The 115,343-nt window shown below is 65.8% G+C and carries 103 protein-coding genes, 1 tRNA gene and 1 pseudogene (2 of these 105 cut by a window edge); 71 read left to right on the top strand and 34 right to left on the bottom strand.

The window, feature by feature from the left end; genetic code table 11:
• The 3 genes in view from NVV90_RS16210 to NVV90_RS16200 are tightly spaced (at most 46 nt apart) and all read right to left on the bottom strand, a layout consistent with a single transcriptional unit that may run on beyond the window.
• A protein-coding gene (locus NVV90_RS16210) for a DUF4012 domain-containing protein (RefSeq protein WP_258438269.1) crosses the window boundary here: on the bottom strand, positions 1–1,585 show its 5' portion. Its footprint begins 296 nt before the window's first position; 1,585 of the gene's 1,881 nt are visible here — the first part of the coding sequence; its start codon is at positions 1,583–1,585; its stop codon lies beyond the left edge, outside the window.
• Positions 1,586–1,587: 2 nt separating this feature from the next.
• Positions 1,588–1,737 (bottom strand): hypothetical protein, encoded by a 150-nt coding sequence (locus NVV90_RS16205; RefSeq protein WP_258441260.1) that lies wholly within the window; start codon positions 1,735–1,737, stop codon positions 1,588–1,590.
• 46 nt (positions 1,738–1,783) lie between these two features.
• Entirely contained in the window at positions 1,784–3,142 is a 1,359-nt protein-coding gene (locus tag NVV90_RS16200; RefSeq protein ID WP_258438268.1) for a sugar transferase, read from the bottom strand.
• Positions 3,143–3,533: 391 nt separating this feature from the next.
• On the opposite strand from NVV90_RS16200, the gene NVV90_RS16195 reads away from it, so the two are divergent.
• The 10 genes and pseudogenes from NVV90_RS16195 (at position 3,534) to NVV90_RS20980 (ending at position 13,076) form a co-directional block, all read left to right on the top strand.
• On the top strand, positions 3,534–4,703 hold the full coding sequence (locus NVV90_RS16195; RefSeq protein ID WP_258438267.1) for a glycosyltransferase: 1,170 nt from the start codon (positions 3,534–3,536) through the stop codon (positions 4,701–4,703).
• Positions 4,704–4,845: 142 nt separating this feature from the next.
• The gene (locus NVV90_RS16190) at positions 4,846–5,940 is read left to right on the top strand and encodes a glycosyltransferase family 1 protein (RefSeq protein WP_258438266.1); all 1,095 of its coding nucleotides are present in this window, start codon (positions 4,846–4,848) and stop codon (positions 5,938–5,940) included.
• Entirely contained in the window at positions 5,925–6,596 is a 672-nt protein-coding gene (locus tag NVV90_RS20985) for a DapH/DapD/GlmU-related protein (protein WP_309304071.1), read from the top strand. The genes NVV90_RS16190 and NVV90_RS20985 overlap by 16 nt, the downstream gene beginning before the upstream one ends.
• The gene (locus NVV90_RS21115) at positions 6,597–7,535 is read left to right on the top strand and encodes a glycosyltransferase family 2 protein (RefSeq protein WP_396125319.1); all 939 of its coding nucleotides are present in this window, start codon (positions 6,597–6,599) and stop codon (positions 7,533–7,535) included. It abuts the gene before it with no gap.
• Positions 7,532–8,899: an O-antigen ligase family protein gene (locus NVV90_RS16175; RefSeq protein ID WP_258438265.1), complete on the top strand. Its 1,368-nt coding sequence runs from the start codon at positions 7,532–7,534 to the stop codon at positions 8,897–8,899. Before NVV90_RS21115 ends, NVV90_RS16175 begins: the two co-directional genes overlap by 4 nt.
• Complete coding sequence (locus NVV90_RS16170; protein ID WP_258438264.1) at positions 8,899–9,975, top strand: polysaccharide pyruvyl transferase family protein; 1,077 nt, start codon at positions 8,899–8,901, stop codon at positions 9,973–9,975. The genes NVV90_RS16175 and NVV90_RS16170 overlap by 1 nt, the downstream gene beginning before the upstream one ends.
• Positions 9,976–10,212: 237 nt before the next feature.
• Positions 10,213–11,187, top strand: coding sequence for a Coenzyme F420 hydrogenase/dehydrogenase, beta subunit C-terminal domain (locus NVV90_RS16165; protein WP_258438263.1), 975 nt, complete (start codon positions 10,213–10,215; stop codon positions 11,185–11,187).
• On the top strand, positions 11,184–12,452 hold the full coding sequence (locus tag NVV90_RS16160; RefSeq protein ID WP_258438262.1) for a lipopolysaccharide biosynthesis protein: 1,269 nt from the start codon (positions 11,184–11,186) through the stop codon (positions 12,450–12,452). The genes NVV90_RS16165 and NVV90_RS16160 overlap by 4 nt, the downstream gene beginning before the upstream one ends.
• Before the next feature lie 9 nt (positions 12,453–12,461).
• A pseudogene (locus tag NVV90_RS21110) lies at positions 12,462–12,875 on the top strand (hypothetical protein); the annotation flags it as partial.
• A 39-nt stretch (positions 12,876–12,914) separates the two neighbouring features.
• Positions 12,915–13,076, top strand: a complete 162-nt coding sequence (locus tag NVV90_RS20980; RefSeq protein WP_309304070.1) for a hypothetical protein — start codon at positions 12,915–12,917, stop codon at positions 13,074–13,076.
• Between the two features lie 286 nt (positions 13,077–13,362).
• Here NVV90_RS20980 and NVV90_RS16150 read toward each other — a convergent pair whose 3' ends face one another.
• From NVV90_RS16150 to NVV90_RS16130, 5 genes are all read right to left on the bottom strand, one after another.
• Complete coding sequence (locus tag NVV90_RS16150) at positions 13,363–15,507, bottom strand: acyltransferase family protein (protein ID WP_258438261.1); 2,145 nt, start codon at positions 15,505–15,507, stop codon at positions 13,363–13,365.
• A 554-nt stretch (positions 15,508–16,061) separates the two neighbouring features.
• Positions 16,062–17,549 (bottom strand): polysaccharide biosynthesis tyrosine autokinase, encoded by a 1,488-nt coding sequence (locus NVV90_RS16145; protein ID WP_258438260.1) that lies wholly within the window; start codon positions 17,547–17,549, stop codon positions 16,062–16,064.
• Between the two features lie 475 nt (positions 17,550–18,024).
• Complete coding sequence (locus NVV90_RS16140) at positions 18,025–18,564, bottom strand: DapH/DapD/GlmU-related protein (RefSeq protein WP_258438259.1); 540 nt, start codon at positions 18,562–18,564, stop codon at positions 18,025–18,027.
• 446 nt (positions 18,565–19,010) lie between these two features.
• Positions 19,011–19,148, bottom strand: coding sequence for a hypothetical protein (locus tag NVV90_RS16135; protein ID WP_258438258.1), 138 nt, complete (start codon positions 19,146–19,148; stop codon positions 19,011–19,013).
• 86 nt (positions 19,149–19,234) lie between these two features.
• Positions 19,235–19,699 carry an Lrp/AsnC family transcriptional regulator gene (locus NVV90_RS16130; protein ID WP_258438257.1) on the bottom strand — a complete coding sequence of 155 codons (465 nt, stop codon included), beginning with the start codon at positions 19,697–19,699 and terminating at the stop codon, positions 19,235–19,237.
• Positions 19,700–19,869: 170 nt separating this feature from the next.
• Between NVV90_RS16130 and pdhA the strand changes: the two genes are divergently transcribed.
• From pdhA to NVV90_RS16110, 4 genes are all read left to right on the top strand, one after another.
• Complete coding sequence (gene pdhA / locus NVV90_RS16125; protein ID WP_258438256.1) at positions 19,870–21,057, top strand: pyruvate dehydrogenase (acetyl-transferring) E1 component subunit alpha; 1,188 nt, start codon at positions 19,870–19,872, stop codon at positions 21,055–21,057.
• Positions 21,054–22,154 (top strand): alpha-ketoacid dehydrogenase subunit beta, encoded by a 1,101-nt coding sequence (locus NVV90_RS16120; RefSeq protein WP_258438255.1) that lies wholly within the window; start codon positions 21,054–21,056, stop codon positions 22,152–22,154. The genes pdhA and NVV90_RS16120 overlap by 4 nt, the downstream gene beginning before the upstream one ends.
• 2 nt (positions 22,155–22,156) lie before the next feature.
• Positions 22,157–23,740 carry a dihydrolipoamide acetyltransferase family protein gene (locus NVV90_RS16115; protein ID WP_258438254.1) on the top strand — a complete coding sequence of 528 codons (1,584 nt, stop codon included), beginning with the start codon at positions 22,157–22,159 and terminating at the stop codon, positions 23,738–23,740.
• A gap of 114 nt (positions 23,741–23,854) precedes the next feature.
• Positions 23,855–24,004: a hypothetical protein gene (locus tag NVV90_RS16110; RefSeq protein ID WP_258438253.1), complete on the top strand. Its 150-nt coding sequence runs from the start codon at positions 23,855–23,857 to the stop codon at positions 24,002–24,004.
• A gap of 19 nt (positions 24,005–24,023) precedes the next feature.
• On the opposite strand, the gene NVV90_RS16105 is transcribed toward NVV90_RS16110, so the two are convergent.
• Entirely contained in the window at positions 24,024–25,532 is a 1,509-nt protein-coding gene (locus NVV90_RS16105) for an FAD-dependent oxidoreductase (protein WP_258438252.1), read from the bottom strand.
• A 180-nt stretch (positions 25,533–25,712) separates the two neighbouring features.
• Here NVV90_RS16105 and NVV90_RS16100 point away from each other — a divergent pair, with 180 nt between their 5' ends.
• Together NVV90_RS16100 and NVV90_RS16095 are read left to right on the top strand one after the other, a co-directional pair.
• Complete coding sequence (locus NVV90_RS16100; RefSeq protein ID WP_258438251.1) at positions 25,713–26,528, top strand: MBL fold metallo-hydrolase; 816 nt, start codon at positions 25,713–25,715, stop codon at positions 26,526–26,528.
• Positions 26,529–26,591: 63 nt separating this feature from the next.
• On the top strand, positions 26,592–27,809 hold the full coding sequence (locus NVV90_RS16095; RefSeq protein ID WP_258438250.1) for an MFS transporter: 1,218 nt from the start codon (positions 26,592–26,594) through the stop codon (positions 27,807–27,809).
• A gap of 86 nt (positions 27,810–27,895) precedes the next feature.
• On the opposite strand, the gene NVV90_RS16090 is transcribed toward NVV90_RS16095, so the two are convergent.
• The gene (locus tag NVV90_RS16090; RefSeq protein WP_258438249.1) at positions 27,896–28,810 is read right to left on the bottom strand and encodes a phosphatase PAP2 family protein; all 915 of its coding nucleotides are present in this window, start codon (positions 28,808–28,810) and stop codon (positions 27,896–27,898) included.
• 131 nt (positions 28,811–28,941) lie between these two features.
• Between NVV90_RS16090 and NVV90_RS16085 the strand changes: the two genes are divergently transcribed.
• From NVV90_RS16085 to NVV90_RS16070, 4 genes are read left to right on the top strand one after another with little or no spacing between them, the layout of a single operon-like run.
• A complete protein-coding gene (locus tag NVV90_RS16085; RefSeq protein ID WP_258438248.1) occupies positions 28,942–30,363 on the top strand; it encodes an extracellular solute-binding protein in 1,422 nt (473 codons plus the stop codon).
• Complete coding sequence (locus NVV90_RS16080) at positions 30,360–31,307, top strand: carbohydrate ABC transporter permease (RefSeq protein ID WP_258438247.1); 948 nt, start codon at positions 30,360–30,362, stop codon at positions 31,305–31,307. Before NVV90_RS16085 ends, NVV90_RS16080 begins: the two co-directional genes overlap by 4 nt.
• A gap of 8 nt (positions 31,308–31,315) precedes the next feature.
• A complete protein-coding gene (locus NVV90_RS16075; RefSeq protein WP_258438246.1) occupies positions 31,316–32,188 on the top strand; it encodes a carbohydrate ABC transporter permease in 873 nt (290 codons plus the stop codon).
• Between the two features lie 28 nt (positions 32,189–32,216).
• Entirely contained in the window at positions 32,217–33,668 is a 1,452-nt protein-coding gene (locus tag NVV90_RS16070; protein ID WP_258438245.1) for a glycoside hydrolase family 32 protein, read from the top strand.
• 1 nt (position 33,669) lies between these two features.
• Here the strand turns inward: NVV90_RS16070 and NVV90_RS16065 are convergent, their stop codons facing one another.
• Both NVV90_RS16065 and NVV90_RS16060 read right to left on the bottom strand, forming a co-directional pair.
• Positions 33,670–34,743, bottom strand: a complete 1,074-nt coding sequence (locus NVV90_RS16065; RefSeq protein ID WP_258438244.1) for a LacI family DNA-binding transcriptional regulator — start codon at positions 34,741–34,743, stop codon at positions 33,670–33,672.
• A 164-nt stretch (positions 34,744–34,907) separates the two neighbouring features.
• Complete coding sequence (locus NVV90_RS16060) at positions 34,908–35,528, bottom strand: DUF2510 domain-containing protein (RefSeq protein ID WP_258438243.1); 621 nt, start codon at positions 35,526–35,528, stop codon at positions 34,908–34,910.
• A 127-nt stretch (positions 35,529–35,655) separates the two neighbouring features.
• Between NVV90_RS16060 and NVV90_RS16055 the strand changes: the two genes are divergently transcribed.
• From NVV90_RS16055 to menD, 4 genes are all read left to right on the top strand, one after another.
• Positions 35,656–36,594 (top strand): zinc-binding dehydrogenase, encoded by a 939-nt coding sequence (locus tag NVV90_RS16055; RefSeq protein WP_258438242.1) that lies wholly within the window; start codon positions 35,656–35,658, stop codon positions 36,592–36,594.
• Positions 36,595–36,718: 124 nt separating this feature from the next.
• On the top strand, positions 36,719–37,747 hold the full coding sequence (locus NVV90_RS16050) for an o-succinylbenzoate synthase (RefSeq protein ID WP_258438241.1): 1,029 nt from the start codon (positions 36,719–36,721) through the stop codon (positions 37,745–37,747).
• A 123-nt stretch (positions 37,748–37,870) separates the two neighbouring features.
• Positions 37,871–39,958, top strand: coding sequence for a PhoX family phosphatase (locus NVV90_RS16045; protein WP_258438240.1), 2,088 nt, complete (start codon positions 37,871–37,873; stop codon positions 39,956–39,958).
• Between the two features lie 106 nt (positions 39,959–40,064).
• Positions 40,065–41,831 carry a 2-succinyl-5-enolpyruvyl-6-hydroxy-3-cyclohexene-1-carboxylic-acid synthase gene (gene menD, locus NVV90_RS16040; RefSeq protein WP_258438239.1) on the top strand — a complete coding sequence of 589 codons (1,767 nt, stop codon included), beginning with the start codon at positions 40,065–40,067 and terminating at the stop codon, positions 41,829–41,831.
• Positions 41,832–41,948: 117 nt separating this feature from the next.
• On the opposite strand, the gene NVV90_RS16035 is transcribed toward menD, so the two are convergent.
• The 4 genes from NVV90_RS16035 to NVV90_RS16020 all read right to left on the bottom strand — a co-directional run bounded on the left by NVV90_RS16035 (position 41,949) and on the right by NVV90_RS16020 (position 46,003).
• A complete protein-coding gene (locus NVV90_RS16035) occupies positions 41,949–42,746 on the bottom strand; it encodes an amino acid ABC transporter ATP-binding protein (RefSeq protein WP_258438238.1) in 798 nt (265 codons plus the stop codon).
• A gap of 11 nt (positions 42,747–42,757) precedes the next feature.
• The gene (locus tag NVV90_RS16030; protein ID WP_258438237.1) at positions 42,758–43,549 is read right to left on the bottom strand and encodes an amino acid ABC transporter permease; all 792 of its coding nucleotides are present in this window, start codon (positions 43,547–43,549) and stop codon (positions 42,758–42,760) included.
• A 101-nt stretch (positions 43,550–43,650) separates the two neighbouring features.
• On the bottom strand, positions 43,651–44,451 hold the full coding sequence (locus tag NVV90_RS16025) for an ABC transporter substrate-binding protein (protein ID WP_258438236.1): 801 nt from the start codon (positions 44,449–44,451) through the stop codon (positions 43,651–43,653).
• Between the two features lie 157 nt (positions 44,452–44,608).
• The gene (locus NVV90_RS16020) at positions 44,609–46,003 is read right to left on the bottom strand and encodes an isochorismate synthase MenF (protein ID WP_258438235.1); all 1,395 of its coding nucleotides are present in this window, start codon (positions 46,001–46,003) and stop codon (positions 44,609–44,611) included.
• Positions 46,004–46,125: 122 nt separating this feature from the next.
• Between NVV90_RS16020 and NVV90_RS16015 the strand changes: the two genes are divergently transcribed.
• The 4 genes from NVV90_RS16015 to NVV90_RS16000 all read left to right on the top strand — a co-directional run bounded on the left by NVV90_RS16015 (position 46,126) and on the right by NVV90_RS16000 (position 50,678).
• Positions 46,126–46,899, top strand: coding sequence for a demethylmenaquinone methyltransferase (locus NVV90_RS16015; protein WP_258441215.1), 774 nt, complete (start codon positions 46,126–46,128; stop codon positions 46,897–46,899).
• Between the two features lie 24 nt (positions 46,900–46,923).
• Positions 46,924–48,267 carry a geranylgeranyl reductase family protein gene (locus NVV90_RS16010; RefSeq protein ID WP_258438234.1) on the top strand — a complete coding sequence of 448 codons (1,344 nt, stop codon included), beginning with the start codon at positions 46,924–46,926 and terminating at the stop codon, positions 48,265–48,267.
• A 9-nt stretch (positions 48,268–48,276) separates the two neighbouring features.
• Positions 48,277–49,380: a polyprenyl synthetase family protein gene (locus NVV90_RS16005; protein ID WP_258438233.1), complete on the top strand. Its 1,104-nt coding sequence runs from the start codon at positions 48,277–48,279 to the stop codon at positions 49,378–49,380.
• A gap of 458 nt (positions 49,381–49,838) precedes the next feature.
• A complete protein-coding gene (locus NVV90_RS16000) occupies positions 49,839–50,678 on the top strand; it encodes a type IV toxin-antitoxin system AbiEi family antitoxin domain-containing protein (protein WP_258438232.1) in 840 nt (279 codons plus the stop codon).
• A gap of 119 nt (positions 50,679–50,797) precedes the next feature.
• Here the strand turns inward: NVV90_RS16000 and NVV90_RS15995 are convergent, their stop codons facing one another.
• Both NVV90_RS15995 and NVV90_RS15990 read right to left on the bottom strand, forming a co-directional pair.
• The gene (locus tag NVV90_RS15995; protein ID WP_258438231.1) at positions 50,798–51,220 is read right to left on the bottom strand and encodes a hypothetical protein; all 423 of its coding nucleotides are present in this window, start codon (positions 51,218–51,220) and stop codon (positions 50,798–50,800) included.
• A gap of 13 nt (positions 51,221–51,233) precedes the next feature.
• Positions 51,234–51,917 carry a trimeric intracellular cation channel family protein gene (locus NVV90_RS15990; RefSeq protein WP_258441214.1) on the bottom strand — a complete coding sequence of 228 codons (684 nt, stop codon included), beginning with the start codon at positions 51,915–51,917 and terminating at the stop codon, positions 51,234–51,236.
• Positions 51,918–51,996: 79 nt separating this feature from the next.
• Here NVV90_RS15990 and NVV90_RS15985 point away from each other — a divergent pair, with 79 nt between their 5' ends.
• The 14 genes from NVV90_RS15985 to NVV90_RS15920 all read left to right on the top strand — a co-directional run bounded on the left by NVV90_RS15985 (position 51,997) and on the right by NVV90_RS15920 (position 68,466).
• Complete coding sequence (locus tag NVV90_RS15985) at positions 51,997–52,701, top strand: sirohydrochlorin chelatase (protein WP_258438230.1); 705 nt, start codon at positions 51,997–51,999, stop codon at positions 52,699–52,701.
• Between the two features lie 130 nt (positions 52,702–52,831).
• Complete coding sequence (locus NVV90_RS15980; protein ID WP_258438229.1) at positions 52,832–54,577, top strand: nitrite/sulfite reductase; 1,746 nt, start codon at positions 52,832–52,834, stop codon at positions 54,575–54,577.
• Positions 54,574–55,326 (top strand): phosphoadenylyl-sulfate reductase, encoded by a 753-nt coding sequence (locus NVV90_RS15975; RefSeq protein ID WP_258438228.1) that lies wholly within the window; start codon positions 54,574–54,576, stop codon positions 55,324–55,326. Before NVV90_RS15980 ends, NVV90_RS15975 begins: the two co-directional genes overlap by 4 nt.
• A complete protein-coding gene (gene cysD, locus NVV90_RS15970; RefSeq protein ID WP_258438227.1) occupies positions 55,323–56,270 on the top strand; it encodes a sulfate adenylyltransferase subunit CysD in 948 nt (315 codons plus the stop codon). The genes NVV90_RS15975 and cysD overlap by 4 nt, the downstream gene beginning before the upstream one ends.
• Positions 56,271–57,683, top strand: a complete 1,413-nt coding sequence (locus tag NVV90_RS15965; protein ID WP_258438226.1) for a sulfate adenylyltransferase subunit 1 — start codon at positions 56,271–56,273, stop codon at positions 57,681–57,683. It abuts the gene before it with no gap.
• Between the two features lie 150 nt (positions 57,684–57,833).
• On the top strand, positions 57,834–58,787 hold the full coding sequence (gene mmuM / locus NVV90_RS15960) for a homocysteine S-methyltransferase (protein ID WP_258441213.1): 954 nt from the start codon (positions 57,834–57,836) through the stop codon (positions 58,785–58,787).
• A 186-nt stretch (positions 58,788–58,973) separates the two neighbouring features.
• Positions 58,974–60,128: an ABC transporter substrate-binding protein gene (locus NVV90_RS15955; RefSeq protein ID WP_258438225.1), complete on the top strand. Its 1,155-nt coding sequence runs from the start codon at positions 58,974–58,976 to the stop codon at positions 60,126–60,128.
• 115 nt (positions 60,129–60,243) lie between these two features.
• Positions 60,244–60,987, top strand: a complete 744-nt coding sequence (locus NVV90_RS15950) for an ABC transporter ATP-binding protein (RefSeq protein ID WP_258438224.1) — start codon at positions 60,244–60,246, stop codon at positions 60,985–60,987.
• On the top strand, positions 60,977–61,906 hold the full coding sequence (locus NVV90_RS15945) for an ABC transporter permease (RefSeq protein WP_258438223.1): 930 nt from the start codon (positions 60,977–60,979) through the stop codon (positions 61,904–61,906). The genes NVV90_RS15950 and NVV90_RS15945 overlap by 11 nt, the downstream gene beginning before the upstream one ends.
• Before the next feature lie 354 nt (positions 61,907–62,260).
• On the top strand, positions 62,261–63,334 hold the full coding sequence (locus NVV90_RS15940) for an LLM class flavin-dependent oxidoreductase (RefSeq protein WP_258438222.1): 1,074 nt from the start codon (positions 62,261–62,263) through the stop codon (positions 63,332–63,334).
• Positions 63,335–63,341: 7 nt separating this feature from the next.
• Positions 63,342–64,097, top strand: a complete 756-nt coding sequence (locus NVV90_RS15935) for a DNA alkylation repair protein (RefSeq protein ID WP_258438221.1) — start codon at positions 63,342–63,344, stop codon at positions 64,095–64,097.
• Positions 64,098–64,171: 74 nt separating this feature from the next.
• Positions 64,172–65,443 (top strand): uroporphyrinogen-III C-methyltransferase, encoded by a 1,272-nt coding sequence (cobA, locus tag NVV90_RS15930; protein WP_258438220.1) that lies wholly within the window; start codon positions 64,172–64,174, stop codon positions 65,441–65,443.
• A 99-nt stretch (positions 65,444–65,542) separates the two neighbouring features.
• Entirely contained in the window at positions 65,543–67,009 is a 1,467-nt protein-coding gene (locus tag NVV90_RS15925) for an FAD-dependent oxidoreductase (protein WP_258438219.1), read from the top strand.
• Positions 67,010–67,104: 95 nt separating this feature from the next.
• Positions 67,105–68,466 (top strand): rhodanese-like domain-containing protein, encoded by a 1,362-nt coding sequence (locus NVV90_RS15920; RefSeq protein ID WP_258438218.1) that lies wholly within the window; start codon positions 67,105–67,107, stop codon positions 68,464–68,466.
• Here the strand turns inward: NVV90_RS15920 and NVV90_RS15915 are convergent, their stop codons facing one another.
• The 3 genes from NVV90_RS15915 to NVV90_RS15905 all read right to left on the bottom strand — a co-directional run bounded on the left by NVV90_RS15915 (position 68,467) and on the right by NVV90_RS15905 (position 71,946).
• A complete protein-coding gene (locus NVV90_RS15915; RefSeq protein ID WP_258438217.1) occupies positions 68,467–69,147 on the bottom strand; it encodes a FadR/GntR family transcriptional regulator in 681 nt (226 codons plus the stop codon).
• Positions 69,144–70,427, bottom strand: a complete 1,284-nt coding sequence (locus tag NVV90_RS15910; RefSeq protein WP_258438216.1) for an MFS transporter — start codon at positions 70,425–70,427, stop codon at positions 69,144–69,146. Before NVV90_RS15910 ends, NVV90_RS15915 begins: the two co-directional genes overlap by 4 nt.
• Positions 70,428–70,503: 76 nt before the next feature.
• A complete protein-coding gene (locus NVV90_RS15905; RefSeq protein WP_258438215.1) occupies positions 70,504–71,946 on the bottom strand; it encodes a PucR family transcriptional regulator in 1,443 nt (480 codons plus the stop codon).
• A 145-nt stretch (positions 71,947–72,091) separates the two neighbouring features.
• Between NVV90_RS15905 and NVV90_RS15900 the strand changes: the two genes are divergently transcribed.
• On the top strand, positions 72,092–73,522 hold the full coding sequence (locus tag NVV90_RS15900; protein WP_258438214.1) for a gamma-aminobutyraldehyde dehydrogenase: 1,431 nt from the start codon (positions 72,092–72,094) through the stop codon (positions 73,520–73,522).
• A gap of 38 nt (positions 73,523–73,560) precedes the next feature.
• A complete protein-coding gene (gene gabT / locus NVV90_RS15895) occupies positions 73,561–74,931 on the top strand; it encodes a 4-aminobutyrate--2-oxoglutarate transaminase (protein WP_258438213.1) in 1,371 nt (456 codons plus the stop codon).
• Between the two features lie 131 nt (positions 74,932–75,062).
• Here the strand turns inward: gabT and NVV90_RS15890 are convergent, their stop codons facing one another.
• On the bottom strand, positions 75,063–77,483 hold the full coding sequence (locus tag NVV90_RS15890) for a polysaccharide lyase 8 family protein (RefSeq protein ID WP_258438212.1): 2,421 nt from the start codon (positions 77,481–77,483) through the stop codon (positions 75,063–75,065).
• A 400-nt stretch (positions 77,484–77,883) separates the two neighbouring features.
• Here NVV90_RS15890 and NVV90_RS15885 point away from each other — a divergent pair, with 400 nt between their 5' ends.
• A complete protein-coding gene (locus NVV90_RS15885; RefSeq protein ID WP_258438211.1) occupies positions 77,884–78,753 on the top strand; it encodes a universal stress protein in 870 nt (289 codons plus the stop codon).
• Between the two features lie 4 nt (positions 78,754–78,757).
• Here NVV90_RS15885 and rarD read toward each other — a convergent pair whose 3' ends face one another.
• The gene (gene rarD / locus NVV90_RS15880) at positions 78,758–79,789 is read right to left on the bottom strand and encodes an EamA family transporter RarD (RefSeq protein ID WP_396125318.1); all 1,032 of its coding nucleotides are present in this window, start codon (positions 79,787–79,789) and stop codon (positions 78,758–78,760) included.
• A gap of 185 nt (positions 79,790–79,974) precedes the next feature.
• On the opposite strand from rarD, the gene NVV90_RS15875 reads away from it, so the two are divergent.
• The 8 genes from NVV90_RS15875 (at position 79,975) to NVV90_RS15840 (ending at position 89,298) form a co-directional block, all read left to right on the top strand.
• Positions 79,975–81,408: an FAD-dependent oxidoreductase gene (locus NVV90_RS15875; protein WP_258438210.1), complete on the top strand. Its 1,434-nt coding sequence runs from the start codon at positions 79,975–79,977 to the stop codon at positions 81,406–81,408.
• Positions 81,409–81,480: 72 nt separating this feature from the next.
• Positions 81,481–82,323, top strand: a complete 843-nt coding sequence (locus NVV90_RS15870; protein WP_258438209.1) for an alpha/beta fold hydrolase — start codon at positions 81,481–81,483, stop codon at positions 82,321–82,323.
• Positions 82,324–82,435: 112 nt separating this feature from the next.
• Complete coding sequence (locus tag NVV90_RS15865) at positions 82,436–83,851, top strand: GAF domain-containing protein (protein ID WP_258438208.1); 1,416 nt, start codon at positions 82,436–82,438, stop codon at positions 83,849–83,851.
• A gap of 45 nt (positions 83,852–83,896) precedes the next feature.
• The gene (locus NVV90_RS15860; protein WP_258438207.1) at positions 83,897–84,250 is read left to right on the top strand and encodes a DUF1801 domain-containing protein; all 354 of its coding nucleotides are present in this window, start codon (positions 83,897–83,899) and stop codon (positions 84,248–84,250) included.
• A 206-nt stretch (positions 84,251–84,456) separates the two neighbouring features.
• Positions 84,457–85,980: an aldehyde dehydrogenase family protein gene (locus NVV90_RS15855; protein ID WP_258438206.1), complete on the top strand. Its 1,524-nt coding sequence runs from the start codon at positions 84,457–84,459 to the stop codon at positions 85,978–85,980.
• A gap of 103 nt (positions 85,981–86,083) precedes the next feature.
• A complete protein-coding gene (gene adhP / locus NVV90_RS15850; RefSeq protein ID WP_258441211.1) occupies positions 86,084–87,094 on the top strand; it encodes an alcohol dehydrogenase AdhP in 1,011 nt (336 codons plus the stop codon).
• Positions 87,094–87,510 (top strand): DUF779 domain-containing protein, encoded by a 417-nt coding sequence (locus tag NVV90_RS15845; protein ID WP_258438205.1) that lies wholly within the window; start codon positions 87,094–87,096, stop codon positions 87,508–87,510. The genes adhP and NVV90_RS15845 overlap by 1 nt, the downstream gene beginning before the upstream one ends.
• Before the next feature lie 204 nt (positions 87,511–87,714).
• Entirely contained in the window at positions 87,715–89,298 is a 1,584-nt protein-coding gene (locus NVV90_RS15840; protein WP_258438204.1) for an amino acid permease, read from the top strand.
• Between the two features lie 73 nt (positions 89,299–89,371).
• Here NVV90_RS15840 and NVV90_RS15835 read toward each other — a convergent pair whose 3' ends face one another.
• From NVV90_RS15835 to NVV90_RS15825, 3 genes are all read right to left on the bottom strand, one after another.
• The gene (locus tag NVV90_RS15835) at positions 89,372–90,007 is read right to left on the bottom strand and encodes a DUF2461 domain-containing protein (RefSeq protein ID WP_258438203.1); all 636 of its coding nucleotides are present in this window, start codon (positions 90,005–90,007) and stop codon (positions 89,372–89,374) included.
• 147 nt (positions 90,008–90,154) lie between these two features.
• On the bottom strand, positions 90,155–91,600 hold the full coding sequence (locus NVV90_RS15830; RefSeq protein WP_258438202.1) for a catalase: 1,446 nt from the start codon (positions 91,598–91,600) through the stop codon (positions 90,155–90,157).
• Positions 91,601–91,607: 7 nt separating this feature from the next.
• Positions 91,608–92,090: a Fur family transcriptional regulator gene (locus NVV90_RS15825; RefSeq protein ID WP_258438201.1), complete on the bottom strand. Its 483-nt coding sequence runs from the start codon at positions 92,088–92,090 to the stop codon at positions 91,608–91,610.
• A 127-nt stretch (positions 92,091–92,217) separates the two neighbouring features.
• Between NVV90_RS15825 and NVV90_RS15820 the strand changes: the two genes are divergently transcribed.
• Together NVV90_RS15820 and htpX are read left to right on the top strand one after the other, a co-directional pair.
• Positions 92,218–93,489, top strand: a complete 1,272-nt coding sequence (locus NVV90_RS15820; RefSeq protein WP_258438200.1) for an MFS transporter — start codon at positions 92,218–92,220, stop codon at positions 93,487–93,489.
• Between the two features lie 67 nt (positions 93,490–93,556).
• Complete coding sequence (gene htpX, locus NVV90_RS15815; RefSeq protein ID WP_258438199.1) at positions 93,557–94,420, top strand: zinc metalloprotease HtpX; 864 nt, start codon at positions 93,557–93,559, stop codon at positions 94,418–94,420.
• 89 nt (positions 94,421–94,509) lie between these two features.
• Here htpX and NVV90_RS15810 read toward each other — a convergent pair whose 3' ends face one another.
• Positions 94,510–95,001, bottom strand: a complete 492-nt coding sequence (locus tag NVV90_RS15810) for a YajQ family cyclic di-GMP-binding protein (protein WP_258438198.1) — start codon at positions 94,999–95,001, stop codon at positions 94,510–94,512.
• Between the two features lie 182 nt (positions 95,002–95,183).
• On the opposite strand from NVV90_RS15810, the gene NVV90_RS15805 reads away from it, so the two are divergent.
• A complete protein-coding gene (locus NVV90_RS15805; RefSeq protein WP_258438197.1) occupies positions 95,184–95,450 on the top strand; it encodes a hypothetical protein in 267 nt (88 codons plus the stop codon).
• A gap of 129 nt (positions 95,451–95,579) precedes the next feature.
• Positions 95,580–95,661 (top strand) — tRNA-Tyr (locus tag NVV90_RS15800).
• 49 nt (positions 95,662–95,710) lie between these two features.
• Here the strand turns inward: NVV90_RS15800 and NVV90_RS15795 are convergent.
• Positions 95,711–96,463 (bottom strand): potassium channel family protein, encoded by a 753-nt coding sequence (locus NVV90_RS15795; RefSeq protein ID WP_258438196.1) that lies wholly within the window; start codon positions 96,461–96,463, stop codon positions 95,711–95,713.
• A 142-nt stretch (positions 96,464–96,605) separates the two neighbouring features.
• Between NVV90_RS15795 and NVV90_RS15790 the strand changes: the two genes are divergently transcribed.
• On the top strand, positions 96,606–98,051 hold the full coding sequence (locus NVV90_RS15790) for a GH1 family beta-glucosidase (RefSeq protein WP_258441210.1): 1,446 nt from the start codon (positions 96,606–96,608) through the stop codon (positions 98,049–98,051).
• A gap of 69 nt (positions 98,052–98,120) precedes the next feature.
• Here NVV90_RS15790 and NVV90_RS15785 read toward each other — a convergent pair whose 3' ends face one another.
• Entirely contained in the window at positions 98,121–98,342 is a 222-nt protein-coding gene (locus NVV90_RS15785; protein WP_258438195.1) for a hypothetical protein, read from the bottom strand.
• Positions 98,343–98,481: 139 nt separating this feature from the next.
• Here NVV90_RS15785 and NVV90_RS15780 point away from each other — a divergent pair, with 139 nt between their 5' ends.
• Positions 98,482–99,027 carry an acyl-CoA thioesterase gene (locus tag NVV90_RS15780; RefSeq protein WP_258438194.1) on the top strand — a complete coding sequence of 182 codons (546 nt, stop codon included), beginning with the start codon at positions 98,482–98,484 and terminating at the stop codon, positions 99,025–99,027.
• 10 nt (positions 99,028–99,037) lie between these two features.
• Here the strand turns inward: NVV90_RS15780 and NVV90_RS15775 are convergent, their stop codons facing one another.
• Together NVV90_RS15775 and NVV90_RS15770 are read right to left on the bottom strand one after the other, a co-directional pair.
• The gene (locus NVV90_RS15775) at positions 99,038–99,838 is read right to left on the bottom strand and encodes an ABC transporter permease (RefSeq protein WP_258438193.1); all 801 of its coding nucleotides are present in this window, start codon (positions 99,836–99,838) and stop codon (positions 99,038–99,040) included.
• Positions 99,831–100,865, bottom strand: a complete 1,035-nt coding sequence (locus NVV90_RS15770; protein WP_258438192.1) for an ABC transporter ATP-binding protein — start codon at positions 100,863–100,865, stop codon at positions 99,831–99,833. The genes NVV90_RS15775 and NVV90_RS15770 overlap by 8 nt, the downstream gene beginning before the upstream one ends.
• A 234-nt stretch (positions 100,866–101,099) precedes the next feature.
• Between NVV90_RS15770 and NVV90_RS15765 the strand changes: the two genes are divergently transcribed.
• From NVV90_RS15765 to NVV90_RS15755, 3 genes are all read left to right on the top strand, one after another.
• Positions 101,100–102,509, top strand: coding sequence for a Gfo/Idh/MocA family protein (locus NVV90_RS15765; RefSeq protein WP_258438191.1), 1,410 nt, complete (start codon positions 101,100–101,102; stop codon positions 102,507–102,509).
• Positions 102,510–102,522: 13 nt separating this feature from the next.
• Positions 102,523–103,500, top strand: coding sequence for an NEW3 domain-containing protein (locus NVV90_RS15760; RefSeq protein WP_258438190.1), 978 nt, complete (start codon positions 102,523–102,525; stop codon positions 103,498–103,500).
• Positions 103,501–103,648: 148 nt separating this feature from the next.
• Positions 103,649–104,026, top strand: coding sequence for a co-chaperone YbbN (locus NVV90_RS15755; RefSeq protein ID WP_258438189.1), 378 nt, complete (start codon positions 103,649–103,651; stop codon positions 104,024–104,026).
• On the opposite strand, the gene NVV90_RS15750 is transcribed toward NVV90_RS15755, so the two are convergent.
• A complete protein-coding gene (locus NVV90_RS15750; protein ID WP_258438188.1) occupies positions 104,023–104,301 on the bottom strand; it encodes a putative quinol monooxygenase in 279 nt (92 codons plus the stop codon). The genes NVV90_RS15755 and NVV90_RS15750 overlap by 4 nt on opposite strands.
• Before the next feature lie 102 nt (positions 104,302–104,403).
• Between NVV90_RS15750 and NVV90_RS15745 the strand changes: the two genes are divergently transcribed.
• The 3 genes from NVV90_RS15745 to NVV90_RS15735 all read left to right on the top strand — a co-directional run bounded on the left by NVV90_RS15745 (position 104,404) and on the right by NVV90_RS15735 (position 106,828).
• A complete protein-coding gene (locus NVV90_RS15745) occupies positions 104,404–106,080 on the top strand; it encodes an AMP-binding protein (protein ID WP_258438187.1) in 1,677 nt (558 codons plus the stop codon).
• 153 nt (positions 106,081–106,233) lie between these two features.
• Positions 106,234–106,662, top strand: a complete 429-nt coding sequence (locus NVV90_RS15740) for a hypothetical protein (RefSeq protein WP_258438186.1) — start codon at positions 106,234–106,236, stop codon at positions 106,660–106,662.
• On the top strand, positions 106,652–106,828 hold the full coding sequence (locus NVV90_RS15735; RefSeq protein WP_258438185.1) for a hypothetical protein: 177 nt from the start codon (positions 106,652–106,654) through the stop codon (positions 106,826–106,828). Before NVV90_RS15740 ends, NVV90_RS15735 begins: the two co-directional genes overlap by 11 nt.
• Before the next feature lie 75 nt (positions 106,829–106,903).
• On the opposite strand, the gene NVV90_RS15730 is transcribed toward NVV90_RS15735, so the two are convergent.
• Positions 106,904–107,878, bottom strand: coding sequence for a DNA-3-methyladenine glycosylase (locus tag NVV90_RS15730; protein ID WP_258438184.1), 975 nt, complete (start codon positions 107,876–107,878; stop codon positions 106,904–106,906).
• A gap of 132 nt (positions 107,879–108,010) precedes the next feature.
• Here NVV90_RS15730 and NVV90_RS15725 point away from each other — a divergent pair, with 132 nt between their 5' ends.
• From NVV90_RS15725 to NVV90_RS15710, 4 genes are read left to right on the top strand one after another with little or no spacing between them, the layout of a single operon-like run.
• Entirely contained in the window at positions 108,011–108,421 is a 411-nt protein-coding gene (locus NVV90_RS15725; RefSeq protein WP_258438183.1) for a VOC family protein, read from the top strand.
• 48 nt (positions 108,422–108,469) lie between these two features.
• A complete protein-coding gene (locus tag NVV90_RS15720; RefSeq protein ID WP_258438182.1) occupies positions 108,470–109,855 on the top strand; it encodes a cystathionine beta-synthase in 1,386 nt (461 codons plus the stop codon).
• Positions 109,856–109,868: 13 nt separating this feature from the next.
• Entirely contained in the window at positions 109,869–111,035 is a 1,167-nt protein-coding gene (locus tag NVV90_RS15715) for a cystathionine gamma-synthase (RefSeq protein ID WP_258438181.1), read from the top strand.
• A 6-nt stretch (positions 111,036–111,041) separates the two neighbouring features.
• A complete protein-coding gene (locus NVV90_RS15710; RefSeq protein WP_258438180.1) occupies positions 111,042–112,373 on the top strand; it encodes a glycosyltransferase 87 family protein in 1,332 nt (443 codons plus the stop codon).
• Between the two features lie 85 nt (positions 112,374–112,458).
• Here NVV90_RS15710 and NVV90_RS15705 read toward each other — a convergent pair whose 3' ends face one another.
• Positions 112,459–113,364, bottom strand: coding sequence for a LysM peptidoglycan-binding domain-containing protein (locus NVV90_RS15705; protein ID WP_396125409.1), 906 nt, complete (start codon positions 113,362–113,364; stop codon positions 112,459–112,461).
• Between the two features lie 450 nt (positions 113,365–113,814).
• Here NVV90_RS15705 and NVV90_RS15700 point away from each other — a divergent pair, with 450 nt between their 5' ends.
• A complete protein-coding gene (locus tag NVV90_RS15700) occupies positions 113,815–114,357 on the top strand; it encodes a helix-turn-helix domain-containing protein (RefSeq protein WP_258438179.1) in 543 nt (180 codons plus the stop codon).
• Positions 114,354–115,343, top strand: the 5' portion of a protein-coding gene (locus tag NVV90_RS15695) for an MFS transporter (RefSeq protein ID WP_258438178.1). Its footprint extends 390 nt past the window's final position; only the first 990 of its 1,380 coding nucleotides appear in the window; it begins with the start codon at positions 114,354–114,356; its stop codon lies off the right edge, out of view. The genes NVV90_RS15700 and NVV90_RS15695 overlap by 4 nt, the downstream gene beginning before the upstream one ends.

Raw genomic sequence — 115,343 nt, 5'->3', positions numbered from 1 at the left:
CTGCAGGCACTCCGAAGGCTCCGCCGCCGGTCACGTACTCCGGAAGGGAGGTCGCGGCGTCGGCGGGGGCCGTGTTGGTGCTGGTGACGCGGACCGTCACTTGGCGGTAGCCATCGGCTACGCACTTCTTGATGAGCTGGACGGTGCGCTTGACGTGATAGTCCATCTTGGCACCGGTGCCGTCGTTGAAGTACGCGCCGAACTGTGCGGCGGGCACGCTGGGACCGGAAATGGAGCCGCTCAACGGGTACTTGGCCAGCACGGATTGCTCGGTGCCCGTGCCGGACCACAGCAGGATCCGGTGTTCCTCCACACCCTTGCCCACACCGGCAAGCAGGGCCGGTGCGTCGGCCTTGCCAGTGGAGAGGGCGCCGAAGATTTCCTGGGCCACGGCCGCGAAGTAGGCGTCCTGGAGGGCGGGTTTTTCGATCTGGGCGTAGACATCAGAGAGCAGGGTCCGCACCACGTTCTTGCCGGTGAGCTGCTGGGGGAGTTTGTTCGCTGTCAGTTCACTCAAGTGCGGATCCTTCAGGGTCACGGGTCCGGTGGCGTCCAGGATGTAGCCCAGCGCCACGGGGTCGATCGATACTGCCCCGTCCAGTTTCCGGCCCTTGCGTTCTTCCCACATGGCCAGGGCCGTGGCCGCGCTGGTGGGGAAGTCCGGCGTGAAATTGACGTCCTGCATGAACGTACCCATACGGGACGTGTAGATCCGCTGCTGTTCCGCCTCCACCGGGACGGGCGGCGTAAACCTGCCTAGTTCGGTGGCGCTGCTCTGTTCGGACAGGCTCAGCTTGCCCTTGTCTGCGGTGAGGATAGCCAACGCGCCGGGAATGCCGCCGGTAGCGCGGGCCTCGGAGTTGTTCTGGATGAGCAGGAGGTAGTGCCGGGGCTTGTCCGCGCCCATCATGGCGGGGGCCAACTGAGCGGCATTGGCGGCCGCGTCCAGGGTGGCTGTCACTGATCTGAGCTGTTCCCGGGCCGCGGCCAGGGGGCCGGCGATCTGCGGCAGGAGGCTGCCGGTGTCGATTCCGTCCAGCCGTTCTGCTGATGCCCTTACGGCGTGGGCCGCGGAGGATACGGACGGTGCGGCGTTGCGCAGCGGCTCCAGATCCGCACCTGTGCTGCTGGGCAGGAGCTTGTCCCAGTCCAGGGAGCCGTAGCTCTGGACCAGGGGGGCTACGCCCAGGGTGGCAACATCGTCCGCCGAGCGGGCAATCTCCGTGGTGGCGGCGAAGTTTGCCCCCAGCCACGGGATGGCCGAGGCCAGGGACCACAGGGGATCGGAGGCGGCCTCGCGGGCTGCCGCGGTGTGCCTCTTGAGCTCCGCGACTGCTGCGCTCGCTTCGTCCGCGCGGTTGTGGATGACGCTGTCTTTGAGTTCCGGGATCAGCTGCATGGAGGCTGCTAGCTCGTCCTCGATGGTGGATGCCTTCGCGCCGAGCCAGGCAGCGGCACCGCCACAGAGCAGCAGCACGGCTGCTGCGCTGATCACGGCGGCGAGGAGCCGCCGTCGACGGGTTCCCGGAGCGCCTGACTTCAGGCCCGTACCGGGTTCAGATTCTCGTTGGCGCGTTTCGCTCATGGTTAGGGACGGCCCAGTCCGCGGTAATGCCAGCCAGCAGCGCGCCACTCGGCGGCGTCCAAAGCGTTGCGGCCGTCAAGACCGTTTGGCTTAGCCATCCAGGCTGTGTGGACTGCGCCGAGGTAGCCACAGTCGATCACTGAGATACGCATGTTGATTAGTTCCTTCCGCAGAGCTGTTCCGCGTTCAAGAGGCTGGTTAATATGCGCCGTTGCTGTGGAAGACGGCGCGGACTGTGCGGAGAATGATGACGAGATCGCCGGCCAGAGACCAGTTTTCCACGTAGTAGAGGTCCAATCGAACAGAGTCCTGCCACGAGAGGTTGGAGCGGCCACTTACCTGCCAGAGCCCTGTTAATCCCGGCTTGACGAGCAGCCTGCGCCGGACGTCGTGTTCGTAAGCCTCCACCTCGCGGGGCAGGGGCGGGCGAGGGCCCACGAGGCTCATCGATCCGACCAGAATATTGAAAAGCTGAGGAAGCTCGTCGAGGCTGTACTTCCGGAGGACGCCGCCAATACGAGTAACTCGAGGGTCGTCCTTGATCTTGAAAAGAAGGCCCTTCCCCTCATTGCGGTGTTCGAGCTCCGCGAGCCGGGCCTCTGCGTCCACAACCATGGAACGGAACTTCAGCATCTGGAAGTGTTTGCCTTCCATTCCCACGCGACCTTGTTTGAACAGGACAGGGCCTTTACTGTCGATCTTTACCAGGGCGGCAATAGCCAACATCAACGGCGATGAGAAGAGAATTAGCAGGGCTGCGACGAAGACGTCAAACAGGCGCTTCGCGACTCGCTGGCCACCTTCCAGAGTGGGTGTGGTTACGTGAATCAACGGCAGGCCCGCGACTTGCTGGGTGTGGATCCGGGGGCCTGCAATATCGGTCAATGCGGGGGCCATGATGAGACCAACGTTTCGTGCTGCTAGTTCCCAACCGAGGTGTCGGATCGTTTGTGGATGCAGCCGCACACCGGCGGAAACAGCCACGGCATCCGCCTGGCACTGGTCAATTGCCCTTAGTACGTCCTGCGTTTCTGTCCCGTGTCCTAAAATCGGCAATCCTGAGTTTGCTTCCACGGACGGCAGCTCTAGTTCGCCTGGTGTATAAGCGGCAACTGGCAGGTATCCCGCGTGCTTCGCACCGTGCAGCGATGCAGCGAGGTGTGCCACGGCGCCGGGACCACCTAGAAGTAGGAGCCTAGACATGCTCCCTCCGTTTTGTCGGGCAAGGCTCAGATGCTGCCGCAGAAGCCAACGGGCGAGAAGAAGACCCAGGAGACCAATAGGAAGCGCAACACCGACGTAGCCTCTGGCTGTTTCGAACCTGAAAACGTAAGAGAAAATGGCTATGAGTCCGAAGAGCCACAGCGACGCTGCGGCAACTCGCTTATATTCATCGGGTCCGGCCCCAAGGATTCGGCTCTGCCGGCTGTTCCATGCGCCCAGCATGATCCACCAAGCGGCCGCCAGCGCAACTGAAAGCCAAAAATAGTTGGGTTCTTGACCCGTTAGTAGGAAGTCCGGCTCAAGGCCAAAGCGGATGACATACGCTCCTGACACGGCCCAGACGATGACAAATGCATCAACAAACTTGAGAAGCCGCGATGTTCGCGGCCGCCAACCAGATCCGGTCCCCAATTATCGTCCCCCATGCCTGTATTTGTGTTCGTCGGGAGGCCCCCGTCGAAAGGATACAGGGCGTCGGGATGGAGCATCGCAATTTTCCGTCACCCGAGTCTGGCAACATCGGTCTCACAGTCGATCTCGAATGGACTGGTTAGCGAAGGATCTAGGAAGGCTCGTGTGGCGAATCCCGTCCGCGTCGTGCGTCACATGTCGAACGAGGTTCGACGTAATCGTATGATTGGACCTGATTGCTGGGATCTTGTCGGCGTAGGTCTGGCTCACCTGATTCAGTTCTCGTGAACGAAGCCATTTGAAAGTGGGGAAAATGGAACAAGATACGGGATTGTCCGTCCGGCGCTCGGTCGCAATTATTGGAACGCGTGGATACCCGAGCTACTATGGCGGGTTCGAGACAGCGGTACGCAGGTTGGCGCCATATTTGGCCGCGAAAGGTTGGTCAGTCACCGTCTACGGTCGCCCCGGGGCCACCAAGCCAGCAGATCCAACACGAGATAAGCGCATAAGGACTGTCGAAACGCGCGGTCTTGAGACGTCGTCGTTCAGCACGTTGTCTTTTGGCTTTACGGCAGTACTGCATGCCCTTCGAACCAAACCGGATGTTGCGCTTGTCATGAACGTTGCCAATGGGTTCTGGCTTCCGCTGCTGAGGCTCAGAGGAATCCCGACAGTAGTTAACGTGGATGGAATCGAGTGGGAGCGTGCCAAATGGGGGCGCCTTGCGAAGCTTGTTTTCCGTCTGGGTGCCAAGCTGACCGCCCTGAACGCTACAGAACTCATAGCGGATGCGACGGCAATCGCTTCACGCTGGGAGCATGATTTCGGCCGGCAGTCTCGTTTCGTACCATACGGTGGAGATATTCCTGAAGACCTGCCCGTGGAAGAGGGACTGTCTCACAGAGGCTACGTTCTGGCTGTCGCTCGTTTTGTGCCGGAGAACACGATGGAGGAGTTCTTCGAAGCTGCCGAGGTTCTGGCCCAAAAGTACCCGGTTGTTATCGTTGGGTCGTCTGGATACGGTGGGGAACTTGATGCACGAGCTGCCAAACTCTCAGCGGACCATGCCGCCGTTCATTGGTTGGGCCACATTAGCGATGATCGTAGGCTACACGCCCTGTGGCAGCATGCAGGCGCCTATTTCCACGGGCACAGTGTAGGCGGGACAAATCCAGCGCTCGTCCAGGCGATGGCATGCGGAGCCCCTATCGTTGCCAGGGACACCGTATACAACCGCGAGGTTCTTGCAGATACAGGGACCTTTGTACAGCCAAACTCGTTGCAGATATCCGACGAACTGGACGCGGCAATGCAGCGAGCGCACTCCGTAGACGTAACTGCAATCGTCGAACGGGCTCAGTCCAGGTATTCCTGGGCTGGCGTATGCGACGGCTACGAGCAGGCGCTCCTGGCGCAGTTACCTCCCGCAGAATCTGATTTGCGCGGAAATGTACACACACGCATGGGAAGCAACCAGTAGTACGTCGCGGCACAACCGATGACCAGACCGAATAATGAACTGATCCAGATCCGTAGACGTACGAGCGCGCAGTGCTCTCTTCGCGATGCTGAGCAAATCGATCTCGGCTTGCCCTCAACCTGCTAACGATTTGGTGGAACCTATGAAGTTGCTTTTCGACGCCTATTGGCTGGTCAACGGCCCTCCTTCGGGGAGGACGGTCGTACGTGAGATAGTCCAGGCTTGGTGCCAACAGTTTCCAGAAGATGAAATTCTCCTGTTAGTTCGCAGGGTCGACCGAGCGCTGGTTGAAGACCTCGACTTTGTGAGGAACAGCCAAATCTCAGTACTCGACACTCGCGCGCCCATTCACGCGCTGGCCGTAATAACCATGCGCATACCCAGCGATGTTGATGCCGTCGTGACTCAGAACTTCACACCCCTACTCCGGCATCGTGCGACCAAGGCTACGTTTCTTCATGACGGAATATTTAGACAGCACCCTGCGTGGTTCACCGCTAAAGAGCGCATTTACCTTAGCCTAGCAACGCTGTCCGTCGGGGCTGCAAATCTTGTGCTCACTTCTACGGCAACTGAGTCGAGAAGAATCCAAAAATACTTTTATCGGACTCGCAACAAAACACATGCAGTCGGGCTTGGCCTTCCTTCATGGGTCTCAAGCAGGAGTGAAGAAGAACCGATCCCGGCCACTCAAGCCAAACCATATCTTTTGGCCGTTGGTCGACTCAATGTAAGAAAAAACATACAGGCCCTAATTCACGCATTTGAGAGCACAAGCGCTGTTGATGACACATTCGATATGGTTATTGTCGGTGAGCCCAATGGCAAGAATGCGACCATAGGGAGAAAGTCAAATTCAATTCACTTTCGCAGCGGTGTCAGTGATTCCGAATTGCGCGATCTTTACCGCGGTGCAGCAGGCTTCATTTTTCCAAGTCTTGACGAAGGGTTCGGCTTACCGCTTCTTGAGGCCGCAAGCTTTAATCTGCCAATAGCCGCGAGCGACATCGATGTATTCCGAGAAATTGACCTCGCTCATGTCTATTTTGATCCGAAGGACGTAAGGAGTATCTCCAGCGGATTGCACCGATTGGTTAACTCTGACCTGCCATCAGAATCGGTTGAGTCTCGACTGAGAATTGATCGCGCCTTGACAAAGTACAACTGGGCGGCTGTCGTCGGAAATATGAGACGTACTCTGAGAATGGAAGGACGTGGGCGGTGCGCCGCATCCTAGATAGGATCTATCGACAGCTCCGAGATAGCGACGGTTTGGATCCTGATCTGTCCACTCGCGATCTTGCCTCATTTTCTGTGGGTAAGGGAATCCAGATAATACGCGGCTTTGTCTGGCTGCGTGCCAACGTGTTCCTGGGGCCCAGGGCCAAGATCTTGGGTCGCAGATCTCTCGTTCTCGGCAAAGGATGCACTATCGGTGACGGTGTCACTATCAACGCCGTATCTCGGGGCGGCGTGACACTTGGTGACCGGGTCACGATCGACCGCAACGCTTCGCTTCTAGGCAGCGCCGTGATTCGCAGTGTGGGAGAAGGTATATCAATTGGTAACGGAGCGTCAGTCGGAGCGTTCAATGTGATTCATGGTGGTGGAGGAGTAACCATTGGTCGGGATGCTCTATTGGGCCCCTTTGTGGCGATCTACTCCGAGAATCATCAATTTGAGGATCCCAAGACTCCAATAAGATTGCAGGGTCATATCCGAAAACCCGTTGAAATTGGCCATGACGTGTGGATTGGGGCCCACGCCGTGGTGCTCGCAGGTGTTTCAATTGGCGATGGGGCGATCGTTGCTGCGGGAGCGGTCGTGACGAAGGATGTGCCTGCGCGAACCATAGTGGGCGGCGTTCCAGCAAAAGTAATTGGAGTCCGATAGATGTTAGCAGATACTGAATTCAGCTCGTTTATTATAGTCACTTACAATAGTGCTCGTGTCATTCGTGATTGCTTGGAGCCGCTAATCGATCTTGTGCAGCAAGGTCACGAAGTGATTATCGTGGATAATAGCTCAGCGGATGAGACCTTAGCAATCTGTAGTGCCGTGATCCCGAACGCAAGACTCATCATTAACCAGAACAATGAGGGGTTTGCGAAGGCGGTCAACCGAGGGGCCGAAGCTAGTAGTGGATCGACGATTGTTCTACTCAATCCAGATGCCGTAGGGACCACTGAGGCCTTCGGGCAACTCTTGGAGTCTAGCCGGGTGTATCCCGGGGCCGTCCTAGCGCCGATGATCGTTCACCCCGAGCAAAGGTTGAGCGTAGTTTCCGCGGGACGTCAGCCGCACCTGGGCCGCATGATTTTGCACTACTCTGGACTGGCCAGGCTGGCAGGTCCCAGCGTCCTTGAAGGACATTATCTTTATCCGCGTCAGGCGAGGTCGGCGCGGGACGTTGATTGGGCCACGGGCGCCTGCCTAGCAATACCCAAGGATCTATGGGTTGCGGTTGGGGGGCTAACTGAGCGTTGGTTCATGTATGCCGAGGACATAGAGTTCTGCTACCGGGTCGTGTCGGCCGGCTACAAGATACGCCTGCTACCTGGGATTCAGATTAGTCACGCAGCAGGGACAGGTACCTCTGAGCCGAAATCAATGAAGGCGGACTGGATTGTAAACCTTTGGCACTTCTATGATCAGGATTTAAGCCAAAGCAAAGCCTCCAGCGTAGCTTGGAAGCTAGTGGTGGCTCTGGGGTTGATGTCCAGGGCTGGATATTATGCGCTTAGGGGAGCCACTTCAGAAGACAAACTTGCTTGGCGGCATGAGTCACGTAGGTTTAGGGCCTTCAGTGCCGCAATTCTTCGCGCCAAATGAAGATAAACAATCCGTCATTCGGGACGCTTATTCTAGGTTTTCTTGGGATTTTTATCGCCCTTGTGCTCTTTGCCACCAAGGCGACCGAATCGTCCGAGATCTATTTGGTGATTCTTGCTGTTGGGCTTCTTCTTGTGGCATGCTCGGGTATGGTAGCGAGCTGGGTCGTCGTCTTCCTGGGTGCAACCGTCAATGGGATCTCAATTAATCTTGGATTTCTTACCGTTCGACCGGAGCATCTTACTGCGGCTGTCTTCTTGATTTTGATTTATCACATGAGGCTGTCAATTCCGGCTGCGGTCCAGAAGTCCCGCGTTCCTCTCATATGCCTGGCTTCAGGGTTTATTCTGTGGGCTGCAGTGGTTTCTCTGGGTAGCCCCAATCCAGCAGCCAGCCTATGGATAGTTCTGCAATACGCTCTAGGTATCGTGTGGCTTCTTCCCTTCGCCACTGTTAGTGATGCGAAGCTCACGTTAGTTAGAGCAGGCACCTACATTTTCGCCTGTGTGACGCTGCTGAGTTTGATCAGTTATGCCGCTCGGACGCTCGGATCCGGCTCCTTGCTAGGTGTGAGCCCGGTTAGTGGACGTTTACAGGGGTTTTCTTTTGAACCCAATATCTTCGCGAGTCAAGCGGTTGTGTGGCTGGGCGTCCTGTACTTCTGGCGTAGCTCTTTGTGTCGATTGGATAAGATCGCATCGGCAGTGATTGTGGTGGGAGTGCTATTTGCCGGTACTCGATCCGCTTGGTTGGCTGCGGTGGCTGTGGTGGCCCTTGGGCTACTGAATGTCCTCAGACGCGGTTCAGCTCGGTCTGTACTACTAGGCGGAGTCATCGGTATTGTTGGCGTGGCCGCACCGTTTCTGATTTCGACGCTGGCGGCGGCCGGCGTCCTTGGAACAGAGATTACCTACCGGTTGCAGAATCTCCTGGAATCCGACAGCGGAACCGGGGCATACAGAATCGACAATTTTGAACTTGCCTTCGGTGACCTTAGCAGCTGGGATGCTTGGTGGGTTGGCCTAGGAGCTAATTCCTTCTCGCAGTATCATGCCATTGATTCGACCGGAACGGGTCCGGCGTATCTCGGCTCGCTTTGGATCACATTGGTGTACGACTCAGGGTTTATCGGACTTGCCCTGTTCTTAGGGTTGTTCTTCGCACTGTGGAGACTTACGGAACGGCGTCCCGAAAGTTTGGCCGTTTTCGTGGCGATCGCTATTTGCGCCGCATTTACGAATTTTCTATGGTTTCAGTACGCGTGGTTATCGCTCGCGATGGTCGTCGGCAGGGCTGACCAAACTGATTACCCGAAATTTGACGATAAGCTTAATTCAACAATCTCACTCGGAGGTCGACAGTAGTGAAGGCACTTGTTCTTTGGGCAGATGAAGAATCGCCCAATCTCGGTGTTAGGGTGTTGGCCAAGGGAATGGAAGTTCTGCTGAAACGGGCCTTCCCTGGGATCACCGTGGACAGCCTGGCCGACGCAACCAACGACGACGGCGTTGGGCTTTCTGGACGCCATCTTGCCAAAGAATTGGTCGGCGCCCGTGGGCCATTGGCAAGCTTCATCAAGCGGTACGACGTCGTCGTGGACATCGGTGGAGGCGATAGCTTTAGCGATATTTACGGGCTGAAACGGCTCGCGCTCATGCGGCATGTTCACCTCCTTTGTCGCAGGACGGGAGTGCCCCTGATCATAGGGCCTCAAACGATCGGACCGTTCTCTTCTCGGGCCGCGAAGTGGATGGGCCGGTCTATGCTCCGTTCGAGCGCTATGTCAGTCGCGCGTGATTCTAAGAGCGCGGAGTACTCCAGCGCTATTGGTGCCCCGGTAAGCGTGACGGCCACTGACGTTGTCTTCGCGTTGGATCGACCATTGCAGGAGCCTCGAAAAGGGGTCGTGGTCAACGTTTCGGGACTCTTATGGGATTCGAGCAGGCACGGTGATTCGTCTAGCTACCGCACGTCCGTTCAGAAATTGGTCGATCAGCTTTTGGCCGACGGACGCTCTGTTTCTTTCTTGGCTCATGTGCTCGACAGCCCGTCGGCGGACAACGACTGCCGAATCTTCCCGTCTTTGCAAGAGCTCTACGGCTCCGACGCAACGTACATAATCCCTCGGGGTCTCGTGCACGTTCGACAGATTCTTGCCTCGGCAGAGGTGGTTGTCGGCTCAAGGATGCACGCTTGTTTGAATGGTCTTTCTGTCGGAACGCCAGCGATCGCATGGGCCTATTCACGGAAGTTTGCGCCGCTCCTCGACGATCTTGGCTGGAACCAAGTCGTAGATTTGGCGACTTCGAAAGACCCTGTCGCCGCGACGCTCGATTACATGGACGTTAAGGACACGAGCCGCCAGATTGCTGCACTCAACGAGCGAGCTGAGGTAAAGCTTGGGGCAGTTGTCGAAGGCCTGCAGATGGGGTGGACGTAGGTGAGATCCTCAAGATTAGAGCGGGCGGTATCAAGCGTCGCTAGCAGCGGTCGATGCAGCGGATGCGGCGCCTGCACATTGATTGATTCGTCGATCTCTATGGGCTTGACAGACGAGGGCTTTCTCAGGCCGACTGTTGCGTCCGGGCCGCAGGCCAGCGACGACAGACGACTTACCGCGGACTTTCGACGAATTTGCCCGGGAGTCGGCGTCGATGCACGACGATTGAGCGCTCCGATGTCGCATCCTGTTTTTGGAAGCTACTTCGGGGTTTGGACCGGCTTTGCCACTGATGATGAAGTTCGATTCAGCGCCAGCAGCGGAGGCGTGCTAACTGCACTGAGCGTTTGGTTGCTTGAGTCCAGGCGAGCAACGCAGGTCACCGGCGTTGGCGCTCAAGTCGACGCACCCTCGCGAAGTGTCCCGGTCCGTATTATGTCTAGGGAAGAAGCCGTGGCTGCCTCGGGTTCACGGTATGCACCTGTTGCGAACGCCAGCCAGTACGATCACCAAAACAGCAAAAGCGTCTTCGTGGGCAAGCCTTGTGAAGCCTATGCCGCCTCACAGTTCGGGGATGCTCAGGGACAAGATGGACCCGTGCGGCTCTCGTTCTTTTGTGCAGGTACCCCGAGCCAGCTTGCCACTGACCGCCTTATTGAGAAGATGGGTGGCAATCCGGACGGTATCAAGTCACTCCGGTACCGAGGCAATGGATGGCCCGGCTATTTCAGATTTGAGGATGAAACCGGTGAAGTCAGCCAGGTTTCATACGATGACTCGTGGGGCAAACATCTTGGGCGTGATCTTCAGTGGCGTTGCAAGGTGTGCGTCGACGGCACTGGTGAATTCGCCGACATAGCCGTAGGTGATTACTGGGAAACCGACTCTAAAGGCTATCCGTCTTTTAGCGATTCGGAGGGCAACTCCGTTGTTATTGCCCGCACCGCGCGTGGCCTCAACATTGTGGAGGAAGCGGTTTCTGCCGGTGTCCTCATTCTTGCTCCGGCGAATATGGATGCTCTGATGACAATCCAACCGCTTCAGAGGATTAGACGAACGACTATGGTCGGTCGACTAGCGGGCCGCATCCTAGGCGGGCGCCCAGTCCCAATTTATCGAGGCTTTGGGTTGCTTGGCCTAGCCGTTGCATCTATCCGGCAGAATACGCGCGCAACGGCTGGCACTTTTCTGCGCACAGTTCGTGGCAAATGACCTCCAAGTTCTCTCGCTGGAACACTCCCAGCCTCATGGCGATTGGGCGGTTAATAGCGACCGCTCTGTCGTTTGTGTCGGTGCCACTGATTGCTAGGTTTTTGGGACCGGTAGGAAGAGGGGAGACGGCCACCGCAATCGCCGTCTTCGGCCTCGCACCCGTGCTTCTCTCGTATGGCCTTCACCTGGGTGTTCGTCGTATTGCTGCAGTCGGAGACGAGGAGAGCGTTGTCCGCTCTGCACGAGTACTGTGTCTTATCCTCTTCATACCGGCTACGTTGCTAGCCCTAATTTTGCACTTTACTTTGTTTTCCAGCTTTACCCCAGACGTATTGCTCACTGCTGACATAGTAGTTTTGATATCGCCACTGGCCATTTCATGGATGGTTGATGTCTCAATTTTTGTCGTCCGGTCGGACTACTTTGGCGTGATGCTAGTATTCCTCACCCAGCCTTTGGTGATGGTGGTTGGTGTAGTAACCGTCTGGAGCGTCGGCCTGATTTCCTCGGCAACCGTCCTAGCTGTCTACGGATGCTCAACCATCCTGACTGCGTTGCTCTCCTGGCACCGTCTGCGGATAAGTCTGCGCGGACCACGTCTCGGGCTCAGAATCGTGGTTCGTGAGAGTCGAGAGTATGCGGGCAGCACTGCTGCCGAAGCCGGCCTCAGAAGACTTGATCAGGTTCTTATGCTTCCGCTGTTAGGCGCTGCGTCCGTGGGACTGTATTCGGTAGCCGCTTCAGTTGTGACGGCCCCTCTTTCGCTCAGCCAGGCACTGGCCGCCAGCTACTTTGGGTCAATCGCCAACACTGCCAGGCGGGGCCAACGAGCCCTGATCGGAGAGGCTGTCCGCTCAAGCTGGATTCTCGGAATTGTGTCGAGTTTGGCGGTCGTCGCCCTTGCACCGCTCTTCGTAGAGTTCGTTTTTGGTTCCGAGTTCTCCGAGGCTTCCATTCTCGTTTTGTGGCTTGCCCCGGTGGTAGCTCTGGGAGTTGTTGCATCTGTTCAGGCAGGAATTCTCAATGCTATGGGTCGCGGGCGGGTCATGTTCCTCGGACATTCGATAGCTTTGGCGATTATCGTTGGGGGCTTTGCTCTGGCCCTACCCGTATGGGGAATGGCCGGCGCGATCGTGGTCGTGATTGTTGCGAATCTGATCCTCGTGATCATTACGGCGTCAGGCCTGGGAGTGGGCCTCACCCGGATGATTCCTGGTTTTGGCGACATTAAGCGAACTGTACGCATCTTCTTCGGAAAGTCCTAGGAGTCCTACATGATGAAATCATCCATTGTTCACCGGTTCGCTAACCGCCTCGGACCCGGAAGATGGGGGCGCTTTCTCCTGGCGGTGGCAGTGCGGCTTGAAGGCGGACAGATGACGTCACTCTCGCTTAGGGGTTACTTAGCAGGACGACACGACGTTGTGGTGGGTAACTATAGCTATGGGTCTCTTCTAGTGCCCGGCATGTCTGACGCTGGGCTAAAGATCGGAGCATACGTGTCCATCGGTCCTGACGTCCGCAGATTTGGCGCCGCCCATCCTTTGGGCAGCCTTTCCCTACATCCCTACTTCTACAATCCTCGGCTGGGCCTAGTAGGTTCCGAACGCGATGTAGAACGGACCACGTGCGAGATAGGGGACGACGCATGGATCGGTGCTGGTGCACTCATTCTTCCAGGGTGCAGAAGTATAGGAACCGGCGCTGTAGTGGGAGCCGGTTCGGTTGTGACCAAGGACGTGCCGGATTTCAGTATCGTTGTGGGAAATCCAGCGCGCATCATCGGCCAGCGCTTGACCGAGCAAGAGCGGGACGTGGTCAGCGAGAAAGCCTTTTGGTTACGTCCGCCCGAAGAGATCCTTCACGACGTGGCGGCCGAGAACGTCTAGAAACCGCCCCGATATTCTGCGGACGCTGATAGGAATGCCTTCAACCGGAGGAAGCTTCAAGCCCGCCTGACAAGCTTCACCAGGTCTGGTACGTGGACGGTTGCTTTCGGACAGCCAGTCGCTGACGGAACACACCCATGTCATGCATGGTCGACGGCATCGCCTCAGTAGTTAATCTCGTCACCAAGTTGCCAGTGTTCTGATGCAAATGGCCCCGCCCTCCCTAACACGGAAAGGTGGGGCCATTGTGCTATCGGAGCAATCACGCCAGTACAGGTAGTTCCTACTACGGAAGCGGCCGGATAAGTTCATTCAGCGCCGGCGCAACTTTTTCCCCGTACCAGAGGGTCATATGCACCTGGTCGAGCTTCACGGGCGTCTCACCTACAAAGGCTGGGCAAATGCCGTCGGACGAGCAGAACAAAGGTGTCGTGTTCACATATTTGGCACCCGCGTCCTCGAAAGCTCGCCGTTCAGCGAAAGTGAGGTCCGTATACCAGCTGTTGACCACGCTCACACAGTCGCGTGGCGCACTTCCTGGCTTGTAGCATTTTTGAACGTCTTTGTCGTGGGGCGGAGACGACAGAACGACGGTGGACTTCGCTCCAGCTTTCGCCAGGATCGCGGTTCCGCCCCTCGCCCATGCTGGCGCGTCACCCGAGTCAGGGTAGTTGTTCGCAACGATCAGCAAGTCTGGCTTGATCTGCTGAACGTCGCTGATTGTGGCTTGCTTGTGCTTCGCGCAGTCGGCGGTCTCATTCTTGGCTGCCCGTTCGGCGAACGGGCAGCCAAACTGGGCACGCATGAGGAGTTTCCAGTCGCCCTTGGCGTATGTTCCCATCAGGGCCGGGACCCAGGCGACGCCCACAGAGTCCCCGACGACCACCGCGGTTTTCGGTGCGTCTACGTCGCCCCACACGCAATCGGTCAGGGAAGGTGCAACGGTCTTTCCGCATTCGGCGACTCCCGCTGGTGCTTCGTGGTTGCCGACGGCCTCATCCATGGTGGGGATTAAGTTCTCAGGCCAAGAAGTTGCAGAGAGCGCGGTTGCGATTTGCCTTTGTAAGGCTGTCACTTCGGGCCCGGCGGTCGGCGTTGCGGCAGAAGCCGTCGGATTAGGCGCGCTAACCGCTGCGGGCTGTGCGAGGGAGCCTTGTTCCACAGGAGGTTTGGCCACCATGGCCGCGCCCACGACAATGGCAGTAACAGTCGCCAGAGCAGCAAGCGCCGTGACTTTGTAAGAGTCGGGAACGCTGACGTGACGGAGCCAGTGCCGTTCCCCGCTCAGCCAGCGAGACTTGCGGATGGGATCCTCGACCAAGTGGTACGCGAATACTGACAACAGAAGCATTGCCGTAAAGGCAGCCATGTTATGGAAGAAGCCTTGCTTATCAGCGTTCAAAGCACTGGCAAAGATGATCACCGGGAAATGCCAGAGGTACAGCGAGTATGAGACATCCCCGATGTAGCGCGACACGGGGTTCGTTAGCGGCCAAAGGAACTTGTGTTCTGAAGTGCCTGTGCCTGCTGCAATTACCAGCGCCGTCGAGAGGACGGGGAGGAGGGCCGACGGGCCAGGGAAATTCTTCTGCGGGTCGATCAGGAAGAGTGATGCGACCATGCCCGCGATGCCGATCCAGGCGAGGAATGGCCGCCAAGATGAGCGCATCCGGGGCAAGATGCTTGCCGAGCACGCCAGCAGAGCACCGACTCCGAGTTCCCATGCGCGGGAGAAAGTTGAGAAGTAGGCGACGCTTGGGTTCGTCGCTGTGTCCCAGATCGACCAAGCGAGCGAGCCCAGCGTTAGGACTGCCATGGCCATTCCTGCGACGACTCGCGGGTTTGCGCGGCCCTTATATAGGCGACCCGTCAGGGCGAACAGCGCCAGCATCAGCCAAGGCCACACGAAGTAGAACTGTTCCTCTACAGCAAGGGACCAATAGTGCTGGAGCGGCGAGACCGGGCCTCCAGCGGCGAAGTAATCAGTTCCGACGACCGTCTGTCGCCAGTTAGCACCAAAGAGGAATGCCCAGATCCCGTCCCAGAATGTGTTCCAAGCCCTAACCTTGTTGAAGATGAAGAATCCAGCGATCACTGTCCCGACGAGGACGAGGACAGCGGCTGGAAGGATTCGCTTAATGCGGCGCCTGTAGAAGCTGCCAAAGGCGATTCGGCCAGTCCGTTCGTGCTCACGTAGGAGCAGGCCTGTAATCAGGAAACCTGAAATGACAAAGAAAATGTCGACCCCGACGAACCCTCCGCTGGGCCACCCAAGGAGATGGTCGAGGATCACAGCCACGACGGCAAAAGTACGTAGGCCTTGAATATCAGGACGCAGAGATGTCTTACCTAGACTGGGTGATCGTCCGACTGTCCCAAATGGAGATACACGCCGTTTGGGCGTGAAGTTACGCAGCAGCGCGATAGGCATGAATTTCCCCCAAGAGTATGACCGAGATGCGGCAATCCGACGAAGGTGTCAGAGGGCCTGCTGCGGTGTGTAACAAAGGCCTCAAGTTCTGGGTGGGCGGTGTAAGCGGTCTTGGCTGGATGGCTTAGGCATCCCGTCTTATGTCAAAATGCGGAAGTATCGCGGTACCGGTACCGGTACCGGTACCGATATCAGTGCCAGAAACCAGGCCGGCCCATGTCGGCATGGCATCGAGAGTTCATTGCATTGGTCGAAAGTCAGCGTTCCCGGCGGAGGCCAGTAGAGGAAAGCTGCTGTGGGACTAATGTGCCCAGTCGGAAGAGCAAGATAGGACCGGCTATCCTCACCAGCGCCGTCCGGACGGCGGCACAACACACATCAGGGAATCCCTTTCCCGGGACCCATGCGCCTCGAAACGCCGTCGCCCGGGTCAGGATGCCGAAGCGTCCCCAATCAACGCCCGGAGTCCCGTTGCGTCGACTGTTTTCGACGACACACCTTCGGCCTGAAAAGCTGCGGCCGTTCCCCCGGACAACTCCCATGGACGAGGAGTGTTACCTGCGCCCACCGACATGTTCTCCAGGGAAGACCGTGGCAGGACGGATCCCTGACTGCGCTTCTGACGCCTCTGCTGAACGACGACGGGTCTTCTGGTTGGCGCCATTTGAGACCTCCGAAGGCTTGAGGTGCATCTCGTCGTGGCTGTAATAGGTGTAGGAGTACGAGTCCGGTCCTTTGGCTGGGATCCGGTTTAGTACTACGCCAAGGACATTTGAACCAACCATCGCAAGTGCTGCCAAGGACTTTTCAAGATCTTGGTAGCGGAGTTTTTGCGACCCGGCTACGATTACGACGCCTCCGACGTGTTGTGACAGCACAGCGGAATCGGTAACTGGGAGCAGTGGGGGAGCATCGATTATGACCGTATCGAATGCCTGTTCAAGGCGGGTAATCAGTTGCTTCATCTCCTCTGACCCAAGCAGCTCACTAGGGTTTGGCGGGATTTGTCCGGAGGTAAGCACGAAGAGATTGTCATCGCTCCACTGCTGAAGCAGATCGTTGACATCCGAAGTACCTAGAAGGGCGGTGGTAAGTCCCGCATTGCGGTCGAGTCCGAGATACTCATTAACCATGGGCCGACGGAGGTCAGCGTCGACGAGGCAAACTGAAAGCCCAGCTTGCGCGAGGGCGATTGAAAGGTTCGTTGCAGTAGTACTTTTTCCCTCACCGGGTAACGAGGAAGTAATGAGGACTGATCGTGCGTGGCCAGATACATTGGCGAACTGCAGGTTAGTTCGGAGCTGTCGAAAGGACTCGGACCGGGGACTTTGTGGAGCACACTGAGTGAGCAGTGGCCTCTTTGAGGCGTCTTGATCGAACGAAATACCGCCGAGTAGTGGGGCATCCGTGACACGCCTGAGGTCGGCCTCGTTGCGAATCCTGCTGTCCAGGGTCGACCGCAATATTGCAGCTGCAATTCCCATGGCCAGACCGATGACCAAACCGGCCAAGAGATTCATCCGCGTGTTCGGCGCGGACGGCGCGCTTGGAGCTTTCGCGGGCTTAATTATTGACAGGCCCACTGGGGAGGAGCCGCCTGTTTTTGGCCGCTCAAGTGAGTCGATCGTGCGGATCAGGCTATTCGCGACTGCCTGAGCTATTGCGGCTGCCTGAACGGGTGACTGGTCCATCACAGCGATCTCGATGAGAACAGTGTTGATTTCCGAGCTAGCCTTCACACGGGCGGCGAGCTCTTCCGCTGTAACATCGAGCCCAAGATCATCGATGGCCGGCTGTAGCACGGCCGGTGACCCGACGGTCTTTACGTAAGACTGCACGCGAGCTTGACTGAATGTGTTGCCCTGCTGCAGCTCCTGGACCGAACCTGAACTTTGTATGGCTACAAATAGCTGTGTATCCGCAGTGTACGTCGGTTTGGTGAGAACGGACGACGCTCCACCGGCAAGCAACCCAATCAAAGTTAAGGCTACAACTAAAATCCAATTGCGCCGCAGGACGCGCAAGTAGTCACGTAGGTCCAAACTAGTGTTCCCCCTGAGTCATGGTCCAAAGTCGCCTGGTGGCACGTCCCTAGGACTGGCAATATCGATGGCTAGCCTTATTGTACTCGGCCCCGGACGTTCGCCCGGTGTGCCGTAACAAGCGAGATGGATCCCGTCTCCAAACGGCCACCTTGCGAAACATAGGTCTAGCGAAGCATGCGAATCCCGACGCGGAAGTCGTTCCTCACCATGCCTACCTCGTGTTAGATAGGTAAGTCGAAACGAACGGATAGAAGGTAGAAGATTCAACTTCAACCCGCTATATCAATGCACTGCTAGTCATTCTTCCAATATCTTTCAGTTCGACCTCTTGGCTGCCGACTACTTCTAACCATGCGGAGCATCCCGGCCAGGGAAAAATAGCGGACTGTGGTTGCGCAAAACGCATCCACTGGAACGGCCGCGCCCGCTAGCCAGAAACAGCTTCACTCCCTATCCGCTGGAGAAGCTCCTATCAGCTGGTCTGTTGGACTGATTGATTGGCGCCAGGCATCGGGTAGTTTATGGCTTTTGCGGGAACGCCGGCGTACAGCGTATGGGGCTCGCAGTCCCGCGTCACGACTGAGCCGGCCGCGATGACAACACCGTCCCCGACAGTGACACCAGGGAGGATGACAGCTCGCGCTCCGATCCAAACACCGCTGCCAATATTGATGGGTGCTGTTTTAGGGGTCCCGGCCCTGCGCGAAGGGCCGCCCAATTCGTGCGTGCTTGTTATGAATGAAACATCCATGGCAATGTCGCAGTCGCGGCCGATCGTAACGCCGCCCGCAGTGTTGAACACGCAGCGATAGTTGATGAACGTTCCGGAACCGATCTGGACATTTCGGTCACCCATCCACACATTAGGGCAGATTCGAGACTTCTCAATTCGCATGCCGAGGAGACTGTAGAACTTCCACCGGAATACGGTCGGTATCAGGACGGAACTGAGCACGGTATTCAGGACGATGTCGCGAGAGAGCGTCGGCCAAAGCCTCTTTAGGATCCCCATGCCTCAATGTTAGTTGTCCGTGGAGCTGTCGTGATTCACGGACGGACTCTAAGAAGGCAACCTTGACCAGCTGAACGTGCTGGGCACGGAAGCCGTTACGCGGCGCCCAAAGGTCCCTCCTCTCATCCACCCGGCGTCCCACCCCGAGTAACTCAGCAAAAGCCGCAAGCGTCGTGCAGTATGCGGCTCACCTCAGAGACGATCCGCTCTTCGGCTGTGCCAATCCGTGCCACAGTTCCGGCTTCAAGGCCTTCGGGTCATTCGGTGTCGAAGATCGCAGTTCCCCATTGACTCCTACCTTGTAGTAGGGGGTGACATGTACGCGCTGAGCGTCGTCCATTTTGCTTGTGGCGCGGCCCGATCATTTGTCGGTCTCATGGCCTCGGTACGCAATTCTGAATCCCAAATGTCAGCAGCTTCAACGTCGTGGAAAACCAAGCGACCGCCTACTCGATCCGTTCCGAGTGCTCCGAGCAGCGGACGGTGGCTACGAGTTGCCCGCAGTCCTGTTTGCTGTAGGTGGTGATGTGCCTGGTCGCGATGCCGCACTTGTCGCAGAATGTGTGATGAAATTTTGTCCCCATGGGCTGATCCTAGCCAGCCAACGATTCGGGCCCGTAAACGCAATGTAAATTGAGGCTGCATCCGGCGTCGCATTGCTTCAACCCACTTACCGCGTATCCACGTCCTCGAACACCAGGAACGTCTGGGTGTCCACCACGCCGGGCATGGACTGCAGCCGGTCGAAGATGACGCGGCGCAGGTGGACGTTGTCCGTGGCCCGGACCAGCAGGATGACATCGAAGCTGCCGCCCACCAGGGCAATGTGTTGCACCTCGGGAATGAGCCGGAGCTGCTCCCTGAGCTCGCGCCATGAGTGCTGCTGCACCTTGAGCGTGACATACGCCGAGGACTTCAGCCCTGCCTTGATCGGATCCACCAGGGCCGTGAACTTGGTGAACACGCCCTCTCCCGTCAAGCGGGAGATCCTCGAATAGGCGTGCGCCCGGCTGATGTGGACGTTCTCCGCCACCTGCGTCACGGACATCCTGCCGTCACGCGTCAGCTCCGCGATGATGTTCCGGTCCACCTCGTCCAGGGGGACTTCCTTCTGCTCGGCATCGGCCTCTGGCATGGCTCCTCCAATTCGTCCACGGCCAGGCCCGTTACCCAGCTCACATCTGCAATTCGTCTTCCAGAATAGTCATCTGCTGAAAGCTTTTCCACGATTCTTGGCGAAGGTGGATACGAAACTTCTCCCAGATCCATACTTGAGGCAAATAGTGGATACAGAAGGACGGACCAATGACGATCTCCGCAGACCAGGCCTCCGAGGTGCGGCGCAAGTTCGGCATCAGCGTGGAGGATTACATGCTGCCGGCCCGGCACCAGATCCAGATGGTGAACCCGGACGGCACCCTTCGCCCCCACGATGAGCAGGGCACCGAACCCGGCCACGAGTACCCCACCCCCGGCGACGCCGAGCTGATGGCTGCCTACGAGCAGCTCGTCGTCGGGCGCCGCGTGAACGACCAGAATTCCGCCCTGGTGCGGCAGGGCCGCATGGCCGTCTACCCGTCCAGCCACGGCCAGGAGGCCTGCCAGGTGGCGGCCGCCCTGTGCCTGAGCGAAGGCGACTGGCTGTTCCCCACCTACCGCGACGCCGTCGCGGTCATGGCCAAGGGAGTGGACCCGGTAGAGGCCATGACCATCTTCCGAGGCGACTGGCACGGCGGCTACGACCCCACCAAGCACCACGTGGGCATCCAGTGCACGCCACTGACCACCCAGCTGCTCCACGCCGTGGGGGTGGCCCACGCGGCCAAGCTGCGCGGCGAGGACACCGTGGTGCTGGCCATGTGCGGTGACGGCGCCACCAGTGAAGGCGACTTCCACGAGGCCCTGAACTTCGCCGCCGTCTTCCACCTGCCCGTCATCTTCTTCGTACAGAACAACAAGTACGCCATCTCCGTGCCGCTGAGCCACCAGTCCGTGGCACCTTCCCTGGCGCACAAGGCCGTGGGCTACGGCATGGCCGGTGAGCGCGTGGACGGCAACGACCTTGTGGCACTGCTCGCCGTGCTGGACCGGGCCGTGAAACTCGCCCGGGAAGGCTCCGGGCCGCTCCTCATCGAGGCCCACACCTACCGCATGCAGGCCCACACCAACGCCGACGACGCCACCCGCTACCGCCCGGACAGCGAAGTCGCCGAATGGCTGGCCAAGGACCCGCTCTCGCGCATGAAGACATACCTTACGGACAAGAAACTGCTGGACGACGCCGGCAGCGCCCGCATTGCCGAAAAGGCCGAGGCGGTGGCCACGCAGCTGCGCGAAGGCCTGGGCGAGGACGTTCCCGTGCAGCCGCTGGACCTCTTCAAGTACGTTTTCTCCACCCCCACCCCGCAGCTGAAAGAGCAGTCCGCACTGCTCGCCGGCGAACTCGCCCGCGCTGAAAGCGCCGAAAACAACGGAACGGAGAGCGCAAAATGACCGTCACCACTTCCGTCAACGGCAATGTCAGTGCCGCCACGGCCAGCGCCGCCGCATCGGCCGCGGCCACCGCCGAGGCCAGCGGCCCGCAGAGCATCACCATGGCCAAGGCCCTCAACACCGCCATGGCCGACGCCATGCGCGCTGACCAGTCCGTCCTGGTGTTCGGCGAGGACGTCGGCATGCTGGGCGGCGTCTTCCGCATCACCGACGGCCTCATGGCCGAGTTCGGCGAGCAGCGCTGCTTCGACACCCCGCTGGCCGAATCCGGCATCGTGGGCATGGCGGTGGGCATGGCCATCAACGGCATGCGCCCCGTGATCGAAATGCAGTTCGACGCCTTCGCCTACCCGGCCTTCGAGCAGATCGTCAGCCACGTCGCCAAGATGCACAACCGCACCAAGGGTGCCCTCAAGATGCCGCTGGTCATCCGGGTTCCCTACGCCGGCGGGATCGGGGGAGTGGAGCACCACTGCGATTCCTCCGAGTCCTACTACGCCCACACCGCCGGCCTGAAGGTCTACACCCCGGCCACCGTGGCCGACGGCTACCGCATGCTGCGCGAGGCCATCGACTCCGATGACCCCGTCATGTTCATGGAACCCAAGAAGCTCTACTGGTCCAAGGACCAGGTGGACCTGGACGCGTTGCGCGCAGAACACTCTGCGAACGTTTCCGCAGGCAAGAGCACCGAGGGGCGCGCCGCCGTCGCGCGTCCCGGCACCGACGCGACGCTGATCGCCTACGGCCCGTCCGTCCCCACCGCGCTCGCCGCCGCGGCCGCCGCCGCAGAGGAAGGGCGCTCGCTCGAAGTGATCGACGTCCGCTCGATCGTGCCGTTCGACGACGAAACCGTCTGCGCCTCCGTCCGCAAGACCGGCCGCGCCGTGGTCATCGCCGAGGCGCACGGTTTCGCCTCCGTGTCCTCGGAAATCGTGGCCCGCGTCCAGGAACGCTGCTTCCACCACCTCGCCGCTCCCGTGCTGCGCGTGACCGGCTTCGACGTCCCGTTCCCGTCTCCCAAGCTGGAGCACTACTATCTGCCGAGCGTCGACCGCATCCTCGACGCCGTCGACGACCTTCAATGGGAGGACTGACCATGAGCTCAGATATGCAGGTATTCCTGTTGCCGGACCTGGGGGAGGGCCTCACCGAGGCCGAACTCGTCAACTGGCTCGTCGCCGTCGGCGACGAAATCCGCGTGGACCAGCCCATCGCCGAAGTGGAGACCGCCAAGTCCATGGTGGAGGTGCCCTCGCCGTACGCGGGCACCGTGGCCGTGCTGCACGGCGAACCCGGCCAGACGCTCGACGTCGGGAAGCCGCTGATTTCTGTGGCTCGTGTTGGGGCTGTGGTTCCGGCTGTTGTGGCTGGCTCCGCCTCCGCGGATGATGCCGCCCCCGCCCCTTCGCTGGACGGCGATGCTGCAAGCAGCATCGCGTCCAGCTCCGACAGGCCCGATGCCACTCCCGGGGCGGCATCATCCGCTGCGGCTCAGGCGGGTTCGTCACCGGCGGTGTCATCCGGTGCTGCTTCCGGGAGTTCGTCACCTGCCGCTGCGCCTTCGGCGTCGGCTGCGGGGGAGACGTACCGGACTGAGGAGAAGGCCGGGTCGGGGAACGTTCTTATTGGTTACGGGACGCCGGGCGGGGGGAAGGCTGGGCGGACTCGGCCGCGGAAGAGCTTTGCGTCTGTGGCTGCGATGGAGCCTGTTGTTTCGGTGCCCTCCGTGGCCACGCGCGTGCCCGGGAAGCTTTCGGCCGTCATTTCTCCGTTGGTGCGGAAGATGGCGCGGGATCACGGGGTCTCCCTGGATGCGATCAATGGTTCGGGGGCCAGTGGGCTGATCATGCGCCGGGACGTCGAAGCGGCGATTGCCGCGCCGCCCGCTGCGCCTGCGGTCCCGGTGGCCGCACCAGCTGCAGCTGCGGTTCCCGCCGGGGAAACCGACGGCCGTACGGGGCTCACTGTTTCTGCACGCACCGCCGTCCGCGGTGTCCGCAAAGCCGTGGCGGCGAACATGGCGCGCAGCCGCTCCGAGATTCCCGAGGCCACGGTGTGGGTGGATGTGGATGCTACGGCCCTGCTGGACATGCGGGCAGAGCTCAAGAAGCGCACCCCGCACGATACCCCCGGGCTGCTGGCGTTCATCGCCCGGTACGTCACGGCCGGTCTGAAGAAGTACCCGGCGCTCAACACGCGGTTCGTCACCACGGAGGACGCCGCCGGCGGGGAGAGCCAGGAGATCGTCTCGTTCGACGGGATCAACCTCGGCTTCGCGGCCCAGACCGACCGCGGCCTGGTGGTTCCCTCGGTCCGCAACGCCCACCTGCTCAGCGCCCGCGGGCTGGACGCCGAGATCCGCCGGCTCACGGCCGTCGCGCGTGACGGCAAGGCGACCCCGGCAGAACTCGGGTCCGGCACGTTCACGCTGAACAACTACGGCGTGTTCGGCGTGGACGGTTCAGCGGCGATCATCAACTACCCGGAAGTCGCGATGCTCGGCGTGGGCCGGATCATCGACAGGCCGTGGGTGGTGGACGGCCAGCTGGCCGTCCGCAAGGTCACCGAGCTGACCCTCGCCTTCGACCACCGCGTGTGCGACGGCGAAACGGCGGCCGGCTTCCTGCGGTACGTCGCGGACGCCATCGAGAACCCGGGCACGGCGCTCGCGGACCTGTAGGCGCCGCGCCCCGGGGCTCGACTTCTTTTGCAAACGTACGATTTACCCAAACTTAACGGTCACGAATCGTTTGACCGGCAAATCGCTTCGCCAGGTGCACCTAGGCTCGGCGGTATGGGGAAAAACGAATACATTGGCGACAGCAGATCACTCCGGCGCGAGGCCTGGCGACGGCGCTGGCGGGTGGTTTCCTTGGCGGGCCTTGCAGTCTTGGCCGCCGGCACTGCGGCGGTGGTGTTCATGGCCCTGGGGCGCGTCGGGTAGCGGCCGGCGGGCTTCCCGCCTACTGAAGCTTCATCAAGTTGTGCGTCGCCGGACCCTCCAGCAGCTTGCCAGCAGCCGAGTAGCGGGAGCCGTGCAAGGGGCAGTCCCAGGATGTCTCGGCGTCGTTCCAGTGCAGGATTCCACCCAGGTGCGCGCATTCCGCGGATAATCTGCACACAACGCCATCCACAGTGCTGACAGCCGCTGGTTTCCCATGGAAGAGTCCGGTGACACCCGTGCCCTCGGCGGGGCTGGTTTCCTCGGTGATGGGCGGGAGTTTTTTCAGGGCCGCCTTGTCACGGATATTCTGCCGGGTTGTGTCGAGGTTGTGCTGCACCGTGGAGACCGCGCCCCGGGGACCCGTGGTGCGGCGGTGGATGGTGCGTGCCCACGCGGGCTGGCCGCTGCCCAGGATGTCGGCGGCGATGTCCAGCGCCGCCGCGGTCCCGTTGCTCATGCCCCACTTGTTGTAGCCGGTGCCGAACAGGATCTTGCCGCGGCCGCGCGGCAGCCGCCCGAAGAACGGCATGAGGTTGGTGGCCTGGTAGTCCTGCGCGGACCACGTGTGGGTGGGCTCGGCCCCGGGGAAGTGTTCCACGGCCCAGGCGAGCAGCTGCTCCAGGTGCGCCTGGGGCGACGGCGCCCGACCACCCGGGTGACCGAACCCGCCCACCAGGAGCAGGCCGCCGTCGGGCGTTGGATGGTCCCGGATGGAACGGGTGGGCGGCTCCGCGGACAGGTACATTCCGGGCGGCGGTTCCATGCCGTCCGGCAGGCGCAGCGCGGCGGCGTAGGAGCGGTTGGGCCGCAGCTTGGCGAAGTAGAGCCCACGGTTCAGCGTGGGCGTGCCGGTGGCCAGCACTACCGTGCGGGCGCGGATTTCGCCGCGCCGGGTCAACACCGTGAGGGGATCGTCCGCACGGACATTCATGACCCGCACGCCCTCGATGATGCTGCCGCCCGCGGCCTTCACGTCCGCCGCGAGGGCATCCAGCACGTCCAGGGGGTTGAACTGTGCCTGGCGGGGCAGCCGCAGCGCGCCTTGGACCTCGAACGGCAGCCCGGTCTCGCGCGTGGACTCAAGGTCCAGGCCGGCGGCCAGGGACACCTGCAACTCCGTGCGGAGGCGTTCGGCGCCCGGCGCCGTGGTGGCGAAGGTGTACGCATCGCGGTACTGGAAGGGCACGCCCCGGTCCTCGAGGTAGGTCAGGAGCCAGGCCTGGCCTGCCCGGTTGGCCTCCACGTAGGCGCGCACCTGCGCCGGCGGGTACACGCCGCGGAGCGCGGACAGGGCCGTGCCCTGGAGCAGGCTCAGCTTGGCCGTGGTGTTGCCCGTTGCTGCGGCTCCTACCTGGCGGGCTTCGAGGACCAGCACCTTGGACCCCGCCCGGGCAAGCATGAGGGCCGTGGCCAGGCCGGTGATGCCGGCGCCAGCCACCACCGTGTCGTAGCTGCTGCCGGGGACGAATTCCCCCGTGCTTGCGGAGGCCGTGTCCTGTGCGCGAAGGTCAAACCATAGGGAAGACATGCCGGGTCCCTTCTCCTCAGATTCAGGGAATCAGAAGGCGGCCCGCAAAGCAATGGCCAGCAACCGCCGTCGGGAAACCCCATCTGGGGCACTGCCCGCGCTCTTCAGCCTTTTGCCAGCGGGGCGTGGGTAGAATCGAGGCCTGAACACCCCCGGAACGCGTCTCGATACGGAGAATCAATGTCAGGATGGCTCGAAGCAGGCCCGGACAACTACGTGCTGGAAACCGAGGGATGCCTGCTCAACACGGGCCTCGTGGTCGGCACGGAACGCGCCATGGTGATCGACACCGGCTGCGGCCCCCGGCAAGGCCGCCAGATCCTGGCCGCCGTCCGCGAGAAAACCCAACTGCCCCTGGTGGTGGTCAACACCCACGCCCACTATGACCACTACTTCGGCAACGCGGTCTTCGCCGACGACGGCGTCACGGAGTTCTGGGGGCACGTCAACTGTGCGGCGGCCATCGACGACGACGGCGACCACCAGCGCCGCTTCGTCACCGCCACGGAACCGGAAATGGCCGCGGGGAAGGGCGACGCCGTCGAGATCGTGATCCCCAACGCGATCGTCAAGGACCAGCCCGTCCTGGTGGACCTGGGCGGCCTGACCGCCACCCTCTTCTACCTGGGCCGCGGGCACACCGACGGCGACCTCCTGGTGGGCACGCCCAGCACCCTGTTCGCCGGGGACCTGCTCGAACAGGGCGCCCATCCTTCCTTCGAGGACTCGTACCCGGAGGAATGGGCCGACGTCCTGCGGCACATCTCGGCCCTGCGGCACCGCTACGAATTCCTCATCCCCGGGCACGGCAAGCCCTGCAGCGACCAGTTCGTGAAGACCATGGCCAACACCATGTCCACCGCGGTGCGCCAGGGCCTGCAGTCCATCCGGGACACGCCGTCGGACGCCACCAAGGCGATCCCGGTGCTGCCGTACGGGCCCGAGCAGTCCCGCTGGTTCATCAAGCGGCTGCAGGAGACCCAGCCGGGGCACTAGGGGAGGGCGGGCCCGTCCGGGCGCGGCGCTGGCCGCGTGCCGAGCCGCCCTAGGATGAAGGGGATGACAGCCACCAGCACCTCACAGTCCTTCAGCCTCCGGAGCATCGCCCTGCCCGCGTTCGGGCCGGCCGTGCTCTTCAGCCTCGGCGAAGGGGCCGTGCTTCCGGTGGTGGCCCTGTCCGCCCGAGAGCTGGGCGCTTCGGTGGCGGTTTCGGCCCTCGTGGTGACGCTGATTGGCCTGGGGTCCTGGTTCTTCAACCTGCCCGCCTCGCTCATCACCATCAGGTTCGGCGAACGCTGGGCCATCGTCGGGGCCGGGCTGGCCGGCGCCCTCGCGCTCGCCGCCGCAGGCTTCGCGCCCCTGATCCCGCACGGCATCTGGCTCCTCGCCGCCGCCGTGGCCGCGGTCGGGATGGCCACCAGCGTCTTCAACCTGGCCCGCCAGAAGTACCTCACCGAGGCGGTCCCGGTGCAGTTCCGGGCCAGGGCCCTGTCCACCCTGGGCGGCGTCACCAGGATCGGCATTTTCATCGGCCCGTTCGTGGGTGCCGCGGTGATGCAGTTCGCGGGCATCAGCGGCGCCTACTGGGTGGGCGTTGTGGGCATGGCTGCCGCCGCGGCGCTCTCGCTCACCCTCCGCGAGCTGGCCGTGCCGGACAGGCCCGACGGCGGGACTCCCGTTCCGGAGCCGACGCTCCGCGGGGTGGCGGTCTCGCACGCCCGGGTCTTCCTGACGGTGGGGATCGGCATCATGCTGCTCAGCGCCCTGCGGGCCTCCCGGCAGGTGGTGATCCCCCTGTGGGCCGACCACCTGGGCATGGACGCCACGCACGCCTCCCTGATCTACGGGCTCTCCGGGGCCATCGACATGCTGGTGTTCTATCCTGCCGGCAAGCTCATGGACCGCAAGGGCCGCCTGTGGGTTGCCGTGCCGTCCACGCTCATCATGGGCATCGCCCTGTTCCTGATTCCGCTCTCCGCCGGGTTTGTGGGCCTGCTCCTGGCGGCGCTCCTGGTCGGCTTCGGCAACGGCATCAGCTCGGGTCTCATCATGACGCTGGGGGCCGACTTCTCGCCGGACAGCGGCCGCGGGCAGTTCCTGGGCCTGTGGCGGTTCATGGCCGATTCCGGGGCCACCGGCGGGCCGGTGCTGCTCTCCGGGCTCACGGCCCTGGTTTCGCTGGCGGCGGGGGTCTGGGCCACCGGCGCACTGGGCCTGGCCGCGGCGGCCGTGTTCGCCGTCGCGCTCCCCAAGCTCAGGCACCGGCGCAACTACTGACGCGTTCCCAACTAGGTAGCGCTAACTGTCGTTTTGAGGGCTCAAAACGACAGTTAGCGCTACTTACTTGGGTGGAGTGCGGGACGTCAGCCCCGGCGTCGGGCGGCCCAGGAGAACAGCCAGACGGCGGCCAGCATGGCGAAGTAGCCCGTGCCCGCGATCATGGCCGTCCCGGCCCAGAAGTAGCTGCTGGTGCTGTCGGTGAGCTCCATGCCCAGGATCACTTCCCGCAGGGCGTAGGCCGCCACGGCGGCGGAGGCCACCACCGCGATGCCGGACAGCCGCACCCAGAGCCGCGACGACGCCCAGTGGCCGCCGTAGCCGTCCCAGGCATTCCAGCCCTTGCCGGTGCGCAGTACCAGCCAGCCTGCCGGGAGCATGATCGCGGCGACCACCAGGAAGGCGGCCATGACGTCGGCCGGGCGGTGCCACTGGTTGATGAGCGTGGACACCCCGGAGGCGACGGCGAACGTGCCGCCCAGGAAGCCCACTAAGGGCCGCCACCGCGGGGACACCATGAGGAACACTGCCGCGGCTGCGGAGGCCGCGAGCGTGGTGTGGCCCGAGGGCAGGGAATTCAGTTCCAGCGTCTGCACCCCGCGGTACGGCCTGTCCGGGAACCACTCCTTGAGCAGCTGCGTGGCCAGGTTCGCCACCACGCAGGCGGCCACGGCAATCCCCGCGGCGGTCCAGCGGCGCCGGACGATCGTCACGAACAGGACCACGACGGCGGCGATCACCAGCGAGGTCACGGGAAGCCAGTCGAGGAACTCCGTGCTTGCCCGGCCCGCCGGGCCGCGGATGGTGTCCGCCTGCACCAGCGCGGACTCGTCGATGAACTGGCCCGTGGTGGTGCGGACGAAGAAGTAATAGGTGGCCGCCAGAGCCAGCACGCTCACGATGGTGGCCAGTGCGAAGAGGAACGCCGTTCCCGCCCCCGTGCCTGGGCCCCGTGTGTCTGTCTGCTGTGCCGCCCGGGGGCCGGCCTTGTGGAAATTCATCCTCTTCAGCCTCCCACATTACGGCCCGGCAGGCGCAGGCTGGTGGTGTAGGCAGTCCTGGGATTGTGACGCTTGACACGTGTTAGGTCGGTGATTTAGGCTACCTCACACGTGTTAGGAAGGAAATAGACATGACTGGTGCCACAAACGGCCGCCTGCGCGAGATCTCGCGCAGGACCGCCCTGGGTGCCCTTGGCGTGGGAATTGTGGGGGCAACCGTGGCGTCGTGGCCGCGGCTCTCCGGAACCGACATTCCCGGGCGGGGAGACAACAGCCTCAGCATTGCCATCATGGGAACGGCCGCAGACGCCGCCGCCCGCCAGCGGGCCATCGATGCATTCACCCGGCTCCACCCGGAGATCCGGGTCAAGGTCCAGGCCATCCAGGCCGTGGACTGGAAGGACTTCTTCACCAAGATCCTCACCATGGTGGCTGCCGGAACGCCGCCGGACGTGGTCTATGTGGCCACGGAAGGTGCCCAGCTGTTCGCGGACAAGCTGGCCCACCCCCTGGATGAGTACCTGCGCCGCGATGCCGCGGACATGGCCGAGTACTTTGACGACGTCCACCCCAGCCTGGTGGAAGCCTTCATGTACAAAGGCAGCCTGTACCAGCTCCCCATGGACTGGAACGCGGCCAACATGTACTACAACACCACGGCCTTCCGGCAGGCGGGCCTGGACCGGCCGGCGGACGACTGGACGCACCTGGACTTCCGCGACAGCCTCGTGGCCATGCGCAAGGCCCGCCCGGCGGACTTCACCCCGTACTACTGGACCAACCGGCTCTTCGGCGGCGTGGTGCCCTGGCTCTACGCCAACGAGACCAGCTTCCTCAAGGAAACCAAGTCCAGCGGCGGCGACTGGCTCTGGGACGGCTTCTACGCGAAGGACCCCTCCCGCAGCCTGCGCTCGGGCGGCTACCAGTGGCTGGAACCGAACGCGGACGATCCCCGCGTCTTCGAATCCTTCGACTACCTGCGCGGGCTGGTCCAGGACGGACTGGGCGTCCGTCCCGAGGAAGGCGGCGGCAGCTCCCTGGTGGGCCTGTTCGCATCCAACCGGATCGGCACCACCCCCGCCGGCGGCTACTGGGTGCAGGGCCTCCACGAGGCCGGCATGAAGGAGAACGACTACGACGTCCAGTTCTTCCCGAAGTGGAAGAGCCAGCGGCACCAGTTCGGCACAGCGGGCTACGCGATCATGAAGACCGCCAAGGACAAGGACGCCGCCTGGGAATGGATCAAGTACAGCGCCAGCCGCGAAGCGATGGAGCTGATCTTCCCGAACCCGATCACCACCCCGGCCCGGCGGTCCATGGTCAACGAACAGCTGTACGCGGGCAAGGGCCCGGCCCACTGGAAGGTCTTCTACGACACCCTGGACAAGTACCCCACCACCGGCCCCATTCCGGCGCCGCCCCAGCAGGCCGCCGTCGAAACGGCCCTCATGAAGAACGTCTCGCTGGCCGTCAGCGGCGATGAACGCCAGCTGAAAGAGGCCCTGGCCTCCATGCAGCGCGATCTTGAACTGGCCCTGAGGAGGCAGTCATGAGCACCACCACCCGCCACCGGGCCCAAGCGGCAGGCAGCGTAGCGCCGCCGGCGGCCCACGCCAAGGCCGGACGGCACAGCCAGCCCTGGCTCGCCTGGCTCTTCCTGGCCCCCACCATCCTTGGCATGGGGCTGTTCACGCTCCTGCCGATCGTCGCCTCGCTGGTCCTGGCGTTCTTCCGCTGGGACATCATCTCGGCGCCCACCTTCGTGGGCTTCGACAACTTTGCCGAAGTGGTCCAGGACCCCACCGTCCGGGTGTCCTTCCTGAACACCCTCGTGTTCGTGGTGGTGGCCGTGGCCCTCCAGCTGGGCCTGGCGCTGGCCCTGGCCATCATGGTGCAGGAGAAACTGCCGGCCTGGCTGCGGACCTTCTTCCGCTCCGCGTTCTTCTTCCCGCTGATCCTCTCGGCGGCGTCGGTGTCCATCTTCATGCGCTACCTCTTCAACGAGCAGTTCGGCGTGGTCAACTGGGCCCTGTCCCTGGTGGGCATCCCCGCGGTGCCCTGGCTGACGACGCCCGGCGGCTCGGCCGCCGTCGTGATCCTGGTCTATGTGTGGCAGAACTTCGGCTTCTCCTTCCTGCTGTTCGTCGGCGGGCTGGCGTCCATCCCCGTGGAAACCTACGAGGCCGCCTCGCTGGACGGTGCCACAGGCTGGCGCAAGCACGTCCACGTCACCCTGCCGCTGCTGAGCCCCACCACGCTGCTGGCCTCCGTCATGGCCATCATCAGCGCGCTGCAGGTCTTCGACCAGCCGTACGTGCTGACCCGCGGCGGCCCCGGGGACTCCACCCGCACCGCCGTGATGGTGATCTTCGAGTCCGCCTTCCAGCGCCTCGAGTTCGGCCAGGCCTCGGCGATCGGCGTGATCCTCACGCTGATCATCATGGCCATCACCGCCGCGCAGTTCCGGCTCAGCAAACGATTCGTCTTCTACCAGTGAGGCCCGCCATGACCACCATCTCCGAGCGCACCCAGGCCCCGGCACCCGCCGCGGCCCGCCGGAAGACGAACTGGAACACCGTCCTGCGCGTCGTCCTGCTGCTTATTGCCGCCGCCCTGACCCTGGGGCCCGTGCTGTGGACCCTGTCCACCTCGCTGCGGTCGCCGTCGGAATCCTTCAAGCTTCCGCCGTCGTTCTTCCCCTGGAACCCCGACTTCACCTCCTACGCCCAGGTCTTCCGGCAGCTGGACATGGTCATCCTGGTACTGAACAGTGCCCTGGTGACCGGGCTGATCGCCGTCGGGCAGATGGTCTCGGCCGCCATGGCCGGCTACGCGTTCGCGAACCTGAAGTTCCGCGGCCGCGGGGCGCTGTTCTCGATCGTGCTGGCCACCATGATGGTGCCGGTGCAGGTGACGATCGTGCCCGTGTTCATGCTGATCCGCGGCATGGGACTCTCCGACACCCTGCTGGCGCTGATCCTGCCGGCCATCCCGACGGCGTTCGGCACCTTCCTGATGCGCCAGTACTTCCTGGGGCTGCCCGCCGACCTGGCCGAGGCCGCCGCGATCGACGGCGCCTCGCCGTGGCGGACGTTCCGCTCGGTCTACGCGCCGCTGGCCGTTCCGGGCATGGCGATCGTGGGCATCCTCGCGTTCAACTTCCACTGGAACGAGTTCTTCCGCCCGCTGATCCTGACCATCTCGGAGAAGAACTTCACCCTGCCGCTGGGCCTGGTGTCCCTGCAGGGCAACATGGGCACCGGCAGCATCTCGGTGGTCCTGGCCGGCGTGGTCCTGTCCATGATCCCGGCCCTGGTGGTCTTCATGTTCGGCCAGCGTGCCCTGCAGGCAGGCCTCACCGCCGGCACGGGCAAATAGCTGTTTCTACTACTTGAAAGGGGTTCCAGTGACCCACCTTGCAGCATCCGCTTCCTCCCTGGCGGCGGCCACGCACCCGGACCCGGCGTTCCCGCGCTTCCACCCGCGCCCGGCCCAGGGCTGGATCAACGATCCCAACGGCATCAGCCACATCAACGGCCGGTACCACGTGTTCTTCCAGTACAACCCGGAATCCGCCCGGCACCACCGCATCCAGTGGGGCCACCTTAGCTCCGCCGACCTCCTGCGCTGGGAAGAGCACCCGGTGGCCTTGAAGCCGCAGGACGGCGGGCCGGACGAGTTCGGCTGCTGGACCGGTGTAGTGACCGACGACGGCGGTGTCCCCACCGCCGCGTACTCCGGCGTGAGGGGCGGCGGCGGCCACTCCCAGGTGGTGGTGGCCCGCGGTTCCGCGGACCTGCTGTCCTGGACCCAGGATGGGCACGTGGCCGTTTCGATGCCGGAGGACCCTCTGGTGACGGCCGTGCGCGACCCCTTCCTGTTCCGCTTCAACGGCAAGCGCTACGCCATGCAGGGCGCCGGGCTCGCCACCGGGCAGGCCGCGCTGCTGCTGTACACCGTGGAGGACATGTCCGACTGGAAGTACCAGGGGATCTGGCTGACATCGGAGAACGCGGTGGCCGCTGCCCACACCCCGGCCGAGATCTGGGAATGCCCGCAGCTGGTGCGCGTTGCCGACTCCGGTTCGGGTTCCGCTTCCGGTTCCGGTTCCGCGCGGGACGCCTGGGTCATGATGTTCTCCCTGTGGCTCTCCGGCGATGACCACGAGCACGCCAACGGCGTGGGCCACCTCATCGGCTCCCTGCGTGAGGACCCTGCCACGGGCCTGCCCGTGTTCGAACCCCGCACCGGCGGGAAGTCGGATCTTGGCCGCGACTTCTACGCCCCGCAGATTGTCCAGCTCGAATCCACTGCTGCCGGTGAACCCAGCTCCCTGCTGTGGGGCTGGGCCAACGAAGGTCCCGGCCGTGACGGACGCCGCGGCCGCAGCCAGGAGGAGATCGACGCCGCCGGCTGGGCCGGCGTGCTGACGTTCCCGCGCGTCCTGTCCGTCGTTGACGATGCCCTTGCCGTGGCGCCTGCGCCCGAGATCGAGGCGTACCGGGGTGCCGCCCCGGCCACCGGTGCCTCCGGGACCGTCTCCCTGCCTGCGTTTGCCGAGGCCGTGGTGTCCGGCGGACCGGGCGTTTCGGGCGAGGTTTCGCTGGTGCTCTCCGGTGCCGCCGCTTCGGGTGCGGCCGGCGCCGATGCGTCCGGTGCCGAACGCCAGGTGGTGTTCCGTGGCGAGTTGGGGGCGGGGCTGCGGATCTTCGTGGACGCGTCCCTGGTGGAGGTGTACCGCAACGGTTCCGTGGCCACTACCCTGCGCGCCTACCCGGCAGCCGGCGAGGAGTGGCGGCTGGAGCTGCCTGCTGGCGCCTCGGCCGAGGTCTGGGAACTCGAACAGCCGGCCGGCTGAGTCAGCGGCCCGCGGGCACCGGGCCCGTTGACTCACGGATCATGAGGCGGCAGGGAACCATCGTTTCCAGGACCCCGGCGCCCGAAGCCCCGGTGCCCGCCGCGCCGGCGGCCGGGTCCTCAATCTGCTGCAGCAGCATGGTCATGGCCGCCGCACCCATTTCCCGCAAGGGCAGGGCCATGCTGGTGAGGGCGGGAACCATGGTGTTGGCGATGCGGAATTCGTCGTCGTAGCCCATGACCGAAATGTCGCGGGGGATGCTGAGCCCCAACCGGGCGGCCGCCAGCACCACGCCGATGGCGAGGCGGTCGTTCGCGCACATGATCGCGGTGGGCCGCCCGCCGGGGGACACGCCGTCGAGCAGTTTCATGGCGCCGTGGAAGCCGTCGTCGATGTCCCAGCCGGCCCAGCTGACCAGATCCTCCCGCACGGGCAGCCCAGCGCCCGCGAGGGCGTCCCGGTAGCCGCGCACGCGCAAGGGTGCGGCCGGCGAGCTCTCCAAGCCGGCCAGCAGGGCGATGTCCCGGTGGCCCAGCTGCAGGAGGTGCTCGGTGGCTTCGCGGCCGCCGGATACTTCGTCGGGGATGACGTGGTGCAGCTGCGGCTCGGGGCTGTTCTCGTAGCAGTTGGCCAGGACCGAGGGGACGCGCAGCATCCCGGGCGGCACATCGAGCGGTTTCAGGCCGACGGTGACGTACATGAGCCCGTCCACCTGCCGGTCCAGCAGGGTTTCCACGGCGCCTTCGTCGCGGGAGGCGTCCAGCTCGGTGTCCATCACCACGGTGACGAAGCCGCGGCTGCGCGCGACGTCGTCGGCCCCGCCGATGATGTTGCCGTCGAACGGGCTGGTCACCACCTCGTCCGAGACGATGCCGATCACCCGGGAGCGCTGGTTCCGCAGGCTCAGGGCGATCGCGTTGGGGGAGTAGTTCAGCTCGGCGGCGGCCTGCCGGATGCGGTCCTGGCTCTCCTTGGCCACGTTGCCGTCGCCGCGGCCGTTGAGCACCAGGGAGACGGCGCTCCGGGAGACGCCGGCCCGCTTGGCAACGTCGAGTGCTGTGGCCTTGCGGTGCATGGGCGGATCCTCCTGCGCTCGGGACTTTTGCAGTAGTCTACCTAACGCGTGTGAGGGGGTGCCTGCGGTTGCGTGGAGGCTAGCCCAAGTAGCTCGCATTAGTGGTTGTTTTGAGGGCGCAGAACAACCACTAATGCGAGCTACTTGGGCGGGGCGTGGGTGCGTCAGACGGCGAGGGAGTAGCCGAACTGGGAGTACATCGACGTCATCATCACGGAGACCTTGATGGCCGTGATGGTGAAGGCGAGCACCACGGTGGCGATGAGGATCCAGATAGGCCACAGCCCACGGTCCGGAGCCACCTTCCGGACGATCACGGTGCGGCCAATGACGTAGACGGTGCCGCTCAGGAAGCACCAGGCCCAGTGGAACGGACGCACCACACCGGACTGCGCCAGCCGCTGGTGGTCGAAATACGCGAACAACACGGACAGACCGTAAGTAAGGAAGCCCGAGGCCATGAGCAGGAAGTAGCTCGGCGAGAAGATGGACGTGGGGTCCATGGTCCTCATGCCCCGAGGGGTGGTGATGACTCGGAACTCGGGGTTCCACGTCAACAGCAGCAGGGCCGGCAGCACGGGAAGCAATGCGATCGTCCAGATGAACGCGTTGTACACCGGTGTCTGGTTGCTGATGGGGACGCGCTGCTGAGGCATGGACTGCGCGGTGGCCGGTGCCAGGTGGGCGGTCCACCGGGCGCCGTCCCACCACCGCATCTGCCGCGGATCGGACGGGTCCGGGTACCAGCCCGGAGGCGTCGTCGAACCGTTCGTTGGCTGGGTCATGTGTCCCCCGGTGGTGAGTGTCGATTCAGAGGGTAGCGCTCATACAATCATGCGCCCAAAATCCTTGAGGCGCTCTGGGAAGTGGCGGTAACCTGAGGGCCACGGGGCCTCACAGAAGGAAGCGGTCATGAAGGCTTGGCAGTTCGTCACCGAAAACCACCCGCTCGAGCTGCATGATGTTCCCGATCCGGTCCCTGGACCGGGGGAGCTGGTGCTGGACGTCAAGGGCGCTGGCATCTGCCACAGCGATGTCGGGTTCCTCGACGGGACCCTCTCGGGACTCCTGCCCAAACGGCCCATCACCCTCGGCCATGAGATTGCAGGCGTGGTCTCGGCGGTCGGACCCGAGGTCACCGGGTTTGCGGTGGGCCAGCGTGTGGCAATCCCTTGCGATATCCCCACGCCCGGCACCAGCTTGGATGGCGGATTCGCCGAGAAGGTCCTCACCCCCGCCAGGTTCGTCATCCAGGTGCCTGAGGGCGTTCCCTTCGATCAAGCGGCTGCGGCCACCGACGCCGGCATGACGGCGTACCACGCCGCGATCACGGTTGGCGGGGTGAAGGCCGGCGACAAGGTTGGCATCATCGGCCTGGGCGGGCTCGGTTCCCTGGCCGTCCAGGTCTGCGTCGGCGCCGGGGCCGAAGTCTACGCCGCCGAAATCAACGAGAAAGTGTGGGACCTTGGCACGGAACTCGGCGCGACCGCCGTCGCAAAGGACATCCGCGAGTTCGCCGACAAGGACCTTGACGTCATCATCGACTACGCCGGCTTTGGCACCACCACGGCCGGAGCGATTGAGACGGTCCGCCCGGACGGCAAGGTTGTCCAGGTGGGGCTTGGGCGTCCGGAGGGCACACTGAATCTGCAGCGTCTGACGCTGTCGCGGCTGACCCTCGTCGGGTCCCAGGCCGGTACCCAGGAGGACTGCGCAGCCGTGCTGAAGCTCATCAGCGAAGGCAAGCTCAGGGCCAACGTCACCAACATCTCCTTCGACGAGATCGGCGAAGGAGTGCAGAAACTCGAGCGCGGCGAGGTCATTGGCCGCCTGGTGGCCGTCCGGCAGTAGTCTGCCTATGACGCCTGAGGGCCCCTTTCCCAACTGACTGGCAGTAGTGGTTGTTTTGAGCGTCCATAACAACCACTAATGCCAGTCAGTTGGGCCGGCAACGAGCCCCGGTACAGTGGGCACCATGCCAGCCCCGCACCAAGCCCCGCAGCACGAGCTTCCATCCCTCGAGGCCCTCCTTGCCACCGCCCACGTGGTCACGCTGCCCATGCGCGTGAAATTCCGCGGGATCGTGGAACGCGAAACGCTGCTGCTGCGCGGGCCCGCCGGCTGGGGCGAGTTCTGCCCGTTCCCGGAATACGACGACGCCGAAGCCTCCCGCTGGCTCGCCGCCACCATCGAGGCCGGCTGGCTCGGCTTCCCCGCACCCCTGCGGGACAGCATCCCGGTCAACGCCACCGTTCCGGCCGTCCCGGCGGACCGCGTGCCCGGCGTCCTGGCCCGCTTCGGGCGCGTGGACGCCGTCAAGGTCAAGGTCGCCGAGCGCGGGCAGTCCCTCAACGACGACGTCGCGCGCGTCCAGGCCGTCAGGGAAGCCCTCCCGGACGCTGCCATCCGGGTGGACGCCAACGGCGGCTGGGACGTCGCGGAGGCGGTCGAGGCACTGACCCGGCTCTCCGGCGTCGGGCTCGAATACGCGGAGCAGCCGGTGCCCACCATCGAGGGCCTGGCCGAAGTCCGCGCCCGGCTCGCCCGGCAAGGCACCCCGGTGCTCATCGCCGCCGATGAGAGCGTCCGCAAGGAGGATGACCCGCTCAAGGTGGCCCGGGCGGGTGCGGCGGATCTGATTGTGGTCAAGGTGGCGCCGCTCGGGGGAGTGCGGCACGCCCTGGACATCGTGGCGCAGGCCGGGCTCCCCGCCGTCGTCAGCTCCGCCCTGGACACCTCGGTGGGCATCCGTGCCGGGCTGGCGCTCGCGGCCGCACTGCCGGAATTGCCGTACGCCTGTGGGCTGGGGACCGTGTCCCTCTTCGCCGCGGACGTCACCCGGGATCCGCTGGTGGCCGACGACGGCGCCATCCGCCTGCGCGACGCCGCCGCCGATGAGGGGCTGCTGGAGCAGTATGCGGCTCCCGCGGAACGCCGTGACTGGTGGCTGGACCGGCTGCGCAGGGTGCACGCGGTGCTGGCCGCCTCCGCCGTCGCGGGCTGACCGCCTGACTGACGGTCAGCCCGACCGGACGCACGTTCACCCGAACTTAACCAGAGTGACCTCTCGGATTCGCTTTGCGCTGAAAGGGTGGCCGGGACCCGATCGTCATCCTGGAGGCACCCCTTGTCTGAAACGACAGCCCGTAAATTCCCCCTGCTGCCCATGCTCGGCCACACCAAAGGCAAGCGCAGCGCCGTCACCTGCGCACTGAAGTGCGACAACGCCTGCGCCGGTGACGTCTGCAACACCAGCTCCAACAGCTACTTCCGCGATATCGCGTCCGCCACCATCTCCCGCCGCGCCGCCCTGGGCTTCGGCGCCGCCGGTGCGCTCGCCGTCGTCCTCGGCTCGGCCGTGACGTCCGCAGAGCCCGCGACGGCCGCCGGTCTCTCTCCCGCGGCGAAGGAGGGCTTCACCAAGTCCAAGCTGAAGTTCACGGCCATCGACTCCATCGCCGCCGACGTTGACGCCATGACCGTTCCGGCAGGCTTCACCTGGCAGCCCGTGATCCGCTGGGGCGACCCCATCTTCAACGGCGCGCCGGATTTCGACCTGAACAACCAGACCGCAGCGGCCCAGGAAAAGCAGTTCGGCTACAACAACGACTACTCGGACATCCTTGAGGTTCCGGGCAGCAAGGGCCGCCGCGCGGTGCTCTTCGCCAACCACGAATACACGAACGAGAACATCATGTTCCCGGCCACCATGCCAGCCGCCGAGGTGCGCGCTGTGGGGGCAGCCGCACACGGGCTCAGCGTGGTGGAGCTTGAGCGCAAGAACACCACCAAGCCGTGGAGCTACGTCAAGGGTGCCCCGCTGAACCGCCGCTACCTCAACCACACGGCCTACGAACTGACCGGTCCCGTTGCCGGTTCCGCGCTGGTCAAAACCGTTGCGGACCCGTCCGGCCGCAAGATCAATGGCACCCTGGGCAACTGCTCCGGCGGCACCACCCCGTGGGGCACCATCCTGTCCGGCGAGGAAAACTTCAACGGCTACTTCGTCTCCCCGGGCACGTCCGCCAGCGACAAGCGCTACGGTCTCACCAACAAGCCCACGGCACGCCAGTGGGAACTGGACGACCCCCGCTTCGACACCCGCAACGCCGGCTACGAGAACGAGGCCAACCGCTTCGGCTGGATCGTTGAAGTGGACCCCTTCGATCCCACGTCCACGCCGAAGAAGCACTCCGCGCTGGGCCGCTTCAAGCACGAGGGCGCCAACGTGATTGTGGCGGAATCCGGTCACGTGGTGGCCTACTCCGGCGACGACGAGCGCTTCGACTACCTCTACAAGTTCGTCTCCAAGGACAAGTACCGTCCCGGTACGTCGGCTGCCGACCGCGCGCACAACATGACGCTGCTGTCCGCCGGCAACTTGTACGTGGCAAAGTTCACCGGCAACTCGCCCGCCGCCGAGATCACCGGAACCGGCGCCGTGCCGGCCGACGGCGGCTTCGACGGCATCGGCGAATGGCTGCCCCTGGTGGTCGGCGGGGCCTCGGCCGTGCCCGGCATGTCCGTGGAAGAGGTCCTGGTCTACACCCGCCTCGCCGCCGACAAGGTGGGCCCCACCAAGATGGACCGCTGCGAGGACGTGCAGCCCAGCCTGCACACGGGCAAGGTCTACGTGGCCTGCACCAACAACTCGGACCGCGGCAAGGTGGGCAAGGAAGGCGCCACGGAGGTCAACCCCCGCAACGCCAACCGCGACGGCCACATCGTGGAAATCACCGAAACCGGCGACCAGACGTCCACCACGTTCACGTGGAACCTGCTGATGGTCTGCGGCGATCCGGCCCAGGGCGACGTCACCTACTTCTCCGGCTTCCCGGTGGACCAGGTCTCGCCGATCTCCTGCCCGGACAACCTCGCCTTCGACTCCGTGGGCAACCTCTGGATCTCCACCGACGGCGCCCCCTCCGGCATCGGCCGTGCGGACGGCCTCTTCAAAGTCACCCTTGAGGGCACCGAGCGCGGCAAGGTGGAGCAGTTCCTGGCCGTGCCGCGCGAAGGCGAAACCTGCGGGCCGATCGTCCACGACGAGGAGCGCACGGTGTTCGTCTCCGTCCAGCACCCGGGCGAAGAGGGTTCGTTCGCGGACCAGCACTCGTACTTCCCGGACTACGTCCCGGCAGGCGCCACGCCGGCCGCCGGCCAGGCACGCGCGCCCCGCCCGTCCGTGGTCCAGGTGTACCGCACCGACGCCTAGCCTCTCCACCGTCACTGCAACGCGGGGTCACTTCGCGCCCATGTTGGGGCCCTGCATGGGCGCTATCTGACCCCGCGTTGCTTGAAACGGCAAATAGACTGGGACGGTGACTTCCCAGGACTCCTTGACCTCGCTCGCTGCCGCCCGGACCGCCGTGGCGGCCTTGCTCGACGGCGGTGTGCGGCATGTGGTGGTGGCGCCGGGTTCGCGCTCGGCCCCCGTGGCGTACGCCCTGGCGGAGGCCGAGGCCGCCGGCCGCGTCCGGCTCCACGTGCGGATCGACGAGCGCTCCGCCGGGTTCACGGCCCTGGGCCTGGCCCTGTCCACCGGCTCACCGGCGGCCGTGCTGACCACCTCGGGGACCGCCGTCGGGAACCTGCTCCCGGCCGTGATGGAAGCCAACCACGCCGCCGTGCCGCTGGTGGTGATGTCGGCCGACCGCCCGGCCGAACTGCAGGGCACCGGCGCCAACCAGACCACCATCCAGCTGGACCTGTTCGGCGACCACGTCCGCTTCGCGGCCAACGTCCCGGCGGGCGACCACCCGGAACGTGCCGTGCAGACGGCCCTGTACGCAGCCACCGGCGCGCTCGAGGACACGCCGCCCGGACCCGTCCAGCTCAACCTCGCCTTCCGCGAACCGCTGGTCCCGGAGGCGGGCGAGGCGCTGCCGCCGCAGGCGGGACACGGCGTGTTCCACTACGACGCCGGGCCCCTGGCCTTCGACCTCCCGCCGGCAGCGGCGGCACTGCCCGAGCGCCGGACCGTGGTCCTGGCAGGGCACGACGCCGGTCCGGTCGCCGAGGCTTTCGCCCGCGCCCACGGCCTGCCGCTGCTGGCCGAACCGTCCTCGAACGCCCGTTTCGGGCCGAACGCTGTGGGCCCGTACCGGCTGCTGCTGGAGCACTTCGGCCCGGACTCCGCCCTGCCCATCGAGCGGGTGGTCCTGTTCGGCCGGGCCACGCTGTCCCGGCCGGTCGCGACGCTACTGGCACGTGAGGACGTGGCCTCGGCGATCTACCAGCCGGTCCCGGTGGCCTGGTACGAGGCTGGCCGCCGCCGCGAGACCCCCTTCGAAACGCTGGCTGAACTGGCGGAATTTGCCGGCCGCGGCCCTGCCGAATGGCTGGACGCCTGGCTCCTGGCCGGCGCCGCGGCCCAGCACGCCCTCGACGGTGTCCTGGCGTCCGGGGGCAGCGCGTCCGGGGCGTCCGGGGGCAGCGCGTCCGGGGCGTCCGACGCCGGCGCGTCCGGGGCAGCCACCGGGCCGGCCGCCGGCGCCGCGGTCTGGGCGCACGCCCGCGGGCAGCTGGTCCTGGGCTCGTCCAACGGCATCCGCGACGTGGACCTCGCCGGCCAGCCCGCGCCGGAACCCGTGGCCACCGTGTACGCTAACCGCGGCCTCGCGGGCATTGATGGCACCATTGCCACCGCCACCGGCATCGCCCTGGGCGGCGGCCGCGAAACCACCCTGTTCCTGGGCGACGTCACCTTCCTGCACGACGCCGGCAGCCTGCTCCTCGGGGCCGGGGAAGCCGTGCCGGACCTGCGCATCGTGGTGCTCAACGACGCAGGCGGCGGCATCTTCGGACTCCTCGAGCACGGCGCGGTGGAGGACGGCGGCGGCTACGGCACCGCCGTCGAGCGCCTCTTCGGCACCCCGCACTCGGTGGACATCGCGGCACTCGCGGCGGCCTACGGCGTCGGGCACCGTGCGGTAAGCACGACGGCGGAACTCGCCGCCGCGCTCAAGTCCCCGCTGAAAGGCCGCAGCATTGTGGAGGTGCGCACGGACCGGGCCGGCCTGCGCCCGCTGCATGCGCGCATCAAGAAGGCCGTGGCCGACGCCGTGGCAGGAGTCCTGGCAAGCTAGCCCCACCCTTTAAAAGCAACGCGGGGTCACTTACGGCCCATAATGCAGTGCAGAATGGGCCGTAAGTGACCCCGCGTTGCTTTGATCAGAGGACGCGGCTGAGGGTCGGGACGGAAGCTAGTCCTCCACGACCTCGATGTGCGTCGGGTCCAGGACGCGGCGCAGGAACTCCTTGGTGCGGGGCTGGGTGGGCGCGCCGATGACCTGTTCGGCCACGCCTTCCTCCACCACCACGCCGCCGTCCATGAAGACCACGCGGTCCGCCACTTCGCGGGCGAAGCCCATCTCGTGCGTGACCACCAGCATGGTCATGCCTTCCCTGGCGAGGTTGCGCATGACGGCCAGGACGTCACCCACGGTCTCGGGGTCCAGGGCGGAGGTGGGCTCATCGAAGAGCATCAGCTCGGGGTTCATGCTGAGGGCCCGGGCGATGGCCACGCGCTGCTGCTGCCCGCCGGAGAGCTGGTCAGGGAAGCGGTCGGCCAGGTGCCCCAGGCCCACGCGTTCCAGGTTGCTCCGGGCGACCTTGTCGGCCTCGGCCTGCGAACGGCGCAGCACCTTGGTCTGTGCCACCGTGCAGTTCCTGAGCGCGTCCAGGTGCGGGAACAGGTTGAACTGCTGGAACACCATGCCCACCTTGCGGCGCATCTTGTCGATGTCCACGTCCAGGTCGGTGGCTTCGAAGCCGCCCACGTGGATGGTGCCCTCGTTGGGCTTCTCCAGGAGGTTGACGCAGCGCAGCAGCGTGGACTTGCCGGAACCGGAGGGACCGATCAGGCAGACAACCTCGCCCGGTGCCACGTCAAGGCTGATGCCCTTGAGGACTTCGTTGCTGCCGTAGGACTTGCGGAGGTCCTTCAGCGAGACTCCGGCGGCCTTTACGGTGCCGCGGGGGTTGGATTCGACGTCGTTCATGACTGTCCTGCCTATCGCTTGGTCCGCGCGGTGCGGCTTTCGAACTTCCGGGCCAAGAGGCTCAACGGGATGGTGATGATGAGGTAGAAGGCACCGGCCACCAGGAGCGGGGTCAGCCCGGCTCCGAGGCTGGAGATACCGTCGCGGCCGAACTTGGTGAGCTCGTACTGGGAGGTGGTGAGGCCCAGGACGTAGATCAGGGACGAGTCCTTGGTAAGCAGGATGATCTCGTTGGTCAGCGGAGGCAGCACGATCTTGAACGCCTGGGGGATCACGATGGTGACCATGGCCCGCCACTGCGGCATGCCCAGGGAGCGGGCGGCTTCCATCTGGCCCTTGGGGACGGCCTGCAGGCCGGCGCGGAGGGTCTCGGCGATGTAGGCCGAGGCCACCATGCCCAGAGACACCATGACCACGATGTTGACGTCCCAGGAGACGCCGAAGGCCAGCGGCACGCCGTAGCCGAAGGCGATGAACACCAGCAGCGCCGGGATGCCCCGGAAGAACTCGATGTAGGCCGTGGCGATCCAGCGGTACAGCGGGAACGAGGACAGTTTCATGAGGGCCAGCAGCAGACCGCCGGACAGGCCCACCACAAACGCCAGGGCGGTGTAGATGAGGGTGTTCTTCAGGCCGGTGACGAAGATGCCCGGGAACATCGGCCCGATCTTGCCGAAGTTGAAGACGCTGTTGCCGATGGTCTTCCAGTCCGCGGCGAGGATCAGTGCGGCCACGGCCACCACGAAGATTCCGGCTTGGACGTACAGGCTCACTCTGGCGCGTTGACGTGCGGTCATTGCCATGGGGTTCTCACATTCATGTTGCGCAGTAGAGGCCCCGCTTGGACTGCTATGCAGATCCGCACGGGGCCTCCGCTGTGTTGGTATCAGGCCGAAGCGCTGGGTTACTTGGCTGCCTCGCCGAACCAGGTGGCCTCGAACTTCTTCAGGGTGCCGTCGTCCGTGAGGCGCTTCAGGGTCGCGTTGACCTGGGTTGCCATGGCCGAGTTGCCCTTCTTGATTGAGATGCCCAGCTTCTCGCCCGTTGCGTAGTTCTCAACGCGCTTCATGGTGGTCTCGTCCTTGATGGCGTAGGCCAGGACGGACTGGTTGCCCAGGGCGGCGTCGATGGTGCCGGCTTTGAGGGCCTGGATCAGGAGTCCGGAGTCCTCGAACTGCTGGGCGTCGATTCCCTTGTCCTTGGCGTACTGGGCGCCGGTGGTGGCCTGCTGGACGCCCACCTTCTTGCCCTTGGCGCTGTCGATGTTCGTGATCCCGGACGCGGACGTTGCCACGAGGGTGAGGTCATCGTCCATGTAGGGGGTGGAGAAATCCATGACGTTCTTGCGGACGTCGGTGATGGAGATCGAGGAGATGGAAACGTCGCACTGGGTGAGCGCGGTGCCGGTCTCGATGGCCTCGAAGGAGCTGTCCACCACGTTCAGTTCGGCCTTGAAGTCCTTGGCGAGTTCGGCGGCGATGTCCATGTCGAAGCCGACGTTCTTGCCGTCCTTCTGGAATTCGAAGGGCTCGTAGGGAATGTCCGAGCAGACGGTGAGCTTGCCAGCGTTGATGAGGGACACGCCTCCCGTCGTGGCAGCCGGGGTGGGGCTGCCGCCGCAGGCCGTGAGAACAAGGGCTCCTGCGGCGAGGAGGGCTGCTGCTTTGGCCTTGGGGTTGCCGAGGAAGGAACGGGAGATCTGCATGTCTTTACCTTTTGTTGCAGGGGATGCGGAACCGAATCGGTTTTAGTGTAGCGCCGAACAAGAGATGTGCATCACAGGAAACTTAGTTTCACTATTGGATAACCGGATTGCCCAAAAATCAAGGGCCTCCGGCGGGACCCCGTCTGGGATCCCGGATTCAACTGCGGATGCCCAGCGATTCGAGCATGGGGCGGAATTTGGCCCAGGTCTCGGCGAGCTCCGCCTCCGGCAATGAGCCCTCCACCACGCCGCAGCCGGCATACAGCCGGACCGTATGGGAGTCCTCGATCACGGCGCCGCGCAGGGCGATGCCCCACTCGCCGTTGCCCGCGCCGTCCAGCCAGCCGACGGGCCCGGCGTAGGGTCCGCGGTCCATGTGTTCGAGGCGGCGGATCAGCGCGCCCGCCACCAGGGTGGGCGTGCCGCACACCGCTGCCGTGGGATGGAGGGCATTGATCAGGGCCAGGCAGGTGGGCACATGGCCCTCGATGTCCGCCAGCTCCGCCTTCACGTCCGAGGCCAGGTGCCACACGTTCGGGAGCTCCAGGATGAAGGGCTCGCTGTGCGCGTTCATTGCCTCGGAGAAGGGCGCCAGCTGCGTGGTCAGCGACTGGATGGCGATCTCGTGCTCGTGCCGCTGCTTCTCGGAGCCGGCCAGGACCCGTTCGGCATACGCCATGGGGGAACCGTCCACGCCCTCGGCGTCGCGCCGGTCCAGCGTGCCGGCCAGCACGCGCGCCTGCGCCGTGCGTCCCTCCACTTGGATGAGCATCTCCGGCGTGGCGCCAACCAGGCCGTCCACGCCGTAGGTCCAGCATTCGCGGTAGCGTGCGGCCAGTTCGCGGAGCACGCCGGACGCCCGGACGCCGTCGGGGATGGTGGCCACAACGTCCCGCGCGAGCACCAGCTTTTCAAGCTTTCCGGTACGGATTTCCGCCACGCCGTCCGCCACGGCCTGCATCCAGTCAGTCTCGCTCAGGGAGCCGCTCGCCAGCGATGCCTGCCGCCCGGAAAGGGACTGCCCGACGGCGGTGCCCCCGTGCGCGTCAGCGGCCGGGTCCGCGGCGGCCAGGGAGCCGGGGGCCGGGTCCGCCGGGGCCGGGTTGCCCGAGGGAACCCAGCGCCGGAAGGCGGCGAGGGCGCCCTCCTCGGTGAGTTCGGCGTCGTCGAGCGTTAACTGGGTGAGCCAGGCCCGGCCGTCACGGATGCCCACCACGATTTCGGGAAGGATCATCCGGGAAACATGCGCGGAGGTCTTGGAGAAGGCGAAGGAGCCGAAGGCCACGGGGCCTGTGCCGGGGATTTCGAGGGCATCGGTGATCTCGGCCTCGAGGATCAGGTGGCGCCACCAGATGTCGGCTTCGAGGAAGCGGTCCGGGCCCGTGGCGGTGAAACGCGCCAGCTCGCCGAAGCCCACCAGGCCGTTCTCGCGGCGGGACCAGCACAGGACGTCGTCCCGGACCAGAAACGACGGCAGCCCCCCGGAAGCTGAGTCAACATCGAGGGGGACTGTCAAGGTCTTCAAAGTGCTGGTGCGGAGCGTGCTCGTCATGATGGAACAACAGTACTCCCGCGCGGGTGTGGAGCCGTGTTGGGCGGATCGGCGGAGCCGCAGCCTCCTGGCCCGGCGCTTCGTCGAAAGTTCTTCCCAAGTTTGTCTGAGACAATTGGATGGTGAACCGAGCATCCTTGGAAAAGCGTCCGGACGAAGTTGCGACGATGTTTGACGATGTCGCCCCCAAATACGACGTCGTCAATGACGTCCTGTCGATGGGGCAGACGCGGCGCTGGCGCCGGATCGTGGTCGAGGCCATGGACGTGAAGCGCGGCCAGCGGGTCCTGGACCTGGCCGCCGGCACCGGCAGCTCGAGCGAACCGTACGCCGACGCCGGCGTGGATGTGGTGGCCTGCGACTTCTCCCTGGGCATGCTCAAGGTAGGCAAGCGCCGCCGCCCGGACATCAACTTCATCGCCGGCGACGCCACCAACCTGCCGTTCGCGGATGACTCCTTCGATGCCACCACCATCTCCTTCGGGCTGCGCAACGTCAACGAGCCCCACAAGGCGCTGGCGGAGATGCTGCGCGTCACCAAGCCCGGCGGCCGCCTGGTCATCGCCGAATTCTCGGCCCCCGTGGTGCCGCTGTGGCGCACCATGTACACGGAATACCTGATGCGGGCCCTGCCTGCCATCGCCACCAAGGTCTCCTCCAACCCGGACGCTTACGTGTACCTCGCCGAATCCATCCGGGCCTGGCCGGACCAGGACCACCTGGCCGCCTGGCTGCAGGAAGCCGGCTGGACCGAGGTCAGCTACCGGAACCTCAGCGGCGGCATCGTGGCCGTGCACCGCGCCCAGAAACCCCCGGTGGAGCACTCGGACAGCGTTCCGGTGGCCAAGCTGCGCCGCCAGGTCAAGCCCCGCCAGGCCAACGACCAGTCGCGCTGAGCCGGCTGAGCTGACTAGGACGACGTGAACGTACTGATCGTCGGCGCGGGCCCCGCCGGGTCCACCGCCGCGTATTACCTTGCCCAGGCCGGCATTGCCGTGACCGTGCTGGAGAAGACCAGTTTCCCCCGCGAGAAGGTCTGCGGCGATGGCCTCACCCCCCGCGCTGTCCGCGAAATCCAGAAGCTCGGTCTGCCGCACGCAGAGTCGGAGGGCTGGCGCCGGAACAAGGGCCTGCGCCTGATTGCCGGCGGCCGCACCATCGAACTGCCCTGGCCCGAGGTTGCGGACTTCCCCACGTACGGGCTCATCCGCACCCGCCTGGGCTTCGACGAGGAACTGGCCCGGCACGCCCAGGCCGCCGGCGCCGTCGTGCTCGAACGCCACTCCGTCACTTCTGCTTTGCAGGCGGAGGACGGGCGGGTGATCGGCGCCCGCGCGTCCATCCTTGACGAGTCCGGACGCAAGACGGGCGAAACACGCGACTTCCATGCCGACGTCGTGCTCGCAGCGGACGGCAACTCCACCCGCACCGCCGTCTCGCTCGGCATGCACAAACGCGACGACCGCCCGCTCGGCGTGGCCGTGCGCACCTACTTCACCTCGCCGCGCCACGAGGACGACTGGATGGAAGGCTGGCTGGAGCTCCCCGGCAAGTCCGGCAAGCCACTGCCCGGCTACGGCTGGGTGTTCGGCGTGGGCGACGGCACCTCCAACGTGGGCCTGGGCATCCTGAACTCCTCCAAGGAATTCGGCAAGCTCGACTACAAGCAGGTCCTGCGGGAATGGACCGCCGGCATGCCCGCCGACTGGGGCTTCACCCCGGAAAACCAGGTGGGCGAGATCCGCGGCGCCGCGCTGCCCATGGGCTTCAACCGCACCCCGCACTACTCGCCCGGCCTGCTCCTGCTGGGCGACGCCGGCGGCATGGTGTCCCCCTTCAACGGCGAGGGCATCTCCTACGCCATGGAGTCCGCCCGGTTCGCGGCCGAGTTCCTTGTTGATGGTGCAGCGCGTTCGCGTTCCGCCGGGTGGGGCTCCGACGACGCCGATGCCCACCTTTCGCGGTACGCCGACTACGTGCGGGAGCAGTGGGGCTCGCACTTCACGCTCGGCCGGATGTTTGCCGCGCTGATCGGCAAGCCCGCCGTCATGAAGCTCGCACTGCGGACGGGCATGCCGGTTCCGATGCTGATGCGTTTCGTGGTGCGGATGCTCGCCAACCTTACGGACCCTTCCGCAAAGGGCTTCGAGGACCGCGTGATCCGCGTCCTGGAGATGCTGGTTCCGGCCACCTCCAACACCACGTCTCCTGCCGCTTCCACGCGCGCCGGCACCGAATCAGCGGTTTCCGCTGCGAAAAGTTAGGGTTAACCCGTGACACACTCTGCCGAACACAGCTGGACGCATGCCGGGCACGGCCTGCCGGACTCTGCTGAGCCTGCCCCCAACACCACCGCGATCGCCACGGGCCTCCAGCTGCCCGCCGGTTTTGCCGCCATCGCCGGCGACGCCGAACTTGGCCCCGCCATCACCACCAACCTTGCCCGGGTGGAGAAGCAGCTCCGCGAAGCGATCTCCAACTCGGACCCGCTGGCTGACGCAACGTCGCGTCACCTTGTGGAAGCCGGCGGCAAGCGCATCCGTCCGCTGCTGACGCTGCTCTGCGCGCACCTCGGTGACGCCTCCCGCCCCGAGGTGGTCCAGGCCGCCGTCGTGGTGGAACTGACGCACCTCGCCACGCTGTACCACGACGACGTCATGGACTCAGCGCCCTTCCGCCGCGGAGCCCCCACGGCGCACGAGGTCTGGGGCAACTCGGTGGCCATCCTCACCGGCGACCTCATCTTTGCCCGCGCCTCGATCCTGGTGTCCGAGCTCGGCTCGCGCGCCCTGGGCATCCAGGCCCGCACCTTCGAGCGGCTGTGCCTGGGCCAGCTGCACGAGACCGTGGGCCCGCGCGAGGACGAGGACGCCGTGGAGCACTACCTGTCCGTCATCGCTGACAAGACCGGCTCCCTGGTGGCCGCCTCCGGGCAGCTCGGTGCGATCTTCGCCGGCGCCGACGAAGCCTTCGAGGACGTGTTGGTGGAGTACGGCGAGAAGGTGGGCGTGGCCTTCCAGCTTGCCGACGACGTCATCGATGTCACGGGCGTCAAGGTGAAGTCCGGGAAGTCCCCGGGCACCGATCTGCGCGAAGGCGTGCCCACCCTGCCGGTGCTGCTGCTCCGCCGCGATGCGGCAGCAGGCGACCAGTCCGCCGTCGAACTGCTGGAGCTGGTGGACGGAGACCTGTCCTCCGATGAAGCACTGGCCGCCGCCGTGGCCGGGCTGCGCGAGCACCCCGCCACCGCCGAGTCCTGGATGATTGCCCGCCAGTGGTCCGCCGAGGCCATTGCCGCGCTGAAGCCGCTGCCCGAAGGCGTGGTCAAGACCTCCCTGACCAACTTCGCGCACGCCGTGGTGGAGCGCGCCAGCTAAGTTTTCTTCCGTTCCCCGCCCAACTGGCTCGCAGTTGTGGTTGTTTTGGACGCTCAAAACAACCACTAATGCCAGTCAGTTGGGCGGGGTTGGCGTTTAAGGCGGAATGGGCGCTTAAGACGGGAATGGCCCCGGTTCTTTGCGGCGTTACGAGTCATACGCTGCAAGGAACCGGGACCACAGTCTCCGTTCGCATCGGACCTACCGGAGGCATTTAGTAGATCCGTGAATAGCATATGACAAATTTGTCACAAGCGCAACAGGCCAAGTCAACCGGTTTTCCAGCTGGCTGTGTGCTGTCCCCGTGCCGTCTTGGGGCACTTTGGCGGCCCACGTGCCCTCTTGGACCTGATTCGGCGGCGTGTTCGTGTCAAAGTGCCCCGGTTTGGACGGCGGCTTGTCCACATATGCCACATGGTGCCTGTTGCGAGCCGGCCTTCAACTGGGTTGATGAGGACATGGACATCTCCTCATTCCTTGCCAGACGCGGCGGTGTGGCCAGACGCAGCACCCTACTGGCCGCCGGGATCACCAAGGCGGACATCGAATCGGCCTTGAGCGCGGGCAAGGTCCTTAGGCTGCGCCGCGGCATCTACGCCGTGCCGGGGGGAGCGAGGGACATCAGGCACGCCCAAAGCTGCAATGCGCTGCTGACGTGCGTCTCGGGGGCGCCCCACTACGGGCTATGGACCTTGAACCCCGCGGCCGGGCTGCACCTTAGCGCCGGCCACAAGCCCGTCCCGGAAGATTCCACCAGGCATGGTCCTTGCCGCCATCCCCGTCATCCTTGGTTGCCTGTGGCAGGGCTTGCGGACGTCTTGATTCATGCGCTGCATTGCCTGCCGGAGCTTGAGGCCCTGGTGATGGTGCAGGCCGCCATCAGCCAAGGCAACATCAGCCAGGGATTTCTGGCCGGCAAGCTGCAGGGCAACCGCAACGGGGCGGCCAGAGGAATCCTCGATCTGGTCATTCCGCGGACCGACTCCCTCCTGGAAGTCCTGGCGCACACGCACTTCGTGCGGGCCGGGCTCAAGGTGTGCATGCACGTGGAGCTGAATGGCGTGGGGGAGGTGGACTGTGTGGTGGAGGACTGCCTGGCGGTGGAGCTGGACGGTGGCACCCACCTTGAGCCCCGGCAGGCCAAGAAGGACCAGCGCCGGAACAATGCCACGCTCAAGGGAGGGCGGCTCCCCTTGCGCTACTACTATGACGACGTCGTGCACCACCCGGAGCGCATGGCGGCCGAAGTCTTGGGGGTTCTGGAGTTACGGCGAAGTGGAGCCTTCGATGCAAGGTGACAGCCGCCGTCGTGGGCTACATTGCCGCCTCAGCGGCCGCTGAACGCCAGAATCAACGGCGTGTCCGTGTCAAAGTGCCCCAGGATGGCGCAAACGACGGGCGCGCCCAGCGAAAGGAGCTAGTCCTCGTCGTTGAAGGCCCACTCGAACATGTCGAAGACGAACTCGGAGAAGGTGCCTTCTTCGCTCTTCCACTGGCCGCGGGCATTGTTGCGGCGGTACACGATGGGGTCCGGGACGCCGAGGTCGGCGGTGCGGAAGCCCCAGGTGAACTGCTCTTCCTCGTCCTCGAGGAACATCAGGAAGCCGTCGTCGTCCACCTCAAGCTCCTCGGGGTCCCAGAAGTAGTGGTAGGCCTCCATGAGGTCTTCGCAGCCGCCGATGGCCAGGTAGAACTCCCGCAGGACCAGCGGGACGGTGAACTTGTGCTCGGCCAGGGCGGAGTCGAGCTCCTCCGGGGTGAGGCCGTCTTCCTGCTGCCATTCATCCTCAAGATATTTCGGGACCAGCGCGCGGAACTTCTCGAGGAACATGTCAGTCATGGTTCCATCCTAGCTAATCGCGGCCGCGCGATTCCCCGCCCGCAGCTGCACCCGAAACGCCCCCGGCACGGTGCCAGCCGCGCACCGCCAGGGGCACGCGCCAGCCCCGGCGCCACGCGGTCACCCGGAAGGCGAAAACCACCGCGGCCACGAGTCCCGCGGCCAGGCCGCTGAAGATGCCCAGTTGCCACAGAAGGGCGGTCAGCCCGGCCCCGGTCAAGGCCGGGAGCGCGTAGATGTCGCGGGCGTCGAACAGCCCCGGAACTTCGTTGGCCGTGATGTCCCGCAGCAGGCCGCCGCCCACCGCCGTGGTGACCCCCAGCAGGATGGCGGCGACCGGGTTCATGCCCGCAGTGAGGGCCTTGAGCGTGCCCGTGATGCAGAACAGGGCCAGCCCGCCGGCGTCGAACAGGGTCAGCAACGAGGTGTAGCGCTGCACGTTGGAAAAGAGGAAGTAGACCAGCACGGCGGCCAGCAGGGGAGGGATCAGATAGACCGGGTTGGTGAAGGCCACGGGCGGGCCGGCACCGATGATGATGTCGCGGATCACGCCGCCGCCCAGCGAGACCATGCAGGCCAGCAGGATGGAGCCGATGAAGTCGAACTGCTTCCGAGCAGCGAGCAGGGACCCGGAGACAGCGAAGAAGAACACCCCGGCGAGGTCCAGCCAGACGAGCACAGCGTCAAAAGGGAACAAGTCAAACGAAAACAAGTGGACCCGTTACTTTCTGCCGGCGGCTCTCCATCGATGTGGGCTCAACGTTACGCTAGCTCCCATGAACAGCCCCGTCTTGATCGCCTGTGCCCACGGAACCCGGAACGCCGAAGGCCAGGCCGCCATCCGCCAGGTCCTCGCCGACATCCAGTCCCTGCGCCCCGGCCTGCAGGTCCTGGAGGCCTATGTGGACGTGCAGGAGCCCGAGCTCTCGGCCGTGGTGGCCGGACTCCCGGAAGGCACGCCCGCCGTGGTGGTTCCGCTCCTGCTGAGCACCGGCTTCCACGTCAAGGTGGACGTCCCCAAGGCCATCAAGTCCCGCCCCGAGGTGACCGCGGCGCCGCCCCTCGGCCCGGACCCGCGCCTCGCGGAACTGCTGGCCGCGCAGCTGCGCGCCGCCGGGCTGGAAGAGAACGACGGCGTGCTGCTCGCCGCCGCCGGCTCGTCCCTGCCGGACGGCTCCGTCGACTCCGAGGAACAGGCCCGCCAGCTCGCGGAGCTGCTCCCCAACAAGGTGCGCGTCGCCTATGGGGCCAGTGCCGAACCCAACGTGCCCGACGGCGTAGCGGCCCTGCGTGCCGAACTCGCCGAGGACGGGGGGACCGGGCGCGTGCTGGTGTCCTCGTACCTGCTCGCCACCGGCTATTTCCACGACCAGCTGTTCAAGGCCGGCGCAGACATTGTGACGGCCCCGCTGCTGCCTTCCATGGTGCTCGCGGAGATCGCGCTGGAGCGCTACGACGCCGTGCTGGGCGGGGCCGACTGATCCTTCCGGGAATGCACAGCGGGGCACTCCGGACAAGGGCCACGGCGTGTTCGTGACGAAATGTTTCCCTAGGTGACTCAGCGTTTCCGCCCCTTTGTGGGGGAAATCTGGCCGGTCCTACAGTCTTTGTATGACAGATACAGCTGTAGCCGGACCGTCCACGGACGCCGCAGTCCCCGCGCGCCCGGCACGATCCGCACGCCCTGCCGCGAAACCCCACGGCCAGTGGAAGGTCGACGGCACCGCGCCGCTCAACGGCAACGAAACCTGGAAGCAGGAAGACAACGGGCTGAACGTCCGCGAGCGCATCGAGTCTGTCTACTCAAAGCACGGCTTCGACTCGATCGACGGCACCGACCTGCACGGCCGCTTCCGCTGGTGGGGCCTCTACACCCAGCGCAAGCCCGGGATCGACGGCGGCAAGACCGCCACGCTTGAGCCGCACGAGCTCGAGGACAAGTACTTCATGCTGCGCGTCCGCATCGACGGCGGCGCGCTCACCACCGAGCAGCTGCGCGTCATCGGCCAGATCTCCGTGGACTTCGCCCGCGGCAGCGCCGACCTCACGGACCGCCAGAACATCCAGCTGCACTGGATCCGCGTGGAGGACGTGCCCGAAATCTGGCGCCGCCTCGAAGCCGTCAACCTCTCCACCACCGAGGCCTGCGGCGACGTTCCCCGCGTCATCCTCGGCTCCCCGGTGGCCGGCATCGCCAAGGACGAGATCATCGACCCCACGCCGCTCATCCACGAGCTGGCCGAGCGGTTCATCGGTGACCCGGAGCTGGCCAACCTGCCGCGCAAGTACAAGACCGCCATCACCGGCCACCCGTCCCAGGACGTGGTCCACGAGATCAACGACTTCGCCCTGGTGGGCGTGGTCCACCCCGAACTCGGTGCCGGCTACGACCTCTGGGTGGGCGGCGGCCTGTCCACCAACCCGCGCCTGGCCGAACGCCTGGGCGTGTTCGTCTCCGCCGAGGTCGCGGCCGAAGTGTGGCTCGGCGTCACGAGCATCTTCCGTGACTACGGCTACCGCCGCATGCGCACCAAGGCACGCCTGAAGTTCCTCATGAACGACTGGGGCCCCGCCAAGTTCCGCCAGATCCTTGAAGACGAGTACCTCGGCTTCAAGCTCCCGGACGGCCCGGCCGCGCCGAAGCCCACGGCTCCCGGCGACCACATCGGCATCCACGAGCAGAAGGACGGCAAGTTCTTCATCGGCGTGACCCCCACGGTGGGCCGCACGTCCGGTGAAGCCTTGGTCCAGCTGGCCGATACCCTCGAGGCCCACGGCTCCTACCGCCTGCGCACCACCCCGCACCAGAAGCTCGTCATCCTGGACGTGGCCAAGGAGCAGGTGGAGCCCCTGGTGGCCAAGCTGGACACCCTGGGTCTGTCCGCCCGCCCCTCGTTGTTCCGCCGCGGAACCATCGCGTGCACGGGCATCGAGTTCTGCAAGCTGGCTATCGTGGAAACCAAGGTCACCGCCGCCACGGCCATCGCCGAGCTGGAGACGCGCCTGGCCGACCTCGTCGAAACCAAGCAGCTGCCGCAGGCACTGTCCCTGCACATCAACGGCTGCCCCAACTCCTGCGCCCGCATCCAGACCGCGGACATCGGCCTCAAGGGCATGATGCTGCCAACGCCCGACGGCGATCCCACCCCCGGTTTCCAGGTCCACCTGGGCGGCGGGCTGGCCAACGTCGAGCGCGAGGAAGCCGGCCTGGGACGCACCGTCCGCGGCCTCAAGGTCACGGTGGAAGACCTGCCCGACTACGTGGAGCGTGTGGTCCGCAAGTTCGTCGCCGTTGGCGCCGAGGGCCAGACCTTCGCCGAGTGGGCACTCTCCGCAGACGAAGGGGACCTGCAATGACCGATCCCCAGACACTCGCTGATCCCGCAAGTGCGGCAGCACGGCCCGCCCTTCGGTCACACGAAGAGCTCAAGGCACTGGCCGAAGCCGGCGCCGCGGAGCTCGGCTGGAACGCTCCCGCCCGGGACGTCATCGCCTGGGTGGCTCGCAACTTTGAGCTGCCCGCGGTGACGGTGGCCTGCTCCATGGCCGACGCCGTCCTGCCAGCTTTGGTCGCGGACCAGCTTCCCGGCGTCGACGTCTTGTTCCTGGAGACCGGCTACCACTTCAAGGAAACGTACGAGACCCGCGACGAAGTTGCGGCGAACCTGCGCGTCAACGTAGTGGACGTCCTTCCCGAGAACACCGTGGAACAGCAGGACCGCCTGCTGGGCAAGGACTTGTTCGCCCGCGACCCAGCCCAGTGCTGCGCCCTCCGGAAGGTCCAGCCCCTGCGCCGCTCCCTTGGCGGCTATGAGGTGTGGTTCACCGGTGTCCGACGCGACGAGGCGCCCACCCGCACGAACACGCCGGTGGTCACCTGGGACGAGGGCTTCGGCCTGGTCAAGGTGAACCCGATGGTCGACTGGACCTTCGACCAGCTGGTCGAGTACTCCGAGGACAACATCCTTCCCGTCAACCCACTCCTGAGCCAGGGCTACCCGTCCATCGGTTGCCAGCCCTGCACCCGCAAGGTGGCCCCGGGTGAAGACCCCCGCGCCGGCCGCTGGGCAGGATCCGACAAGACAGAATGCGGACTACACACATGAGCACTTACACAACTGAGGAGCCCACCCAGGTGACTGACGCTGCTGTTTCCACGCGCCTCTCCAGCCTGGACACCCTCGAGTCCGAGGCCATCCACATCATCCGCGAGGTGGTGGCCGAGTTCGAGAAGCCCGCGCTGCTGTTCTCCGGCGGCAAGGACTCCGTGGTCATGCTGCACCTGGCCACCAAGGCCTTCTGGCCGGGCAAGGTCCCGTTCCCCGTGCTGCACGTGGACACCGGCCACAACTTCCCGGAGGTCATCGACTTCCGCGACCGCACCGTGCAGCGCCTCGGCCTCAAGCTCGTGGTGGGCTCCGTCCAGGAGTTCATCGACCGCGGCGAACTCGCCGAACGTGCCGACGGCACCCGCAACCCGCTGCAGACCGTCCCGCTGCTGGACGCGATCCAGCGCAACAAGTTCGACGCCGTCTTCGGCGGCGGCCGCCGCGACGAGGACAAGGCACGCGCCAAGGAGCGCATCCTGAGCCTGCGTGACGAGTTCGGCCAGTGGGATCCGCGCAACCAGCGCCCCGAGCTGTGGAACCTGTACAACGGCCGCCACACCGTGGGCCAGCACGTCCGTGCGTTCCCCATCAGCAACTGGACCGAGCTGGACATCTGGCGCTACATCGAGCGCGAGAACATCGAGCTGCCGGGCCTGTACTACGCCCACGAGCGCGAGGTCTTTGCCCGCGACGGCATGTGGCGTGCAGTGGGCGAGGTCTCCCAGCCGCTGCCGCACGAGGAAGTCATCACCAAGACGGTCCGCTACCGCACCGTGGGCGACATGTCCTGCACCGGTGCCGTTGAATCGGCCGCAGCCACCGTGAGCGACGTTGTGATTGAAGTTGCCGCCTCCACCATCACCGAACGTGGCGCCACCCGTGCAGATGACCGCATCTCCGAGGCAGCCATGGAAGACCGCAAGAAGGATGGGTACTTCTAAATGAGCACCGAAACCGCATTCCTGGACGCCGGACTCGCCTCCGCGCCGCTTCCGTCCACGCTGTTCCGCTTCGCCACCGCCGGTTCGGTGGACGACGGCAAGTCCACGCTGGTGGGCCGCCTGCTGCACGACTCCAAGGCGATCCTCGCCGACCAGCTCGACGCCGTTGCCCGCACCTCCGCCGACCGCGGCTTTGGCGGGGAGAAGGGCGGGATCGACCTCGCCCTCCTGACCGACGGCCTGCGTGCCGAGCGCGAGCAGGGCATCACCATCGACGTCGCGTACCGCTACTTCGCCACGGACCGCCGCAGCTTCATCCTGGCGGACTGCCCCGGGCACGTGCAGTACACCAAGAACACGGTGACGGGCGCGTCCACTGCGGACGCCGTCGTCGTTCTCATCGACGCCCGCAAGGGTGTCCTGGAGCAGACCCGCCGGCACCTGTCCGTGCTGCAGCTGCTGCGCGTGGCACACGTGATCGTGGCCGTGAACAAGATCGACCTGGTCGAGTTCAGCGAGTCCGTGTTCCGCGACATCGAGGCCGACGTGCAGAAGGTCGCCCGCGAGCTCGGCCTGGGTTCCGACGGCGTTGCGGACCTGCTGGTGATCCCCGTCTCGGCGCTCGACGGCGACAACGTGGTGGACCGCTCGGACCGCACCCCCTGGTACACCGGCCCGGCCCTGCTGGAGGTCCTCGAAACCCTTCCGGCTGCCGACGAGCTCGAAGCCGAGCTGGAAAGCTTCCGCTTCCCGGTCCAGCTGGTCATCCGCCCGCAGGGCGCACTGGCGCCTGACGCCGTGGCCGCAGGGCTCGACGTCGAGGCGTACCGCGACTACCGCGCCTACGCCGGCCAGATCACGGAAGGCTCGGTCAGGCTTGGCGACCAGGTCACCGTGCTGAGCCCGGGCCACGAGCCGCGCACCACCACGGTGACGGGCATCGACTTCGCGGGCCGCGAGCTTGAGGAAGCCGCAGCCCCGCAGTCCGTGGCCATTCGCCTGGCCGAGGAAATCGACATCGCCCGCGGCGACACCATCGCCGCCGCCGGGACCGTCCGGGAAAGCACCGCGGACCTGTACGCGGCCCTGTGCTGGCTCTCGCCCAAGCCGCTGCGCGAAGGCGCCAAGGTGCTGGTCAAGCACGGCACCCGGACCGTGCAGGCCCTGGTCCGCAACGTCACGGGCAAGCTGGACCTCGCCACCTTCAACGTGGAGCCGGCGTCCAGCCTGGAACTCAACGACATCGGACACGCCCAGCTGCGCCTGGCCGCCCCGCTGCCGCTGGAGAACTACCTGCACCACCGCCGCACGGGCGCGTTCCTGGTGATCGACCCGATCGACGGCAACACGCTGGCCGCCGGCCTGGTCAAGGACCACCCGGGCGACCACGAGGACGAGCGCTACGTCATCTGACGCCATCTACGTCACAGAACCGCGGCTTGTTCGCGATTCCGCGCCTTCAACGGCCGGAATTGCGAACAAGCCGCGGTTTTTTGCATGGTGGGATGAACCGCCCCGTACAGCTTGGAGAACACCATGCCCCAGAACACCGCGCCCCGGACCATGCCCCGGAACACCGCGCTCAGCACGCTGCTGGCCTCGGGCCGGGACCTCGTCATTGACGGTGCCCTCGCCACGGAGCTCGAAGCCCACGGCTGCGATCTGGAGGACCCATTGTGGTCCGCGAAGGTCCTCCTGGAGCAGCCGCAGCTGATCAAGCAGGTGCACCGGGACTATTTCGACGCCGGCGCGTCAGTCGCCATCACGGCCAGCTACCAGGCCACGCCGCAGGGCTTCGCGCGGCGCGGGATCGGTGAGGAAGAGGCCCTGGAGCTCGTGGCCTTGAGCGTCCGCCTGGCAGATGAGGCCCGGCGCGAGCATGCGGCCGCCAACCCGGAGGGGAAGCCCCTGCTGATCGCCGGATCCGTGGGCCCGTACGGCGCCTACCTGGCCGACGGCTCGGAGTACCGCGGCGACTACACGCTCAGCCGTACGGAATTCATGGACTTCCACCGGCCGCGCATCGCCGCACTGGTCGGCGCCGGCGCCGACTTCCTCGCCTGCGAGACCCTGCCCTCCTTTGCCGAAGCGGAGGCCCTGCTGGCCCTCGTTGCGGAGTTCGACGTCGAATCCTGGTTCTCCTTCACCCTCCGGGACGGCGGGCACATCAGTGACGGGACGCCCTTGGCCGGGGTGGCGGCGCTGTGCGGTGCCGAGCCGCGCGTGGCCGCCGTCGGGGTGAACTGCGTGCCCCTTGAGCTCGTGGCCCCCGCGCTTGCTGCCCTGGGCGCGGCCGCGAGCACCCCGCTGCTGGTCTACCCGAATTCCGGGGAACACTATGACGCTGTCACCAAGACCTGGGGACCGTCGGGCGGCGGAAACGCCGACGGGCCGGGCAACGGGCAGCCCGCGGGCCTTGCCGGACTGGCCGGTACGTGGCGGGAGCTCGGCGCCAGGCTGGTGGGCGGGTGCTGCCGCACCACGCCCCACGACATCGCCGCCCTGGCCGCCCTCTGACACAAAGCGAAATATGACGTTGCGTGAACGTGCGTGACCCCCGGTTTCCGCCCTATTGAAGCGGAAATATGACAGTCCCTACTGTGAGTCCATGACCTCTTCGGACTGGTCCTTCCTTGCCCTGCCGGGGCGATGTCACAGGGCCTGAATTTCAGCCCCACGACTCGCAACGCAAAGGACCCCATCATGGCAAGCACCCCAGAGACCCCCAACACCGGAACCCAGGCCGGCACCACGCGCATCGTCGCCGGTGAAACGGCCAAGCCCCGGCGCCGCCGCACGCTCGAGATCGGCCTCGCCGTCGGCCTCGTTCTCCTGATCGGCGCCGGCGCGGCCGTGGCCTCGGCGGTCTCCCGCAACAACGAAAGCCAGCCCGCACCGGCAACGTCCGCGGCCGCCGAACTCAAGCTCGGCTACTTCGGCAACGTGACCCACGCCCCGGCCCTGGTGGGCGTCAGCAAGGGGATCATCGCCAAGAACCTCGGCGACACCAAGCTGAGCACCCAGGTCTTCAACGCCGGCCCCGCCGCCATCGAGGCCCTCAACGCCGGCGCCATCGACGCCACCTACATCGGCCCCAACCCGGCCATCAACTCCTTCGTCAAGAGCCAGGGCGAATCGGTGAGCATCATCGCCGGCGCCGCAGCAGGCGGAGCCCAGCTGGTGGTCAAGCCGGAGATCGCCACCCCGGCGGACCTCAAGGGCAAGATCCTCGCTTCCCCGCAGCTCGGCGGCACCCAGGACGTGGCACTCCGCGCCTGGCTCGGCCACCAAGGGTTCAAGACCAACACCGACGGCAGCGGCGACGTCAACATCAACCCCACCGAAAACGCCCAGTCGCTGAAGCTCTTCCAAGACGGAAAGCTCGACGGCGCGTGGCTGCCGGAGCCCTGGGCCTCCCGCCTGGTCCTCGAAGCCGGGGCCAAGGTCCTGGTGGACGAGAAGGACCTCTGGGACAAGGGTGAATTCACCACAACCATCCTGATCGTCAACAAGAAGTTCGCCGCAGAGCACCCGGAGACCGTCAAGGCCCTCCTCAAGGGCCACGTGGAATCCGTCAACTGGCTGAACTCCGCACCGGCCGCCGAGAAGGCCAGCGAAATCAACGCGGCCCTCAAGGACACCGCAGGCAAGCCGCTCGCGGCCAACATCATCGAGCGTTCCTTGCAGAACATCACCTTCACCATCGATCCGCTGGCCGGAACGTACAAGAAGCTGCTGCAGGACGGCGTGGATGCAGGAACCACCAAGCCGGCCGACCTCAGCGGGATCTTCGATCTGCGGGCCCTCAACGAGGTCTCCGGCAAGAAGACCTCCGCGGCCGGGCTCGGCCAGGACTAAGCACCAACAGGCTGGTCCGTCCCACCCGGGACGGGCCGGCCTTTGGCCGCCACCGGGAACACCCGGCAGCGCACAGGCAACATCAGCTCTACCGATCAACACGAAGGACGGGACCATGCCAGTCGTACTGGAACACCTGGGTAAACGCTTCGGCGACGGCGCCCCGGTGCTGGACGACGTCAACGCCAGCATCGCGAAGGGCGAGTTCGTCGCGCTCCTCGGTGCCTCCGGCTGCGGCAAGTCCACCCTGCTGAACATCATCGCCGGACTGGACCAGCCGACGTCGGGCGCCCTTGAGGTGCCCAGCGACGGCGCCGCGTTCATGTTCCAGGACTCGGCCCTGTTCCCGTGGCTGACGGCCCGGGGCAACATCGAACTCGCGCTGCAGCTCGCGGAGAAGAACACTGGCAAGGCCGGCAGCAAGGCCGCGCGCAGCGCCCGCGCCACGGAACTGCTGGAGCTCGTCCACCTGGGCGGGGCCGGGGACAAGCGCCCGCACGAACTCTCCGGCGGCATGCGCCAGCGCGTGGCCCTGGCCCGCTCCCTGGCACAGGACCGGCAGCTGCTCCTCATGGACGAACCCTTCGCCGCCCTGGACGCCATCACCCGCGACCTCCTGCACGACGAGCTGGAACGGATCTGGAAGGAAACCGGCCGGACCATCGTGTTCGTGACCCACAACGTCCGCGAGGCCGTGCGCCTCGGCCAGCGCGTGCTGCTGCTGTCCTCCCGCCCCGGCCGCGTGGTGGCCGAATGGGACGTCACCGAGGAACACCGCACCGATGCCGGCCGCGCCGGGGAACTCACCGCGACCATCACACGCCGCCTGCGCCAGGAGATCCGCCGCCATGCCAACTGAACAGGACGTCCGCCCCGTGACCGAACCCAGCGAGCACATCACTTCGCCCGCTCTCAAAGGCAACCCCGAGGAACTCCGCGACCTCGAGGCCGGCCTGGACAACCTCCAGTCGGACATCCAGCGCAAGGCCGGCATCGACTGGAAACGGGTGCTGCTGCCCGTTGCCGCCCTGGTGGTGTTGGTTGTCGTCTGGCAGTTCTACGTCTCCCTTGGCTTCAAGCGCCGCGACCAGGTTCCGGGCCCCCTAGATGTGTTTGCGCAGATGGCCACGCTGTGGGGCGAAGGCAAGGTCCAGGAATCCGTGTGGACCTCGCTGCAGCGCGGACTTGTCGGCTTCCTCATCAGCGTGGTGATCGCCACCCCCGTGGGACTGCTGCTGGCCCAGGTGGCGCCCCTGCGCCGTGCGTTCGGGCCGCTGATTTCCGGGCTGCAGGTCCTGCCGTCCGTGGCCTGGGTTCCCGCCGCCATCATCTGGTTCGGCCTGACGGACGCCACCGTGTACTTCGTGGTGTTCATGGGCGCCATCCCGTCCATCATCAACGGCCTCATTTCGGGCGTGGACCAGATCCCGCCGCAGTACCGCAGCGTGGGCAAGGTGCTCGGCGCCAACCGCCTGCAGATGGCCCTGCAGATCGTCCTGCCCGCAGCGCTGCCCGGCTACCTCGGTGGCCTCAAGCAGGGCTGGGCCTTCTCCTGGCGTTCGCTCATGGCCGCCGAGATCATCGCGAGAGGCGGCACCATCGGATTCGGCCTCGGCTCGCTTCTTGATGAGGGCCGCGTCCTCGCGGACATGTCCGTGGTCATGTCCTCGATCCTGCTGATCCTGGCCGTGGGCATCCTCGTGGAGCTGCTCATCTTCGGGCCCATCGAGAAGCGGCTCCTGCAGCGCCGCGGCCTGCTGGCCGGCAGCACCCGCTAACCGCCCCCTTTCCTCGCTTCGTCCCCATCGGGACCCAAATCTCGCTGCGCTCGATTCGGGTCCCTCGCCGATGTGGGCCCCTCGGCCAGGTAACCCTGCCGGCGTGGCCCCAACACCCAACTTGAGGCCAGGGCCCGACGGCGACCTTCCGCCGTCGGGCCCTGGCGTTTCCTCTTCGCACCAAACCGGGGCACCGGGCCGAACCGGGGCACTTTGACACGGACACGCCGCTGAGTGGGCCGGAACCGTCCCTGCAGGGAGCCAAAGGACCCCGCGACGGCGGTGTGCCCGGGATCATGGCCCGGCCGCGCCCGGACCCGGAATGCCCGGGGGCCGCGCGCTGTTGTGCCGGACATGACTCAGACGCACAAGAAACGGATCGGATTCCTCTCCTTCGGGCACTGGGCGCGGGTCCAGGGTTCGCGGGTGCAGTCGGCCCGCGAGGCGCTGCTGCAGGGCATAGACCTCGCCGTCGCGGCCGAGGAACTGGGGATCGACGGCGCGTTTTTCCGGGTGCACCATTTCGCTCGTCAGCAGGCCTCGCCCTTCCCGCTCCTCAGCGCGATCGCCGCACGGACAACCCGGATCGAGATGGGCACCGGCGTGATCGACATGCGCTACGAAAACCCGCTCTACATGGCAGAGGAAGCCGCGGCCACGGACCTCATCAGCGACGGCAGGCTTCAGCTCGGCGTGAGCCGCGGTTCACCCGAACCGGCGCTGCACGGTGCCGCGAACTTCGGCTACGTCCCGGCCGATGGCGAGGACCCAGGAGACATGGCGCGCCGTCACACAGCGCTTTTCCGGAAAGCCATCGCCGGGCACGGTGTCGCACAGGCAGACCCGACGTATGCGGGCGGGGCCACCGGGCTGCTGCCGATCCAGCCGCTTTCGCCTGGGCTTCCGCAGCGGATCTGGTGGGGTGCCGGCACCCGCAAGACGGCGGTCTGGGCGGCGGAGCAGGGCATGAACCTGATGAGTTCCACGCTGCTGACCGAGGACACGGGCGTGCCCTTCGACGAACTGCAAGCCGAGCAGATCCGGATGTTCCGCGAGGCCTGGGCCGCTGCCGGACACGATTTCGAACCACGGATTTCCGTCAGCCGCAGCGTAATCCCAATCGTCGACAGCGAAGACAACCACTACTTCGGCCTCCGCGCCCAAGCAGACAGCAAGGACCAAGTAGGAATTCTCGACGGCGCGTTGTCCCGTTTCGGCAAGGGCTACATCGGGGAGCCGGACGCCTTGGCGGAAGAACTCGCTGCCGACGCAGCCGTCCAAGCCGCCGATACTGTGCTGCTGACCGTCCCCAACCAGCTCGGCGTGGACTACAACGCCAAGCTGCTGGGCAACGTCGCCAAGTACATCGCACCGGCCCTCGGCTGGGAACCGAACCTCGCTTGGCAGGAGGCCTCCCGCGAGGCATGATGCCCGTATGACGGAGACGCCCACGGCCGCCGGGTTCCTTGCCCGCCTTGATGCCCTGCAGTCCGACGAGGAGCAGGCCAAGTACCGGCGCTACTTCAAGACCGGTCCGGGCGACTATGCCGAGGGCGACATCTTCATGGGCGTTCGCATGGGCGAGGTCTTCACGCTCGGCAAGGAGTTTGCCGCCATGGAGCCGCCGGAGATCGAGAAGCTCCTGGAGCAGGACGTCCACGAGGCCCGGGCCGGGGCGGTCAAGATCATGGCGCTGCAGGCCGAGCACAAGAAGACCACGGAGCAACGCCGCGGGGAACTCTACGGCCTGTACCTCCGCCGCCACGGCCGCATCAACAACTGGGACCTGGTGGACCTCGGCGCGGGGCGCGTGGTGGGCGGCTGGCTCGTGGACAAGCCCCGGGACGTCCTCTACGAACTGGCCGGCTCGGCGGACATGTGGGAGCGCCGCACGGCGATCGTGGCCACGTGGGCGTTCCTGCGCCACGGCCAGCAGGAAGACACCTTCGCCATCGCGGAGCTCCTCCTGGCGGACAAGGAAGACCTGATCCACAAGGCCCTGGGCGGATGGGTCCGCGACGCCGGCCGGAGCAACCGCGAACGGCTCCTGGCCTTCCTCGACGCCCACGCCGCCACCATGCCGCGGACAGCCTTGCGCTACGCCATCGAGCACCTGGACCAGGATCAGCGGGCCTACTACCTCGGCCTGAAGAACGCCCCGCCCGCTGGCAAGGGTTACGCGGCAATGTGACGCAGGATTACCCAGCATTAACGGGTGTTTCCGGCCCTTTGATGCATGTTACGGGGCGGCCCTACAGTTTTTTCATGGCAATACAGGACATTTACCCCACAGCACTCCGGCTGCTCGGCCGCCCCGTGCTGGTGGTGGGCGGCGGACCCGTGGCAGCGCGCCGCGCCAAGGGACTGCTCGACGCCGGTGCCAAAGTCACCGTGGTGGCCCCCCTTGCCTCCGCCGACCTCCGCGGACTCGCAGACGCCGGGCTCCTCGCCTGGGAACCGCGCGAATACCGTGCATCAGACCTCGACGGCGTCTGGTTCGTCCAGACCGCCACCGGCGTCGCCGCCGTGGACACCCGGGTGGCCGCCGACGCCGAGGCCCAGCGCCTCTGGTGCGTCAACGCCTCGGACCACGAAGCCTCGGCCGCCTGGACGCCCGCCGTCGCCGTCGTGGACGACATCAAGATCGCCATCAACGCCGGGGGAGACCCGCGCCGCGCCATGGCACTGCGCGACGCCGTCGCCACCGCCCTGGAAACCGGCGACCTCCCCCTGCGCCGCCACCGCAAGCCCGGCACCGTGACCGGCAAGGGAACCGTTGCCCTGGTGGGCGGCGGACCCGGCGATACCGGACTCATCACCGTCCGCGGACGCAGGCTCCTGGGCCAGGCCGACGTCGTGGTGGCAGACCGCCTCGGCCCCCGGGAACTGCTCAACGAGCTCGCCCCGGACGTCCGCATCATCGAGGTCGGCAAGACCCCCGGCCACCACCCCGTCCCGCAGGCCGAGATCAACCGAATCCTCGTCGAGGAAGCCCTCGCCGGAAACCATGTGGTCCGGCTCAAGGGCGGCGACCCCTACGTCCTGGGGCGCGGCGGCGAGGAAGCAGAATTCTGCAGGCAGCACGGCGTCGAGGTCGAAGTGGTGTCCGGCGTGACGTCGGCGATTTCCGTCCCGGCCGCCGCCGGCATCCCGGTGACGCACCGCGGCCTGGCGAAGGGCTTCAGCGTGGTCACCGGCCACGAGGAACTCTCCGAGGTCCCCGCACGCCCCGACCACACTGTGGTGTTGCTCATGGGAGTGGCCCAATTGCGTGATTCCGCGGCCGCCCTGGCAGGGGCCGGTCTCGCACTGGACACTCCAGTAGGTATCGTGGAGAACGGGTATTTGCCGGACCAGCGCGTCACCATCGGCACGCTGGGGACCATCGCGGACCAGGCGGAAGCCGTTGGCGTGGCCAATCCTGCCGTCATCGTGATCGGCGATGTGGTCCGCGTCAGCCCGTTCGCACCCCAGCATTTCAAGACCGCCGATTACAGCACCATCACCCCGAACAAGCCCCGAGTCGCCACCATCTAGCCCCCACCCAACTAGGTAGCGCCAACTGTCGTTATGAGCCCTCAAAACGACAGTTCGCGCTACCTAGTTGGGTCGGACCGAAGAAGAAGGAACACAGCCGTGTCAACTAGCACCCCCGTAGGTTCTCCGGAGCGTCCCCTGCGCGTCGCCGTCGTCGGCTCCGGCCCGGCAGGCGTCTATGCCGCTGACATCCTGACCAAGAGCGAAGCCGTCAAGAGCGGCGAGCTGACTGTCAGCATCGACCTCTTCGACCGCTACCCGGCGCCCTACGGCCTCATCCGCTACGGCGTTGCCCCGGACCACCCCCGCATCAAGGGCATCGTCAACGCCCTGCACAAGGTCCTGGACCGCGGCGACATCCGCTTCTTCGGCAACGTGGACTACGGCACGGACATCTCCATCGAGGACCTGCGCACCCACTACGACGCCGTCATCTTCGCCACCGGCGCCATCAAGGACGCGGACCTGAACATCCCGGGCATCGAGCTCAAGGCCTCCTACGGCGGCGCCGACTTCGTCTCCTGGTACGACGGACACCCGGACGTTTCCCGCGAATGGCCGCTGGATGCCAAGGAAATCGCGGTGCTCGGCAACGGCAACGTGGCCCTGGACGTGGCCCGTGTCCTGTCCAAGCACGCCGATGACCTGCTGGTCACCGAAATCCCGGACAACGTCTACGCCGGCCTCAAGAACTCCCCGGTCACGGACGTGCACGTCTTCGGCCGCCGCGGCCCGGCCCAGGTGAAGTTCACCCCGCTGGAACTGCGCGAACTGTCCCACTCCAAGGACGTGGACATCATCCTCTACGCCGAGGACTTCGAGTTCGACGAAGAGTCGGACCGCCTGATCCAGAGCAACAACCAGGTCAAGACCATGGTTGGCACGCTCACCAACTGGATCGCCGAGCAGCCGGAGGACCTCTCCGAGCTCACGGCTTCCCGCCGCCTGCACCTGCACTTCCTGCACAACCCGGTGGAGATCCACGACGACGCCGAGAACCCCGGCCGCGTCACCGGCATCAAGTTCGAGCGCACCGAGCTGGACGGCACGGGCAACGCCCGCGGCACCGGCGAGTTCCTCGACTACCCGGTCCAGGCCGTCTACCGTGCCATCGGCTACTTCGGTTCGGCCCTGCCGGACATCGAGTTCGACCACAAGAAGGGCGTTGTCCCCAACGCCGGCGGCCGCGTGCTGGACGCCTCGGGCGAGCACGTCCCGGGCATCTACGCCACCGGCTGGATCAAGCGCGGCCCCATCGGGCTGATCGGCCACACCAAGGGCGACGCCCTGGAAACCGTGACGTACCTGCTGGAGGACCGCGAAAACCTGCCGCTGGCCGCCGTTCCCGCGGCAGACGCCGTCGTGGAGCTGCTCGATGCCCGCGGCGTGAAGTTCACCAGCTGGGAAGGCTGGCTGGCGCTCGACGCCCACGAGCTCGCGCTCGGCGCCGCAGCCACCGAGGCCGGCACCACGCACGGCGTGGAGGTCCAGCGCGAACGCGTCAAGGTGGTGGCCCGCGAAGACATGGTGGACATCTCCCGCGACGGAGTAGCTGCACAGGTCTAGCTTCCACCTCCTCAAAGACAAGGCGGGGTCACTTAGCGACCATCCGGGACACCGGAATGGGCGCTAAGTGACCCCGCCTTGCTTTAACCTGAGGTATGGACGTCGTCGTCATCGAAACGCCCCAGCTGGGGGACCGCAGCTACCTTGTCCACGACGGCATCGTTGGCCTGGTGATTGACCCGCAGCGGGACACCGGGCGCGTTGAAGCAGCCGCGCGCGCCGCCGGCGTCCGGATCACCCACGTGGCCGAAACCCACTTGCACAACGACTACGTCACCGGCGGCCTCATCCTGGCGAAAGAGCACGGCGCCCAGTACCTCGTCAACGCCGCCGACGCCGTCGCGTTCCACCGCGTTCCTGTCTCCGACGGGCAGCTCATCCAGGTGGGACGGCTCACCGTCAAGGTGGTTGCGACGCCAGGGCACACGCACACGCACCTGTCGTACGTGGTCCGGGAGGACGGGCCCGACGGCGGGCGGCAGGCCGTGTTCTCCGGCGGCAGCCTGCTCTATGGCTCAGTGGGCCGGACGGACCTCGTGGCCGAGGCCGAGACCGCAGGGCTGGCCCACGAGCAGTACGCCTCGGTGCGGCGGCTGGTTTCGGAGGCCGATCCGGACGCGGCCCTGTACCCCACCCATGGCTTCGGCTCGTTCTGCTCCATCGGCCCCGCGAGCAGAATCCCGGCGTCCACGATCGGCCAGCAAACATGCTCCAACCACGCCCTGACTGATCCGGACGAGGACCACTTTGTGGCCGAGTTGCTGGAGAACATCACGGCCTACCCGGCCTACTACGCCCACATGAACCCGCTCAACGCGGAAGGTCCCGGCCCGGCGAACCTGGGCGTCCCGGATTCGGTGGACGCTGCGGAACTGGCCAGGAGGCTGCGGTCGGGGGAGTGGGTGGTGGATCTGCGCCACCGGGTTGCCTTCGCGGACAGTCATCTCCATGGCAGCGTGAGCTTCGAATACGGAAGCGGCTCCAACTTCACGAGCTACCTCGGCTGGGTGATCCCGTGGAACCAGCCGCTCACCCTGCTGGGCCCGTTGGACGAAGTAGAGAAGGCGATCCGTGACCTGGCGAGAATCGGCATCGATAGCCCGGATGCCGCCGTGGGGACCGAACCGGGAGCCCTGGCACCGGACACTCCGCTGGCCGGTTACCCCCACGCGGACTGGGCCGGGCTCGTCAAGGACAGAACGCCGGACGACGTGGTCCTGGATGTCCGCCGCCCCGACGAATTCGCGGCCTCGCATGTCACCGGAGCCCTGAACGTACCGGTGTATGACCTGTTGCAGCACATCACGGAGCTGCCCGAAACGAGGATCTGGGTGCACTGCGCCACGGGCTACCGGGCGAGCGTCGCGGCGAGTCTCCTGGACCGGGCCGGAAGGGATGTGGTGCTGATCGACGCGAGGTTCCGGGACGCAGCCGGAGCCGGGGTGGAAACGAGCTAGCTACGGCCGAACCTGGTCCGCGCAGTAGTCCAGGTTCCGGTACACGCTGGCTACTGCGGCATCGGGATCATGGGCCTCCACGGCGTCCACCAACTCGTCGTGGCCCTCGCGGGGGATGCCGTTGAAACCACCCTTGCGTTGCTGGCGGAGGAGGTCGTTGTGGAAGACGCCGCCGAAGGAAACGTAGAGCTGGTGCAGGAGCGGGTTCCCTGACGCCAAGGCCACACGTTCGTGGAAGTCCCAGTCCGCGCGCGCCCACGTGGGGTAGTCCTCGGCCAGCCAGGCGTCGTGACGCAGCGCAAGGAGCCGGCGCATCTCGGCAAGATCCTCCACAGTGGCGTGTTTGGTGGCCAAGCGGGCAGCCTGGGTGTCCAGGCCGAGCCGTACTTCCACGATGTGTTCCTGTGTGTGTTCCTGGTACATGCGCTGGGCTGCGCCAGACATCTCGCTGTTGGCCCTCACATACGTGCCATCCCCCCGGCGGACTTCGAGCATGCCGGAATGCGCCAGTGCCTTGATGGCCTCGCGGAGGGTTCCCCGCGAGACGCCAAGGCTCGCCATGAGCTCAGGCTCGGCCGGGATGCGTTCCTGGAGCGGCCATTCGCCGGACGTGATCATGTCCCGCAGCTTGGCGGTGATCTCCTCGGCGAGGGCCGGGCGATGCGAAGGGGTCAGGGTCATGCTGTCCTCTGTCCGGTCTTGGATGCAGTGCGCTTGCTGGTAAGCAGGTGGCAGGTAACCATGAGCGCCACGGCCACGATGGACAGCAAACTCAGGGGCAGTACCCAGCCCCCGGTGGCGCTGTGGAGCAGCCCCATGCCAAAGGGGCCAACTGCCGCAATCAAGTATCCCAGCGATTGGGCGATGGTGGAGAGTGCGGTGGTTTCCGCCGTCGACCGTCCGCTGCGGCTGATGATCACCAAAACCAGCGGGAAGATGCCCAGGCCGAAACCGAACAGCACGGCGGGGACCACCGCCAGCGACGTCGGCAGCCAGATCATGGTGGCGATGGCCACCAGGGTGGCGCTGCTTGCAAGGTAGAGGGCGGGGCGCAGCATGCCGGGCCTGGAGCCGAAGGCGAGCAGGATCATGCCGGCAGCGACGGAGACCAGCTGCATTACGCCGAACTGCAGGCCGCTTTCGGAAGCGCTGAGTCCCTGCGATGTGAGGATGTAGGCGAACCAGCTCATCACGGCATAGGCAAGGAAAGCCTGGAAGGTGAAGATGGCGGTGATCAGGATCCCCAGGCGGGTGCGCAGCAGCGGCCACATGGAGACGCGGGCCCGGTCCGTCTTGGTGGCGTTCCGGTGCGAGTGCAGGACAACGGGCAGGAAGCCGAGCAGTGCGGCCACGCCCAGCAGTCCCCAGGCCGCAAGACCCAATGACGGCGAGCCGAGCTGCTGCGCGAGTGGAACACTGACGGCCGCAGCGAACGTGGCGCCGCCGGACATGGTGAAGGTGTAGACGCCGGTCATCATCGAGGTGCGGTCCGAGTAGTGCTCGCGGATGAACGACGGCATGGCAACGTTGCACACGGCGAGGCCGGACATCGCCAGGACCGTACCGCCCAGCAGCGCACCCGTGAACGGAACGCCGCGGACCAGCAGGCCGCCGGCGAGCAGCGCGAGGGCGATGGCGATCGCCTTCTCAACCCCCACGCGCCGGGTCAGCCAGGACGTTCCCAAGCCGGCAACGGCGAAGCACAGGAGCGGGATCGATGGCAGGATCGACGCCACCAGGGCGCCATAGCCCAGGACCTGCTGCAGTTCGTGGAACAGCGCAGCGGAGCTGGTGATGCCCGCGCGCAGGTTAAGGCCAATGAGCACCACGGCAATAATGCCGACGACGGCGACGACGCGCGTCTTGGGTACTGCCTTCACCGTGTGGGCTGTTGCCACGTTGGCGGGGGCAGTTTGTGGGATGTTTCCTGTGGTCGGGGTGTAAGGGGTCGTCGCAGCCATATCTAAAGGTTAGACGTTTGACGTCTAATGTCTAGAGTTTTGTGGTGAACCTCTCCAGCGGTCCGGCCCGGCTTCCCTAGCGCGGGTGGCGCGCCCCCAGTCGCTGCACGGCCAGGGCGAGCCACAGCTGCACCCGGTCCTGGGTCTGGGCGGGGTCGTAGCCCGTGAGCTCGGTGATCTGCGCCAGCCGGTAGCGCACGGTGTTGCGGTGCAGGGTCAGCGCCTCGGCCACCGCGGCCACGGAGCCGTTGTGGTTCAGGTAGCTCTCCAGGGTGGCCACGAGCTCGGCGCCATGCGCGGCGTCGAACTTGCGCAGAGGAGTGAGCGATTCGCTCGCCATGTCCGCCAGCGGCACGTCCTCGCTCGCGAGCAGCAGCGACGTCAGGCTCAGGCGTTCGGGCTCGTTGACCGGCAGGCCGTGCGCCAGGGCGTCGCGCGCCTCGAAATAGCTCCAGCGAAGGCCGTTCGGCTTCGTGTAGGCGCCGCCGATCCCCACCACCGCATGGATGCCGGCCTCCAGCAGGTGGTCGCTGAGGCTCTTGGCCAGCGCGCTGGCCGAACCGCCGTCGTCGTTGATCGCCACGATCAGGTCCTTCCCGACGACGGCGCTCACGCCGCCGTCGAGCGCCTGCGGCAGTGCGATGCTCACAAGTTGCTTGTGGTGGGCTTTCGATTCGGCCAGCAGGACCACGTTCTTGCGCGTGCTGTTGATCCCGACGCCGGCCAGGCGGCGGGCTGCCTCGATGGTCTCGAGGGTGCCGTGGATGACGTCGTCCAGCACCTGCCCGGCCATGGCGCGCTGGGACTGGCGCTGCTTGACCATGTTGTTCAGTTCCACGCTGATCAGGTTCTGGGCGTAGCTGATGATCCCGGTATCGGTGAAGGGCTGCTTGAGCCACAAGGTGCAGGCATCGCGGCGGCCTGTGGGGATGGGGTAGGAGGACCAGTTCTCGGCAGAGGGCGCCGTGTTCAGTGGGGAGCTGTTGTAGAGCTGCGCGCTGAACTGGGTCAGGACCACATCGGTGCGCAGCATGCTGCCGAGCTGCCTGAGCAGTTCGCCGAGCCCGCCGCCGGTCAGCAGGGCCCGGGCCAGGATCTGGTGCCCCGCGATGAGCCGTTCCAGATTGGCGTAGTGGTCCGCGGATTGGGAGTCGGCCACAAGCTTGCCGATAGCGATGAACGGGGTTTCATAGGCCACCTCCACCAGGGGGAGGCCCCAGCGGTTGGCCTCGGCGATGAGGGCAGACGGAACGGCCTCGTGGGTCAGCCCGATGCCAAAGCCGATGCCCACTGCGCCCGCGCGCTGGACCTGGCGGACAAAGCGCCGCTGTTCCGCGGCGCTCTTGAGGCGCATGCCGGTGGTCAGGACCAGCTCGCCGCCATTGAGGAAGCGCTGCGGATCCTCCTGTTCCGTGACCGCCACCCAGTGGATGTCCTGGTGCCAGGTGGTCTCCGCAAGGCCTGCTTTGCGGAGCTTGAGGGAAGGGACGGCGACGAGCGCGGCGAGGGACATTGCCATGCTGAAAAGGATAACCCGGCGCTGGTCAACCGCACTAAGAGGGTGGTTTCCGGCTGTGCGGCTGTCTATTCCATGCGAGGGGGTGCTGGCATAGGCTCTGAACAGCTGAATCCACCATCCAGACATCGAAAGAGGGTTGCACACCGTGGTTCAAACCTTGCAGAACTTCATCAACGGCGAATTCGTCACTCCTGCCGGCACGGGACTTCTCGACATCGTGAACCCCACCAACGGCGAGGTTGTGGCCCAGTCGCCCATTTCGGTGCAGGCCGACGTCGACGCCGCCATGAACGCGGCCAGCGACGCCTTCAAGAGCTGGAAGCACGCCACCCCGGGCCAGCGCCAGCTCATGCTGCTCAAGCTCGCGGACGCCGTCGAGGCCAACAGCGAGGAACTCGTTGAAGCCCAGCACCGCAACACCGGCCAGGTCCGCTCCCTGATCGCTTCCGAGGAAGTTGCCGCCGGCGCCGACCAGCTCCGTTTCTTCGCCGGTGCCGCACGCATCATGGAGGGCAAGTCAGCCGGCGAGTACTTCGAGGGCCACACCTCCTACGTGCGCCGCGAACCCATCGGCGTCGTGGCCCAGGTGGCGCCGTGGAACTACCCCTTCCTCATGGCCATCTGGAAGATCGGCCCCGCCCTGGCCGCCGGCAACACGGTCGTCCTGAAGCCTTCGGACACCACTCCGGAATCCACCCTCGTCCTGGCCCGCCTGGCCGGCGAGATCTTCCCGGCCGGTGTGCTCAACGTTGTCCTGGGCACCGGCGAAACCGGCGCCATGATGGTGGAGCACAAGGTCCCCGGCCTGGTCTCCATCACCGGCTCCGTCCGCGCCGGCATTGCCGTGGCCAGCGGGGCAGCCAAGGGCCTCAAGCGTGCCCACCTGGAACTCGGCGGCAAGGCTCCGGCCATCGTCTTCAAGGACGCCGACATCAAGAAGAGCGCCGCGGCCATCGCCGAGTTCGCCTTCTTCAACGCCGGCCAGGACTGCACCGCCATCACCCGCGTGCTGATCGAGGACTCCATCCACGACGACATGGTTGCCGCCATGGTGGAGCACACCAAGACGCTGCACACCGGTTCGCAGAACGACGACGAAAACTACTTCGGCCCGCTCAACAACGTGAACCACTTCAACGCCGTCACCTCCGTGGTGGAGCACCTGCCCGCCAACTGCAGGATCGAAACCGGCGGCCACCGCGCCGGCGAGAAGGGCTTCTTCTTCGAGCCCACCATCATCACGGGCGCCAAACAGAGCGACGACATCGTGCAGAAGGAGACGTTCGGGCCGGTCATCACCGTCCAGAAGTTCAGCACGGAGGCCGAAGCGCTCGAGCTGGCCAACGACGTCGAATACGCGCTGGCTTCCAGCGTCTGGACCACCGACCACGGCACGGCCATGCGCATGAGCCGCGACCTGGACTTCGGTGCTGTCTGGATCAACACCCACATCCTGCTGACGGCGGAGATGCCGCACGGCGGCTTCAAGCAGTCCGGCTACGGCAAGGACCTCTCCATGTACGGCGTCGAGGACTACACGCGCATCAAGCACGTGATGTCTGCGCTGGACGCATAACGTACGCACACCTGGCTTCCCAGAAAGGCAATTTTGCTATGACCACCACCGCACACGAACTCTCGTACCGGATCGAGCAGAAGCGCAGCATCAACGCTGAGTTCCCCGGCCCCAAGTCGCAGGCACTGAACGAGCGCCGCGCCGCCGTCGTCGCTGCCGGCGTCTCCTCGGGCGTGCCCGTTTACGTTGAAGACGCCGACGGCGGCATCATCCGCGACGTCGACGGGAACTCTTTCATCGACCTCGGCTCCGGCATCGCGGTCACCAGCGTCGGCGCGTCCGACCCCGCCGTCGTGGCCGCCGTCCAGGAAGCTGCCGCGCACTTCACGCACACCTGCTTCATGGTCACCCCGTACGAGGGCTACGTGGCCGTCGCCGAGCAGCTGAACCGCCTCACCCCCGGCGACCACGCCAAGCGCACCGTGCTGTTCAACTCCGGCGCTGAAGCCGTGGAGAACGCCGTCAAGGTTGCCCGCCTGGCCACCGGCCGCGACGCCGTGGTTGCCTTCGACCACGCCTACCACGGCCGCACCAACCTGACCATGGCGCTCACCGCCAAGGCCATGCCGTACAAGACCAACTTCGGCCCGTTCGCGCCCGAGGTCTACCGCATGCCCATGAGCTACCCGTTCCGTGAAGAGAACCCGGAAATCACGGGTGCCGAGGCCGCCAAGCGCGCCATCACCATGATCGAGAAGCAGATCGGCGGCGACCAGGTGGCCGCGATCATCATCGAGCCGATCCAGGGCGAGGGCGGCTTCATCGTCCCGGCCGAAGGCTTCCTGCCGGCACTGTCCGCCTGGGCCAAGGACAAGGGCATCGTCTTCATCGCCGACGAGGTCCAGTCCGGCTTCTGCCGCACCGGCGAATGGTTCGCCGTTGACCACGAAGGTGTTGTCCCGGACATCATCACCATGGCCAAGGGCATCGCCGGCGGCCTCCCGCTGTCCGCCATCACCGGCCGTGCCGACCTGCTGGACGCGGTCCACCCGGGCGGCCTCGGCGGCACCTACGGTGGCAACCCGGTTGCCTGTGCAGCCGCACTGGCTGCCATCAGCACCATGGAGCAGCACGACCTCAACGCCCGTGCCCGCCACATCGAGGACGTCGCCACCGCGCGCCTCCGCGAGCTGCAGGCCGAGCTTGCCGCGTCCGGCACCGCCGTCATCGGCGACATCCGCGGCCGCGGCGCCATGCTGGCGATCGAGCTGGTCCAGGCCGGTTCCAAGGAGCCGAACGCCGACCTCACCAAGGCCGTGGCGGCCGCCTGCCTCAAGGAGGGTGTCATCATCCTCACCTGCGGCACCTACGGCAACGTCATCCGCCTTCTGCCGCCCCTGGTGATCAGCGACGAGCTGCTCATCGACGGCCTCGACGTCCTGGCAGCGGCCATCAAGGCCAACGCCTAGCCACTGATCTCCAGACGACAACAACGTCTGGCCTCGCAAAAAGAATGGACACGGTGATCCCGTGTCCATTCTTTTTGCCCTTATATCCGCTCGCCGGAGGCCCCGGCGAAAGGCCCGACGGCGGAGCCGGCCTAGGTGCCGAGCGTCAGGTTCTTCTGGTGGCCATGTCCGTCGAGCTGGACGTCGATGACCAAGGGATCGGTGCCCACCAGGGCCACCCCGGCGTCGGCCTGCACCAGGCTGCGCCACGCGGTGCCCGGGAGGGTGACGCGGACACTGGATTGCGTGCGGGAGGGATCGGCCACAGACACGGCAAGCGCGTCCCCGGACTGCCGGATGGCGACGGTGCAAGGACCGCTTGCTGCGTAGCCACCGCCCGTGCCGGTCGCGAAGAAGTTGGCCAGGACCAGCTTCTCCTTCGCGATGTCGACCATCTGGCAATCCGCCGAATTGGCCAGCACCTTCACCCCGGGGTTCGCGGACTGCGAGAACGTGGTGTCATGGGACGCGGCGGGCAGCACCATGTAGGCGTAGCCGGAATCCGCCGGGTCCACACCATGGCGGTGGGTGACGGTCACGTAGTCCCGGGTGACGGGATCTTTGGATCCGCCGGTATCCGCTCCGGAGTTGACGTCGAACCAGCTTCCCGTGCGGCGCACCACGGCAACTTCCGGCGCTCCGGAGACACCGGGAGCGTCCAGGAAGACGTAGCCTCCGTGGCCGTCCACGTGGACGGACCGTTGCACGGCCACGGCTGCGTCACCCGCGGCCAGCCTGCGGTTCCGGGAATCAGTCCGAAGGTCCGGAACCGACCCCACGGCAAAGGACCTGTTCTCGACGGTCGTCTGCACCGATGCCCCGCCCGTGCCGGTGATGCCTGCTCCGAGGCAGACCACGGCATCGTCCAGGAAGAACCAGGACTTCCGGCCGGACAGGGTCTTGTTGTGGTTCAGGTGGTCCATGCCGACGACGCCCCAGCGGCTGTCCATGGTGAGGCCGCCGGCGAATGCCTGGAAGGCCCGCGGAATACCCGTGCCGGCAGCCCCGGCCCCGCTGGCCCGCGCCTGGTCGTTGACGGTTGTGCCGGGAAGGCCATAGGGATCCACGGTTGGCCAGAAGTCGGCGCTGAACTGGGCCGGGTCCTCCCGCGTGTAGACGAAGGTCATGCCGTCGCCCTGGTACCAGCCCAGGTTGTTCTCGCTGTTTCCCCACTCGTAGCGGCCGATCCGCTTGGACGAGAGGTTCACGGTGCAGCCCCACTGAGGGCGGTGGTGGACCAACCTGTCCTGGTCGGCGAACATCCGGCTGTAGACGGGCGCCGGGGCGGGGGCCACCGAGGCGTCGGACAGGGCGCTGAGGGACAGCAGGGACTTCGCCAGGCTTTGGCTCGGGTGGCCCACCAGCTTCTGGTCGGCGCAGCGTTCCAGCCAGCCCTTGGCCAGGGACAGGAACCGCGAGCGGTACGGTTCCTCGCAGCCCGGGGCCAGCAGCAGCACGGCGGAGATCAACCCGAAGCCGCTGACGTAGTCGGGCTCGCGCTGCCGGGAGACAGCCCGGCCACGGACCGTGTCCATGATCCGTCCGTCCCACACGAAGGGCGCATAGGTGTTCTCGATGGCGTCCAGCAGCACCGAACGCTTGGGGTCCGTGACGGCCCACGGGCTTCCGCCCAGCATGGCGAAGATCTCCGCAATGCCGGCCAGCGCCACTACACCATACGTTCCGGCGTAGGGAAGGTACGTGTGCTGCACGTATGAGCCGTCGGTGTAGAAGCCGTCCCCGCCATTCACGTAGCCAAAGACACTGTTGATGCCTCCGCGGACAGTATCGCTCAGCGCATCACGGCCGAGGGCGGCTTCGTCCGGATTGTTGTCGAGGATGCCCCGCATGCAGCAGGCCAGGGACTTGTCCACGCGGTTGGCGCCCGTTTCGGCGAACGATGTAGCACGGCCGCGCCAATTCGGGTTGGGAGCGAACCAGCGGACGGCGGCCAGCAGCGAGGTGCGCAGGGCTTCCGGGACCTCGGCGTGCAGGAGGGTCAGGATGTCCACCGACTTGCGCGGGGCGCCGATCTCCCAGAACCACCAGTTGCCCGCGGCCTTCATTCCCGGCTTGTAGGCCGTCTCATTGAGGAATTGCAGCGCTGCCACAAGATCTGCGGCCAGTCCGGCACTGGCGAAGTGGGGGCTGCCCTGGACCGAGTACCCCAGGGCCATGTCGTAGATGCGGTTGAAGTGCAGTCCCATGTTGGCCGTTGCCGTGGCGGATTGGCCGATACCGGTCAGCGGAATGTCATTCCAGAGGGACGTCCGGGCCGGGGTCTTGTCCATGGACTGCCACCACTTGTCAGTGGTCTGTCCCAGGCCCGCCAGTTGGGCCGCGAGCTCGGGGACTCCGGCAGCGCCCGGGCCGCCGGTGAGGACGAGGCGCCTGCGCTCGATGAGCGCCTGCACCCCGTTCTCAGTGGCGGCGAACGCAGGCCCGGTTTGGGAGAGGAGGACACCGGCGACGGCGGCCATGCCGGCCGTGCGGAAAAGGGTCCTGCGGCTCATCTGGGATCCGTTCCAGACTGCACTGTTCAAAACTGCACTGTTTGAAACTGTTCTCTTCAAAACTGCTCCGTTCAAAATCTGTTGCCTTCAAACTGATCGCGGCATGGCGGGGTGGACGTGGCCACGGAAGGATTCCGTAACCTTATATCCGGCGCCCGGCCCCTCAATGGAAATGAACAAAAGTGCTCACAATTTGTGCGGAGGCAAACAGAGTCCCGGATGACGCCAGGGGAACGCTGACAGTGGTGACGCGCGGCCTGAGTTCACTGGCCGCGGAGCTGCTCAACAGGGTGCCGGCGGGCCTGAAACCGGGCGGCAAGGCCTCTGGGCAGGACGGGTGGAAAACCGTAAAGTTCACACTACATATGGACTGAAACGCCACCCAATGAGGGGTAAACACATGCGATATGTAGTTGGCTACACGCCCAACGAGCGCGGCGCCGATGCCGTTGCCCTGGCCTCTTCCCTGGCCCGGGCGCAGGACGCCGAACTGGACCTGGTGTACGTCGTGGACGAGCACACCCCCTATTCCGGCCTGTACCCCGAGGGCGACGTCGCAACCCCCGCGGAACGGGCCGTGTTGGACGCGCGGGCCAGGGGCCTGGCCCTGGTTCCCGTCAACGTCCGGGCCACCTTCCGCGCAGTGCCGGCCGCTTCCTTTGCCTCCGGCCTGATCCAGTCCGCCGGGTCCGATGCCGGCCTGATCGTGGTGGGCGCCGCCAGAAACGGGCTGTTCAAGCGCTACACCGTGGGCAGCGTGGCCAACGGCCTCCTGCACGCCTCACCTGTGCCGGTGGCCCTGGCGCCGCGCGGCTACAACCGTACGGGACCCGTCACCCGGTTCACCCTGGCCACGGGACAGCGCGCCGGGGCCGATGCCGCGATCGGCGCCGCCATCGGCGCCGCCAACCGCCGCGGTGTGCCGCTGCGGCTGGTGTCGCTGGTGACCCTCGACGCCGGGACGGACGACGGCGGCGAAGCCACCAACGCGGCCCACCGGCACGCCAACACCGTGCTGAGTGATGCGGCTGCCCGGCTGCCGGAAGGCCACGACGTCACGGTGGCCGTGGCGCACGGGCGCAGCATCGAGGAAGCAATCGACAGCCTGGAGTGGCTCGACGGCGAGGTCATGGTGATCGGTTCCTCGCGCCTGGCGGTGAAGAACCGGCTCTTCATGGGCAGCACGGCGAACAAGATCCTGCGCGCCCTGCCGGTGCCCATGGTGGTGGTCCCGCGCGACTACGAGCGCGTGGACTCGATGCCGATCTAGGGTTTCAGGAGCCGGGCGCTGTTGATGAGAGCCTTGCCCTTTTCCTGATGGCCGAGTTCCTGCGTGCGTTCCGCAGCATGTCAACGGTCAGGAGCAGCAGGGCCAGCCAGACGATGCCGAAGCCGATCCAGCGGTCCAGGGTCATGGTCTCGTGGAAGGCTACGAGGGCCACGATGAACTGCAGGACCGGAGCGAAGTACTGCAGCAGGCCGATGGTGGTCATGGGCAGCCGGCGTGCGGAGGCGCCGAAGAACAGCAGTGGGACGGCGGTGATGATGCCGGACGACGCAAGCAGCCAGAAATGCCCCGGGCCGTTGCTGCTGAGGGTCGCCGCGCCCGTGATGCCCAGGACAATCATGGTGGCGCCGGCCAGCGGGGCCAGGACCACGGTTTCCACGGTCAGGCTGGTGAGGGCATCCACCCGGGGGCCGACGCGCTTCTTGACGAAACCGTAGATGCCGAAGCTGAACGCCAGGACAAGGGCGATCCACGGCAGCTTGCCGTAGGACACGGTCAGGACGCCGACGGCGATGAAGCCGATGCCCACGGCGGCCCACTGGAGCGGACGCAGCTTTTCCTTCAGCACGATGACGCCCAGCAGGACCGAAACGAGCGGGTTGATGAAGTACCCCAGGGAGGCTTCCACGGCATGGCCCGTGGTGACGCCGTAGGTATAGGTGAGCCAGTTGACGGCGATCAGCCCGGCGGCCACCGCGAGCGGGACCATGACGGTGCGGTCCTTCATGGCTGCGCCGAGTGCCTGCCAGCTGCGCGCGATGGTGATGAGCAGCGCACAGAAGAGCAGCGACCACACCACCCGGTTGGCCACAATTTCCACGGCTCCGGCGGGCATCAGCAGCAGGAAGTACAGCGGCAGCAGCCCCCACAGCCCGTAGGCGCCGATGCCGAACAGCACGCCCGTGGTCGTCTCGCTCCTCGCGGGGCGTTTGCGCGCGGTGGCAGCTCCCGACGACGGCGGCTCGCCGCCGGGACCGGCTACGGACAGTGCGGGTGCGGTTTGCTCGGCTGAAGACACAATGTCAACAACACCACAGGCCGCGGGGGTATTCCTGACCGGACGGCCGGAAAGGGCCGTGTCCTTACGCTTTTTTGTGTGTGACTCCCGCCATGAACGGGCCCCGACTGTGGGGCCCGACATTTAGAATGGAGAATTGCGCGCTACAAAGAATTGCGCGGCTTCCCGCTTCAGAAGGGCTCCCGGTGTCCAACTCAGCCGAATCCACCTCAAAACGTCCGCTGCGCATCGCCATCATCGGCGCAGGCCCGGCCGGCGTCTATGCGGCGGACATCCTGACCAAGTCCAATGAGGTCAAGGACGGCGACGTTGAGGTCAGCATCGACCTCTTTGAGGCCTACCCGGCGCCCTACGGCCTGATCCGCTACGGCGTTGCCCCGGACCACCCGCGCATCAAGGGCATCGTCAACGCCCTGCACAAGGTCCTGGACCGCGGCGACATCCGCTTCCTCGGCAACGTCACCTACGGCCGGGACCTCACCCTCCACGACATCCGCGCCTTCTACGACGCCGTCATCTTCTCCACTGGTGCCGTCAAGGATGCCGCGCTTAACGTCCCCGGAGTCGAGCTGGAGGGCTCCTTCGGCGGCGCCGACTTCGTCTCCTGGTACGACGGCCAGCCGGACGTCCCGCGCGACTGGCCGCTGGACGCCAAGGAAATCGCCGTGATCGGCAACGGCAACGTGGCCCTGGACGTGGCCCGCATGCTCGCCAAGCATGCCGACGAACTCCTGGTCACCGAAATCCCGGACAACGTCTACCAGGGGCTCAAAAACTCCCCGGTCACGGACGTGCACGTCTTCGGCCGCCGCGGCCCCGCCCAGGTGAAGTTCACCCCGTTGGAACTGCGCGAACTGTCCCACTGCAAGGACGTGGACATCGTGCTGTACCCCGAGGACTTCGAGTTCGACGAGGCCTCGGACGAGGCCATCCGGAGCAACAACCAGATCAAGACCATGGTCAACACCATGACCAACTGGCTGGTGGAGGAGCATGCCGAGTCCGAGCAGCCCTCGTCCCGCCGCCTGCACCTGCACTTCCTGCACAGCCCCGTGGAGATCGTTTCGGAAGACGGCAGCGGCAAGGTGTCCAGCATCAAGTTCGAGCGCATGCAGCTGGACGGCACTGGAAACGTCAAGGGCACGGGCGAATTCATGGACTACCCCGTCCAGGCCGTCTACCGGGCCATCGGCTACCACGGTTCCCCGCTGGATGAGCTGGAATACGACGCCAAGCGCGGCGTGATCCCCAACGACGCCGGCCGTGTCCTGGACGCCTCCGGCCAGGCCGTTCCCGGCATCTACGCCACCGGCTGGATCAAGCGCGGCCCCGTTGGCCTGATCGGCCACACCAAGGGCGACGCCCTGGAGACCATCGGCTGCCTGCTGGAGGACCGGCTGACGCTTCCCCCGGCGGAGAACCCGGACCCGCACGCCATCATCGAACTCCTCGAATCCCGCGGCATCGAATACACCACTTGGGAAGGCTGGAACAAGCTCGATGCGCACGAGGCAGCCCTCGGTGCGGCATGGACCGAAGCCGAAGCCGCTACCGGCGTCGTGCGTGAACGCGTCAAGGTCGTCCCGCGCGAGGAAATGATCGAGATTTCCCGCGGCTGACACCCGGCCCGCGGCTGATCCGGGACGGCGACTGCACTTCCCGCCGCGAACCGCCCGGCCTACCCTGACCATATGGACTCCACGGTCTGCGATGTCAGGCTCCGCACCGGCATCACCGTGCCCTGTTTCGTTGACGGCGGCAATGCTCAAGGCAGCCTGGTCGACGGCCGCGCGGACCGCCCACCGCTGCTGTTGCTCCACGCCTGGGGCGAGTCGCGGCACTGCTTCGACCGCCTGATTCCGCTGCTCCGCCAGGGCATCGGCGCGCCCACCATCATCGCCCCGGACCTGCGCGGACAGGGCGAGGCCGCGAAGCCCGCAGACGGCTACTCCCTGCCGGAGCAGGCCGAGGACGTCGCCGCGCTCCTGGAAGCCCTGGGTGTCCCGCAAGCGTATGTGCTCGGCTCCTCCAGCGGCGGCTACGTCGCCCAGCAGCTCGCCGTTGCGCACCCTGACGCCGTCTCTGCGCTGGTCCTGGTGGGTTCGCCGCTGAGCCTGAGGGGCCATCCGGCGTTCGCGGACGAGGTGGACCGGCTCACCGACCCGGTGGACCCGGACTGGGTGCGCGAGTCCCTCAGTTGGTACCGCCTGCTGCACACCGTTCCCGCCGGGTACATCGAAGACCGGATCCGGGACGGACTGGCCATGCCCGCCCATGTCTGGAAGGCCATCCTGCACGGGCTGTGCGAGGCCGTGCCGCCCACCGAGGCCGGCACCATCGACGTCCCCACGCTCATCCTCTGGGGCGCGCACGATACCCTGCTGCCACGCCGGCACCAGGAGGCCCTCGCGGCGCGCATCCGCTCCTCCCGGCTGACGGTCTACGAATCCACCGGCCACTTGGTCCTGTGGGAAGTCCCGGAAAGAGTCGCCGAGGACACGGCCGCGTTCCTGGCCGGGCCGAGGCAGGGCTAGCGGGGCTGACCGGGCTCGGCCAGGGCTAGGCAGGGGCCGCTCACGCCGTATCCAAACGCCGGAGACCGGGCTAAACTTTCCGGAGGATGCTGCACCGTGCCATGGGAGTTCGATGAGGAACCTGATCCATCCGTCAGCCCCGGGCGGCCACACGCCGGAGCTGCTGCAGAGCCATGCCCGGGCCGGCCACGAACTCCTGGATTCCCGCCGCCTCGTCCTGCCTGAGTCAAGAGTCCTGCCGGACTCCGCAGTTTTGCCGGACCCGGATGTCCTGCCGGACGCCGTCGAGCTGCCGGGGTTGCGGCGCCTGATCCGCGAATCCTGGCAGCGCTCCGTGCGGCACCATGCCAACCCCGATGCCGCCGAGGCACCCCTTGCCATGGACCGGGACGAGCTTGAGGAGTACCGCCGCCGGCATCCGCTGGCCACCATCATGCCGGTCATCCGCAAACTGCTCGTCCTGCCCAGCCATGACAGCGGGCTGCTGGTGGCGGTGGGGGACGACGTCGGGCGGCTGCTCTGGGTGGACGGCGATCCGGTCCTGCAGCGCCGGGCCGAGGGCATGATGTTCGTGGAAGGCGCCGACTGGTCCGAGGCCTCCGTGGGGACCAGCGCCCCCGGAACGGCGCTTGCCCTGGACCGCAGCATCCAGATCTCGGGCGCCGAACACTACACGCGGTCCGTGCACCCGTGGAGCTGCACGGCGGTGCCCTTCCATGACCCCGATTCGGGAGCCCTGCTGGGGGTCGTGGACATCACCGGCACGGAAACCGCCGTCGCCCCGCACACCCTGTCCCTTGTCGAGGCTACGGTCGCGGCGGCCCAGGCCCAGTTGCGCATCGAGCGGCTCCAGTCCGCGGCCTCCGCTCCCAAGGCGGGTGCCCGACGCCGGAGCCCGGCTACGGTGCCCGGCGGCACCTCGGGCGCGCTGTACCGGAACAGCCTGCAGCTTCTGGGCCGTGACCAGGCACTGCTAAGCATCGAGGGCCGGACCGTGGCACTGTCTGCCCGGCACAGCGAAATCCTGGCGCTGCTGGGCAACCACCCTGCCGGTCTCAGCGCCGAGGAACTGTCCGCGCAGCTGTACCCGGGCGAGGGGTCCACGGTGACGCTGCGCGCCGAGATGGTGCGGCTGCGCAAGGTCATCCAGCAGCTCAGCCCGGCGGCCGTCCCCGAATCCCGGCCTTACAAACTTCCCGTGGAACTCTTCCCCGACTCCGCCCAGGTCCTCAGCTGCCTGCAGCGCGGCGCCCACCGGATTGCCCTGGAGATCTACAAGGGTGCAGTCCTGCCGCGCTCCGAGTCGCCCGGCATCGTGCAGCTGCGCGAGCGCGTCGCCATGCTCCTGCGCGAGGCACTCCTCGCCGATGGCAGCGCCGAATCGCTGCTGCGGTACGCGGAGCTGCCCGAGGCAACGGACGACGTCGAGGTCCGGCGAGCCGCCCTGCGGCTCCTGCCGCCGCGCTCGCCCAAGCGGGCCGCCGTCGTCGCCGATCTTGAACGGCTCGAGGCCGAACTCTCGGCCTGAACTGCCAATCGACTGAACTGGAACTCAACAACAGGGGGACACAACATGGGCGCCATCGCCACGATCGAGGACTACAACGCGCAACTGGCCGAGCCGCTGGCGGCTGTGGCCGGCAAGCTGGAGCCGCTGCTGCGCACGGCTCTGGCCGGAGCCGAGGGCAAGATGTGGCACGGGCACCCCGTCTGGCTGCAGGACAATGAACCGGTGGCTGGCTACAAGGCCTATCCCAAGTACGTCACGCTCCTGTTCTGGAAGGGTCAGGAGTTTGGTGGCGACACCGGCGAATTGCAGCCCGGCACACGCAGCATGGCGAGCGTGAAGTTCGCCGATCCGGAGGAAGTGGACGAGTCCGTGGTGGCCGAGTGGGCCGTCCAGGCCGCCCGCCTGGCTGCGAAGTAGGGCAAGCGTGGGCTGACTCTCCCGATCTGCCCCCTCGCCTCGCAAGTCCCTACCGGCTCCCGGCCTTCGCAAGCTCAGGCCGGGGCCCTCGTCGGTTTGGGCCCCCGGCCAGGAACCCGGCAGGCGTGGCCCCAGCGTTGCAACCTGCTCGCAACCTCCCCGCTCCTAGGCTCGGTGCATCAGATGCCGTAGCAAAGGAGCTAGCAATGACCGTTTACGCACAGCCCGGTACCGAGGGTTCCAAGGTCACGTTCAAGGACCGCTATGAGAACTGGATCGGTGGCGAGTGGGTTGCCCCGGTCAAGGGCCAGTACTTCGAGAACATCACCCCGGTCACCGGCAAGGCTTTCTGTGAGGTTGCCCGCGGCACGGCGGAGGACATCGAACTGGCACTGGACGCCGCGCACAAGATCGCCCCGTCCTGGGGCAAGACCTCGGCCACCGAACGCGCCGCCATCCTGAACAAGATCGCGGACCGCATCGACGAGAACGTCGAGCTGCTGGCCGTCGCGGAGTCCTGGGACAACGGCAAGCCGGTCCGGGAGACCCTCAACGCGGACATCCCGCTTGCCGCGGACCACTTCCGTTACTTCGCCTCCGCCGTCCGGGCCCAGGAAGGCAGCCTGACCCAGCTCGACGAGGACACCACGGCGTACCACTTCCGTGAGCCGCTGGGCGTCGTGGGCCAGATCATCCCCTGGAACTTCCCCATCCTCATGGCCGTCTGGAAGCTGGCCCCCGCACTTGCCGCCGGCAACGCCGTCGTGCTCAAGCCCGCGGAGCAGACCCCCTCCTCGATCCTGGTGCTGATGGAACTGATCGGCGACCTCCTGCCCGCCGGCGTGGTCAACGTGGTCAACGGCTTCGGCGTCGAGGCCGGCAAGCCGCTCGCCTCCAGCCCGCGCATCCGCAAGATCGCCTTCACCGGCGAGACCACCACGGGCCGGCTCATCAGCCAGTACGCCTCCAACAACCTCATCCCCGTCACCCTGGAGCTGGGCGGCAAGAGCCCCAACATCTTCTTCGACGACGTCGCCGCGCAGAACGATGCGTTCTACGACAAGGCCCAGGAAGGCTTCACGCTGTTCGCCTTCAACCAGGGCGAAGTCTGCACCTGCCCGTCCCGCGCATTGGTCCAGGAGGGCATCTACGATTCGTTCATGGCCGACGCCGTGGCCCGCACCAACAAGATCATCCAGGGCAACCCGCTGGACACGGACACCCAGGTGGGCGCCCAGGCCTCCAACGACCAGCTGGAGAAGATCCTCTCCTACATCGACATCGGAAAGCAGGAAGGCGCCAAGGTCCTCACCGGCGGTGCCCGGGCCGAACTCCCCGGAGACCTGGCCGGCGGCTACTACGTCCAGCCGACCATTTTCGAAGGCCACAACCGCATGCGGATCTTCCAGGAGGAGATCTTCGGCCCCGTGGTTTCGGTCGCGAAGTTCAGCGACTACAACGATGCGATCGGCCTCGCCAACGACACCCTGTACGGGCTCGGCGCCGGCGTCTGGTCCCGCAACGGCAACGTCGCATACCGCGCCGGCCGCGAAATCCAGGCCGGCCGTGTCTGGATCAACAACTACCACGCCTACCCGGCGGGTGCCGCGTTCGGCGGCTACAAGTCCTCGGGCATCGGACGTGAGAACCACGCCATGATGCTGGACCACTACCAGCAGACCAAGAACCTCCTGGTCAGCTACAACGAGAACAAGCTGGGCTTCTTCTAAACCAAGCCCATCGACCGGCGGGACGGGCCGTCGCTGGCCCGTCCCGCCTATCCAGAGGAACACCCCAACCCGCACCAGCCAAGGAGAATCGCCAATGACGACGATGAACGCAGCAGTAGTCACGGAATTCGGCCGTGAACTGCAGATCCAGGAAATTGAACGGCCGACGCCGGGTCCCGGCGAGGCGCTGGTCCGCCTCATCACCTCGGGCGTCTGCCACACGGACCTCCACGCCGCCGAGGGGGACTGGCCCGTCAAGCCGACACCGCCGTTCGTCCCCGGCCATGAAGGCGTGGGCGAAGTGGTGGAACTCGGCGAAGGCGTCACGGACCTCGCCGTCGGGGACCTTGTGGGCAACGCCTGGCTGTGGTCCGCCTGCGGCGAATGCCAGTATTGCCGGACCGGCTGGGAGACCCTCTGCGAGGCCCAGCAAAACGCCGGCTACAGCGTGGACGGATCCTTTGGCGAGTACATGTTGGTCAACACCCGCTTTGCGGCCCGCATCCCGGCAGGCTCGGACCCCGTGGAAGTCGCCCCGGTGCTGTGTGCCGGCGTGACGGTCTACAAGGGACTGAAGATGACCGAGGCCAAGCCGGGGCAGTGGGTGACGATCTCCGGCATCGGTGGGCTCGGCCACATCGCCGTGCAGTACGCCGTTGCCATGGGACTGCGCGTGGCCGCCGTCGACATCGCCGATGACAAACTCGCCCTCGCCAAGCAGCACGGCGCCGAAATCACGGTGAACGCCCTCCACGAGGATCCGGCCGAGGCCATCCAGCGTGAAACGGGAGGCGTCCACGGCGTCCTGGTCACGGCGGTCCATCCCTCCGCGTTCGGCCAGGCCATCGGCATGGCACGCCGCGGCGGGACGATCGTCTTCAACGGGCTCCCGCCGGGAGACTTCCCCGCACCGATCTTCGAGATCGTCCTCAAGGGCCTCACCGTCCGCGGCTCCATTGTGGGCACACGGCAGGACCTCGAGGAGGCGCTGGACTTTTACGCGCAGGGCAAGATCCACCCCACGGTCTCCACCCGCGAACTGTCCGAGGTCAATGCCGTCTTCGATGAAATGAAGCACGCCAAGATCGACGGACGCGTGGTGCTGAGGTTCTGATGCCCCACATCAGCTTGGAAGCCGCGGTGACGCTGCCCGGGGAAGGATTTTCCCGGGTGGCGCTCACCGCGGCCGCCGCGGACCTGCTCGGCACGCTCTGGGCCAGGCACGGCCCGCTCATGTTCCACCAATCCGGCGGCTGCTGCGACGGCTCCGCGCCGATGTGCTACCCGGCGGGGGAGTTCCTGACCGGCGGCTCGGACGTGCTGCTGGGACGCTTCGAACTTGGCGGCCCCACGGACCCTCGCCCCCTGGAGTTCTGGATGTCCAGGGAACAGTTCGCCTACTGGTCGCATACCCATCTCACGGTGGATGTGGTCCATGGGCGCGGCAGCGGCTTCTCGGTGGAGGCGCCGGAAGGCAAACGGTTCCTGATCCGGTCCACCCTCATGGACTGGGACGTGCCCGGCGGCTGACCGGTGGTTCTGAACGGTGCTCCCCGAACTCGGACGAGCATCGCGATTCGCCCGGGCCCCTCCCGTCCCATACGCCACCACAGTCCCGGAAGTATCACGCCGAGCCTGCGTAATCTCACTATTTGGGATAATTGTGGCCGTCCAGTGGGTGGACTCTATCCTTGATGAGTCCTATACCATCCCCATCAAGAATGTGGCATATTCATGAACATTTTCCGGACCAAGTCGATCGAGCAGTCGATCGCCGACGCCGATGAACCCGGGCGCAAGCTCAAGCGCACCCTGAGCACCTGGGACCTGATGATCATGGGCGTCGCCGTTGCCGTCGGTGCCGGGATCTTCTCCGTGGGTGCGAAGGCCGCCGCCAACTTCGCCGGCCCGGCCGTCACGATTTCCTTCGCCGTTGCCGCCGTCACCTGCGCCCTGGCGATCATGTGCTACGCCGAATTTGCCACGGCCATTCCGGTGGCAGGCTCGGCCTACGTCTTCACCTATGCCACCATGGGCGAGGTGCTTGCCTGGATCATCGGCTGGAACCTGATCCTGGAGCTGTTCACGGCCGCTGCCGTCATCGCCAAGTACTGGGGCATCTACCTCAGCAAGGTCTTCGCACTGATGGGCGTCGAGATGCCTCCGTCCATCAGCATCGGCGGGGTGGACCTCTTCTGGGGCGCCTTCCTCATTGTCGCCATCTTCACGGTGCTGCTGGTCCTGGGCACCAAGCTGTCTGCGCGCGTGGGCAACATCTTCACCATCATCAAGATCGCCGTGGTGCTGTTCGTGATCGTGGTCGGCTTCTCCTACGTGAAGTTCGCCAACTACGCACCGTTCATCCCTGCCTCCGAACCCACCGCCCACGGCGCCGGAACCGATGTCATGAAGCAGTCCTTCTTCGGTTTCCTGACCGGCGCGGTCCCGGCCCAGTACGGCACGCTCGGCATCTTCGCCGGCGCTGCCCTGGTCTTCTTCGCCTTCATCGGCTTCGATGTTGTTGCCACCTCCGCGGAGGAAGTCAAGAACCCGCAGAAGACGCTGCCCCGCGGCATCTTCGGCGGTCTGGCCTTGGTGACCCTGCTCTACATCCTCGTTTCCCTGGCCCTGACCGGCATGGTCTCCTACAAGGATCTGGCCGCCGCCAAGAACCCCACGCTGACCACCGCGTTCGAAGCAGTGGGAAACGCGGACGCCGCCAAGGTCATTGCCTTCGGGTCCCTGGTGGGTCTCACCACCGTGATCATGGTCCTGCTCATGGGTCTGGCCCGCGTGGTCATGGCCATGAGCCGCGACGGCCTGCTGCCGCGTTCGCTCTCCAAGACGAGCAGGAAACGTGCCACGCCGGCCCGCCTGCAGATCATCTGCGGTGCGGCCGTGGCGCTGGTCGCCGGCCTGACCAACGTGGACCTGCTGGAGGAAATGATCAACATCGGCACGCTCTCCGCGTTCGTGATGGTCAGCCTGGGCATCCTGGTGCTCCGCAAGAAGCGCCCGGACCTGAAGCCGGCCTTCCGCGTCCCGTTCGGCAAGGTAGTGCCCTGGATCTCCGCCGTCCTCTGCCTGTACCTGATGACGAACCTGGCTGTGGAGACGTGGATCTTCTTCGGCATCTGGCTCGCGATCGGCATGGCGATCTACTTCGCCTACGGCCAGCGCCACTCCCGCCTCAACGAGAAGTTCGCTGCGGCCAAGGCTTCCGTCAATGGCACGTCTGAGTTCGCCCCGGCTGCCAGCGCCGCCGCAGGCACCGAGCCCAAAGACGATGAAGACGAGGACTCGCTCAGCAAGGTCTGACAGTCCCACATCCACATCGTTGGAAGAGCGCCCGGGAACCGCACGGTTCCCGGGTGTTCTGCGTCCGGACCGGCTACGGTGCGGCGTGCTCGCTGACCCACTCCACGAGCGGCCGGAGTTCCTCCCAGCGGGCGGCGATCTCTTCCTTGGCCGCCGGCGTCGAGACCCAGCCGGCTTCGCCCACCTCCACGCCCGCCGAGAGGGATTTGTGCTTGAGCAATTCCGCCCGGGGATGCTCCTTGTCGAAGCCGCGCGGGACGGTCTTGAGTTTCTCGCCCTCGATGTTGAAGCCCGACGCCGCAACCTTGTCCACGATCTGCTGCAAGGTCTCGCCGCTGGCCGGGGCATCCACGGCCGCCCGGAACCGCGCAAGTTGCGCCGGTGTGTGCGAGTGGTAGCCTCCGCCGATCAGCAGGCCGTCTGCGTTGATCTGGACGTAGAAGCCGCATCCTTCGTCCTTGGCCGCAAACGCGCCCTGGGCGGTCTTATAGGGTGACTTGTCCTGCGAGAAGCGGATGTCACGGTTGGGGCGGAAGATCTTGGCCGGGCCGAACTGCGGCTCCAGCTCGGAAAGAAGGAGTTGCAGCGGCTCCTTGATGGCGGCGTCGTAGATGCCCTTGTGCGCCAGCCACCACTCGCGGTTGTTGTTTGCTTCCAGCTCGGCGTAGAACCGGAAGGCCTCAGACGGGATGCCTGCGAATGTGTTCATGCAAGGAATCCTAGGGAGCAACCCACGTGCGGGACAGGGGCCGGTCCGCCTATGTGGACAATCGACAAGAAAGCCAGGAACCCCACCACGGGAGAATCCGTGACGGGGTTCCTGGCTCAAACGGCTCCGGCCGGGGCCGGTGCGTAATTAGCTGCCCAGGTTGGCGCGCAGCTTGGCGCCGAGTTCGGCGTCCACGCTGGTCCAGTACTGGATGGCGCGTTCCTTGATCTCGGCGTTCTTCACGCCGCCCACGGCACCGGTGATGGTGTCCAGCAGACGGGACTTGGCGCCGTCGTCGTAGACCTCGCGGTACAGCGCGCCGGCCTGGACGAAGTCGCCGTCCTCGGCGTGCAGGGAGTGCGCGGCGTGCGTGAGCTCGCCGTCGTTCTCCCAGCCACCTGCGGGGGAGGCGGGCTCAACGGCAGCCGGGCCGCCCACGGAGTTCGGTGCGTACACCGGAACCGAGGGGGCGTTGAACAGGTAGCGTCCGGCGCCGTCCTGGCTGTAGTTGTTGACCTGGTTCTTGGGCTGGTTCACCGGGATCTGGGCGTGGTTGGTGCCCACGCGGTAGCGGTGTGCGTCCGCGTAGGAGAAGATGCGGGCCTGCAGCATCTTGTCCGGGGAAGCGGCGATGCCCGGCACGAAGTTCGACGGCGCAAAGGTGGCCTGCTCGATCTGCGCGAAGTAGTTCTCCGGGTTCTTGGTCAGCTCCATGGTGCCCACGTGGATCAGCGGGTAGTCCGCGTGCGGCCACACCTTGGTGAGGTCGAACGGGTTGAAGCGGTACGTCTTGGCGTCCTCGTACGGCATGACCTGGACGTGCAGTTCCCAGGAGGGGAAGTTGCCGGCGTCGATGTTTTCCTGCAGGTCGCGGATGTAGAAGTCCGCGTCGGAGCCGGCCAGTTCGGCAGCTTCGTCGCCCGTGATGGTCTTGACGCCCTGGTTGGACTGGAAGTGGTACTTGACCCAGAAGCGCTCGCCCTCGGCGTTGATCCACTGGTAGGTGTGCGAGCCGTAGCCCTGCATTTCACGCCAGGAAGCCGGCAGGCCGCGGTCGCCCATGAGCCAGGTGACCTGGTGTGCGGACTCGGGGGACAGGGTCCAGAAGTCCCACTGCATGTCGGCGTCGCGCAGGTGGGTGCCCGGGAGGCGCTTCTGCGAGTGGATGAAGTCCGGGAACTTGATGCCGTCGCGGATGAAGAACACCGGGGTGTTGTTGCCCACGAGGTCGTAGTTGCCCTCGGAGGTGTAGAACTTCACGGCGAAGCCGCGGGGATCGCGCCAGGTGTCCGGGGAGCCGTTCTCGCCGGCAACGGAGGAGAAACGGATCAGCATGTCCGTCTCGACGCCCGGCTGCAGGAAGGCTGCCTTGGTGTACTTGGAGACGTCCGAGGAGGTCTTGAAGGTACCGAAAGCGCCGCCGCCCTTGGCGTGCACTACACGCTCCGGGACGCGCTCGCGGTTGAACTGTGCCAGCTTTTCGACCAGGTAGTGGTCGGTCAGGATGATGGCGCCGTCAGCGCCGACGGACTTGGAATGCGCATCCGAGGTAACGGGTGCGCCCGACTGGGTGGTCGAGATGTTCGCGGTCATCGTTCTCCTATTTTGTGGTGGTTGCTTGCGTTTGAGTAGGAAGCTGTTGTTTGGACTGACAGTCCTGGCAGATGCCCTGGTACAGGACGTCGGCGATCTGGATGGTCATCGGCTTGGAATGTTCGTCCCAGTGCGGGGTGAGGCAGGGTGCATGGCCCACGGCGCAGTCCACGTCCTCCACCCGGCCGCAGCTGATGCACACGGCGTGGTGGTGGTTGTCGCCCACGCGGGTTTCATACAGTGCGGGGGAGTGCGGGGGCTCGAAGCGGCGCAGCATCTGCAGGTCAGTCAGGTCGCTCAGCACAACGTAAACGGACTGCGCTGTCAGTTCAGGGAGTTCCTTGCGGGCTGCGGCCAGGATGCCTTCCGCCGGGGAATGCGGGTGATGCTCGACGGCGGCGAGGACTGCCAGCCGCTGCTTGGTCACGCGGCGGCCATGGGAATGCAGGGCTTCTGCCCATGCTTCCTGCTCTGCCGTGTGACCTGTCATGCATTCAGTGAACCACTTATTATGAACAGATCATAATAAGGTGATGCTAACTTCGGGCAGCCTAAGGGCGGCGGCGGCGGCGCGGTGGGGTGCGGGAGCTGGGCTCCGCGGTAGCTAGGGTTGGACGGTGGCGAAACTACTGGCAGACATCACCCCTCTCAAGGAGAGCCCGGCCTTCCGCCGGCTGTGGATGGGATCCTCGGTGGCAGCCATCGGCTCCCAGCTCACCTTGGTGGCCGTGAGCCTGGAGGTGTACCGGCTGACGCAGGAGAGCCTCTACGTGGGGCTCCTGAGCATCTTCGCGCTGGTTCCGCTGGTGGTGGCCGGCCTGTTCGGCGGCTCCATTTCGGACGCCTACGACCGCCGCAAGGTGGCCATGGCGGCCTCCCTGGTCCTGTGGGCCACCACCGCCTGCCTCGCCCTGCAGGCCTGGCTCGAAATCGGCAACGTGTGGATCCTGTACGCCTTGGTCGCTGTCCAGAGCGGGGCGCAGGGGATCAACGGCCCCGCCAGAAGCGCCATCATCCCGCTGCTGGTCCGCAAGGAACTCCTCCCCGCGGCCAATGCCCTGAGCATGCTCACCTTCGGCCTGTCCATGACGGCCGGTCCGCTGCTGGCGGGTGTCCTGGTGGCCTCCATCGGCTTCGGCTGGACCTACACCATCGACGTCCTCAGCTTCACGTTCGCGCTGTGGGGGCTGCTGAAGCTCCCTGCCCTGCCGCCGTCCAAAGACGCCTCGCGGCCCGGGCTGCGTTCCGTCGTCGAGGGCTTCCGCTTCCTGGGCACGCGCCCGAACGTGCGCATGACCTTCATCATCGACCTCATCGCCATGATCTGCGCCCAGCCCCGCGCCCTCATGCCGGCCATCGGCGCAGTCATGGTCGGCGGCGGCGAGACCACCGTGGGGGTGCTGCTGGCAGCGTCGGCGGTGGGGGCCTTCCTGGCCGGGCTCTTCTCCGGACCGCTGGGCCGGGTCCGCCGGCAGGGCAGCGCCGTGGTGTGGTCCGTGATGGGCTGGGGAGCCTCGATCTCGGCCTTCGGCCTGGTGGTGCTGCTGGCGGGTGACTCCGGCCGCGGCGGTGTGACCCCCTGGCTGGTTCCGGCTGCCCTGTGCTGCGCGCTCGCCGGCATTGCCGACTCGGTCAGCGCCGTCTTCCGCACCACCATCCTGCAGTCCGCCACGCCGGACCATATGCGCGGGCGGCTGCAGGGCGTGTTCATCGTGGTGGTGGCCGGCGGCCCCCGAGTGGGGGACATGCTGTCCGGCGGCCTCACCCAGTTCCTCAGGGAGGGCTGGGTGCTGCTGCTGGGCGGGCTGCTGTGCATCGGGCTGGCGTGGTTCGCCTCGCGCCGGCAGCCCGGTTTCGTGCAGTACGACGCCGCGCACCCGCTGCCCTGAGCACCGGAACAGGACGGCCGCCGTCGACGTTTAACCCCTAAAGCCACCACCCCGTGAAAGGACCACAGTGCACAAGCACAACAACGGCCTCAAGACCGCAGCCCTGTTCGGTGTGCTGTGGGCGGTGCTGCTTGGCCTGGGCGCCGTGATCGGTGCCGGCATGCGCAGCTCCGCGCCCATCTGGATCTTTGCGCTGATCGGCGTCGCCACCACGGCCTACGGCTACTGGAACAGCGACAAGATCGCCATCCGCTCCATGGCCGCCTATCCGGTGACCGAGGCGCAGGCGCCGCAGCTCTACCAGATCGTGCGCGAACTCTCCGTGCGGGCCAACCAGCCGATGCCGCGGATCTACGTCTCGCCCACCATGACCCCCAACGCCTTCGCCACGGGCCGCAACCCCAAGAACGCCGCCGTCTGCTGCACCGAGGGCATCCTGCACCTGCTGGACGCCCGCGAACTGCGCGGCGTGCTGGGGCACGAGCTCATGCATGTCTACAACCGCGACATCCTGACCTCGTCCGTGGCGGCCGCCGTCGCCGGGGTCATCACCTCGGTGGGCCAGATGCTGCTGTTCTTCGGCGGCGGGGACCGGCGCAACGCCAACCCGCTCGCGATGATCGCCATGGCCCTCCTTGCGCCGTTTGCGGCCTCGCTGATCCAGCTCGCCATTTCCCGGACCCGGGAGTACGACGCCGATGAGGACGGTGCGGAGCTGACCGGCGATCCGCTGGCGCTCGCCTCAGCCCTGAGCAAGATCGAATCGGGCGTCCGGCAGGTGCCGCTCCCGCAGGACCAGCGCCTCGTCAACACCTCGCACCTCATGATCGCCAACCCGTTCCGGGGCGGCGCCATGACCAAGCTGTTCGCCACGCACCCGCCGATGCGCGAGCGCATCGCTCGCCTGGAGCGGATGGCCGGCCGGCGCTGAGCTGACGACGCCGAATCCCCTTCGACGCGCAAAATCCCTGACGACTCCCGAATACGGGCGTCCTCAGGGATTTTGCGCGTCGAAAATGCTTAGCTGCGGAAGTTCACGAACTGCAGGTCGGCCTCTTCGAACTTCTTGAGGATGTTCATGGTCTCCTGCAGGTCATCGCGGGACTTGGAGGTGACGCGGAGTTCGTCGCCCTGGATCTGGGACTTGACGGACTTCGGTGCTTCGTCGCGGATAATCTTGTTGATCTTCTTGGCGAGGTCCTGCGCGATGCCTTCCTTGATGGAGCATTCCAGGCGGTACTCCTTGCCGGAAGGGAACGGCTCGCCCTGGTCCAGCGACTTCAGGGAGATGCCGCGCTTGATGAGCTTGGACTGGAAGACATCCAGGACGGCCAGGACGCGGTCCTCCGAGTTGGCCTTCATCAGGATCTTTTCGCCGCTGAAGTCGATCTCGGCGCCTACGCCCTTGAAGTCGTAGCGCTGCGCGATTTCCTTCTGGGACTGGTTGAGCGCGTTGGCGACTTCCTGCTTGTCTACCTTGCTGACGACGTCGAATGTGGATTCGCCTGCCATGACTCTCCTTAGATTGGGGGCCCTGTGAAGGGCGGGTTTGTCTGCCATCCAGCCTAGTACGGAAGCCGGGGATTGGGGCCGCCCCCGGTCTTCACAGTTCGCTCACAGCACACGCCCGGCCGGAACCTAGCCGGTGCCGGGAGAGTTGTACCTGTTGGAGCAGCCCATCTTCGGAGGTAAATGTGAGCAACAAGGCCGTCCACTACGTCACCAAGTCCGCCAGCGCCGCCGCCGGTTCGATCGGTACTGCCGCCGTGGCAGCAGCCGGCGCCGTCGCGGCCGCAGCCGTCGCAGCGTCAATCGTCCTCAGCCCCGTGCCCAACGCCTCGGCGCGGATGGAGGGCGTGCACCTGGACCTCCAGCGCGCAGTGGAACTGAACCAGATCACCTCCGAGCAGGCAGCCCGTTTCGAGGCTAAACTGGCCGGCAGGATCCTCGGCGAGGCCTGAAATCCGGGGATTTTGGACCCTTCCGGGGCTCGATTCGATTCTTGGCGAGAAGTTCTGTAAGGTTGTCTTGCTCGCGGTTACCGGAACGAATTCGAATCGGTGGCTGTGAGTGATCTTCTTTTGAAGTTCGGCAGATTACCCGAGCGGCCAAAGGGGGCTGACTGTAAATCAGCTGGCAACGCCTACGGGGGTTCGAATCCCTCATCTGCCACCCAAGGGAACATCCCCGGAACCATATGGTTCCGGGGATGTTCTCGTTTCTACGCATGCTCCGGTTCCGGCCCCTCCTGCCCCCGGCGGAGCTCAGCGATTTCGCGCCGGAGTGCGGCAACCTCGGCCAACAGCTCGGCTAGCTCGACGCGGACGGGTTCCTCAGCGGCGGCCACCACGTCTTCGTTGTTTTCCTCGATGCGCTGGACCAGCCAGGAGGCAATGGAAGCCGTGACCACACCAAGGACTGCGATGCCGCTCATCATCAGCGCAGACGCCACGATCCGCCCCAGGGATGTCACTGGGTAGAGGTCGCCGTAGCCCACCGTGGTGATGGTGGTGATGGCCCACCAGGCGGCATCGCCGAAGTTCAGGATCTTGGCGTCGGGGGAGTGCTGCTCCACATCCAGAACGGCCAGCGCCCCAACCAGGACCAGCATGGCGGCGGACCCCGCAACGTAGGTGGCCACGCGTCCACGGAGCGTTTCCCCCACCGTGCGCTGCAGCACGGACAGAAGGGTGACCAGGCGCAGGAGGCGCAGCGGCCGGAAGAACGGGAGCGCCACGATCAGGAGCTCGTGGAGGTTCCACAGGAACCAGCGGCCGCGGTTCTTTGCGAGCCAAAGATTCGCGACGTAGTCCAGGACGAAGATCCCCCAGGTTGCCCACATGGCAATCTCGAAAGGCTCGGCTTCGGGGCCCTCCAGATGGCCGACCACCTGCCAGGCGTAGGCAGTCAGGAAGACGAGGGCTGTGGCCATGAGCGGCCATTCGGCGAGATCCCGGTAGCGTTCTTGCGTCATAACCGAATACTAGGCCGCAGGTGACGAACCCGTCCCTACCTCAGGCGGGTACCCAAACCTCCGGGACGGCGTCATGCTGTTCGTATCCGCGAATCGCGGGCTGTGAATCCAAGAGCGCATCCAAGGAGCATCCCTCGTGTCGATCACCTCACTCCCCGCCAAGCAGTTGGAACAGGCCGCAGCCCTTCGGAGCCGCCCGTGGCCTGCCGGATTCCTTTGGGGATCGGCGACGGCGGCCGCGCAGATCGAGGGCGCAGGCCACGAGGACGGCAAGGAGGACAGCATCTGGGACGCCTTCGCGCGGGTCCCGGGAGCAGTGGTCAACGGGGACACTCCGGAGGTTGCCGTGGACCATTACCACCGTATGCCGGAGGACGTGGCGCTCATGAAGAGCCTGGGGCTCGGTTCCTACCGTTTCTCCACGAGCTGGGCGCGGATCAAACCCGGGGACCGCACGGTCAACCAGGCCGGGCTGGACTTCTACTCGCGCCTGGTCGATGAACTCCTCGGCGCGGGCATCCTTCCCTGGCTGACGCTCTACCACTGGGACCTGCCCCAGGCCGTCGAAGAGCAGGGCGGCTGGGCCAGCCGCGACACTGCACACCGCTTCCGGGACTACGCGGACACGGTGTACGGGGCGCTCGGCGACCGTGTGCAGCACTGGACCACGTTCAACGAACCCTTCTGCTCCTCGCTGCTGTCCTACGCCGCCGGCATCCACGCTCCCGGCCGGATTTCCCGCGAGGATGCCCTGGCCGCCGTGCACCACCAGCACCTCGGCCACGGGCTCGCCGCCGGCGCACTCCGCGAGCTGGGGGCCGGCAACGTCGGCATCACCCTCAACCTGTCCAACGCCATTCCCGCGGATCTCACGGACGAGGCGGACCTCGACGCCGCCCGTCGCTTCGACGCGCTGCAGAACCGCATCTACCTGGAGCCGCTCCTCCTGGGCCGCTACCCGGAGGACTTCCTGCACGACGTCGCAGGGCTCGGTTTCGAGCAACTCGTCCACGACGGCGATCTGGCGGCCATCTCCGCTCCCCTTGATTTCCTCGGCGTGAACTACTATCACGACGACAACGTGTCCGGGCACCCGCTTCCGGAGGGCGACCCCGGGTTCGCAGCGGCCACAGACCGGGAGGTTGCGTCACCGTTCGTCGGCTCGGAACACATCACGTTTCCCACGCGCGGGCTCCCGCGCACCGGCATGGACTGGGAGATCAACCCGGACGGACTCCGGCACCTGCTGACGAGGCTCGGCGCGGAGTACCCGGACCTCCCGCCACTGTACGTGACGGAGAACGGAGCAGCCTACGACGACGAGATCACCGCCGGGGGCCGCATCCACGATGTCGAACGGACACAGTTCGTGCTGGACCACGTGGGCAGCGTTGCGGACGCGATCGCCGAGGGCGCGGATGTCCGCGGGTACTTCCTCTGGTCCCTGCTGGACAACTACGAATGGGCCTGGGGCTACGGGAAGCGCTTCGGCATGGTCCACGTGGATTACGAAACCCTCGTCCGCACCGTCAAGGATTCCGGGCTTGTCTATTCATCCCTCATAAGGAATGCACTGACGGGCGCATAGCGAGCCGCACATGTACCGCCGGGCATAAGGCCGGCAAGGATCGAATCGGCGGGACCGAACCGGCGGGAACTAGCTGGCGGCGTTTTCCAGCCAGTAGCCGTCCTGGTGGTGCACCAGCTGCCGGCCGAGGCCGCCCGTGAGCTGGATCCACAGCGTGCTGCGGTCGTTGGTCATGCCGTCCAGGGTTCCGACGATCCTGTTGCCGCGGAGGTCCTGCAGGACGAGCTGCTGGTGCAGCTGAAGTTCGGGCCATACTTCGGTGTGCGGCTCGAGGGACTGAATGGTGCTCACAGGGGTCTCCTTGTTCGCCGTGGTCATTTGTTCCAGACATTCTGCACGGGATTTGTGAACCGGCGGTAAACGTTTGTGCAATCGTTGGACATAAAGTTCCGGCTACCGCATCAAGTTACTCGCGGGTAACATTGCTGCCATGCATCTGCTCCTGCGCACGCTCCTGCTTCTGTTCACCTCGTCCCGGCGTTCACCCCTCGGTGTCTGGGAGGCATCCTCCCTGCCCCTGCGCGTGCTGCCGACGGATATCGACATCGCGATGCATGTCAACAACGGCATGTATTTCTCGCTCATGGACCTGGGCCGTTTCGACCTCATGGTCCGCAGCGGCATCTGGCGCAGGATGCGCCGGCGCGGCTGGACTCCCGTGGCGGCGGGGGAGACCATTTCCTTCCGCAAATCCCTGCAGCTCTGGCAGCACTACACCATTGAGACCAGGGTCATCGGGCTGGACACCAAGGCCATCTACTTCGAGCAGCGCATGGTGGCGGACGGGGAAATCTATGCCCGCGCCCACATCGCCACGCGGCTGCTCGGCAAGGGTGGTCCTGTCAGCCAGGAGGAGATCATCGCCGAATTCGGCGCACCGCCAGCCGATCTTGAGCTCCCGGAGTGGATCCACGAATGGCGCGAAAACAACGCCCTGCCCGGCGCACGCCGGCCGGCCCCGCACGTGTGGGCCTGACTCCCCGCGCCTAGCTCCCCACATCCCTCCGATGCAGGGCTGTCGCTGCCAGGGCCACCAGGGCCGCCGAAATGCCCAGCAGCCCCCACGCTGCTCCCCAATCCGCACCGTTGGTGACGGGGGAGTTCCCGTACGCCCAGTGGTACGGCGAAAGCCCCAGCAGCCATTCGACGTCGGGGCTTTGCCGTCCCAGCGCGTTGAAGACATAGCCGAGCACGGCGACGGCCGCGCCGGCGGCAACCGCGTACACCTTCCGGCCTGTCAGTGCTCCGACGAAGAGCGCGGCGGTGCCACTCAGCAGGGCGAGCCCCGCGAAAAGCACGACGGCGCCGGCCAGGTGCCCGGCCTCGATGCCCAGCTGCGCGGGCCCGTTAAGCGCCAGGACCAGCACCAGGACGAGCATGGAGAGCAGCGCCGTCCGCGCCGCCATGGCCAGCGCCCGTTCCAGGACCACCTGTATGCGCGTCACGCTGTGCGCCAGTGTCAGTTCCAGGAGCCCTGACTCCTCGTCGCCGGCTACGGCCGCCGCGCCCCAGCCCACCGAGGCCAGGGACATCAGCAGGAAGCCGATCAGTCCGAACAGGGTGGCCTGTGTGTAGCCGGGGCCGGTGGCGATCTGGTCGTAGTTCAGGGCCTTGGTCATTTCCGGCGGGAGCGCGTTGATCAGATCCTGCATCTGGGCGCTGCCGCCGATGGACGGGTAGATGGGCAGGTACAGCATGATGGCCGCCGCGAGCCCCAGGGCCCAGGCCAGCGTGGACCGCCAGGAGTCGGCCAGGGCCTTGGTGAACAGGGGCAGCGGCCTAGCCATGGCGGGCCGCCCCCCGGGGCAGGGGCGACTCCTGCTGTGCAGCCCCGTCCGCCTCCTGCGTTGAATACAGTTTCAGCACCGCGTCTTCCAGGTCCGGTTCCTCGAGCACCAGGTCCCTGAGCTGCAGGCGCGCCAGGGCCTGGACCAGTGGTTGCACGGCGCCGGCCAGCGTTGCCGAGGTCTCGACGGCGGTTCCCGGCGCGCCGGCGCCGTCCGGCAGTTCCCGCAGCCCCACATTGGCGACGCCTGGAACCGAGGCCAGCAGCGCTCCGACGTCGGGCGCTGCGATCCCGGACGCCGTGAAGTTGACGCGCCGCACGGCCGCGGCACGCAAGGCCTCCACCGTGGACACGGTGACGATGCTGCCGTCGCGCAGGATCGCCACGGCGTCGGCGGCCTGCTGGACCTCGCTGAGGACATGGGAACTCAGGAACACGGTGGCGCCGGCGCCGACGGCCTCGCGCACCATGGCGTGGAACTTCTGCTGGACCAGGGGGTCCAGGCCGCTGGTGGGTTCGTCCAGGACCAGCAGCTCGGGATCGTGCATGAACGCCTGGAGGAGGCCGAGTTTTTGTTTGTTGCCCTTGGACAGGCTGCGCGCTTGCCGGTCAAGATCCAGCTCGAGCCGTTCCGCGAGTTCCTCCGCGCGTCCGGGTTTCACCGGCCCGCTGATGGCCGCAAAGTGTTCCAGCATTCGCCGGCCGGTGGTGCGGCCTTCGAGGAACAGCTCGCCGGGCAGGTAGCCGATGCGGCGGCGCAGGGCCGGGCCAGCTGTCCGCGGATCCTGCCCTAGGACCGATACCGAGCCGGCGGTGGGCCGGATGACGTCCAGGAGGCAGCGCATGGTGGTGGTCTTGCCGGCGCCGTTGGGGCCGATGACGCCGAACACGCTGCCCCGCGCCACGCTGAAGTCGATGCCGTGGAGGACCTCCCGGCGGCCGAATCTCTTGCGCAAACCGGCGACGGCGATTGCCGCGGTGTTGCCGCGTTCCGGCTGGCCTTCCGGGTTCCCGTTCGGGGAATGCATGAGGCCAGCCTAGGCCTGTGGGGAAAGGCTGTAAATGATCCGGAGGAGGGTGGTCGGTACGGTTCAGAGGCACATCAGACTGCATTTTTCTGCTTAATTTGACGTTAAACCAATCATCTATTGACAATTCTTGTCAACGTTGAAAGGGTGATCGGCATCACTCGCAAACACGTCGGCGATACCTGCGCCCGGCCGCCAGCAGGCCTGAAGCGCACGCCAAGGAGGAGTTGCAGCATGGTTGAATTTGGGGTCACTTCACGACGAATGGTGCTCGGAGGAGCACTTGCCTCCGGGCTCATCGTCGCCACGGCAGGCGGGGCGTTCGCCGCTCCGCGCGAGCCAAACCGGGACAGAGGCCAGGCCACCATGATCGGCCAGGCCTTCGAAGCCCACGCCGAGGTCAGGGTGGGGCTCATCGGCCTGGGCAACCGCGGCATGGGCATGCTGGGAGGATGGGCCTCAGTTCCCGGGTGCAGGGTCACGGCCGTATGCGACATCCGTGCGGACCGCGCCAAGAGGGCCGCCGACCAGATCGCCGCCAAGGGCAAGCCTCGTCCGGCGGAGTTCGGCGGCGCGGCCGATTCCTACAAGCAGATGCTGCAGCGCGACGACATCGACTTTGTGTACATCGCCACGCCGTGGGAGTTCCACTACGAGCAGGGCAAGGCATCCCTGCTGTCCGGACGGCACGTGGGCGTCGAACTGCCCATCGCCACCGAGCTGGCGGAGCTCTGGGACCTCGTCAACACCTCGGAAAAGACCCGCAAGCACCTGTTCCTGATGGAGAACTGCAGCTACGGCCGCAACGAACTGGCCATGCTGAAGATGGCCCACGAGGGCGTCTTCGGCGATATCACCAACGGCCACGGCGGCTACCTCCATGACCTGCGCGAGCTCCTGTTCGCCGACGGCTACTACACGGACAGCTGGCGCCGGCAGTGGCATACGCGCAGCACGGCCAGCTTCTACGCCATGCACGGGCTCGCCCCCATCGCCGCGGCCATGGACATCAACCGCGGCGACCGCATGGCCACCCTGCAGGCCACGGCCACCGAGCCCAAGGGGCTGGCCGACTACAGGGCACGCTTCATGCCCAAGGGCCACCCGTCCTGGCAGGAAAACTACGTCAACGGAGATCTGGTGACGTGCCTGATCTCCACGGAGCAGGGCAGGATCATCCGGGCCGAACACGATGTCAGCTCGCCGCGGCCCTACAGCCGCATCAACAGCCTTGCCGGAAGCCGCGGCATCTTCGAGGACTACGCCGGCGGCGATTCCACCGGTGCCCGCGTGTACGCCGAGCCCTTCCATGGCGGCCACAGCTGGCGCGGCTTCTCGCAGATGCGTGGCGACTTCGACCACTGGCTGTGGAAGAAGATCGGCGATGACGCCGCCAACAACGGCGGCCACGGCGGCATGGACTACGTGCTGCAGTGGCGCATCGTCCAGCAGATGCGCACCGGCCAGGTCCCGGACATCGACGTCTATGATTCGGCGACCTGGTGCGCGCCGGTCCCGCTGAGCGTCACCTCCCTGGCCGACGGCGGCAAGCCCGTTGCCGTCCCGGACTTCACCCGGGGCGATTGGACGAGGCCGCGCATCGGCCTCGACTCCGTGGAATCCGACATGCCTCCCGTGGCCTAGGAAAGGACCGACCATGCGCAACATCACCCGAATCCTCGGAACGCTCGCCACCGCCCTGCTGCTTGCGGGCGGCACCGCCGCCACCGCCGGACCTGCCATGGCAGCCGGTCAGGCGGTGGACGTCTCCATCGCCGAAGTCAGCCTGGCCGGGCCCGCCGTCGTGCCCGTCAAAGTCACCGTGCAGAACAACAGCCCTGCAAAGCTCAGCAGACTTTCCGTGCGGCTGGCGGGGCCCGTCGGCTGGACGCTCTACCCCGCAAGCCAGGACGTGAAGAAGGACCTGGGCGCCGGAGACTCGGTGGTGCTGGACTACCAGATCCACGTGCCCTCGCAGCCGGCAGGATTCACCCTGCGCCAGTTCACGGCAACCGCCAGCTACAAGGGCGGTGACGGTGCCGGAACCGCAAGCGGCGTCCGCAACCAGTTCTCCGGGGACGCCCTGCCCAACCTCGCGGCGGCGTACAACAACGTGGGGGTCACCAGCCTGGCCAGCATCCCGGCCGGAAACTTCGACGGCGAACGGAACAGCTTCTCGGCGGAACAGCTGGCCCTCAAGGGCGTGACCCCGGGCAGCACGGTTGAGGCGCTCGGGGCAAAGTTCACCTGGCCTGCGGTCCAGCCCGGGGCGGCGGACAACGCCGCCGGCGGCGGCAAGACCATCAGGCTGCCGGGGCAGGGCAGCAAGCTGGCATTCCTCGGTTCCGGAATCGGTTCCGCGGTAGGAACCGTCACGGTCTGGTACTCCGACGGCTCCAGCAGCACCGGGAACTTCGGCTTCCCCAACTGGTCAGTTGAAAATGCCACCAACCACAACGCCACCCTGGTGATCGCCACCGACGGACGCAACACGCCCGCCGGCTACGCCAATGCGAACTACCAGTACCGCGTCTTCGCCAACTCCATCGCCATCGACCCCGCCAAGACGGTGGAGATGGTGACCCTGCCGTCCAACGGCGGTGTTCACCTCTTCGACGTCGCCTTCGTGAAGTAGGCGGCGCCGGGCAAGCGATGAAACGCCGACGGCGGCCGTCCCTCACGAGGGGGAGGCCGCCGTCGCGCGCTTTATTCCCGGTTTACCGGGGAGCGAACATCGCCTTCATCGAAGGGACTTCCTGCGGCGGGTCGCGTACCGTGGAAGCATGGCTACAGTTGACATCACCGGCGAACAGTTCGCATCGACCATCGAGGGCAATGACATTGTCCTGGTGGATTTCTGGGCTGCATGGTGCGGCCCGTGCCGCCAGTTCGCGCCCACATACGAAGCTTCCTCCGAGAAGCACGGCGACGTCTTCTTCGCCAAGGTGGACACTGAGGCCGAGCAGCAGTTGGCCGCCGAGGCCGGCATCTCCTCGATCCCCACGCTCATGGCCTTCCGCGAAAAGGTCCTCGTCTTCTCGCAGCCCGGCGCGCTCAACGGCCCGCAGCTGGAGCAGGTCATTGAAGCCGTGAAGGGCTTGGACATGGAAGAAGTCCACGCCCACGTGGCCAAGCAGCGCGCCGAGGCCCAGGAAAGCTAGAGGCGGACGAGCTGGACGGGCTCGGCGAGCAGGGCGCTGAGGGACTCTTCGAGGTCCTGCACGGCGATGCCCCTGGAGTGCTTTTCCAGGTCTTCCTGGGAGGCCCACTGCTCGGTCAAGACCAGCTTCTCCTCGGTGGCTTCCGTGAGCTCATAGCGCAGGCAGCCGGGCTCGTTCACAACCTCTTCGATGGCGATTTCCAGGGCCAGCTTCACGCGGAAGAACTCGCCGTTGTTGGGGATGAACGTGGCCTGCAGGTCGATGGGTGCACTCATGGAAATCACCTTACCGGGGGAGCGTCGGTCGGCCGAAAATAGTTAATAGGACTTCCTAGCAAAAGTCTTCTCTTGCGCCCGTGCAATTGGTAGCGTGCCCTCATGCTTTCCTACACCGCCGGAGACACTGACGTCTCCCTGCTCGACGAGACCATCGGGGCCAACTTTGAACGCGTCGCCGCGCAGTTTCCCCTCCGGGACGCGCTCATCGAGGCGGCCAGCGTGCCGGGCGGGGATGCCCGCCGCTGGAGCTACCAGAAACTGAACGACGACGTCGACCACCTAGCCCGCGCCCTGCTCGCCCTGGGCGTCGCGAAGGGCGAGCGGATCGGCATCTGGAGCCCCAACTGTGCCGAGTGGACCATCCTGCAGTACGCGACGGCGAAGGCCGGCGCCGTGCTGGTGAACGTCAACCCCGCGTACCGCAGCCACGAACTCGAATTCGTGGTCAAGCAGAACGCCATGCGCACCCTGGTGGTGGCGCCGTCGGACAAGAACAGCGACTACGTCGGCATGGCGCGGCAGGCCCTGGCCAACTGTCCGGAGCTGCGTGAAATCGTGTTCCTGCCCGGTGATCCGGCCATCGGACTGACCCCCGGCGTCCCGGAAAGCAGCCCCGAACTGACGTACGGCGAGCTGCTGACCCACGCTGACGGCGTCGGGCCCTCCGCGCTCCGGGACCGGATGGCGGAACTCGACCCGCACGATCCCATCAACCTGCAGTACACCTCCGGCACCACGGGCTTCCCCAAGGGCGCCACGCTGACGCACCACAACATCCTCAACAACGGCCACCAGATCGGCCGGCTCCTCGGCTACACCGAGCACGACCGCGTGGTGCTGCCGGTGCCGTTCTACCACTGCTTCGGCATGGTCATCGGGAACCTGAATGCCCTCAGCTTCGGCGCCGCCACCATCATTCCCGGCCGCGGTTTCAGCCCCGCCGCCGCGCTGGAGGCGGTGCAGGACTTCGGCGGCACCTCGCTGTACGGGGTGCCCACCATGTTCATCGCCGAGCTGGCGCTGCCGGACTTCGCCTCCTATGACCTCTCCACGCTGCGTACCGGCGTGATGGCCGGATCGCTGTGTCCCATCGAGGTCATGCGCCGCGTCATCGACGAGATGAACATGCGGGATGTGGCCATTTGCTACGGCATGACGGAGACCTCGCCCGTGTCCACCATGACGCGGGCGGGCGACACCTTGGAACAGCGGACCACCACGGTGGGGCGCACCATGCCGCTGCTTGAATCGAAGATCGTGGATCCCGGCACGGACGAAGTGCTCCAACGCGGCGGGATCGGCGAATTGTGCACGCGCGGCTACGCGGTGATGCAGGGCTACTGGGGCCAGCCGGACAAGACGGCCGAGGCCATCGACGCCGAGGGCTGGATGCATACCGGCGATCTCGCCCGCATGGACGAGGACGGCTACGTGGTGATCGAGGGCCGGATCAAGGACCTGGTGATCCGCGGCGGCGAGAACATCTACCCGCGCGAGATCGAGGAGTTCCTGTACCAGCACCCCGCCATCCAGGACGTGCAGGTGATCGGCGTCCCGGACGCCAAGTACGGCGAAGAGCTCATGGCCTGCATCATCCTCAAGCCCGGGGCTGAACCCCTGGACCTGGAAGGCGTGCAGGAGTTCTGCCGCGGCCGGCTGGCCCACTACAAGATCCCGCGCTACGTGGACATCCGTGAGACCTTCCCCATGACAGTCTCCGGCAAGGTCCGCAAGGTGGACATGCGCCAGGAAGCGGTGGCCCGCCTGGGGCTCTAGTTCGTGCTCCCGACTCCTTCTACTGCAACGCGGGGTCACTTACGGCCCATCCTGGCCACCAACATGGGCCGTAAGTGACCCCGCGTTGCTTGAAGGGAAGTCGGCCTGTGGATAACTCAATATCCCCCGCGTGGCATAGACACAATGGTGCACATGGTCCGCATCACGCCCCTTCCGGAGACACTCGCCACCCGGCCGTTCACGGTCCATGAGTCCCGGATGCTGGGCATCGCGCCCAAGCGCCTTCGCGCCAAGGACGTGTTCGACGGCGGACGGCTAATCCACCTGCCTGCCGGCCGCGAGTTTGCGTTTGCCGAACGCGCCCGTGTCCTGGCGGCGGCGACGCCGGGAGCCTGGGTTTCCCATGAGAGCGCCGCGCTGCTCACGGGGCTTGGCCTGCCGCCGTGGCAGGGAAACGAGGAAACGATCCACCTCAGCAAGCCCCATGAACTACCCAGGGTCAGGGGCGCCGGGGTGACAGGCCATCGTGTGCGGGTGATCCCGGGCGAGGTCGTGGAAATCGACGGCATCCCAGTATCGGTCCCATCCCGGACCTGGCTTCAGGATCGCCGTGCAGTATGACGGCGCCCCTCACCTGACACGGGATCGTCAGACGCGGGATATCCGCCGGGACGAAGCCTTCACCAGCGCTGGCTGGTCCTACTTCAAGGCCAACGCAGACGATCTCGCTGAAGGATTCACCGGCCTCATCGCCAAGATCAAGAAGGCGAAGCTCCGTGCCCTCTGAAGGACAACGCGGGGTCACTTACGGCCCATGTTGCTAGGCTCGGATGGGCCGTAAGTGACCCCGCGTTGCTTTGGCTCAGTGGCGGCGGTGGTCCTGGATGGTCATGCGCGGGCCGAAGGCGGGCTTGCGGAAGCCGCTGAGGCCGAGCATGCGCACCACGCGTTGCCGGTGCCCCCGCCACGGTTCCAGCAGGGCAAGCATGCCGGCGTCGTCGGTCTTGCGCCCGGTCAGGGCGTAGCCCACGTACGAGGCGAGGTGGTAGTCGCCCACCGATACCGAATCAGGGCAGCCATGGGTCCGCTGCACCACCTCGGCGGCGGTCCAGATCCCGATCCCGGGGATCGTCTGCAGCTTGGCGCCCGCTTGCCCAGCGTCCAGCGCGGCCAGGCGTTCAAGCGCGACGGCGGAGCGCAGCGCCCGCATGACGGTCGCGGAACGCTGGGGCCCGACGCCGGCCTTGTGCCACGCCCAGGACGGGATGGCCAGCCACTGCGCCGGGGTGGGCGCGACGAGGAGCCCGGGCGGGGTGAGCGGCCCGGGGGCCGGGGTGCCGTAGCCGTACATGAGGTAGCGGTAGCCGCGGCGGGCCTCGATGGTGGTGACCTTCTGCTCCAGGATGGTGGGCACGAGGGAGTCGACCACCCGGCCTGTGGAGGGCAGCCGCACGGCCGGGTTCCGGCGTCGGGCCTCGGTGACCAGGCGGGGGAGCGTGCCGTGGAACGCCGGCTCGTCGAAGGCCGACCAATCGTCGTCGGCGCCCAGCAGGCGCGGTACGCCGGCCACGGCCGGGCCGGCGCCGGGACCCCACGCCTGGGCATCGACGTGCGTGTCCGTGCCCGTTCCGGCCGCGGTGAGCCGCAGCGTGGCCGGGCCTTCCGGCGTCGTGAACGCCATCCACAGCCCGTCCGGGCGGGCAGCAAAGGAGGGATCGCCGTTGCCGCGCATCAGTGTGCCGAGGCTCTGCAGGAGGTCGAACGGAGCGCCGGCATGCCAGCGGACGGCTGCGTCGGCCGCGGCCGCTGCAGCCGGCGGGGCGTCGGCGATGGTCATCTATTCATGGTCCCATGAGCGTGCGACAGCGCGGCGTCCGGTGCCCCTTACGGTCCGCAGGCACCCGGGTTAGACTCCATCGTGTGGCGCGGGGCGTCCGTGCCTTCCCTACCGCAATCCAAGGAGAACGCAGTGGCTGGAGTGGTGCATTTCGAAATCCCGGCGGACGACCAGGGCCGGGCCAACAGTTTCTACGAAGGCGCCTTTGGCTGGACGCTGAACGCCATGCCGGAAATGGACTACACGATCGCCATCACCACACCGTCGGATGAGACCACGGGCATGCCAAGCGCCCCCGGAGCCATCAACGGTGCCCTGTTTCCGCGCGAGGGCGATCTGAAGACCCCCATCATCACCGTGGACGTGGAGGACATTGACGCGTCCCTGGCACAGATCGAATCGCTGGGCGGCACCGTGGTCAAGCCCAAGGATTCGGTCCCGGGAATGGGCTTCTACGCCTACTTCAAGGACACCGAGGGCAACATCCTGGGGCTGTGGGAGAACCTTCCGGCCGGAGATGCCGGGGACACCGGCACTGCATAGGAGACCGGCGCCACGGACACGGTGCCGCTTCGCGGTAGCTTTGTACCTATGAAGTACGCCCAGTCCGTATTGGACCTCATCGGCAACACGCCGCTCATCAAGCTCAACCACGTCACGGAAGGCATCAAAGCCACCGTCCTGGTCAAGCTGGAGTACGTCAATCCCGGCGGATCCATCAAGGACCGCATCGCGGTGAAGATGATCGAAGAGGCCGAACGGGAGGGCAAGCTCCTGCCGGGCGGCACCATTGTGGAGCCGACCTCGGGCAACACCGGGGTGGGCCTGGCGCTTGTGGCCCAGCAAAAGGGCTACAAGTGCATCTTCGTGGTGCCGGACAAGGTGGGCGAGGACAAGCGTGCGGTCCTCCAGGCCTACGGCGCCGAGGTGGTGGTGACCCCCACCGCCGTCGCCCCGGACAGCCCGCAAAGCTACTACAGCGTCTCGGACCGGCTCGTCGCCGAGATTCCCGGCGCTTACAAGCCGGACCAGTTCTCCAATCCGGCGGCCCCGGGCAGCCACTACGAGTCCACCGGCCCCGAAATCTGGCGCGACACGGACGGCACGGTCACCCATGTGGTGATCGGTGCCGGCACGGGCGGCACCATCACCGGCACCGGCCGCTACCTCAAGGACATCTCCGCCGGCCGTCCCGAGTCCGACGGCGGCCGCGTCAAGGTGATCGGCGCCGACCCGGAGGGCTCTGTCTACTCGGGCGGCACCGGCCGGCCGTACTTCGTGGAGGGCGTCGGCGAGGACATGTGGCCGGCGAACTACGACAAGTCCGTGCCGGATGACGTCATCGCCGTGAGCGACGCCGATTCCTTCTCCATGACCCGGCGCCTGGCCCGCGAGGAAGGCCTCCTGGTGGGCGGCTCCTCCGGCATGGCCGTGGTGGCCGCACTGCAGACCGCCCGCGATCTGCCGGAGAGCGCCGTCGTGGTGGTCATCCTCCCGGACTCGGGCCGCGGCTACCTGGCCAAGATCTTCAACGACCAGTGGATGCGCTCCTACGGTTTCCTCTCCGGCGGCGAGGAGCAGTCCGTGGGCGAGGTGCTCAAGTCCAAGACCGGCGAAATGCCCGCCCTGGTGCACATCCACCCCAACGAGACCGTCCGCGACGTCATCAACATCATGAACGAATTCGGCGTCAGCCACATCCCCGTGCTTTCGCAGGAACCGCCCGTGGTGATGGGCGAGGTCCTGGGTGCCGTGGACGAGCGCACCCTCACCACCCGCCTCTTCCGCGGCGAAGCCAAGCTCACGGACAAGATTTCCCAGCACATGGGCGAACGGCTGCCGGTGATCGGCTCCCTCGAGACCATCTCCGCCGCGCGTGAGCTGCTCTCCGACGTCGACACCGTGATGGTGACATTCGTGGGCGCCCCCGTGGGCATCCTGACCCGCCACGACCTTCTCGCCTACTTGAGCCACTGAAATAGGAGCCCCCATGTCTGCCAACAACAACGCCGGCTTCAACACGCGCGCCGTCCACGCCGGACAGGCCTTTGAACCCCGCACCGGCGCGGTGGTCCCGCCGCTGCACTTCAGCTCCACCTATGCCCAGGACGGCATCGGCAATCTGCGCGACGGCTACGAGTACGGCCGCGGCGGCAACCCTACCCGCGATGCGCTGCAGGAACAGCTGGCGGCCCTCGAAGGCGGCACGCACGCCTATAGCTTCAGCTCCGGCCTGGCCGCGGAAGACTCCCTGATCCGGGCCATCGCCCGCCCGGGGGACCACATCGTCCTCGGCAACGATGCCTACGGCGGCACGTACCGGCTGATCAACCGCGTCCTGGGCGGCTGGGGCATCGGCAACACGCCCGTGGACATGTCCGACCTCGACGCCGTCGCCGCGGCGGTCGCGGCGAACAACACCCGCATCGTGTGGGTGGAGACCCCCTCCAACCCGATGATGAAGATCACCGACATCGCGGCCCTCGCCGCCGTGGCGCACGACGCCGGGGCCCTCCTGGTGGTCGACAACACCTTCGCGTCCCCCTACCTGCAGACCCCGCTCGCCCTGGGTGCCGACGTGGTGGTCCACTCCACCACCAAGTACATCGGAGGCCACTCCGACGTGGTAGGCGGCGCCATTGTGGTCAAGGACGTGGAACTCGCCGAAAAGATCGGCTTCATCCAGTTCGCCGTCGGCGCCGTTTCCGGCCCGATGGACGCGTTCCTGACCACGCGCGGCCTCAAGACCCTCGGCGTGCGCATGGACCGGCACAGCGACAACGGCCAGGCCGTGGCCGAATGGCTGCTGCAGCGCCCCGAGGTGGAGGCCGTGCTGTACCCGGGCCTGCCCAGCCACCCCGGCCACGAGCTCGCCAAGAAGCAGATGAAGAAGTTCGGCGGCATGGTCTCCGTGCAGTTCAAGGGCGGCGAGGCGGCAGCCCGCACCGTCGCGGAAAACACCTCGGTGTTCACGCTGGCGGAGTCCCTGGGCGGCATCGAGTCCCTCATGAACTATCCCTCCGAAATGACGCACGCCTCCGTCAAAGGCACCGAGCTGGCCGTCCCGGTCAACCTCATCCGTCTCTCCTGCGGCATCGAGGAAGCCGAGGACCTGATCGCGGACCTCGAGCAGGCCTTCGCCAAGATCAACAGCTAGGAAGCAGTGACTTCACCCACCCCTCCGGCGGCATCACGCCTGCCTTCGTCTGCACGGCCTTCATCACCCCTGCGCGGCTGGCTCGCCACGGCGGCCGGCGCCCTCGCCGTCGTCGTTGCCCTCTGGGTCCTGTACTCCGCGTACATCCCGCTCATGAACGACTTCGAGGTCTACTACTACGGCGGCACGCGAGTGTTGCAGACTGGCGAAACGGGTGCCGGCGAGCTCTACGCTCCGCGCGATGGCCTGCCGTTCACGTATCCGCCGTTTGCAGCGCTTTTGTTCGCCGGGCTGGCCATGTTCAGCTTCGGTGCCAGCAGCCTGATCTTCATCACGACGGCGCTGGCCGGGGCTGCCGTGGTGGCCGCCTGGCTGGCGCGGCACTACTTCGCCCTGACGAGCTGGCGGGCGGCCTTTGCGGACTACCGTTTCCGGACCACCGCCCTGGCGGGCACGGCGGCGATCCTGCTGCTGGGACCCTGGCGCGACACCTTCGACTTCGGGCAGATCAACATCATCCTGATGGGCGTGATCCTGGCCGACTTCGCCCTCTACGGGAAGGCCCGGGCGGGGCAGATCCGCTGGCCGGCGGGCCTGCTGATCGGCCTGGCCGCCGGGATAAAGCTCACGCCGCTGGCCTTTGGCCTGTACTTCCTGGTGCGGCGCGATTTCAAGGCCCTGGGCTGGATGGCGGCCGGCTTCTTCGGCTCCATCGCCGTGTCCTGGGCCATCCTGCCGCAGGCCTCGCTGATGTTTTGGACCAAGATCCTGCCGGATACCGGGCGGATCGGCGGGCCGGCCTACATGGACAACCTCTCGGTCAAGGGTCTGCTGCTGCACCTCGGCATGCCCGACTCCGGCCTGACCAGCGTGCTTTGGCTGGTGCTGTCCCTGGCCTTGGCTGTCCTCGCGGCGCTGGTGATCAAGTGGGCGCTGGCTGCCGACGAGAACTTCGTGGCAGTGTCCGCCACCGCGGTGCTGATGCTGCTGATCAGCCCGGTGTCCTGGTCCCACCACTGGGTGTGGATTGCCGTGGCGCTGCCGAGCATGGCCTTCGCGATGCACCGGGTGCCCTCGCGCAACGGCAGGATGCGGGTGGCCGGCTGGATCGTGGTGGCCATCTCCGCCGTCGCGTTCTACCTGACGCCCAAGTACCTGGCCGTCTGGGCGGGCGCCGCCGAGTGGGGCAAGGATCCCCAGACGCAATGGCAACTGACGGCCTCCAGCCTGGGCGTGGTCTGCGGCATCGCCCTGCTGGTCTACTGGGCCCTGGCCTACCGGCCCTCGCGGACCGGTCTCAGGAGTGCGGGAAGCACTCCCGGGGCCGCGCGCGGCTAGCCAGGTCCCACGAACGAACTGACGATGAAGCGCGGGGAAACCGCCGGGGGCGCTGCTTGGCACCCCCGGCGGTTTCTCTTTGCCCTCAGTTGAGGGCGATCACCAACATCTGGCTGGTGCCCGGAATGCACGTCTGCAGGACAGCCCGGGGGAAACCGCCAAAGACGGCAGCAACGTTGTCCGTGGTGCCACCCAAGGGAACCTGGCCTCGTGCTGAAACGGTGTATGTTCCGTAGCCGGCAAGAGTGACTGTTTGTCCTACGCCGATGCCCGAGAAGCGGCCCCAACCTCCGCAGAAGTCGTGCTCGGTGATGAACAGCGAGTAGGCGTCGGTTGGCGTGAAGTGGATGGGGCCGATGCAGGCATCCACCAGCGCCTGGCCTCCGGAGCCGGCCACGTAGATGGTCCAGCCGACCGGTGCGGGCGCTGCCGCAGGTGCCGGAGCTGCGGGTGCCGGGGCGGCGGCCTGGGCTGCAGGGGCTGGTGCTGCTGCAGCAGGGGCCGGAGCCGGCACGGGATCGATGAGCGGGATCGCCGGTCCGGTGAGCTTCAGCGTTTGTCCGGGCACGATGACCGAATAGCCGCCCAGGCCGTTTGCCGCGAGCATCGCATTCATGTCCACCCCGAAGCGGGCTGCGATGGCGCCCACGGTATCTCCGGGGACCACCGTGTAGAGGTTACTGTCCGGGGCAGGTGCCGCCGGTACTGGTGCTGCTTCAACAGGTGCGGCTGGAGCGGCTTCGGCGGGAGCAGCGGGGGTGGCTGCTTCCGCGGCACTCGACTCTACGGGCTGGGCAGATGGCGCAGTGGCCGGAACTGAATTGGCTGCTGCGGGCGAGGCAGGCGGGGCGCTTTGCTCCGTGGCAGCACCAAGGGAGTTGTCAGTGGACATCACCGACGCCAATGAACCCACCCAATTGATTCCCACAAGGAGCAGGATGACGGCCAGAATTGCGATTGCCGATAATAGGAATTTTGGCCCTTTCCCCATTTGCGGCCAGTGGGGTCGCCTTCCTTGGAGTAAGGAGGTTTCTCTGATTTCTTCAAATGTGTGCATTTTTATCGGATCCCTAGGTCTCCATGACGTTCAGCCTTTCTTCGGGGGGCGGGCAGCCTGGAAGCTGGCCCGCGAGGGCAATGCGCAGCTGAAGGCAGAGAGCAGCTGGGACGTTAATTGCATTACCGCTATTGCGAATGACGCGCCGCCGCCGGTGCTGGCGGCGGCACGCACATTCGGGAACCCTAGGGAATTCGATTCTAGGAATTGGCCCTTGCTTGCCGCACGAGTAAGCGATACCTGTCTTTTTTCGGTGGGCGGTCTTTTGCAGGTAGGTATTACTCAATTCAGGGCGCCGCACCACTTGCTTCAGGTACCGGGCCCTGTAGCCGGTTCGGCCCCAGAAACATGGCTTTCTTTAGGAAAGTCATGTACGGTGGGGCCATGCCTTTGCGATCAGACTGGTCCGCCCGCACGTGCAGCCTCGCGCGCGGCCTCGACGTTCTCGGCGACCCATGGGGCAGCTTGGTGCTGCGTGAGGTCTTCTTCGGCAACGGACGCTTTGACGCCATCAAGAAGCGGCTCGAAGTCGCGGACAACGTCCTCAGCAAGCGGCTCGGCTGGTTGCTCGAAGCCGGGCTGCTGGCCCGGCGCCCCTACATGGACGGCACCCGCACCCGGCAGGAGTACGTCCTCACACCCAAGGGCGAGGACGCCCTCCCCGTCTTGAACGCCATCATCATTTGGGCCGAGAAGCACCTGGACGCCCCCAACGAGGTCTCCCACATGAGGGTCATCCACACCGAATGCGGACAGCCAAGCTCCTCGGCCGATACGTGTACTCACTGCGGCACACGCCTCACTGCGGCAAACACGAGCTGGCACAGCCTCAAGCGCAGCGAGCATCCGATGCCACTGGCCGTCGCGCCCGCTCAAACCAAGCAAACAGACCCCACTGCTTCCCCTGAAATGGAGATCCCCGCATGACCGCTCCCGATGTCACCGAGGTCCCCACCGGCAAGCGTCCCCGCCGCAGGCTCCATCCCGCCTGGATCGTGGCGTCCGTGGCCTTCCTCGCGCTGGTGGGGGCGGCCGGTTTCCGCGCAGCGCCCGGCGTGCTCATGGTGCCCTTGCAGGAAGAATTCGGCTGGTCCACCACTGTGCTGTCGCTCGCTGTCAGCATCAACCTCGTGCTGTTCGGTCTGACGGCACCGTTCGCCGCGGCCCTGATGGAACGCTTCGGCATCCGCAGGGTCACGGCGCTCGCCTTGTGCCTCATAGGCCTTGGTTCGGCCTTGACGGTGTTCGTGAACCAGTCCTGGCAGATCCTGTTAACCTGGGGCCTGCTGATCGGTTTGGGCACCGGTTCCATGGCCCTCGTGTTCGCCGCGACCATCGCCAACACCTGGTTCGCCAAGAGCCGTGGCCTGGTGATCGGTGTGCTGACCGCAGGCAGCGCGGCAGGCCAATTGGTGTTCCTGCCCTTCATCGCTGCCCTCGCCCAGAGCCCCGGCTGGCGCGGCGCCTCCCTCCTCATCGCCGCCGGCGCGCTCGCGGTGGTACCGCTCGTGCTGCGCTGGCTCCGGAACTCACCCGCCGACGTCGGGGTCCTGCCTTATGGAGCCGAAGAGCCTGACGCCGGCGCCGCCGTCGCTGAAAAGAATACGACGGCGGACCCCCAGCTTGCGTCGTCACAGCCCGGTTCCGTGCCTGCCAAGGCGGATTCGGCCAACGCCGCGGTCCGGGCACTCCAGGTCCTCAAACGGGCCAGCAAAGTGCGCACCTTCTGGGCGCTCGCTGCCGGCTTCGCCATCTGTGGCGCCACCACCAACGGGCTGATCGGCACCCACTTCATCCCCTCGGCACACGACCACGGGATGCCGGAGACCACAGCGGCGGGCCTGCTGGCCGTCGTCGGGATCTTCGACATCCTGGGCACCATCGCCTCCGGCTGGCTGACCGACCGCTTCAAC

Origin of the sequence: Arthrobacter sp. CJ23 (assembly GCF_024741795.1) — a bacterium.
In the GTDB taxonomy this organism is placed as follows: Bacteria; Actinomycetota; Actinomycetes; order Actinomycetales; family Micrococcaceae; genus Arthrobacter.
This window is presented reverse-complemented; position numbering and strand designations above follow the sequence as displayed.

Coding starts and splice junctions, on each gene's coding strand:
- NVV90_RS16205 (WP_258441260.1), bottom strand. CDS start 1,737: ATGCGTATCTCAGTGATCGACTGTGGCTACCTCGGCGCAGTCCACACA.
- NVV90_RS16195 (WP_258438267.1), top strand. CDS start 3,534: ATGGAACAAGATACGGGATTGTCCGTCCGGCGCTCGGTCGCAATTATT.
- NVV90_RS16190 (WP_258438266.1), top strand. CDS start 4,846: ATGAAGTTGCTTTTCGACGCCTATTGGCTGGTCAACGGCCCTCCTTCG.
- NVV90_RS21115 (WP_396125319.1), top strand. CDS start 6,597: ATGTTAGCAGATACTGAATTCAGCTCGTTTATTATAGTCACTTACAAT.
- NVV90_RS16175 (WP_258438265.1), top strand. CDS start 7,532: ATGAAGATAAACAATCCGTCATTCGGGACGCTTATTCTAGGTTTTCTT.
- NVV90_RS16165 (WP_258438263.1), top strand. CDS start 10,213: ATGTCGCATCCTGTTTTTGGAAGCTACTTCGGGGTTTGGACCGGCTTT.
- NVV90_RS16160 (WP_258438262.1), top strand. CDS start 11,184: ATGACCTCCAAGTTCTCTCGCTGGAACACTCCCAGCCTCATGGCGATT.
- NVV90_RS16150 (WP_258438261.1), bottom strand. CDS start 15,507: ATGCCTATCGCGCTGCTGCGTAACTTCACGCCCAAACGGCGTGTATCT.
- NVV90_RS16140 (WP_258438259.1), bottom strand. CDS start 18,564: ATGGGGATCCTAAAGAGGCTTTGGCCGACGCTCTCTCGCGACATCGTC.
- NVV90_RS16135 (WP_258438258.1), bottom strand. CDS start 19,148: ATGGGGACAAAATTTCATCACACATTCTGCGACAAGTGCGGCATCGCG.
- NVV90_RS16130 (WP_258438257.1), bottom strand. CDS start 19,699: ATGCCAGAGGCCGATGCCGAGCAGAAGGAAGTCCCCCTGGACGAGGTG.
- pdhA (WP_258438256.1), top strand. CDS start 19,870: ATGACGATCTCCGCAGACCAGGCCTCCGAGGTGCGGCGCAAGTTCGGC.
- NVV90_RS16120 (WP_258438255.1), top strand. CDS start 21,054: ATGACCGTCACCACTTCCGTCAACGGCAATGTCAGTGCCGCCACGGCC.
- NVV90_RS16115 (WP_258438254.1), top strand. CDS start 22,157: ATGAGCTCAGATATGCAGGTATTCCTGTTGCCGGACCTGGGGGAGGGC.
- NVV90_RS16110 (WP_258438253.1), top strand. CDS start 23,855: ATGGGGAAAAACGAATACATTGGCGACAGCAGATCACTCCGGCGCGAG.
- NVV90_RS16105 (WP_258438252.1), bottom strand. CDS start 25,532: ATGTCTTCCCTATGGTTTGACCTTCGCGCACAGGACACGGCCTCCGCA.
- NVV90_RS16100 (WP_258438251.1), top strand. CDS start 25,713: ATGTCAGGATGGCTCGAAGCAGGCCCGGACAACTACGTGCTGGAAACC.
- NVV90_RS16095 (WP_258438250.1), top strand. CDS start 26,592: ATGACAGCCACCAGCACCTCACAGTCCTTCAGCCTCCGGAGCATCGCC.
- NVV90_RS16090 (WP_258438249.1), bottom strand. CDS start 28,810: ATGAATTTCCACAAGGCCGGCCCCCGGGCGGCACAGCAGACAGACACA.
- NVV90_RS16085 (WP_258438248.1), top strand. CDS start 28,942: ATGACTGGTGCCACAAACGGCCGCCTGCGCGAGATCTCGCGCAGGACC.
- NVV90_RS16080 (WP_258438247.1), top strand. CDS start 30,360: ATGAGCACCACCACCCGCCACCGGGCCCAAGCGGCAGGCAGCGTAGCG.
- NVV90_RS16075 (WP_258438246.1), top strand. CDS start 31,316: ATGACCACCATCTCCGAGCGCACCCAGGCCCCGGCACCCGCCGCGGCC.
- NVV90_RS16065 (WP_258438244.1), bottom strand. CDS start 34,743: ATGCACCGCAAGGCCACAGCACTCGACGTTGCCAAGCGGGCCGGCGTC.
- NVV90_RS16060 (WP_258438243.1), bottom strand. CDS start 35,528: ATGACCCAGCCAACGAACGGTTCGACGACGCCTCCGGGCTGGTACCCG.
- NVV90_RS16055 (WP_258438242.1), top strand. CDS start 35,656: ATGAAGGCTTGGCAGTTCGTCACCGAAAACCACCCGCTCGAGCTGCAT.
- NVV90_RS16050 (WP_258438241.1), top strand. CDS start 36,719: ATGCCAGCCCCGCACCAAGCCCCGCAGCACGAGCTTCCATCCCTCGAG.
- NVV90_RS16035 (WP_258438238.1), bottom strand. CDS start 42,746: ATGAACGACGTCGAATCCAACCCCCGCGGCACCGTAAAGGCCGCCGGA.
- NVV90_RS16030 (WP_258438237.1), bottom strand. CDS start 43,549: ATGGCAATGACCGCACGTCAACGCGCCAGAGTGAGCCTGTACGTCCAA.
- NVV90_RS16025 (WP_258438236.1), bottom strand. CDS start 44,451: ATGCAGATCTCCCGTTCCTTCCTCGGCAACCCCAAGGCCAAAGCAGCA.
- NVV90_RS16020 (WP_258438235.1), bottom strand. CDS start 46,003: ATGACGAGCACGCTCCGCACCAGCACTTTGAAGACCTTGACAGTCCCC.
- NVV90_RS16000 (WP_258438232.1), top strand. CDS start 49,839: ATGGACATCTCCTCATTCCTTGCCAGACGCGGCGGTGTGGCCAGACGC.
- NVV90_RS15995 (WP_258438231.1), bottom strand. CDS start 51,220: ATGACTGACATGTTCCTCGAGAAGTTCCGCGCGCTGGTCCCGAAATAT.
- NVV90_RS15985 (WP_258438230.1), top strand. CDS start 51,997: ATGAACAGCCCCGTCTTGATCGCCTGTGCCCACGGAACCCGGAACGCC.
- NVV90_RS15980 (WP_258438229.1), top strand. CDS start 52,832: ATGACAGATACAGCTGTAGCCGGACCGTCCACGGACGCCGCAGTCCCC.
- NVV90_RS15975 (WP_258438228.1), top strand. CDS start 54,574: ATGACCGATCCCCAGACACTCGCTGATCCCGCAAGTGCGGCAGCACGG.
- cysD (WP_258438227.1), top strand. CDS start 55,323: ATGAGCACTTACACAACTGAGGAGCCCACCCAGGTGACTGACGCTGCT.
- NVV90_RS15965 (WP_258438226.1), top strand. CDS start 56,271: ATGAGCACCGAAACCGCATTCCTGGACGCCGGACTCGCCTCCGCGCCG.
- mmuM (WP_258441213.1), top strand. CDS start 57,834: ATGCCCCGGAACACCGCGCTCAGCACGCTGCTGGCCTCGGGCCGGGAC.
- NVV90_RS15955 (WP_258438225.1), top strand. CDS start 58,974: ATGGCAAGCACCCCAGAGACCCCCAACACCGGAACCCAGGCCGGCACC.
- NVV90_RS15950 (WP_258438224.1), top strand. CDS start 60,244: ATGCCAGTCGTACTGGAACACCTGGGTAAACGCTTCGGCGACGGCGCC.
- NVV90_RS15945 (WP_258438223.1), top strand. CDS start 60,977: ATGCCAACTGAACAGGACGTCCGCCCCGTGACCGAACCCAGCGAGCAC.
- NVV90_RS15940 (WP_258438222.1), top strand. CDS start 62,261: ATGACTCAGACGCACAAGAAACGGATCGGATTCCTCTCCTTCGGGCAC.
- NVV90_RS15935 (WP_258438221.1), top strand. CDS start 63,342: ATGACGGAGACGCCCACGGCCGCCGGGTTCCTTGCCCGCCTTGATGCC.
- cobA (WP_258438220.1), top strand. CDS start 64,172: ATGGCAATACAGGACATTTACCCCACAGCACTCCGGCTGCTCGGCCGC.
- NVV90_RS15920 (WP_258438218.1), top strand. CDS start 67,105: ATGGACGTCGTCGTCATCGAAACGCCCCAGCTGGGGGACCGCAGCTAC.
- NVV90_RS15915 (WP_258438217.1), bottom strand. CDS start 69,147: ATGACCCTGACCCCTTCGCATCGCCCGGCCCTCGCCGAGGAGATCACC.
- NVV90_RS15910 (WP_258438216.1), bottom strand. CDS start 70,427: ATGGCTGCGACGACCCCTTACACCCCGACCACAGGAAACATCCCACAA.
- NVV90_RS15905 (WP_258438215.1), bottom strand. CDS start 71,946: ATGGCAATGTCCCTCGCCGCGCTCGTCGCCGTCCCTTCCCTCAAGCTC.
- gabT (WP_258438213.1), top strand. CDS start 73,561: ATGACCACCACCGCACACGAACTCTCGTACCGGATCGAGCAGAAGCGC.
- NVV90_RS15890 (WP_258438212.1), bottom strand. CDS start 77,483: ATGAGCCGCAGGACCCTTTTCCGCACGGCCGGCATGGCCGCCGTCGCC.
- NVV90_RS15885 (WP_258438211.1), top strand. CDS start 77,884: ATGCGATATGTAGTTGGCTACACGCCCAACGAGCGCGGCGCCGATGCC.
- NVV90_RS15870 (WP_258438209.1), top strand. CDS start 81,481: ATGGACTCCACGGTCTGCGATGTCAGGCTCCGCACCGGCATCACCGTG.
- NVV90_RS15865 (WP_258438208.1), top strand. CDS start 82,436: ATGAGGAACCTGATCCATCCGTCAGCCCCGGGCGGCCACACGCCGGAG.
- NVV90_RS15860 (WP_258438207.1), top strand. CDS start 83,897: ATGGGCGCCATCGCCACGATCGAGGACTACAACGCGCAACTGGCCGAG.
- NVV90_RS15855 (WP_258438206.1), top strand. CDS start 84,457: ATGACCGTTTACGCACAGCCCGGTACCGAGGGTTCCAAGGTCACGTTC.
- adhP (WP_258441211.1), top strand. CDS start 86,084: ATGAACGCAGCAGTAGTCACGGAATTCGGCCGTGAACTGCAGATCCAG.
- NVV90_RS15845 (WP_258438205.1), top strand. CDS start 87,094: ATGCCCCACATCAGCTTGGAAGCCGCGGTGACGCTGCCCGGGGAAGGA.
- NVV90_RS15840 (WP_258438204.1), top strand. CDS start 87,715: ATGAACATTTTCCGGACCAAGTCGATCGAGCAGTCGATCGCCGACGCC.
- NVV90_RS15835 (WP_258438203.1), bottom strand. CDS start 90,007: ATGAACACATTCGCAGGCATCCCGTCTGAGGCCTTCCGGTTCTACGCC.
- NVV90_RS15830 (WP_258438202.1), bottom strand. CDS start 91,600: ATGACCGCGAACATCTCGACCACCCAGTCGGGCGCACCCGTTACCTCG.
- NVV90_RS15825 (WP_258438201.1), bottom strand. CDS start 92,090: ATGACAGGTCACACGGCAGAGCAGGAAGCATGGGCAGAAGCCCTGCAT.
- NVV90_RS15810 (WP_258438198.1), bottom strand. CDS start 95,001: ATGGCAGGCGAATCCACATTCGACGTCGTCAGCAAGGTAGACAAGCAG.
- NVV90_RS15795 (WP_258438196.1), bottom strand. CDS start 96,463: ATGACGCAAGAACGCTACCGGGATCTCGCCGAATGGCCGCTCATGGCC.
- NVV90_RS15780 (WP_258438194.1), top strand. CDS start 98,482: ATGCATCTGCTCCTGCGCACGCTCCTGCTTCTGTTCACCTCGTCCCGG.
- NVV90_RS15775 (WP_258438193.1), bottom strand. CDS start 99,838: ATGGCTAGGCCGCTGCCCCTGTTCACCAAGGCCCTGGCCGACTCCTGG.
- NVV90_RS15770 (WP_258438192.1), bottom strand. CDS start 100,865: ATGCATTCCCCGAACGGGAACCCGGAAGGCCAGCCGGAACGCGGCAAC.
- NVV90_RS15765 (WP_258438191.1), top strand. CDS start 101,100: ATGGTTGAATTTGGGGTCACTTCACGACGAATGGTGCTCGGAGGAGCA.
- NVV90_RS15760 (WP_258438190.1), top strand. CDS start 102,523: ATGCGCAACATCACCCGAATCCTCGGAACGCTCGCCACCGCCCTGCTG.
- NVV90_RS15755 (WP_258438189.1), top strand. CDS start 103,649: ATGGCTACAGTTGACATCACCGGCGAACAGTTCGCATCGACCATCGAG.
- NVV90_RS15750 (WP_258438188.1), bottom strand. CDS start 104,301: ATGAGTGCACCCATCGACCTGCAGGCCACGTTCATCCCCAACAACGGC.
- NVV90_RS15745 (WP_258438187.1), top strand. CDS start 104,404: ATGCTTTCCTACACCGCCGGAGACACTGACGTCTCCCTGCTCGACGAG.
- NVV90_RS15740 (WP_258438186.1), top strand. CDS start 106,234: ATGGTCCGCATCACGCCCCTTCCGGAGACACTCGCCACCCGGCCGTTC.
- NVV90_RS15730 (WP_258438184.1), bottom strand. CDS start 107,878: ATGACCATCGCCGACGCCCCGCCGGCTGCAGCGGCCGCGGCCGACGCA.
- NVV90_RS15720 (WP_258438182.1), top strand. CDS start 108,470: ATGAAGTACGCCCAGTCCGTATTGGACCTCATCGGCAACACGCCGCTC.
- NVV90_RS15715 (WP_258438181.1), top strand. CDS start 109,869: ATGTCTGCCAACAACAACGCCGGCTTCAACACGCGCGCCGTCCACGCC.
- NVV90_RS15705 (WP_396125409.1), bottom strand. CDS start 113,364: ATGGGGAAAGGGCCAAAATTCCTATTATCGGCAATCGCAATTCTGGCC.
- NVV90_RS15700 (WP_258438179.1), top strand. CDS start 113,815: ATGCCTTTGCGATCAGACTGGTCCGCCCGCACGTGCAGCCTCGCGCGC.